The 101,881-nt window shown below is 71.7% G+C and carries 95 protein-coding genes, 2 tRNA genes, 1 other RNA gene and 6 pseudogenes (1 of these 104 only partly in view); 55 read left to right on the plus strand and 49 right to left on the minus strand.

Annotation, left to right across the window (positions count from 1 at the left end):
- Nucleotides 1-4,152, minus strand: the 5' portion of a protein-coding gene (locus MM440_RS11110; protein ID WP_241444361.1) for an FtsK/SpoIIIE domain-containing protein. Its footprint begins 165 nt before the window's first position; the window shows 4,152 of its 4,317 coding nt (coding positions 1-4,152); it begins with the start codon at nucleotides 4,150-4,152; its stop codon lies beyond the left edge, outside the window.
- Between the two features lie 230 nt (nucleotides 4,153-4,382).
- On the opposite strand from MM440_RS11110, the gene MM440_RS11115 reads away from it, so the two are divergent.
- Genes MM440_RS11115 through MM440_RS11145 form a run of 7 tightly spaced genes read left to right on the plus strand, consistent with a single transcriptional unit; the run spans nucleotide 4,383 to nucleotide 9,169 of the window.
- The gene (locus tag MM440_RS11115) at nucleotides 4,383-5,612 is read left to right on the plus strand and encodes a TadA family conjugal transfer-associated ATPase (protein WP_241444362.1); all 1,230 of its coding nucleotides are present in this window, start codon (nucleotides 4,383-4,385) and stop codon (nucleotides 5,610-5,612) included.
- Nucleotides 5,609-6,475, plus strand: coding sequence for a type II secretion system F family protein (locus MM440_RS11120; protein ID WP_241444363.1), 867 nt, complete (start codon nucleotides 5,609-5,611; stop codon nucleotides 6,473-6,475). Before MM440_RS11115 ends, MM440_RS11120 begins: the two co-directional genes overlap by 4 nt.
- On the plus strand, nucleotides 6,472-7,425 hold the full coding sequence (locus MM440_RS11125) for a type II secretion system F family protein (protein ID WP_241444364.1): 954 nt from the start codon (nucleotides 6,472-6,474) through the stop codon (nucleotides 7,423-7,425). Before MM440_RS11120 ends, MM440_RS11125 begins: the two co-directional genes overlap by 4 nt.
- A 59-nt stretch (nucleotides 7,426-7,484) precedes the next feature.
- Nucleotides 7,485-7,748, plus strand: coding sequence for a hypothetical protein (locus tag MM440_RS11130; protein ID WP_241444365.1), 264 nt, complete (start codon nucleotides 7,485-7,487; stop codon nucleotides 7,746-7,748).
- A gap of 1 nt (nucleotide 7,749) precedes the next feature.
- Entirely contained in the window at nucleotides 7,750-8,136 is a 387-nt protein-coding gene (locus MM440_RS11135) for a TadE/TadG family type IV pilus assembly protein (RefSeq protein WP_241444366.1), read from the plus strand.
- The gene (locus tag MM440_RS11140; protein ID WP_241444367.1) at nucleotides 8,133-8,627 is read left to right on the plus strand and encodes a pilus assembly protein; all 495 of its coding nucleotides are present in this window, start codon (nucleotides 8,133-8,135) and stop codon (nucleotides 8,625-8,627) included. Before MM440_RS11135 ends, MM440_RS11140 begins: the two co-directional genes overlap by 4 nt.
- The gene (locus MM440_RS11145) at nucleotides 8,624-9,169 is read left to right on the plus strand and encodes a pilus assembly protein TadG-related protein (RefSeq protein WP_241444368.1); all 546 of its coding nucleotides are present in this window, start codon (nucleotides 8,624-8,626) and stop codon (nucleotides 9,167-9,169) included. The genes MM440_RS11140 and MM440_RS11145 overlap by 4 nt, the downstream gene beginning before the upstream one ends.
- Here the strand turns inward: MM440_RS11145 and MM440_RS11150 are convergent.
- Nucleotides 9,166-9,927 (minus strand): FadR/GntR family transcriptional regulator, encoded by a 762-nt coding sequence (locus tag MM440_RS11150; RefSeq protein WP_241444369.1) that lies wholly within the window; start codon nucleotides 9,925-9,927, stop codon nucleotides 9,166-9,168. The two genes, MM440_RS11145 and MM440_RS11150, sit on opposite strands and share 4 nt — an antisense overlap.
- Nucleotides 9,928-10,080: 153 nt before the next feature.
- Here MM440_RS11150 and MM440_RS11155 point away from each other — a divergent pair, with 153 nt between their 5' ends.
- From MM440_RS11155 to prfB, 3 genes are read left to right on the plus strand one after another with little or no spacing between them, the layout of a single operon-like run.
- Nucleotides 10,081-11,481, plus strand: coding sequence for a GntP family permease (locus MM440_RS11155; protein ID WP_241444370.1), 1,401 nt, complete (start codon nucleotides 10,081-10,083; stop codon nucleotides 11,479-11,481).
- Between the two features lie 51 nt (nucleotides 11,482-11,532).
- Nucleotides 11,533-12,954 (plus strand): chloride channel protein, encoded by a 1,422-nt coding sequence (locus MM440_RS11160; RefSeq protein ID WP_241444371.1) that lies wholly within the window; start codon nucleotides 11,533-11,535, stop codon nucleotides 12,952-12,954.
- Nucleotides 12,955-12,965: 11 nt separating this feature from the next.
- On the plus strand, nucleotides 12,966-14,078 hold the full coding sequence (gene prfB, locus MM440_RS11165; protein WP_241444372.1) for a peptide chain release factor 2: 1,113 nt from the start codon (nucleotides 12,966-12,968) through the stop codon (nucleotides 14,076-14,078).
- A gap of 3 nt (nucleotides 14,079-14,081) precedes the next feature.
- Here the strand turns inward: prfB and MM440_RS11170 are convergent, their stop codons facing one another.
- Nucleotides 14,082-14,291: a hypothetical protein gene (locus MM440_RS11170; protein WP_241444373.1), complete on the minus strand. Its 210-nt coding sequence runs from the start codon at nucleotides 14,289-14,291 to the stop codon at nucleotides 14,082-14,084.
- Between the two features lie 300 nt (nucleotides 14,292-14,591).
- Between MM440_RS11170 and MM440_RS11175 the strand changes: the two genes are divergently transcribed.
- From MM440_RS11175 to hchA, 10 genes and pseudogenes are all read left to right on the plus strand, one after another.
- Entirely contained in the window at nucleotides 14,592-14,873 is a 282-nt protein-coding gene (locus MM440_RS11175) for a hypothetical protein (RefSeq protein ID WP_241444374.1), read from the plus strand.
- A gap of 199 nt (nucleotides 14,874-15,072) precedes the next feature.
- Nucleotides 15,073-15,450: pseudogene (locus tag MM440_RS17380) on the plus strand (cell division ATP-binding protein FtsE); the annotation flags it as partial.
- A 46-nt stretch (nucleotides 15,451-15,496) separates the two neighbouring features.
- Entirely contained in the window at nucleotides 15,497-15,856 is a 360-nt protein-coding gene (locus MM440_RS17385) for an FtsE family protein (RefSeq protein WP_338155647.1), read from the plus strand.
- On the plus strand, nucleotides 15,856-16,767 hold the full coding sequence (ftsX, locus tag MM440_RS11185) for a permease-like cell division protein FtsX (RefSeq protein ID WP_241444375.1): 912 nt from the start codon (nucleotides 15,856-15,858) through the stop codon (nucleotides 16,765-16,767). Before MM440_RS17385 ends, ftsX begins: the two co-directional genes overlap by 1 nt.
- Nucleotides 16,768-16,907: 140 nt before the next feature.
- Nucleotides 16,908-18,191, plus strand: coding sequence for a M23 family metallopeptidase (locus MM440_RS11190; RefSeq protein ID WP_241444376.1), 1,284 nt, complete (start codon nucleotides 16,908-16,910; stop codon nucleotides 18,189-18,191).
- A 3-nt stretch (nucleotides 18,192-18,194) separates the two neighbouring features.
- Entirely contained in the window at nucleotides 18,195-18,803 is a 609-nt protein-coding gene (locus MM440_RS11195; RefSeq protein ID WP_241444377.1) for a DUF998 domain-containing protein, read from the plus strand.
- Nucleotides 18,804-18,857: 54 nt separating this feature from the next.
- A complete protein-coding gene (gene smpB, locus MM440_RS11200; protein ID WP_241444378.1) occupies nucleotides 18,858-19,334 on the plus strand; it encodes an SsrA-binding protein SmpB in 477 nt (158 codons plus the stop codon).
- 65 nt (nucleotides 19,335-19,399) lie between these two features.
- Nucleotides 19,400-21,373, plus strand: a complete 1,974-nt coding sequence (locus MM440_RS11205) for a DUF2207 domain-containing protein (RefSeq protein ID WP_277626591.1) — start codon at nucleotides 19,400-19,402, stop codon at nucleotides 21,371-21,373.
- Between the two features lie 20 nt (nucleotides 21,374-21,393).
- A complete protein-coding gene (ligD, locus tag MM440_RS11210) occupies nucleotides 21,394-22,368 on the plus strand; it encodes a non-homologous end-joining DNA ligase (protein ID WP_241444379.1) in 975 nt (324 codons plus the stop codon).
- Nucleotides 22,369-22,486: 118 nt separating this feature from the next.
- Nucleotides 22,487-23,338 (plus strand): glyoxalase III HchA, encoded by an 852-nt coding sequence (hchA, locus tag MM440_RS11215; RefSeq protein WP_241444380.1) that lies wholly within the window; start codon nucleotides 22,487-22,489, stop codon nucleotides 23,336-23,338.
- 51 nt (nucleotides 23,339-23,389) lie between these two features.
- Here the strand turns inward: hchA and MM440_RS11220 are convergent, their stop codons facing one another.
- The 5 genes from MM440_RS11220 to MM440_RS11240 form a co-directional block, all read right to left on the minus strand.
- Nucleotides 23,390-23,713 carry a GNAT family N-acetyltransferase gene (locus tag MM440_RS11220; protein ID WP_241444381.1) on the minus strand — a complete coding sequence of 108 codons (324 nt, stop codon included), beginning with the start codon at nucleotides 23,711-23,713 and terminating at the stop codon, nucleotides 23,390-23,392.
- 253 nt (nucleotides 23,714-23,966) lie between these two features.
- Nucleotides 23,967-24,779: a hypothetical protein gene (locus tag MM440_RS11225; protein ID WP_241444382.1), complete on the minus strand. Its 813-nt coding sequence runs from the start codon at nucleotides 24,777-24,779 to the stop codon at nucleotides 23,967-23,969.
- Nucleotides 24,779-25,375 (minus strand): hypothetical protein, encoded by a 597-nt coding sequence (locus MM440_RS11230; protein ID WP_241444383.1) that lies wholly within the window; start codon nucleotides 25,373-25,375, stop codon nucleotides 24,779-24,781. The genes MM440_RS11225 and MM440_RS11230 overlap by 1 nt, the downstream gene beginning before the upstream one ends.
- Before the next feature lie 259 nt (nucleotides 25,376-25,634).
- Nucleotides 25,635-26,633: an NAD-dependent epimerase/dehydratase family protein gene (locus MM440_RS11235; RefSeq protein ID WP_241444384.1), complete on the minus strand. Its 999-nt coding sequence runs from the start codon at nucleotides 26,631-26,633 to the stop codon at nucleotides 25,635-25,637.
- An 8-nt stretch (nucleotides 26,634-26,641) separates the two neighbouring features.
- Nucleotides 26,642-30,028: a pyruvate carboxylase gene (locus MM440_RS11240; protein ID WP_241444385.1), complete on the minus strand. Its 3,387-nt coding sequence runs from the start codon at nucleotides 30,026-30,028 to the stop codon at nucleotides 26,642-26,644.
- A 130-nt stretch (nucleotides 30,029-30,158) separates the two neighbouring features.
- On the opposite strand from MM440_RS11240, the gene MM440_RS11245 reads away from it, so the two are divergent.
- The 3 genes from MM440_RS11245 to ssrA all read left to right on the plus strand — a co-directional run bounded on the left by MM440_RS11245 (nucleotide 30,159) and on the right by ssrA (nucleotide 32,966).
- Nucleotides 30,159-31,451: an MFS transporter gene (locus MM440_RS11245; RefSeq protein ID WP_241444386.1), complete on the plus strand. Its 1,293-nt coding sequence runs from the start codon at nucleotides 30,159-30,161 to the stop codon at nucleotides 31,449-31,451.
- Entirely contained in the window at nucleotides 31,448-32,497 is a 1,050-nt protein-coding gene (locus MM440_RS11250) for a 3-hydroxyisobutyryl-CoA hydrolase (RefSeq protein ID WP_241444387.1), read from the plus strand. Before MM440_RS11245 ends, MM440_RS11250 begins: the two co-directional genes overlap by 4 nt.
- Nucleotides 32,498-32,600: 103 nt before the next feature.
- Nucleotides 32,601-32,966, plus strand: a transfer-messenger RNA (tmRNA) gene (gene ssrA / locus MM440_RS11255).
- 86 nt (nucleotides 32,967-33,052) lie between these two features.
- Here the strand turns inward: ssrA and trxA are convergent.
- On the minus strand, nucleotides 33,053-33,451 hold the full coding sequence (gene trxA / locus MM440_RS11260; RefSeq protein WP_241444388.1) for a thioredoxin: 399 nt from the start codon (nucleotides 33,449-33,451) through the stop codon (nucleotides 33,053-33,055).
- Between the two features lie 351 nt (nucleotides 33,452-33,802).
- Here trxA and MM440_RS11265 point away from each other — a divergent pair, with 351 nt between their 5' ends.
- The 5 genes from MM440_RS11265 (at nucleotide 33,803) to MM440_RS11285 (ending at nucleotide 39,091) form a co-directional block, all read left to right on the plus strand.
- Nucleotides 33,803-35,755, plus strand: a complete 1,953-nt coding sequence (locus MM440_RS11265; RefSeq protein ID WP_241444389.1) for a DEAD/DEAH box helicase — start codon at nucleotides 33,803-33,805, stop codon at nucleotides 35,753-35,755.
- 38 nt (nucleotides 35,756-35,793) lie between these two features.
- A complete protein-coding gene (locus tag MM440_RS11270) occupies nucleotides 35,794-36,354 on the plus strand; it encodes a YqgE/AlgH family protein (RefSeq protein ID WP_338155643.1) in 561 nt (186 codons plus the stop codon).
- A 93-nt stretch (nucleotides 36,355-36,447) separates the two neighbouring features.
- The gene (locus MM440_RS11275; protein WP_241444461.1) at nucleotides 36,448-36,738 is read left to right on the plus strand and encodes a DUF3039 domain-containing protein; all 291 of its coding nucleotides are present in this window, start codon (nucleotides 36,448-36,450) and stop codon (nucleotides 36,736-36,738) included.
- A gap of 161 nt (nucleotides 36,739-36,899) precedes the next feature.
- Complete coding sequence (locus MM440_RS11280) at nucleotides 36,900-37,160, plus strand: hypothetical protein (RefSeq protein ID WP_241444390.1); 261 nt, start codon at nucleotides 36,900-36,902, stop codon at nucleotides 37,158-37,160.
- A 170-nt stretch (nucleotides 37,161-37,330) separates the two neighbouring features.
- On the plus strand, nucleotides 37,331-39,091 hold the full coding sequence (locus MM440_RS11285; RefSeq protein ID WP_241444391.1) for a DEAD/DEAH box helicase: 1,761 nt from the start codon (nucleotides 37,331-37,333) through the stop codon (nucleotides 39,089-39,091).
- Nucleotides 39,092-39,124: 33 nt separating this feature from the next.
- Here the strand turns inward: MM440_RS11285 and MM440_RS11290 are convergent, their stop codons facing one another.
- Nucleotides 39,125-39,583, minus strand: a complete 459-nt coding sequence (locus MM440_RS11290) for an Lrp/AsnC family transcriptional regulator (RefSeq protein WP_241444392.1) — start codon at nucleotides 39,581-39,583, stop codon at nucleotides 39,125-39,127.
- 78 nt (nucleotides 39,584-39,661) lie between these two features.
- Between MM440_RS11290 and MM440_RS11295 the strand changes: the two genes are divergently transcribed.
- A complete protein-coding gene (locus tag MM440_RS11295; protein ID WP_241444393.1) occupies nucleotides 39,662-40,489 on the plus strand; it encodes an RDD family protein in 828 nt (275 codons plus the stop codon).
- Between the two features lie 48 nt (nucleotides 40,490-40,537).
- Here MM440_RS11295 and MM440_RS11300 read toward each other — a convergent pair whose 3' ends face one another.
- Nucleotides 40,538-41,134 (minus strand): isochorismatase family protein, encoded by a 597-nt coding sequence (locus MM440_RS11300; protein WP_241444462.1) that lies wholly within the window; start codon nucleotides 41,132-41,134, stop codon nucleotides 40,538-40,540.
- A gap of 92 nt (nucleotides 41,135-41,226) precedes the next feature.
- Nucleotides 41,227-42,537 carry a nicotinate phosphoribosyltransferase gene (locus MM440_RS11305; protein WP_241444394.1) on the minus strand — a complete coding sequence of 437 codons (1,311 nt, stop codon included), beginning with the start codon at nucleotides 42,535-42,537 and terminating at the stop codon, nucleotides 41,227-41,229.
- Nucleotides 42,538-42,577: 40 nt separating this feature from the next.
- Between MM440_RS11305 and clpS the strand changes: the two genes are divergently transcribed.
- The gene (gene clpS, locus MM440_RS11310) at nucleotides 42,578-42,886 is read left to right on the plus strand and encodes an ATP-dependent Clp protease adapter ClpS (protein WP_241444395.1); all 309 of its coding nucleotides are present in this window, start codon (nucleotides 42,578-42,580) and stop codon (nucleotides 42,884-42,886) included.
- A complete protein-coding gene (locus MM440_RS11315; RefSeq protein WP_241444396.1) occupies nucleotides 42,886-43,482 on the plus strand; it encodes a DUF2017 domain-containing protein in 597 nt (198 codons plus the stop codon). Before clpS ends, MM440_RS11315 begins: the two co-directional genes overlap by 1 nt.
- A 33-nt stretch (nucleotides 43,483-43,515) precedes the next feature.
- Here the strand turns inward: MM440_RS11315 and MM440_RS11320 are convergent, their stop codons facing one another.
- The 5 genes and pseudogenes from MM440_RS11320 to MM440_RS11335 all read right to left on the minus strand — a co-directional run bounded on the left by MM440_RS11320 (nucleotide 43,516) and on the right by MM440_RS11335 (nucleotide 46,906).
- The gene (locus MM440_RS11320; protein ID WP_241444397.1) at nucleotides 43,516-44,325 is read right to left on the minus strand and encodes a cupin domain-containing protein; all 810 of its coding nucleotides are present in this window, start codon (nucleotides 44,323-44,325) and stop codon (nucleotides 43,516-43,518) included.
- Between the two features lie 33 nt (nucleotides 44,326-44,358).
- Nucleotides 44,359-44,493, minus strand: a complete 135-nt coding sequence (locus tag MM440_RS17030; RefSeq protein WP_338155644.1) for an aldehyde dehydrogenase family protein — start codon at nucleotides 44,491-44,493, stop codon at nucleotides 44,359-44,361.
- Between the two features lie 73 nt (nucleotides 44,494-44,566).
- Nucleotides 44,567-45,826: pseudogene (locus MM440_RS11325) on the minus strand (aldehyde dehydrogenase family protein); the annotation flags it as partial.
- Entirely contained in the window at nucleotides 45,798-46,487 is a 690-nt protein-coding gene (locus MM440_RS11330; protein WP_241444398.1) for a GntR family transcriptional regulator, read from the minus strand. The pseudogene MM440_RS11325 and the gene MM440_RS11330, both read right to left, overlap by 29 nt.
- A gap of 83 nt (nucleotides 46,488-46,570) precedes the next feature.
- Entirely contained in the window at nucleotides 46,571-46,906 is a 336-nt protein-coding gene (locus MM440_RS11335) for a putative quinol monooxygenase (protein WP_241444399.1), read from the minus strand.
- 125 nt (nucleotides 46,907-47,031) lie between these two features.
- Here MM440_RS11335 and MM440_RS11340 point away from each other — a divergent pair, with 125 nt between their 5' ends.
- Nucleotides 47,032-48,279 carry an IS256 family transposase gene (locus MM440_RS11340; protein WP_241444400.1) on the plus strand — a complete coding sequence of 416 codons (1,248 nt, stop codon included), beginning with the start codon at nucleotides 47,032-47,034 and terminating at the stop codon, nucleotides 48,277-48,279.
- Nucleotides 48,280-48,375: 96 nt separating this feature from the next.
- On the opposite strand, the gene MM440_RS11345 is transcribed toward MM440_RS11340, so the two are convergent.
- Nucleotides 48,376-49,437 carry an Ldh family oxidoreductase gene (locus MM440_RS11345; RefSeq protein WP_241444401.1) on the minus strand — a complete coding sequence of 354 codons (1,062 nt, stop codon included), beginning with the start codon at nucleotides 49,435-49,437 and terminating at the stop codon, nucleotides 48,376-48,378.
- 116 nt (nucleotides 49,438-49,553) lie between these two features.
- Here MM440_RS11345 and MM440_RS17625 point away from each other — a divergent pair.
- The 9 genes and pseudogenes from MM440_RS17625 to MM440_RS11390 all read left to right on the plus strand — a co-directional run.
- Nucleotides 49,554-50,465: pseudogene (locus tag MM440_RS17625) on the plus strand (lactonase family protein); the annotation flags it as partial.
- A gap of 103 nt (nucleotides 50,466-50,568) precedes the next feature.
- Nucleotides 50,569-51,783 (plus strand): SLC13 family permease, encoded by a 1,215-nt coding sequence (locus MM440_RS11355; RefSeq protein WP_241444403.1) that lies wholly within the window; start codon nucleotides 50,569-50,571, stop codon nucleotides 51,781-51,783.
- Nucleotides 51,784-51,920: 137 nt separating this feature from the next.
- Nucleotides 51,921-52,847 (plus strand): ABC transporter substrate-binding protein, encoded by a 927-nt coding sequence (locus MM440_RS11360; protein WP_241444404.1) that lies wholly within the window; start codon nucleotides 51,921-51,923, stop codon nucleotides 52,845-52,847.
- On the plus strand, nucleotides 52,844-53,830 hold the full coding sequence (locus tag MM440_RS11365) for an amino acid ABC transporter permease (protein ID WP_241444405.1): 987 nt from the start codon (nucleotides 52,844-52,846) through the stop codon (nucleotides 53,828-53,830). The genes MM440_RS11360 and MM440_RS11365 overlap by 4 nt, the downstream gene beginning before the upstream one ends.
- The gene (locus tag MM440_RS11370; protein WP_241444406.1) at nucleotides 53,830-54,711 is read left to right on the plus strand and encodes an amino acid ABC transporter ATP-binding protein; all 882 of its coding nucleotides are present in this window, start codon (nucleotides 53,830-53,832) and stop codon (nucleotides 54,709-54,711) included. Before MM440_RS11365 ends, MM440_RS11370 begins: the two co-directional genes overlap by 1 nt.
- Nucleotides 54,712-54,740: 29 nt before the next feature.
- A complete protein-coding gene (murI, locus tag MM440_RS11375) occupies nucleotides 54,741-55,550 on the plus strand; it encodes a glutamate racemase (RefSeq protein ID WP_241444407.1) in 810 nt (269 codons plus the stop codon).
- Nucleotides 55,551-55,552: 2 nt separating this feature from the next.
- Nucleotides 55,553-56,365 (plus strand): MBL fold metallo-hydrolase, encoded by an 813-nt coding sequence (locus MM440_RS11380; protein ID WP_241444408.1) that lies wholly within the window; start codon nucleotides 55,553-55,555, stop codon nucleotides 56,363-56,365.
- Nucleotides 56,343-57,086, plus strand: coding sequence for a ribonuclease PH (gene rph / locus MM440_RS11385; RefSeq protein WP_241444409.1), 744 nt, complete (start codon nucleotides 56,343-56,345; stop codon nucleotides 57,084-57,086). The genes MM440_RS11380 and rph overlap by 23 nt, the downstream gene beginning before the upstream one ends.
- Nucleotides 57,083-57,683: pseudogene (locus MM440_RS11390) on the plus strand (XTP/dITP diphosphatase). The gene rph and the pseudogene MM440_RS11390 overlap by 4 nt, the downstream one beginning before the upstream one ends.
- Nucleotides 57,684-57,719: 36 nt before the next feature.
- Here MM440_RS11390 and MM440_RS11395 read toward each other — a convergent pair.
- A complete protein-coding gene (locus MM440_RS11395) occupies nucleotides 57,720-58,373 on the minus strand; it encodes a response regulator transcription factor (RefSeq protein WP_241444410.1) in 654 nt (217 codons plus the stop codon).
- On the minus strand, nucleotides 58,370-59,626 hold the full coding sequence (locus MM440_RS11400) for a sensor histidine kinase (protein ID WP_241444411.1): 1,257 nt from the start codon (nucleotides 59,624-59,626) through the stop codon (nucleotides 58,370-58,372). The genes MM440_RS11395 and MM440_RS11400 overlap by 4 nt, the downstream gene beginning before the upstream one ends.
- A gap of 108 nt (nucleotides 59,627-59,734) precedes the next feature.
- Between MM440_RS11400 and MM440_RS11405 the strand changes: the two genes are divergently transcribed.
- Entirely contained in the window at nucleotides 59,735-60,688 is a 954-nt protein-coding gene (locus MM440_RS11405; protein WP_241444412.1) for a hypothetical protein, read from the plus strand.
- Here the strand turns inward: MM440_RS11405 and arfB are convergent.
- The 3 genes from arfB to bcp form a co-directional block, all read right to left on the minus strand.
- Complete coding sequence (gene arfB, locus MM440_RS11410; RefSeq protein WP_241444463.1) at nucleotides 60,610-61,071, minus strand: alternative ribosome rescue aminoacyl-tRNA hydrolase ArfB; 462 nt, start codon at nucleotides 61,069-61,071, stop codon at nucleotides 60,610-60,612. The genes MM440_RS11405 and arfB overlap by 79 nt on opposite strands.
- 20 nt (nucleotides 61,072-61,091) lie before the next feature.
- Nucleotides 61,092-61,174 (minus strand) — tRNA-Leu (locus MM440_RS11415).
- 23 nt (nucleotides 61,175-61,197) lie between these two features.
- Nucleotides 61,198-61,665, minus strand: coding sequence for a thioredoxin-dependent thiol peroxidase (gene bcp, locus MM440_RS11420; protein ID WP_277626596.1), 468 nt, complete (start codon nucleotides 61,663-61,665; stop codon nucleotides 61,198-61,200).
- A 136-nt stretch (nucleotides 61,666-61,801) separates the two neighbouring features.
- On the opposite strand from bcp, the gene MM440_RS11425 reads away from it, so the two are divergent.
- The 6 genes and pseudogenes from MM440_RS11425 to MM440_RS11450 all read left to right on the plus strand — a co-directional run bounded on the left by MM440_RS11425 (nucleotide 61,802) and on the right by MM440_RS11450 (nucleotide 68,229).
- On the plus strand, nucleotides 61,802-62,368 hold the full coding sequence (locus MM440_RS11425) for a DUF3618 domain-containing protein (RefSeq protein WP_241444413.1): 567 nt from the start codon (nucleotides 61,802-61,804) through the stop codon (nucleotides 62,366-62,368).
- A 42-nt stretch (nucleotides 62,369-62,410) separates the two neighbouring features.
- A tRNA-Lys gene (locus MM440_RS11430) sits at nucleotides 62,411-62,485 on the plus strand.
- 262 nt (nucleotides 62,486-62,747) lie between these two features.
- Nucleotides 62,748-63,650, plus strand: a complete 903-nt coding sequence (locus MM440_RS11435; RefSeq protein ID WP_241444414.1) for a dioxygenase family protein — start codon at nucleotides 62,748-62,750, stop codon at nucleotides 63,648-63,650.
- A 278-nt stretch (nucleotides 63,651-63,928) separates the two neighbouring features.
- Entirely contained in the window at nucleotides 63,929-64,660 is a 732-nt protein-coding gene (locus MM440_RS11440; RefSeq protein ID WP_420914158.1) for an MFS transporter, read from the plus strand.
- Nucleotides 64,661-64,877: 217 nt separating this feature from the next.
- Nucleotides 64,878-65,225: an RNA polymerase-binding protein RbpA gene (locus MM440_RS11445; RefSeq protein ID WP_241444416.1), complete on the plus strand. Its 348-nt coding sequence runs from the start codon at nucleotides 64,878-64,880 to the stop codon at nucleotides 65,223-65,225.
- Between the two features lie 1,744 nt (nucleotides 65,226-66,969).
- A pseudogene (locus MM440_RS11450) lies at nucleotides 66,970-68,229 on the plus strand (IS3-like element ISTesp3 family transposase).
- Between the two features lie 184 nt (nucleotides 68,230-68,413).
- On the opposite strand, the gene MM440_RS11455 reads toward MM440_RS11450, so the two are convergent.
- The 8 genes from MM440_RS11455 to kdd form a co-directional block, all read right to left on the minus strand.
- The gene (locus MM440_RS11455; RefSeq protein ID WP_241444417.1) at nucleotides 68,414-68,701 is read right to left on the minus strand and encodes a hypothetical protein; all 288 of its coding nucleotides are present in this window, start codon (nucleotides 68,699-68,701) and stop codon (nucleotides 68,414-68,416) included.
- Between the two features lie 1,555 nt (nucleotides 68,702-70,256).
- Nucleotides 70,257-70,745 carry an FxsA family protein gene (locus MM440_RS11460; protein ID WP_241444418.1) on the minus strand — a complete coding sequence of 163 codons (489 nt, stop codon included), beginning with the start codon at nucleotides 70,743-70,745 and terminating at the stop codon, nucleotides 70,257-70,259.
- A gap of 101 nt (nucleotides 70,746-70,846) precedes the next feature.
- A complete protein-coding gene (locus MM440_RS11465) occupies nucleotides 70,847-71,626 on the minus strand; it encodes a polyprenol monophosphomannose synthase (RefSeq protein ID WP_241444419.1) in 780 nt (259 codons plus the stop codon).
- Nucleotides 71,627-71,644: 18 nt separating this feature from the next.
- Complete coding sequence (gene lnt, locus MM440_RS11470; RefSeq protein ID WP_241444420.1) at nucleotides 71,645-73,234, minus strand: apolipoprotein N-acyltransferase; 1,590 nt, start codon at nucleotides 73,232-73,234, stop codon at nucleotides 71,645-71,647.
- 36 nt (nucleotides 73,235-73,270) lie between these two features.
- A complete protein-coding gene (gene kal / locus MM440_RS11475; protein ID WP_241444421.1) occupies nucleotides 73,271-73,675 on the minus strand; it encodes a 3-aminobutyryl-CoA ammonia lyase in 405 nt (134 codons plus the stop codon).
- Entirely contained in the window at nucleotides 73,672-74,415 is a 744-nt protein-coding gene (gene kamE, locus MM440_RS11480) for a lysine 5,6-aminomutase subunit beta (protein ID WP_241444422.1), read from the minus strand. Before kamE ends, kal begins: the two co-directional genes overlap by 4 nt.
- Nucleotides 74,412-76,016 (minus strand): lysine 5,6-aminomutase subunit alpha, encoded by a 1,605-nt coding sequence (gene kamD, locus MM440_RS11485; RefSeq protein WP_241444423.1) that lies wholly within the window; start codon nucleotides 76,014-76,016, stop codon nucleotides 74,412-74,414. Before kamD ends, kamE begins: the two co-directional genes overlap by 4 nt.
- Nucleotides 76,013-77,080, minus strand: a complete 1,068-nt coding sequence (kdd, locus tag MM440_RS11490) for an L-erythro-3,5-diaminohexanoate dehydrogenase (RefSeq protein ID WP_241444424.1) — start codon at nucleotides 77,078-77,080, stop codon at nucleotides 76,013-76,015. Before kdd ends, kamD begins: the two co-directional genes overlap by 4 nt.
- A gap of 87 nt (nucleotides 77,081-77,167) precedes the next feature.
- On the opposite strand from kdd, the gene MM440_RS11495 reads away from it, so the two are divergent.
- A complete protein-coding gene (locus MM440_RS11495) occupies nucleotides 77,168-78,592 on the plus strand; it encodes a KamA family radical SAM protein (protein ID WP_241444425.1) in 1,425 nt (474 codons plus the stop codon).
- 44 nt (nucleotides 78,593-78,636) lie between these two features.
- Complete coding sequence (ybaK, locus tag MM440_RS11500; protein ID WP_241444426.1) at nucleotides 78,637-79,134, plus strand: Cys-tRNA(Pro) deacylase; 498 nt, start codon at nucleotides 78,637-78,639, stop codon at nucleotides 79,132-79,134.
- Between the two features lie 17 nt (nucleotides 79,135-79,151).
- Here ybaK and MM440_RS11505 read toward each other — a convergent pair whose 3' ends face one another.
- Nucleotides 79,152-79,580, minus strand: coding sequence for an Lrp/AsnC family transcriptional regulator (locus MM440_RS11505; RefSeq protein ID WP_241444465.1), 429 nt, complete (start codon nucleotides 79,578-79,580; stop codon nucleotides 79,152-79,154).
- 103 nt (nucleotides 79,581-79,683) lie between these two features.
- On the opposite strand from MM440_RS11505, the gene MM440_RS11510 reads away from it, so the two are divergent.
- Nucleotides 79,684-80,658: a 5'-3' exonuclease gene (locus tag MM440_RS11510; RefSeq protein WP_241444427.1), complete on the plus strand. Its 975-nt coding sequence runs from the start codon at nucleotides 79,684-79,686 to the stop codon at nucleotides 80,656-80,658.
- Here the strand turns inward: MM440_RS11510 and MM440_RS11515 are convergent.
- From MM440_RS11515 to MM440_RS11550, 8 genes and pseudogenes are all read right to left on the minus strand, one after another.
- The gene (locus MM440_RS11515; RefSeq protein WP_241444428.1) at nucleotides 80,636-81,652 is read right to left on the minus strand and encodes an IS1380 family transposase; all 1,017 of its coding nucleotides are present in this window, start codon (nucleotides 81,650-81,652) and stop codon (nucleotides 80,636-80,638) included. The genes MM440_RS11510 and MM440_RS11515 overlap by 23 nt on opposite strands.
- Nucleotides 81,649-81,837: a hypothetical protein gene (locus MM440_RS11520; RefSeq protein WP_241444429.1), complete on the minus strand. Its 189-nt coding sequence runs from the start codon at nucleotides 81,835-81,837 to the stop codon at nucleotides 81,649-81,651. Before MM440_RS11520 ends, MM440_RS11515 begins: the two co-directional genes overlap by 4 nt.
- A gap of 29 nt (nucleotides 81,838-81,866) precedes the next feature.
- Nucleotides 81,867-82,439, minus strand: a pseudogene (locus MM440_RS11525) (ISL3 family transposase); the annotation flags it as partial.
- 157 nt (nucleotides 82,440-82,596) lie between these two features.
- Nucleotides 82,597-83,466, minus strand: coding sequence for a transposase (locus tag MM440_RS11530; RefSeq protein ID WP_241444430.1), 870 nt, complete (start codon nucleotides 83,464-83,466; stop codon nucleotides 82,597-82,599).
- 176 nt (nucleotides 83,467-83,642) lie between these two features.
- Nucleotides 83,643-84,494, minus strand: a complete 852-nt coding sequence (locus MM440_RS11535) for a 5-oxoprolinase subunit C family protein (protein WP_241444431.1) — start codon at nucleotides 84,492-84,494, stop codon at nucleotides 83,643-83,645.
- The gene (locus MM440_RS11540; protein WP_241444432.1) at nucleotides 84,491-85,108 is read right to left on the minus strand and encodes a 5-oxoprolinase subunit B family protein; all 618 of its coding nucleotides are present in this window, start codon (nucleotides 85,106-85,108) and stop codon (nucleotides 84,491-84,493) included. Before MM440_RS11540 ends, MM440_RS11535 begins: the two co-directional genes overlap by 4 nt.
- A complete protein-coding gene (locus MM440_RS11545) occupies nucleotides 85,108-85,878 on the minus strand; it encodes a LamB/YcsF family protein (protein ID WP_241444433.1) in 771 nt (256 codons plus the stop codon). The genes MM440_RS11540 and MM440_RS11545 overlap by 1 nt, the downstream gene beginning before the upstream one ends.
- Before the next feature lie 3 nt (nucleotides 85,879-85,881).
- The gene (locus MM440_RS11550) at nucleotides 85,882-87,228 is read right to left on the minus strand and encodes an MFS transporter (RefSeq protein WP_241444434.1); all 1,347 of its coding nucleotides are present in this window, start codon (nucleotides 87,226-87,228) and stop codon (nucleotides 85,882-85,884) included.
- Between the two features lie 161 nt (nucleotides 87,229-87,389).
- Here MM440_RS11550 and MM440_RS11555 point away from each other — a divergent pair, with 161 nt between their 5' ends.
- The gene (locus tag MM440_RS11555; protein WP_241444435.1) at nucleotides 87,390-88,097 is read left to right on the plus strand and encodes a GntR family transcriptional regulator; all 708 of its coding nucleotides are present in this window, start codon (nucleotides 87,390-87,392) and stop codon (nucleotides 88,095-88,097) included.
- 37 nt (nucleotides 88,098-88,134) lie between these two features.
- On the opposite strand, the gene MM440_RS11560 is transcribed toward MM440_RS11555, so the two are convergent.
- Nucleotides 88,135-88,773, minus strand: coding sequence for a DNA-3-methyladenine glycosylase family protein (locus MM440_RS11560; RefSeq protein ID WP_241444436.1), 639 nt, complete (start codon nucleotides 88,771-88,773; stop codon nucleotides 88,135-88,137).
- 97 nt (nucleotides 88,774-88,870) lie between these two features.
- Here MM440_RS11560 and MM440_RS11565 point away from each other — a divergent pair, with 97 nt between their 5' ends.
- Complete coding sequence (locus tag MM440_RS11565; RefSeq protein WP_241444437.1) at nucleotides 88,871-90,283, plus strand: type I restriction-modification system subunit M; 1,413 nt, start codon at nucleotides 88,871-88,873, stop codon at nucleotides 90,281-90,283.
- Nucleotides 90,186-91,541, plus strand: coding sequence for an IS256 family transposase (locus MM440_RS11570; RefSeq protein WP_277626176.1), 1,356 nt, complete (start codon nucleotides 90,186-90,188; stop codon nucleotides 91,539-91,541). Before MM440_RS11565 ends, MM440_RS11570 begins: the two co-directional genes overlap by 98 nt.
- A gap of 503 nt (nucleotides 91,542-92,044) precedes the next feature.
- Here the strand turns inward: MM440_RS11570 and MM440_RS11575 are convergent.
- The 5 genes from MM440_RS11575 to MM440_RS11595 form a co-directional block, all read right to left on the minus strand.
- Nucleotides 92,045-94,900 (minus strand): DEAD/DEAH box helicase, encoded by a 2,856-nt coding sequence (locus MM440_RS11575; RefSeq protein ID WP_241444438.1) that lies wholly within the window; start codon nucleotides 94,898-94,900, stop codon nucleotides 92,045-92,047.
- Between the two features lie 9 nt (nucleotides 94,901-94,909).
- Nucleotides 94,910-95,677, minus strand: coding sequence for a twin-arginine translocase subunit TatC (gene tatC / locus MM440_RS11580; protein ID WP_241444439.1), 768 nt, complete (start codon nucleotides 95,675-95,677; stop codon nucleotides 94,910-94,912).
- 45 nt (nucleotides 95,678-95,722) lie between these two features.
- The gene (gene tatA, locus MM440_RS11585; protein ID WP_241444440.1) at nucleotides 95,723-96,085 is read right to left on the minus strand and encodes a Sec-independent protein translocase subunit TatA; all 363 of its coding nucleotides are present in this window, start codon (nucleotides 96,083-96,085) and stop codon (nucleotides 95,723-95,725) included.
- Between the two features lie 79 nt (nucleotides 96,086-96,164).
- Nucleotides 96,165-97,157 carry a helix-turn-helix transcriptional regulator gene (locus tag MM440_RS11590; RefSeq protein WP_241444441.1) on the minus strand — a complete coding sequence of 331 codons (993 nt, stop codon included), beginning with the start codon at nucleotides 97,155-97,157 and terminating at the stop codon, nucleotides 96,165-96,167.
- Nucleotides 97,154-98,161: a helix-turn-helix transcriptional regulator gene (locus tag MM440_RS11595; protein ID WP_241444442.1), complete on the minus strand. Its 1,008-nt coding sequence runs from the start codon at nucleotides 98,159-98,161 to the stop codon at nucleotides 97,154-97,156. The genes MM440_RS11590 and MM440_RS11595 overlap by 4 nt, the downstream gene beginning before the upstream one ends.
- 41 nt (nucleotides 98,162-98,202) lie before the next feature.
- On the opposite strand from MM440_RS11595, the gene MM440_RS11600 reads away from it, so the two are divergent.
- A complete protein-coding gene (locus MM440_RS11600) occupies nucleotides 98,203-99,378 on the plus strand; it encodes a DUF3866 family protein (RefSeq protein ID WP_241444443.1) in 1,176 nt (391 codons plus the stop codon).
- A 50-nt stretch (nucleotides 99,379-99,428) separates the two neighbouring features.
- Here MM440_RS11600 and MM440_RS11605 read toward each other — a convergent pair whose 3' ends face one another.
- From MM440_RS11605 to MM440_RS11615, 3 genes are all read right to left on the minus strand, one after another.
- Nucleotides 99,429-99,803 (minus strand): FKBP-type peptidyl-prolyl cis-trans isomerase, encoded by a 375-nt coding sequence (locus tag MM440_RS11605; RefSeq protein WP_241444444.1) that lies wholly within the window; start codon nucleotides 99,801-99,803, stop codon nucleotides 99,429-99,431.
- 69 nt (nucleotides 99,804-99,872) lie between these two features.
- Nucleotides 99,873-100,868: an FKBP-type peptidyl-prolyl cis-trans isomerase gene (locus tag MM440_RS11610; protein ID WP_241444445.1), complete on the minus strand. Its 996-nt coding sequence runs from the start codon at nucleotides 100,866-100,868 to the stop codon at nucleotides 99,873-99,875.
- 37 nt (nucleotides 100,869-100,905) lie between these two features.
- Nucleotides 100,906-101,881: proteasome accessory factor PafA2 family protein (locus MM440_RS11615; protein WP_241444446.1), on the minus strand; the 976-nt coding region annotated here is incomplete at its 5' end.

The raw sequence follows: 101,881 nt of genomic DNA on the forward strand, positions 1-101,881 counted from the left end.
GTGTCGCCGGAGCTCCGCAAGCAGTCCGCGGTAGGCCGACGCCGTCGCGGCCGTCGTGGCAGCAGCGAGCACCGTCGACTGCGTGCCTTGGGGATTGTTGGCGCCTTTGGGGCTGATGGCGTTGTTGGTGGCGAGCCACCCGAGCAGCAGCGCCTCCGCGTCCGCCCCTACCTCCGCCGCACCGGTGGCGGCTCCCCAGCCGCCGCCGGATCCGCTCGGCTGGTCGAGGTCGTCCACCACCACGACGAGGTCGGGATCCTCGGCGACCAGCTGATCGAGGCGAGCGACGACCCCCGGCTCCGACGGTCGACCCGCCCACCGGGGTGCCGGCGCGGCCAGGGCTCGCCAGCAGGTGGCGAGGGCCTCGGTGCCGCTGAGAAGCACGACCGGTCGGTGCTGGGCCGCGGCGAGGAGGGCGAGCGCCGAGCTGCGGCCGCTCCCCGGTGGACCCACGACCAGCGCTGCTCGTCGCTGGCGCAGGTCCAGGCCCACCTGGGTGTCGTCCTCGCCGATGCCGACCGGCCAGGGCGGGCGGTTGTCGTCCGTGCTCGCCTCGTCGACGGACCACAGTCGACCAAGCGCGACCCGATCGGGCAGGCCGGCGAGCCGGAAGGCCGCTGTCGAGCTGGTGGGTGAGCCGGTCGGGCCGGTGGGTGGCTCGATCGGTGCGGTGAGCGCCACCTGCAGGTCGCAGCGATCGCGCACGCGGGTGGCCCGGCCTGGCACCGTCCGGGTCGAACGTGGTCGGTCCAGGCCGAGCAGCAACGCATCGGTCGGGTCGGCCAGCGCCAGCACCAGGCGCTCGCGGAAGTGGCTGCCGATGCCGCTCGAGAGGAAGCCTCGGTCGAAGGTGGCGGCGACGTGCACGCCGGTGGCCGGACCGGACGCGAGCAGGTTGGTCAGCAGATCCGAGAGCTCGGACTGGACGCGCATCGGCGCGCGGCGGATGACCTGGGACCAGCCGTCGACGAGCAGGATGGTCGGGTCGTCCTGGGTCCCGCTCCCGCTCCCGCTCCCACCACCGGGACCGGCGCCGGCCCTGGCCCGCGTCAGCAGCCGCCGCAGCAGCCGGGCGACGAGCTCGGTGTCGTGGCCGGCGGCGATCGTGCCGACGTGCGGGAGCGCCCGCAGGTCGAGCAGCGCGTCATCCCCGTCGATGACGTGGACCGACACGGCCGCCCCCGGTCGGCCGGCGGCGCGGCCTGCACTGCAGGACAGCGCCAGCGTGCGCAGGAGGGTGGTGCGCCCGCTCCGGCCGGCACCGACGACGGCGAGGTGGCCGTGCGTGTCAGGGCTCCACCACGCGGCCCGCTGGGCCAGCTCGTGGAGGTGGTCGCCCAGACCCAGCAACAGGGCGAACCCGGGGTCGGGTGGCGGCTCGGCGAGAGCTCGTCGGCCGAGGTCCGGCCACTGCACCAGGTCAGCCAGCGGTGGCAGCCAGGCGGGTGGTGGCAGGGGGAGGTCACGGGCGGCCTCCTGCGCGGTGGCGACGACCTGACTCAGCAGCGTGGGGTGGCCGCTCGAAGGTTCGGCGTCGATGCCGGGGCGGACGCCGCGTCCCGACGGTGCGGCCAGGGCGGGCGAGACCGGGTCGAGCGGCCGGACCAGGACCGGGGGACGACGGGCGGCGGCGGGGGCGCTGACCTGGGCGACCTGGAAGGGCTGGGGTCGTTCTACCCCTCGGCGGAAGTACGCCCGCCCGGGTGCCCGGTTGGGGAGGCGCGCGGCGTCAGGGACGTCGAGCACATCGACCGAGTCGGGGACGTCGGCGACCCGCAGCGCGATCCGGGCGCTGACGTTGGCCTTGATGTCGGGGGTGACGACTCCGGCCGGGCGCTGGGTGGCGAGGACGAGGTGCACCCCGAGGGAACGGCCTACGGTCGCGATCTTGAGCAGCCCGGGCACGAACTCGGGGAGGTCGGTCGCCAGCATCCGGAACTCGTCGACCACGACCAGCAACCGCGGCAGCGGGTTGACTGACTGCTGCCCGGTGCGGCGGTAGGCGGCCAGGTCCTCGGCACCGACCGCCGCGAGCAGCCGCTCGCGGCGGCGCAGCTCGGCCGTGAGGGAGGCCAGTGCGCGTTCGGCCAGGGCCGGGTCGAGATCGGTGACGAGGCCCTGGCAGTGGGGGAGCTGCGCGCACTCGGCGAACGCCGATCCGCCCTTGTAGTCGACCAGCACGAAGCTGAGGTCATCGGGTCCGTGGTACAGGGCCAGCCCGGAGACGAGGGTGCGCAGGAGCTCGGACTTCCCGGCTCCGGTGGTGCCGGCGACCAGGGCGTGCGGGCCGTCGGCTGTCAGGTCGAGAGACACGGGGGTGCCGTCCGCGCCGACGCCGACGGCGGTCGACAGACCGGAACGCTGCTCGGCCCACGCGACGCGCAGCTGCCACGCGTCGGCCACGGCGAGCGGCTCGATCTCGTCCAGCGTCAGCGACGTCGGTAGACCACCCCGCTCGGTCGCGGTGTCGGCGAGGGTGAGCGGCTCCAGGGCTCGCAGCACCCCGTCGAGCCAGCCGGGTGCGGGGAGGTCGGGCCGGAAAAGCAGCCGGACGGTGCCGTGCGTGCCCCGGCGGACGAGCTCGGCACCACCCTCGTCGTCGAGCAGGACGAGCTGGTCGACGCCAGGGGGCACCCCTGCGAGGTCGCGCGCCACCCCGAGCAGGAGGGTGCGCGGCTGGCCGGTGTGGTCCGGCTCCGCCGGCCAGCTGCCGAGCCGGTCGAGCTGGTCCACGAGGACGAGCCGGAGCGCGGGCGTCGTGCCCCCGGCCGCCGCTCGGGTGGCGTGCGGCAGCTCCTCGAGCAGCTCCCACCCGGCGGCGGCCCGCGCGCCCGACGCGTGCACGACGAGCTGCAGGGTGCTCGGCGCACACCAGGTGGCCAGCTGGGCGGCGAGGGCGCCGGCCAGCGCCCGTGTGGTGGTTGCGGGTCCGACGAGCACCGTCGGGCGGATGAGGTCGAGGACGAGGGGGGCGTCAGGCAGGACCGGGTGCTGGTCCGACCCGTGCTGGGCGCCGGCGTCGTCGACCGGGCGCGTCACGAAGAGGGCCGGCAGGTCTGCGCGTCCGAGGCGCACCTCGGTAGCTCGCGGCTCGGCGGCGGGCTGGCACCACAGGCCGGGGGCTCGGTGGTGCGCGGCGGCCCACACGGTGGCGAGATCGGGATGGGTCTCTCGTCGGGCGGCCAGCTCGGCCGCCACCCGATCACGCACGACCACGTCGGCGGCAGCGATCGCCCGTGCGTGTCGGTGTCGGGTGAAGGCGCCCTGACGTCGCCCGTGCCGCCGGTCGACCAGCCACCCGACGAAGATCGCCGCCGGGGAGACGAGGCCGAGGACCAGCAGGACCGTCGAGTGCAGGATCCAGGCGGCGACGCCACACATCACGAGGGGGACCAGCAGGGCCGCCCAGGGAGGTCGGGAGGCGCGGGTCGCGTCCGGTGCCGCGGGGACCGGCACGGGGGAGCGGTCGATCGGCGGTCGAGGCCGCAGCACGGGGGTGACGACGAGGCGCCCCTGCCCGTCGGGCGTCGGGGACCGGGGTCCGGGCTCGGCCACCGCGAGCGTGAGCACGGTGTCGCCGACCTGCAGCCGAGAGCCGGCCCGCACGACGGTGGGCTCGCCCGGGACGAGCGGTCCGTCGTCCAGCGTCGTCGTGTTCGGGCCACCGAGGTCGGTCACGAAGACCCGGTCGGCGGTCACGGCGAGGCGCAGCTGCGTCCGCGACAGGGTCGGGTCGTCCACCTGCACGTGACACTGCGGACCTCGGCCGACGAGCACGTCCCCGAGGGGAAGGGGTCTACAGACTCCGGCCGCTGGACCCTCGCTGACTCGAAGCTCGACGACCGTGCGGGCTGAGGTGGACCCGGCCGAGCCGCACGCAATGGCGAGGGCCTGCGCCTCGACCCCCGTCGTGAGGACAGCGCCGGTGATCAGCGGCGGATGCCCCAGGGCGCTGTCGGCGTGGACGGGTGCGCCGTCGACGTGCCACGGTCCGTCGAGCAGCGCGTCGACCACTCGCGGGTGGGTCTGCCCCAGGACCTGGGTGAGCGGACCGAGGAGATCCCCGAGGTCGGTGCCGCTCCCCGCCTGGACCACGACCCGGTGCAGCTCAGGACCGGCCGAGGGCGCCAGAACGCGCAGGCGGAGCTCCATGGTGCCTCCTCACATCGGTCGGGTCGGGCCGGCTTCTCGCGGTCCAGCGGTGGCCGGCGCGAGCCAGCATGACAACCAGGTCCGACAGACCCCGGAAGTTATCCACAGGCCAGAAATCTCTTCCCCACGCGACCCCCGCGGCGGGTGACGATGGGGCCGGCGATGGGCGGCCGCCATGACCAGAGGCGCGCCGGCAAGCCATCCGGGAGACCTGACGTGAGGGGAGGGGCATGACAGCGCTAGCCGTCATCGAGTCCGAGGTGCGCGAGCTGATCCGGCGCTCGGGCGTCGATCCGGTGCGCGACCGCTCCGGCGTCGTGACCCTGGTGCGCGACGTGATCGACGACTACGAGACGCGCTCGGTCCATGGCGGGCTGCCCCTGCTGCGCGACGTCGACGGTGTGCTGAAGTCGGTGCTGGACTCGGTGTCCGGCTACGGCCCGCTGCAGCCGTACTTCGACGACCCCCTCGTCGAGGAGATCTGGATCAACGAGCCCACCAAGGTGTTCGTGGCGCGGGCCGGCATCTCCGAGCTGACCTCGACGATCCTCACCGCCGACGGGGTGCGTGACCTGGTCGAGCGGATGCTCAAGTCCTCCGGCCGCCGCGTGGACCTGTCGTCGCCGTTCGTCGACGCGACGCTGCCGGACGGCAGCCGGCTGCACGTCGTGATCCCGGACATCACCCGCGAGCACTGGCAGGTCAACATCCGTCGGTTCGTCGTCAAGGCCACCCACCTGGACGACCTGGTCCGGCTCGGCACGCTCACCGAGCAGGCGGCCGCCTTCCTCGGGGCCGCCGTCGCCTCGGGCCTCAACGTCTTGGTCGCTGGGGGCACCCAGGCGGGCAAGACCACCCTGCTGAACTGCCTCGCCGCCGCGATCCCCGCCACCGAGCGGGTGATCACGTGCGAAGAGGTCTTCGAGATGAAGCTGCCGCTGCGCGACGTCGCGGCCATGCAGTGCCGCCAGCCGTCGCTCGAGGGCACGGGCGAGGTGCCGCTGCGTCGGCTGGTCAAGGAGGCGCTGCGGATGCGCCCGTCGCGCATCATCGTCGGCGAGGTCCGCCAGGAGGAGAGCCTGGACCTGCTGATCTCGCTGAATTCTGGCGTTCCCGGCATGGCGACCGTGCATGCCAACTCGGCGCGCGAAGCGATCACCAAGATGTGCACCCTCCCGCTGCTGGCGGGAGAGAACGTCGGCTCGCGGTTCGTGGTGCCGACGGTGGCGTCGAGCATCGACATCGTCGTCCACGCCGCTCTGGAGCGGGACGGACGGCGGCGGGTGCGCGAGATCGCAGCGGTCCCGGGGCGCGTCGAGGGTGATGTGATCGAGATGGCCGAGCTGTTCGTGCAGCGCGACGGTCAGCTCGTGCGCGCCGACGGGTTCCCGCCCCACCTGGACCGCTTCGAGCGGGCCGGCTTCGACGTGGCCGGGCTGCTGCGGGGGGCGGCCTCGTGAGCGGCCTGCTCCTCGGTCTGGTCATGGGCCTCGGCCTGTTCTGCATCTACTGGTCCTTCTGGCCGGCCGAGCCGGAGCCGGTGCGCGGGGGAAGGCACGGTCGGCTGGCGCGCCTCGCCGACGACCTGGCCCAGGCCGAGCTGTGCAGCGTGACCGCCACCCAGCTGGTGATCGGATCCGTCGTCGTCGGCTTCCTCGTGCTGGCGCTCGTCCTGCTGCTCACCTCGGTGCCGGCGATCGCCGCCTGCTTCGCGGTGATGGCCGGGATGGCGCCCGTGGTCGCGGTCCGGGCTCGCGCGCGTCGCCGTCGACGGCTGTTGCGCGACGTGTGGCCGGAGGTCGTGGACAACGTGGCGTCGGGGGTGCGGGCCGGGCTCGCGCTCCCGGAGGCGCTGGCCCAGCTCGGCGTGCGCGGCCCGGAGGCGTTGCGACCGGCGTTTGCGGCGTTCGGTGACGACTACCGCCTCACCGGCCGCTTCAACGACTGCCTCGACGCGCTCAAGGAACGGCTGAGCGACCCGGTCGCCGACCGGCTCGTCGAGTCCCTGCGCATCGCGCGTGAGGTCGGCGGCACCGACCTCGGGACGCTGCTGCGCACCCTGTCGTCCTTCCTGCGCGAGGACGCCCGCACCCGCGCGGAGCTCGAGACCCGCCAGGGCTGGACGGTCAACGCAGCGCGCCTCGCGGTCGCCTCGCCGTGGCTGGTGCTCGGCACGATGATGCTGCGCCCCTCCTCGGTGGCGGCCTACGGCACCTGGACGGGGGCGCTCGTGCTGGCGGCCGGGGCAGGAGTCACCCTGCTCGCCTATCACCTCATGGTGCGGATCGGGCGGCTCAGCGAAGAGCCGCGGGTGCTGCGATGAGTCCGATCCTCGCGACGGCCGGCTGGTCCTGGACCGGGGCGCTCTGCGGCCTGCTGGTCTCGACCGGGCTGCTGGTCACCTGGCACCGGCTCCCCCTCCGGCGCCGACTCACCCTCGCCGACCGGGTCGAGCCCTACCTGCGTGACGCCACGCCACCGAGCGCGCTGCTCGGCCGCACCGACGCCCGGCGGGTGTCCGCGCGCTGGCCGTGGCTCGACGACGTCGTGCGGCGATGGGCCGACCGGATCGAGCGGGTCCTCGGTGGCGCCGACAGCGTGCGTCGCCGGCAGCTGCGGTGCGGCCGACCTGCCGACGTGGACGCCTTCCGCGCCGAGCAGGTGGTCTGGGGCGCGGTGGCCGGCGGGGTCGGACTCGTCGTCGCCCTCGTCGTGGTGCTGCAGACCGACGCGTCACCCATCGGGATGGCCCTGCTCGTGCTGGTCGCGACCGGCTGCGGCGTGGTCGCCAAGGACCAGGCCCTCACCCGTGAGGTGGCCCGCCGCGAGGCGCTGATGCTCGTCGAGTTCCCCACCATCGCCGAGCTGCTGGCCCTGGCGATCGGTGCAGGGGAAGGCGCCAGCGGGGCTCTCGAGCGAGTGTGTCGCCTCTCGAGCGGTGAGCTGTCCCACGAGCTCCGGTTGTGCCTCGCCGACGCTCGGGCGGGGCTCAGCCTGCCGGCGGCGCTGCACCTGCTCGCCGATCGCACCGGCCTGCCGAGCCTCGCCCGCTTCGTCGAGGGCATCGTCGTCGCCGTCGAGCGCGGCACCCCGCTGGCCGACGTCATGCGCGCGCAGGCCCAGGACGTGCGCGAGGAGAGTCGACGGGCCGTCATGGAGGAGGGCGGGCGCAAGGAGATCGCCATGATGATCCCCGTCGTCTTCCTGATCCTCCCGGTGACCGTCGTGTTCGCCGTCTTCCCCGGCCTTGCCCTGCTGCAGATCACCGTCTAGCAATGCTTCCGTCCTTTCAGTCCAGCACGATCAGTTCCGTTCCACCACAAGGAGATCCGATGTCACTCACCACCTCGACCGACCGCCCGGGTGCCGTCACGGCAGTCACCGCGGCCTGCGCGGCGACCCTCGGCGCGACCCTGCACGTCCTGGGCGCACGCCTCGACGCCCTGCGGTCCGAGGACGCACGCGAGCGCGGTGACGTGCCGGGCTGGGTCATGATCACCCTGATGACGGCCGGCCTGGTGGCGGCGCTCGCCCTCGTCGCGCAGCCCGCCCTCACCGCCATGTTCGAGCGCGCGATGGCCAAGGTCGGCGGCTGACATGTCGTTGCGGCCGGACGACGAGCGCGGGTCGGCCGTCGCCGAGTTCGCCCTCGTCGCCGGCCTGGTCGCCCTGATCTTCATGGCAGTCCTGCAGCTCGGTCTGGCGCTGCACATCCGAAACACGTTGCTGCAGTGCGCCGTCGAGGGCGCTCGCTACGGCGCGCGCGCCGACGTCGCTGACGGTGCAGCGGTCGGGCGGGCCCAGACGCTCATCCGCGACTTCACGACGGACGCCTACGCCGGTGACGTGAGCGAGCGGACGACGACCGTCGGAGGCTCGCAGGTGGTCGAGGTCACCGTGCGCGCACCGCTGCCGGTGATCGGCACCCTCGGACCGCCGGGCGTCGTGACGGTGCAGGGCCGCGCCTACAAGGAGGGGCAGTGACGGCGCGGTCGGACGGTGCGCGACGACGGTGGCTCGGGCGCGCATCCGACGAGGGCAGCGCCTCGCTCGAGTTCATCGCCGTGGCGGTGCTCCTGCTCGTGCCGCTGATCTACCTCATCGGGACGCTCGCGCGGGTGCAGGCGGCGACCTACGCCGCAGCCGGAGCCGCGCGCGACGCCGGTCGGCTGTTCGTCGCAGCTCCCGACGAGGGAGCAGCGCAGTCGGCGGCGCAGGCGGCGTCCCGTATCGTCCTCGACGACTACGGGTTCGCCGACTCCGGCACCACGCAGGTGCGCTGTCTCGGCTCGCCCTGCCTCGCGCCGGACGCCAAGGTCCAGGTCGAGGTCCGCATCCAGGTAGACCTCCCGCTGATCCCTCGCTTCGTCCGCGGCGCGGTGCCCCTCGCCATCCCGGTGACGGCCAGCCACGTCGCCAGCGTCGACCGCTACGGGGTGGCCGCTCAGGACGCGGGCCAAGGGGCTGCGCCGTGATCGGCGCGCTGACCCGGCTCGCCGCCCGGGTGTGCGACCCCCTGGCCACCAGAGCCCGCTGCCGTCTGGGCGCCCTCCGGCACCCGCGGACGGACGAGGCAGAGAGCGGTCAGATCTCTTTGCTGTCACTGGGATTCGCGCTGGTGGCGATCATGCTCATCATCGTCGGGGTCGACATCACCGCGGTGCAGCTGGCCCGCACCCAGCTGTGGGACGCAGCGGACGGTGCGGCGCTGGACGCCGCGGACTCGCTGAGCGAGCAGACGGTCTACGCCGGTGGTCTCGGGGTGCGACTCCCGCTCGACACCGCGCGGGTGGCAGGAGCCGCCAGCGACTACCTCTCGGTCGACCGGCGGCCGCGCCTGGTCGACTCGTGGAGCCTCGGCGGTGCCACCGGGAGCCCGGACGGCGAGACGGCCGTCGTCCAGCTGGTCGGCCACGTCGAGCTGCCGATGCTCGGTCAGGTGGTCTCGGCGTTCTCCGGCGGCGTCACAGTCACCGTCACCTCCCGGGCGCGCTCCACGGTGCTCGACGCTCCCTAGTCGCCCTCCATCGCAGCCTGGGCCTCGTCGATGATCTGCTCGGTGGCGGCCCGGGCCGCGGCGGGGTCGCCGGCCAGCACCGCCTGGGCGAGGTCGCCGTGCAGGCGCACGGCGTCGGGGTTGGGCTCGGCGGGCACCAGCTGATGGTGGGTGCGACCCGCGAGCACCTCCTCGACGACGGCGTGCAGCGCGGCGAACATCTCGTTGCCCGACGCCTGCAGCAGGGTCCGGTGGAAGAGGACGTCGGCGGCGAGGTAGGCCTCGAGGTCGCCGGAGCGGGCGTGCCGGGTCATCCCCATCACGGCGCCGGTGAGGTCGGCGCACTGCGCGGGCGTCGCGTGGGTCGCCGCCAGCTCGGCCGCCACCGGCTCGAAGCCGCGGCGCAGCTGAGACAGCGACCGCAGCTGGTCGTGCCGCTCGGCCGAGTCGAGCCGCCAGCGAATGAGCAAGGGGGAGAAGACGTTCCACTCCTCGCGCGGGCAGACGCCGACGCCGACGCGACGGCGGCTGCGCACCATGCCGAGCGACTCCAGCACCCGCACGGCCTCGCGGATCACCGAGCGGGAGGCACCGAGCCGACTCTCCAGCTCGTCCGTCGCCAGCACCGAGCCCACGGGGAAGTCGCCGCGCACGATCGCCGTGCCCAGCCGGTCTACGACGGTGGCGTGCAGGCCCCCCTGCAGGCCGCCGGTCGCGCCCCTCTGCGGGTCGCTGGGGAGCGACCCGCCGCGGGCCTCGGGCGCCGGTGCCGTGGTCATGCGCACAGTGTTACCTACGCAGCCGAGAGGCGCGCGTCGGTGTCAAAAAGCATACGAATGGGTGGCCAGGGCTTGAAAGAGCGGCCCTTTGGCTGCACTCTGGTGGGCAGCCGGGCGCACCGAAGCGCCCACCAAGACCCAAAGGTCCCCCTCATGCTCGTGACCGGCGCCCCCGTCGCCCTCGGCCACCTCCTGACCGCGGACGCGGCCAACCTCAACATCCCGGCCGCCCGCCTCATCCCCGCAGCCCTGATCGGCATGGCGCTCATCGTGCTGCTGATCACGAAGTTCAAGCTGCACCCCTTCCTCGGCCTGACCATCGGCTCGCTCGCCGTGGCCGCCGTCGCCGGGGTGGACATGGGCACCGCCGTCGACAGCTACCTCAAGGGCTTCGGCAGCACGGCCGCGAGCGTGGGCACGCTGATCGCCCTCGGCGCGATGTTCGGCAAGCTGCTCGCGGACAGCGGCGGCGCCGACGAGATCGTCGACACGATCATCGGCCGCTCCACGACCAAGACGCTGCCGTGGGCGATGGCCGCGGTCGGCGCCATCATCGGTCTGCCGATGTTCTTCGAGATCGGCCTGGTCCTGCTGATGCCGGTCATCTTCCTGGTCGCCCGCCGCTCGCGGCTGTCGCTCATCCAGGTCGGCATCCCGGCGCTCGCCGGTCTCTCGGCGATGCACGGCCTGGTGCCGCCGCACCCCGGCCCGCTGGTCGCGATCGACGCCCTCAAGGCCAACCTCGGCATCACGCTCGCCCTCGGCGTCCTGGTCGCCATCCCGACCCTGGCCCTCGCCGGCCCGGTCTTCGCCAAGGTCGCCGCCCGCTGGGTCGACGTGCCCGCGCCGGAGCTGTTCGAGGCCGACGACCGCATCGCCAAGCGTCGCCCGACGTTCGCGATCACCCTCGCGACCGTCCTGCTGCCCGTCGTGCTGATGATGGGCAAGGCGATCGCCGACATCTTCCTCACCGACAAGACCAACGTGCTGCGCCGCTCGCTGGACTTTCTCGGCACGCCGCTGATCGCGCTGCTCATCTCGGTGCTCGTCGCGATGTTCACCCTCGGCCGCGGCGCCGGGTTCGGGCTGAAGGAGGCCTCCCGCTCCGTCGAGTCCTCGCTCGGCCCGATCGCCGGCATCGTCCTGATCGTCGCCGCCGGTGGCGCCTTCAAGCAGACGCTGGTCGACACCGGCATCGGCAAGCTGGTCGCCACCTGGGTCGAGGGCTCCGGCCTGTCCGTGCTCGTCGTGGCCTGGCTCGTCGCCGTGGTCATCCGCCTCGCGACCGGCTCCGCCACGGTGGCCACGGTCACCGCGTCCGGCATCATGGCGCCGCTCGCCACCTCGCTCAGCCAGACCCACGTCTCGCTGCTGGTGCTCGCCATCGGCGCGGGCTCGGTGTTCTTCAGCCACGTCAACGACGCGGGATTCTGGCTCGTCAAGGAGTACTTCCGGCTCGACGTCGTCCAGACCATCAAGACCTGGTCGCTCATGGAGACGATCCTGTCCGTCGCCGGGCTGGTCTTCGTCCTGCTGCTGAGCGTCGTCATCTGACCGGGACGGATCCGGGGCCGCACGGCCGCTCGTCGTGCCACCCTTGCACCCGTGACCTCGCCAGACGCGCCCCACGACGGCCCCGATCGTCCGGGCGTCCTGGGGTCGAGCCTCGTCGGGCCGCTGCTGATGATCCTGCTGATCGCAGTCGTCAGCGGCGTGCTCGCCGGACTCGTCGGCGTAGCCCTCAACCTGCTGCTCGCGCTCGTGGAGCGCGTCGCGTTCGGCGACCGCGCCGGCGAGCTGCTCACCGGCGTGGGGGAGGTGCCCCGGTGGCAGCGCATCGTCGTCCCTACGATCGGTGGCCTGCTCGCCGGCGTCGGCTGGTGGCGGCTTCGGCGGTCCGGCCCGCTCGCGCAGGTCCGTGACTCCCTCGACCCGACCACCGCCACCGATCCGGTAGACCGTCGCCTGCCGATCCGTCGCACGGTCGCCGACGCGGTGCTCCAGATCGTGGCGGTGGGTGCCGGCGCGTCGGTGGGACGCGAGGGCGCGCCCCGGCAGGTGGCCGCCGCGCTGACCGAGCTGGTCTGCGCCGCCGCGCGGGTCGTGGCGTTCGAGCGGCGGGTGCTGCTCGCCGCCGCCGCGGGAGCAGGTCTCGCCGCGGTCTACGACGTGCCGCTGGCGGGGGCGGTCTACGCGCTGGAGGTGCTGCTGCTCGCCGGGCCGAGCTGGCCACGGCTCGAGCCGGCTCGCGGACCGCGAGGGACGACCCGGTCGGGAGCGCGAGCCTGGACCTTCGCGGTCGTGATCGCCACCGTGACGAGCGTGGTGGCGACCCTGGTGACCCACGCGCTGGTGGGGAGCCGGCCGATCTATGCCGTGCCGGGGTCGGCGCACTGGTCGTTCGACCCGAGCTGGCTCGTGCTGGCGCTGGTGGTGGCACCGGTGTGCGCCGTCGGCGGCTGGTCCTTCCGCCGTGCCGTGGGGCTCGGTCGAGACCTGGAGCCGGGGCCCACCTGGCGGCTGCCGCTCGCGGTCGCGGGCGCGGGTGCCCTGGTCGGGATCGCGTCGTGCTGGTTCGAGGCGATCCCCGGCAACGGCAAGACCCTGGTCGAGGTCGCGCTCGCCGGGCACGCGTCGTTCGCGGCGCTGCTCGGCCTGCTGCTGCTCAAGCCGCTCGTCACCAGCATCGCGATCGGCGCCGGCGCCCGCGGCGGGCTGCTCACCCCCTCGCTCGCCACGGGCGCCGGCCTCGGTGCGGTGCTCGCCGCCCTGGCCGCCCTCGCGGGTCACGGCCTCGCCACCCCGCCCGTGCTCGTGCTGGTGTGCGCCGTGGGGGTGCTGGCGGCGACCGAGCGAGCGCCGGTGTTCGCCGCGTGCTTCGGCTGGGAGCTGGTGCGGCCGAGCCCCGCCGTGCTGGTGCCGCTGGTCGTGGTGGCCGTGGGCGTGTGGCTGTTCACCGCCGCGGCGGACCACGGCCGGGCCCGGCTGCACCGCTCGACGAGCCGAGGGGTGAGCACGAGGCCGTAGACTCGACCCTCGTGGCCCACGACTTCCCCGAAGAGCTTAAGACCCTGCGCGCGACCATGGACTCGGTGCGCGAGGTCATCGACCTGCCTCGGCTGGAGGCCCAGATCGCCGAGCTGGAGCAGCAGGCGTCGGCCCCCGACCTCTGGGACGACCCGGACCAGGCCCAGCAGGTGACCAGCGCCCTGTCGCGCGCCAACTCCGAGCACGACCGGGTCGTCGAGATGGACCAGCGCATCGACGACGTCGAGGTGCTGGTGCAGATGGGCCAGGAGGAGAACGACGCGGCGACCATCGCCGAGGCCGAGGCCGAGCTGACCAAGATCACCAAGGCCGTCGGCGAGCTCGAGGTCCGCACCCTGCTGTCGGGGGAGTACGACGAGCGCGAGGCCGTCGTCACCATCCGGGCCGGTGCCGGCGGCGTCGACGCCGCCGACTTCGCCGAGATGCTGATGCGGATGTATCTGCGCTGGGCCGAGCGGCACGGCTACCCCACCAAGGTGATGGACACGTCCTACGCGGAGGAGGCCGGCCTCAAGAGCGCGACCTTCGAGGTCAACGTGCCCTACGCGTTCGGCAACCTCTCGGTCGAGGCGGGCACCCACCGCCTCGTGCGGATCAGCCCGTTCGACAACCAGGGCCGCCGCCAGACCAGCTTCGCCGCGGTCGAGGTCATCCCGCTCATCGAGTCCGACGACACCATCGACATCCCCGAGAACGAGCTGAAGATCGACGTCTTCCGCAGCTCGGGCCCCGGTGGGCAGAGCGTCAACACGACCGACTCGGCCGTGCGCATGACGCACATCCCCACCGGCATCGTCGTGTCGATGCAGAACGAGAAGTCCCAGATCCAGAACCGCGCCGCCGCCCTGCGCGTGCTGCAGTCGCGCCTGCTGCTGCAGCGCAAGCAGGAGGAGGACGCGAAGAAGAAGGAGCTGGCCGGCGACGTCAAGGCCAGCTGGGGCGACCAGATGCGCTCCTACGTCCTGCACCCCTACCAGATGGTCAAGGACCTGCGCACCGAGTACGAGGTCGGCAACACCAGCAGCGTCCTCGACGGCGACATCGACGGGTTCATGGAGGCCGGGATCCGCTGGCGTCGCGGTCAGGACCGCGCGTCGGAGTAGCGGTCAGGCGCCGGCAGTGAGCCGGGGGAGCACGAGCATGTGCGCGCGGCCGCGGTGGTGCAGCAGGTTGTGCGTGCTCGCGAGGTAGGCACCCTCCTCCTCGGAGCCGCAGTGCGCGACCGGCAGCTCGCAGTCGTGGCAGTGCAACGACCAGGTAGCCCCCATGGTCGAGATGGTCGCCCTGGTGGCGATGGTGGTGTCGACGATGGTCATGTTGATCCGCCCCTTTGCGTCTCTGCCTGAGCCTCGGCCCGGCCTCCCCGGTGTGCCGGCGAAGGCTCGGTGCAGTTCTCCACGAGCTGCGCCTTCGCTGCGGTCCCGACAGGATGGCCGCTCCCGCCCGTCCTCGCCGGTAGATCGTGGCGCACGTCCCCCGAGTACGTCACCACTCGCCGGGAACAGTCACCTCACGGTCACCGTGCGTGCCACCCCTCGGGTGAACCGCAGGGCCCCCGCCCACCGGCTCAGCACGAAGTGGTCGTCCGTGACCAATCCGTGACCTACTATCTGTCCATGAGCTGGTGGCAGGGGAGTGCGACGGCCAACGAGGTGACGATGCTGCGTCGTCGCGTGCGGCTGCTCGAGGAGCAGGTCGCCGCGCTGGCCGCATTCACCGGCATCGACCCCCACCACCTGCCCCGCGAGGTCGACCCGGTGTCGCGCGAGGCGCGCCAGCTGGTCGAGGAGGGCAAGTTCATCGCCGCCATCAAGGTGCACCGCCAGCAGCACGGGCTGGATCTGGTCACGGCCAAGCGCGACATCGACGCGGTCCGGGCCCAGGTCGCCCGGCACTGAGCCGCCACCGAAGGAGCGCCGGGGCCTCGCCTGAGCCACCGCGTCCGGTTCGTCCCGGTTTGTCGCCGACGCAACGCCGAGCGCACGACGCCTGCGCCACGGCCTGACGCACCCGGCCTACGCTCGACGCGGTGCCCGACGAGCACCGAGGCACCTGCACCCGTGGGTCCGTCTCGCGCCCGACCGAGTTGATGAGGCCATGATCCGCTTCGAGCACGTGTCCAAGGTCTACCCGCGCTCCGCGCGGCCGGCCCTCGACGACGTCGACCTCGACATCGCCCGGGGCGAGTTCGTCTTCGTCGTCGGCGCGAGCGGCTCGGGCAAGTCGACCCTGCTGCGCCTGGTCATCAAGGAGGAGGACGCGACGAGCGGCACCGTCCTCGTGGCGGGTCGCGACTTCGGTCGCCTGCCCAACCGGCGGGTGCCGACCGTGCGCCGCGAGATCGGCACGGTCTTCCAGGACTTCCGGCTGCTGCCCGGCAAGACCGTGACGGCCAACGTCGCGTTCGCCATGCAGGTGCTCGGCCGCAGCCGCGGTCAGATCAACAAGGTGGTCCCCGAGATGCTCGAGCTCGTGGGTCTGGAGGGGATGGGCAAGCGGCTGCCGCACCAGCTCTCCGGTGGTGAGCAGCAGCGTCGCCATCGCCCGAGCCCTCGTCAACGGCCCGGCGATCCTGCTCGCCGACGAGCCCACCGGCAACCTCGACCCGGCCACCAGCCTCGAGATCACCGCGCTGCTCGCCCAGATCAACCGGCGCGGCACCACCGTCGTGATGGCCACCCACGACGACGAGATCGTCAACGCCATGCAGCGGCGCGTGGTCGAGCTGCGCGAGGGGCGGGTCGTGCGCGACCAGGCCCACGGGCGCTACCAGGTCGCTCTGGACCTCGCCGAGGTGGCCCCTGAGCCGGAGCACGCGGACCAGCGGCAACAGCCGCAGCAACCCCAGCAACCCCGCCCCGGCGAGGAGGTGGCCGGCTGATGCGCACGTCCTTCATCCTCGGCGAGGTCTGGACCGGACTGCGGCGCAACGCCTCGATGGCCGTGTCGGTGGCGCTGGTCACGATGGTGTCGCTGTTCTTCCTCGGCGTGGGCATGCTCTCCTACCGCCAGGTCGACACCATGAAGGGCTACTGGTACGACAAGATCCAGGTCTCCATCGTCTTGTGCAACGACAGCTCGACGGCGGCGACCTGCGCGAAGGGTGCCGCGACCGAGAAGGACCGGACCACGATCGAGGCCCAGCTGCGGGCCATGCCGATCGTGGAGGAGGTCTACTACGAGAGCCAGCAAGAGGCCTACGAGCGGTTCAAGGAGCAGTTCCGCAACAACCCCATCGTCGAGAACACGCGGCCCGAGCAGCTGAAGGCGTCCTACCGGGTGAAGCTCACCGACCCGAGCAAGTACGTCCTGCTGACCAGCTCGTTCCAGGGCGCCCCCGGCGTCGAGAAGGTCGAGGACCAGCGCAAGGTCGTCGAGCCGCTGATCGACCTGCTGCACCGGCTCTCGGTGTGGACCATCGTGCTCGCATCGGTGATGCTCGTCTGCTCGGTGCTGCTGGTGGCGACCACCATCCGCCAGACGGCCTACAGCCGGCGCCGCGAGACGGGGATCATGCGCCTGGTCGGGGCGTCGGCGATGACCATCCAGCTGCCGTTCGTGCTCGAGACCCTGCTCGCCGCGCTGACCGGCGCGGCGCTGGCCACCGGGCTGCTGTGGGGGGTGCTGCACTACTTCGTGGAGCGCCAGATCGGCTCGATGCTCATCCTCGGCGGGGTCGCCGTCGTCGGGCCGGGGGACCTGTGGGACATCGTGCCCTGGCTGTTCGGGGCCGCTGCGCTCATCGCGCTCGTCACCTCCTGGGTCAGCCTGCGCAGATACCTGCGCGTATGACTCTGTGTGAGTAGAATGATCACGGAAGGTAACGATCGGGCCATGTCTTGGCTCCGGTCGTCCAGCCTGGCATCATCACAAGCAGGACACGGGGCATGCTCGTGCCGGGTGGACACCTGCGAGCTGCAGCGGAGGACTTCATGAGTGCACGGCCCGGACCGGCGGGTCGCCGGCGTCTGGGGCTGCCCGCACTCCTGCTCGCCGCAGGGCTCGGGCTCGGCGTCGCACCCACGGCCACGGCCACGACCGACCCGGGCGGTGACGACCTCGAGGCTCAGAAGGCCGCGGTCGACGCCGCGGTGGCCCAGTTGCGCGGCCAGCTCGACGAGACCGACGCCGACCTCGCGACCGCTTACCTCGAGCTCTACCGAGCCCAGCGGCAGATCCCCATCGCCCAGCGCGCCCTCACCCTCGCCCAGCAGCGCGAGGCGACCGCCGTCGCCAAGGACAAGCAGCTGGCGGCGCAGCTGGTCGCCGCCCGCGCCGCCGAGGCTGCGTCCACGAAGCGGCTCGGCGCGATCAACGCCCAGATCACCCGCACCAGCACGGTCATCGGTCAGCTCGCGAGCGAGATGTATCAGCGCAGCGACCTGTCCGACATGTCCCTGCTGCTGCAGGCGCAGTCGCCCGAGGAGCTGGCCGACCGCTCCTCGATGATCGACGCCGTCAGCGGCATCCAGAGCCAGGCCATGCGCGACCTCGCCTCGGTCCGGGCCGCAGCGATCGCCGAGGAGGCCCACCTCGAGGCCATCCGCACGGAGGTCGCCCGGCTCAAGGACGAGTCGGCTGCCGCCGTCGTCGAGGCCGCCGCCGCCCGCAAGGACGCCGCCGCCGCGAAGGCAGCCGTCGACCGGCTCGCCGCCCAGAAGCAGACCGCCGCGTCCCAGGTCGAGGCCCGCAAGCAGGCCGAGATCGACCGGCTGGCCCAGATGGACCGCGAGTCCCGGCAGCTGTCCGCCCAGCTCGCCGAGCGGGCCCGGCTGGCGCGCGAGGCCGCCGCCCGCAGCAAGGCCGCGGCCCCACCCACCCAGGGCAGCGGCTTCCTCACCCGCCCGGCCAACGGCCAGACCACCTCCGGCTTCGGCATGCGCGTGCACCCGGTGCTGCACACCCAGCGGATGCACACCGGCCTGGACTGGGCCGTGCCGTGCGGCACCCCGGTCTACGCCGCGGCGGACGGCACGATCATCTCCCGCCAGCTCAAGGCCGCCTGGGGCAACCAGATCATCATCGACCACGGTCTGGTCAACGGCGTCAACCTCACGACGACCTACAACCACCTCTCCAGCTTCGCGGCCAGCGGGGCGGTGAAGCGCGGCCAGCTCATCGGCTACTCCGGCACCACCGGCTGGTCGACCGGCTGCCACCTGCACTTCGAGACGTGGAACGACGGCACCCCCGTCGACCCCAACACCTGGCTGTAGACCGTGTCGCTCGCCACGGTGTCGGCGCTGGTCGCCGTCCTGTGCGTGCTCATCTACTTCGGGCTGCAGGTGCAGATGCACCGGGCGCCCACGGTCTACGCGCCGCTGCGCAACGCCGCCAGCGACTACGGCGTCGGCCCGACCGCGCGGTCCTTCCGCATCGCCTCGCTCGTCGGCACGGCCGCGCTCCTCGCCCTGGCCGCCGCGCTCGCCGGCAGCGGGGTCTACGGCTGGCGCGGGGGAGTCGTGGCGTGGCTGCTGGTCGCGGCGGTGGGCCGCATCGGCGTAGCCGTCTTCCCCACCGACCTCCCGCAGGCCCGCAGGACCGCCACGGGGCGCCTGCACCTGCTGAGCGCCATCGTCCAGTTCGTCGCCCTGATCACGGTGGTCACGAGCGACGTCGCCGGACGTCTCGGCGTGACGGGTGTGCTGGCGGCGCTGCTGCACGTCCTCGGGTGGGTCGCCGTGGTGTCGCTGGTCGGCGTGATCGTCGCGCTGCTCCTGCCCGTCGCCCGGCGGTCGTTCGGTCTCGTGGAGCGAGGCTTCCTCTTCAGCGTCAACGCGTGGTTGGGGCTGGCGGCGGTCGCCGTCCTGCTGCGCGCGGGGTCCTAGGGGCACCCCCTATGCGTTGGCCCTGGCCAGACCAGGGCGGGTAGTCTCGGCGCCATGGCCAAGGAGCAGGGGCGCAAGGTGATCGCACAGAACCGCAAGGCGCGCCACGACTACCTCATCGAGGACACCTGGGAGGCCGGTCTCGCGCTGACCGGCACCGAGGTGAAGTCGCTGCGCATGGGCCGCGCCAGCCTCGTCGACGGCTACGGCCAGGAGTACCGCGGAGAGCTCTACCTCGAGGGCGTGCACATCCCGGAGTACACGCAGGGCACCTGGACCAACCACACCGCGCGGCGCCGCCGCAAGCTGCTGCTGCATCGCGAGGAGATCGACAAGATCCTCGTGAAGTCGCGCGAGGCGGGGCACACGATCGTGCCGCTCACGCTCTACTTCAAGGACGGTCGCGCGAAGGTCGAGATCGCGGTCGCGAAGGGCAAGAAGCTCTACGACAAGAGGCAGGCGCTGCGCGAGCGGCAGGACACGCGCGAGGCGCAGCGGGCGATGTCCTTCCGCCTCCAGCGGGGGGAGTAGACCAGATGGCTGGGAGCCCCGCGACGCCGCGGGAACGTCCGGGGGCTCCCGCACGTCTGCAGGGCATGACCACCGTGCAGAGCGTGCCCCTGTCGCGCCGACCCCAGCTGGTCGTGCTGCTCGCCTTCCTGCTGGCCGCCGCCGCGACCCTGCTCGGCGCGCCGCCGGCGCACGCGGCGGGCGAGGACCGGGTGACCAGCCTGGACGTCGCCTACACGCTGCGCCCGGACGGGTCGATGCACGTGGTCGAGGACTACGCGATCACCTTCGCCCAGGACCGGCACGGCATCACCCGCCTGGTCACGACGCTGCAGAACGTCGAGAACAACCCCGACGAGCACCGGGTCTACCCGATCTCCAACGTGACGGCCTCCAGCCCGAGCAACGCGCCGGACACGCTGCGGATGACCCAGTCCGGGGCGACGGTGTCGATGCGCATCGGCGTCGCCAACCGGACGGTGACCGGGCCCCAGCGCTACCGGATCAGCTACGACATCGGCCACGTGGTCAACAACCAGGGCGACCTGACCGAGCTGTCCTGGAACGTCACCGGCAACGCGATGGACTGGCCGATCGACAAGACCACGGTCACCCTGACCGGCCCCGGGCCGATCACCAAGGGCGGCTGTGCCCAGGGTGAGTACGGCTCCACCACGCCGTGTCAGGCGACCGAGGGCCCGCCGGCGACGTTCGTCGCCAACAACCTGGCCGCCGGCGAGGGGCTCACCATCGGTGCCGCCATGCCCACGTCGGCGTTCACCGACACCAGCCCCCAGCTCGAGTCCGGCAGCGCCGAGGAGGCCGCCGGCGGCGACTACGTCAGCCCGAGCGAGGCGAAGGCGCGTTCCTTCGGCGCTCTCGGCGTCGGTGTCGGCGCGCCGCTGCTCACCCTGCTGCTGCTCGGTGGTCTCGCCTACACGCGCGGCCGGGACGAGCGCTACGTCGGCCTGGCTCCCGACACCATCCCGGCGCCCGGTGAGCAGGTGCCCACCCGCCGCGGCGGTCGCCAGCCGGCGCTCGCCGTGCGCTTCAACCCGCCCGAGGCCCCGCCCGGGCTCGTGGGCACGGTGATCGACGAGCGCGCCGACACCATCGACGTGAGCGCCACGGTCATCGACCTCGCCGTCCGCGGCTACCTGCGGATCGAGCAGGTCGAGGGCTCCCGCCAGCCCGACTGGCTGCTGACCCAGCTGCGTGACGCGGACGCGACGCTGCTCGACTACGAGCAGACCATCCTGCACGGGCTGTTCGCCCAGGGGTCGCCGATCCTGCTGTCGCAGCTGCGCACCCGGTTCGCCTCGACCCTCGCCATCGCCAAGCAGGAGATGTATCGCGAGACCGTCGTGCGCGGCTGGTTCCGGCGCTCGCCGGAGGCCGTGCGGCGCAGCTTCTCCGCGCTGGCGGCGCTGCCGGTCATCGCGATCTTCTTCGTCTTCGCGTTCGGGGGTGGCATCTCCACCTCCACGGACCGGATCGCCGGGGTGAACCTGCCCGTCCCGACCGGGTTCGTCGCCATCGGTGGCCTGGCGCTCGCCGCGGTGCTGGCGAGCCAGCTGATCCGCCGGATGCCGGCCCGCACCGCCGCCGGCAGCGCCCTGCTGCAGCAGTCGCGCGGCTTCCGCGAGTACCTCCTCACGGCCGAGGCCGACCAGATCAAGTACGACGAGGCGCTCAACATCTTCCAGCGCTACCTGCCCTACGCCGTGGTCTACGGTGTGGCCGACCGCTGGGCCAAGGTCTTCGCGCAGGTCGCCGAGCAGGCTCGGCTCGAGGGCTACGACGTGGGCATGCCGACGTTCATCATGTTCTACGGCGGCGGCTGGGGTGACTTCGGCGGCGCCGGCGCGTTCGGCGACGTGATCGGCGACTTCGCCAACGCCGCGAGCGGCACCTTCACCGCGACCCCCGGCAGCTCCGGCGGCTCGGCCTTCGGCGGCGGCGACAACGGCAGCGGCTGGGGTGGCGGCGGCTCCGGCGGCGGCGGGTTCGGTGGCTTCTCCGGCGGTGGCGGCGGCGGCGGTGGCGGCGGGTCCTGGTAGCCCGCGGCTACGCTTCGGTCATGCCAGCACGCAGCGAGGCGGTAGAGCTCCCGGTCGGCGAGCGCACGGTCCGCCTGAGCAGCCCGGACCGGGTCTACTTCCCCGAGATCGGCTTCACCAAGCTGGACCTCGCGCAGTACTACCTCGCGGTCGGCGACGGCATCCTGCGGGCGCTGCGCGAGCGGCCGACCATGCTGCACCGCTTCCCCAAGGGCCTCGCCGGCCCCAAGGTGCACCAGAAGCGGGTTCCCGCCGGCGCGCCCGACTGGATCGAGACGGTGCGCCTGCACTTCCCGCGCTACGGCCTGCACGCCGACGAGCTGTGCCCGACCGAGCTGGCGGCGATCATCTGGGCCGTGCAGATGTCGACCGTGGAGTTCCACCCGTGGAACGTCCGGTGCACCGACGTCGACCGGCCCGACGAGTGGCGCATCGACCTCGACCCGATGCCCGACGCCGGCTTCGACCGGGTGCGCCGGGTCGCGGGCGTCGTGCACGAGGTGCTCGACGAGCTCGCCGTCGTGGGCTACCCGAAGACGTCCGGCGGCAGCGGGCTGCACGTCTACGTCCGGATCGAGCCGCGGTGGACCTTCACCGAGGTGCGCCGGGCCGCGCTGGCGTTCGCCCGCGAGATCGAGCGGCGGATGCCGGACGACGTCACGACCACCTGGTGGCGCAAGGACCGCGACCCGCGGCACGTCTTCGTCGACTTCAACCAGAACGCCCGCGACCACACCATCGCCTCGGCCTACTCGGTGCGCGGGGTGCCGACCGGCACCGTCTCCACCCCGGTGCGCTGGGACGAGATCGCGGACGTCGAGCCGCAGGACCTCACTGTCCGCACGGTGCCCGCGCGGTTCGCCGCGCTCGGCGACCTGGACGCCGCCATGGACGACCGGGCGTTCTCGCTCGAGCCGCTGCTCGCGTGGGCCGAGCGCGACGAGCGCGAGGGCGCCGCCACCCCGCCCGAGGAGGAGCGGGAGTCGATGCCCTGACCGGTAGCAAGGTCACGTTCGTCGGGGCTACACGGTGGCTGGTCAGGGAATGGTGAGAGTCAACGCTGTGTTGCCGCAGCGGAAGGCACCTCAGGTGACAACGATCGAAAGGACCGCTGTGTTCGACTCGAAGAAGCCCACCCCTGACGCCGCCGAGTACGAGGCGTTCTTCCCGTCCGAGTTCTCCCTCGGTCAGTACGTGCCGCCGAAGAGCGACTTCTCCGGCGCGGTGAAGAACACCGTGAGCGAAGGCCCGAAGAAGATTCTGGCCATCATGGTCGACGACCGTTACCTGCCCGTCGAAGGCGGCAAGCTGTTCAGCACTGGCAACCACCCCGTCGAGACCCTCCTGCCCCTCATGCACCTGTCGGAGGCCGGCTACGAGATCGAGATCGCCACGCCGTCGGGCCTCATGGGCAAGTTCGAGCTGTGGGCGTTTCCGAAGAAGGACGACGCCGTCAAGGAGGCGTTCGAGAAGCTGCTGCCGCAGATCCGCAACCCGAAGAACCTCTCCGACGTCATCGCGAACGACCTGGGCGACGACAGCGACTACGCCGCCGTCTTCGTGCCCGGCGGCCACGGCGCGATGATCTCGCTGCAGAACGACGACAACGTCGGCGCCGTGCTGCGCTGGGCCCTCGACGCCGACCGCTACATCATCACGCTGTGCCACGGCCCGGCCGCCCTGCTCGCCGCCGGCAAGAACGGCGAGTCGCCGTTCAAGGGCTACTCGATCGCCGTCTTCCCCGACTCCCTCGACGCCGGCGCCAACGTCGAGATCGGCTACCTGCCCGGCAAGCTGACCTGGGCGCTCGGTGACGCGCTGCGCGGCCAGGGCATCACGCTCATCAACGACGAGATGAAGGGCACCGTGCACGCCGACCGCAAGCTGCTGACGGGCGACAGCCCGCTCGCCGCGAACGCGCTCGGCAAGCTAGCCGTCGAGCGCTTGACAGGCAAGACCGCCTGAGAGCCACCGAGACTCTGAGGGCCTCAAACCCGATAAGCGGGCTCGAGGCCCTCAGAGCGTGATCCGGTAGCGACGCAGGTAGCCCTTGCCGTCGCGGATCACGTCCTGCATGACCCCGCCGCAGCGCTCGATGGTGCGCCAGGAGGCGGGGTTGGCGTCGTTGGCGGTGAGCAGCACCCGGTCCAGGCCCAGGTCGAGCGCGGTGGCGAGGGTGCGGTGCAGGGCCCACGCCGCGAGCCCGCGGCCGCGCTCGGACGGTCGCACGCCGTAGCCGATGTGGCCGCCGAACTGCTCGAGCCACGGGGGTTGAGGTGGTGGCGCAGCGCGATCGAGCCGACGTAGCTCGACCCGTCGACCATCCACCGGAACGTGCACGGCACGAACCCCTCGGGCAGGCGCTCGCCGCGCTCGCTGGCCAGCAGGTAGTCGACCCAGTCGGCGAACACCGCCTCGTCGCGCAGGTCGTCGCTCGGCCGGTCGGTCCACAGACCGGCGCCGTCCTGGTGGTCGGTGCCCCACTCGTCGAGCGACTCCACAAAGGAACGGTGGTAGCGGACGTCGGGGGCCACGAGCTCTACGGTCATGCAGCGACCCTAACGAACCGGCCGCAGGGCCAGGGCGCCCGGAGTCACTCCGCAGTGGGGAGAGGGCCTCCGCCCAGTCCCCAGACCGAGGCCTTCAGCGGGACGGGGGCGGCCACCGCGCAGCGGTAGGTCACCGGGTCGGTCGCGCGGTTCAGGCGCACGGCTCGCAGCTGCGAGTCCGGCCGCTCCACATCAGCTCCCACGTACTCGCGCACCGGGACGTCACAGTCCTGGCCGGCGTCACGGTCCACCCGGAGCTCCTTCCACGGCCCGACGTACTCCAGGTGGTGCGGGCGCGAGCAGGAGATGTCCGGTCCGGACTGGACGACGCGACACAGGGTCAGCGCGGAAGTGGACGTCGGGCTCAGCGCCGCCAAGGACTGCGTGGCGGCGCCGCCCGCCGCCGCCAGCTCCCCGGGCCGGGCGGCACACCTGCCACCCGACAACGAGCGCGTCACCAGGTCGAGCTGCCGCCCAGCGGGGTCGATGCCGAGGGCCGCCTGGACGGTGTCGACCGAGCACGGTGCGACATCGACGACCAGGGACGCACCTCGTGCCGAGCACGGGGTGACCGCGTCGTTCGACGAGACGCAGGTCGGGCCCGTGGACGGGGCGGGGTCTGGCTCGGCCCGCGTGGAGGTGGTCGACGCGAGCCCTTCGTGGACGGGCGCGGGGGAGGTCGTGGGCGCGACGACCGTGGTGGCCGGCCGACACTGGGCCACGCCGAAGAAGACGGCCACGATCAGCGAGCCGACGGCGGCGATGCTGCCAATACCCGTCCAACTCGGGTGGCTGAGCCAGCCCGACGTCGTGCTGCGCGCAGGGGAGTCCTGCGGGCCTGGGTCGTCAGGACTCATCAGGATCCAGCGATGGACACGTTCGTCACCAGCGCGGTCACGTCGTTGCTGCACGACGACGTGGTCTGCGTGGCACTGATCTTGATCACGGTGACGCCGGCCATATCGGTGTCCAGCTGTTGGCGCTCCTTGAACTTGATGCTCTTGGTCTGCCGCTGACGTCCGTCGGCCACCAGGGAGAACTCCACCGTGCCGTCCGACGTGGCGGAGTCCATCGACTGGGCGACGTCCACCTTGAACGTCCCCACGGTCGGGGCGAAGCGGTACTCCATCACCGCCACGTCGGAGCAGTAGAGCTTGGCCGCCATCGCCTGCAGCTGGGTGGCGGTGCCGGCCGGTTGATAGCTGCCCTCGGTCCACTTCCCCGGCGAGAAGGCGTCTGCGAGCACGAGCGTCCGCTGGGCTCCCTCGGTCACGCTGATGATCGGGCTCGTGCTGGTCGAGGTGGCACCGTCTGGGGTGGCGCCGTCCGGAGCAGCACTGCTGGGGGAGGTGCTGTCCGGCCCGGACCCTGTCGACGTGGTCTCGGTGGGCGTGGACTCGGTCGACGTGGACGAGGTCGTCGGCGCTGTACTCGCCCCGCTCGCCGTCGACATGGCCGTGGAGTCCGTCGGAGCCTCGGCTGCTGCAGACGCTGGGGTCTGGCCGGCTGGGCTGCCCGCGGGTCTGACCGATATGCCCCCGCACGCTGAGAGGGACATCGCTGCAGCGGCAACGACCGTGATGATGGGTGTACGTCGTGTCATGGTGTCCCCTGCAGCGTTGCTCCATGTGGTGGAAGCCTCATTGTGCACGGGCACGGCAGAGGTGAGCAGGGCACGACTCGATCGACGAGCGCTCGTGCCGCGGCAGCGACTAACGGATCGTCGCCTCCGGGTAGGACGCCCGCAGCGTGTCGATCAGCGCCTCCGGCACACCCCCGGGGGTCCAGCCGAGGACGGCGCGCGACCCCGCCCCGTCGACGTAGATCTGCTGGCTGAGGATGTCGGGCACGATGTGGCTCGGGTCCAAGCCGGCGGACTGACCGGTCATGCCCCAGCGGCGGCCGAGCAGCTTGACGCCCGGCGCGACGAGCCACCCCGGGACGTCGACGACCAGCCGGCTCTTGCCGAGGGCCGAGCGGATGCGGGTCGCGAGCTCGTGATAGGTCCAGTCGACGTCGGCGAGGGGGTACTGACCGCCGTGGCTGCCGTGCTCGAGGGCGCCCACGGCGGCCTCGCCGACCTGCCGGGAGGAGACCACCGAGGTCCCGCCGTCGAGGAAGAGGGCCACGGGGCCCTTGCGGACGACGTCGAACAGCAGGCGCTTCCAGTGCGGGACCTGGCCGGGAATGCTGCCGAAGACGTAGGGGATCTCGAGCACCATGACGTCCGTGCCACCCGCGGCGCGGCCACCGCCGGCGGCGAACGCGCGAGCGCTCTGCGCGAGCCGGGCGCGGACGTAGGGGTGGTGCGCGGCCAGGTCGAGGTCGGGACGCATCCGGGCCCAGGTCGTGAAGTAGCTGCCCATCAGCACCACCTGCCCGACGCCGGCCAGCCGGGCGCCCTCGACCAGTCGCTCGGTCGCGCCGACCAGGTGGGTCTCGAAGAAGGCGTCGGCCTCGCCCTCGTGGGTGGTCCGGTCGTCCGGCCCCATCGCGTAGACCGCGGCGTCGAATCCGGAGAGCAGGTGCGCGAACTCGTCGGGCTGGGTCGTCACCGCGTCGGCGATGACGACGGGCAGGTCGCGCAGCGCGGTGAGCGACTGGGGCGGTGAGTGCCGCGCCAGCAGGGTCACCTCGTGCCCGCGCTCGAGGAGCACCCGCACGGTCTCGTGCCCGAGCAGACCGGTGCCGCCGAGGACCATCACGCGCATGCCGGCACTCACCCGACCACGAGCAGCAGGTCGCCGCCCTCGACGGCCTGTGACCCGGAGACGGAGAGGCGCTGGACGGTGCCGGCGACCGGCGTGGTGATGGAGGCCTCCATCTTCATCGCCTCGATCGTGGCGACCTGCGCGCCGGCCTCGACCTCGTCACCCACCTCGACGGAGACGGTGACCACGCCGGCGAACGGCGCTGGCACCTGACCCGGGACCGAGGTGTCGGCCCGCTCGGCGACCGCCACCGTGGACCGGACCGACTCGTCGCGCACCGAGACCGGCCGCATCTGGCCGTTGACGGTGCACATGACCTGGCGCATCCCGCGCTCGTCGGCGTCGCCGATCGCGCGCAGCCCGAGCAGCAGGGTCTTGCCCCGCTCGAGCTCGACCTCGTGCTCCTGCCCGACCGCGAGGCCGTGCAGGAACTCGCGGGTCGAGAGGACCGACAGGTCGGAGTAGGCCTCGACGGCCTGCTCGAAGTCCTTGGTCGGCCCCGGGAAGAGCAGCCGGTTGAGCGTCTGACGCGGTCGCTCGGCGAGGGCCGCGGTGTCCTCGGCGGACAGCTGGGTCTCGACCGGCCTGGTCGTGCGGCCCTGCAGGGCCTTGCTGCGGAACGGCTCGGGCCAGCCGCCGGGCGGGTCGCCGAGGTCGCCGTTGAGGAAGCCGATCACCGACTCGGGGATGTCGAACCGGGTCGGGTCGGCCTCGAACTCGGCGGGGTCGGCCCCGGCGCCGACGAGCGCGAGGGCGAGGTCGCCGACGACCTTGGAGGACGGCGTGACCTTGACGATGTTGCCGAGGATCCGGTTGGCCGCGGCATACATGTCCTCGATCTCCTCGAAGCGGTGACCGAGACCGAGCGCGTTGGCCTGCTGACGCAGGTTGGACAGCTGGCCACCCGGGATCTCGTGGTGGTAGACCCGGCCGGTCGGCCCGGCGAGCCCCGACTCGAACGGACCGTAGAGCGACCGCATGGCCTCGAAGTAGGGCTCGAGGTCGGTGGCGGCCTCCAGCGACAGGCCGGTGGCGCGCGGCGTGTAGTCGGTGGCGGCGATGAGCGCGGACATGGACACCTGCGAGGTGGTGCCCGCCATCGAGGCGGCAGCGACGTCGACGGCGTCGACTCCTGCGTCGATGGCCGCGAGCAGGGTCGCGAGCTGGCCACCCGCCGTGTCGTGCGTGTGCAGGTGCACCGGCAGGTCGAACCGCTCACGCAGCGCGGTGACGAGGACGCGGGCGGCGGGTGCGCGCAGCAGCCCGGCCATGTCCTTGATGGCGAGCAGGTGCGCGCCGGCCTCGACCAGCTGCTCGGCGAGCCGCAGGTAGTAGTCGAGGGTGTAGAGCTGCTCGCCGGGGGAGAGCATGTCGCCGGTGTAGCACAGGGCCGCCTCGGCGATGGCGTGGTCGGTGGCGCGCACCGCGTCGATGGCCGGGCGGATCTGGTCGACGTTGTTGAGCGCGTCGAAGATGCGGAAGACGTCCACCCCGGTGCGCGCGGCCTCGGCGACGAACGCGTCCGTCACGGCGAGCGGGTAGGGGGTGTAGCCGACGGTGTTGCGCCCGCGCAGGAGCATCTGGATGGGCAGGTTGGGCATCGCCTCGCGCAGCGCCGCCAGCCGCTCCCACGGGTCCTCCTTGAGGAACCGCAGCGCGACGTCGTAGGTCGCGCCGCCCCAGGCCTCGACCGACAGCAGCTGCGGGAGCAGGCGCGCGATGTAGGGGGCGGCGTGCAGCAGGTCGCGGGTGCGCACGCGGGTCGCGAGCAGCGACTGGTGCGCGTCGCGGAAGGTGGTGTCGGTGACGGCCACGGCCTCCTGCGCACGCAGCTCGCGGCAGAACGCCTCGGGGCCGATCTCGAGCAGTCGCTGACGGGCGCCGGGCGGCGGATCTGCTTGCAGCACAGCAGGATCCAGAGCCGGCAACTTGTCGCGATGGTGGATCGAGGTGCGCGGATCGCCGAACGGCCGGTTGACCGTGACGGTGGCGAGGTAGTCGAGCAGCTTGGTGCCACGGTCGGCCGGGATGCGGTGCTGCATCAGCTCCGGGCGCTCGTCGATGAACGCGGTGGTGACCCGGCCGGCGAGGAAGTCGGGGTCGGAGATGACCGCCTCGAGGAACGGGATGTTGGTGGAGATGCCGCGGATGCGGAACTCGCGCAGGGCGCGCTGCGCCCGCCGCGCCGCCGTCGCAAAGTCGCGGCCGCGGCAGGTCAGCTTGACCAGCATCGAGTCGAAGTGGGCCTCGACGTTGGCCCCCGCGAACACCGTGCCGCCGTCGAGCCGCACGCCCGCACCGCCGGGGGAGCGGTAGACCTGGACGGTGCCGGTGTCGGGGCGGAAGCCGTTGGCCGGGTCCTCGGTCGTCACCCGGCACTGCAGCGCGGCGCCCTTGACGTGGATGTCGTCCTGGCGCAGGCCGAGGTCGGCGAGCGTCTCGCCGCCGGCGATGCGCAGCTGGCTCGACACGAGGTCTACGTCGGTGACCTCCTCGGTCACCGTGTGCTCGACCTGGATGCGGGGGTTCATCTCGATGAAGACGTAGCGACCGTCGGCGCCGAGCAGGAACTCCACCGTGCCGGCGTTGACGTAGCGGATGTGGCGCGCGAAGCGCACCGCGTCGGCGCACATGGCGTCGCGCGTCTCGGCGGGGAGGTTCTGCGCCGGGGCGATCTCGACGACCTTCTGGTGCCGGCGCTGGACCGAGCAGTCGCGCTCGTAGAGGTGGATGACCTCGCCGGACGCGTCCGCGAGGATCTGCACCTCGATGTGTCGAGGGCCGATGACGGCCTCCTCGAGATACATCCGGGAGTCGCCGAACGCCGACTCGGCCTCGCGCATCGCCTCGGCGAGGGCGCCCTCGAGCAGGTCCGCGCTCTCGACCCGCCGCATGCCGCGCCCGCCGCCGCCGCTCACAGCCTTGACGAACAGCGGGAAGCCGATCTCGTCGGCCGCGGCGACCAGGGTCGCGACGTCGGCGCTGGGCTCGCTGCCGCGCAGCGTCGGCAGCCCGGCCTCCTGGGCCGCGGCGATCGCGCGCGCCTTGTTGCCGGTCAGCTCGAGCACCTCGTGCGACGGCCCGACGAAGGTGATGCCCTCCTCCTCGCAGCGCTGCGCGAGGTCGGGGTTCTCGGACAGGAAGCCGTAGCCCGGGTAGACCGCGTCGGCGCCGGCCTCCTTGGCCGCGGTGATGATGCCCTCGATGTCGAGGTAGGCCCGCACCGGGTGCCCGCGCTCACCGATCTCGTAGGACTCGTCGGACTTCAGGCGGTATTCCGCGTTGCGGTCCTCGAAGGGGAAGACCGCGACCGTGGACATGCCGAGCTCGGTCGCCGCTCGGAAGGCGCGCACCGCGATCTCACCACGGTTGGCGACCAGGACCTTGCTGAACATGGTGTCTCCTCGAGGTGCGGGGGGAGCTGGCGGTGGAGCTGCCTGGGCCTCGGCGCCCAGCGTAGAGGGCACCACTGACAAGCCGGTAGGCCGTCCGCGCCGACGCGCCCGATGTGCCACGCTGGGCCCTGTGACCGAGCAGCCCGACGACGCCGCGGTCCAGCGCCACGTCGTGCGGACGCTGGCGCTGTCCAACGCCCTCGGCGGGGTCGGGGTGACCATGGGCATCGCCGTCGCCTCGCTGCTGATGGTCGAGGTGTCGGGCACCGAGACCTACGCCGGGGTGGTGCAGACGATGCAGGTGCTCGGCACCGCCGTGCTGTCCTGGTGGCTCGCCCGCGTGATGGCCGTGCGCGGTCGACGGGCGGGCCTCGTCGGGGGCTACGCGCTCGGCACGCTGGGGGCGATCGGGATGGTCGTCGCAGGGGCCGTCGGCAGCGTCGGCCTGCTGCTCGCCGCGGCCGTGCTGTTCGGCGCCGCCTCCGCCTCCAACAGCCAGTCTCGTTTCGCCGCAACGGATCTCGCGACGGATGCGCACCGCGGCCGGGACCTGTCGCTGGTGGTGTGGGCGACCACGATCGGCGCGGTGGCCGGGCCGAACCTGGCCGACGCGGGCGGCACGCTCGCCACGGACCTCGGGCTGCCGCCGCTCACCGGACCCTTCCTGCTCACTGCCGTAGCCCTCACTGCCACCGGTCTGATCGTGCAGCTGCGGCTGCGCCCCGACCCGTTGCTACTCGCGCGCCGCCGGGCCGTGGAGGCGGTGCGCGGAGCGGCGCTGCACGAGACGACGCAGCGAGCGCCGGCGCCGGCCGCCCCCGCCCACCTGGTCGTGCGCCGGCGACCGGCGGTGGCCGCCGCCATCGCCAGCAACGCCCTGGCGCACGCGGTCATGGTCTCGGTGATGATCATGACACCGGTGCACATGCACCACGGCGCTGCGACGCTGCGTCTCATCGGGCTGACGATCAGCGGTCACATCCTCGGCATGTACGCGTTCTCGCCGCTGGTCGGGCGCCTCGTCGACCGTGTCGGGCCGCCGCGCACCGTCCTGGTCGGAGCCGGCGTGATCCTGGTGGCCGTCCTCATGTCGGCCACGGCCGCCGTCGGCGCCTCCTGGTGGCTCGGCACGGGTCTGTTCCTGCTGGGGCTGGGCTGGTCCCTGTGCCTCATCGCGGGGTCTACCCTCATCACCGCCGCGACGCCGTCGGCCGACCGCGCGCCGGTCCAGGGGCTCGCCGACCTGGTCCTCGGGCTCACCTCCGCCGCAGGCGGGGCGCTCGCGGGCGTGGTCGTCGCGTTCTTCGGCTACCCGGTGCTCGCCCTCACCACGCTGCCGGCCGTCGCGGCGATCGCGGCCTGCGCGCTCGTCGCGGCGCGTGCCGGGCAGCCGGACGCGCGTCGTGCCAGGCTGGGCTCGTGAGCGACCACACCAGCACCGCCAGCGACCCCAACGGCGGCCCCGGCAGCGACGCGCCGGTCCTGTTCGAGCGCCGCGGGGCGCTCGGCCGGGTGGTGCTCAACCGCCCGAAGGCGATCAACGCGCTGACGACGCCCATGGTGACCGCGCTGCACGAGCAGCTGCAGGCCTGGGCCGACGACGACACCGTGCGCGCCGTCAGCCTCGAGGGCGCCGGACCGAAGGGGCTGTGCGCCGGGGGCGACATGCGGGCCGTGCGGGAGTCGGCTCTCGCCGGCGACGACGCGGCGATGACCTTCTTCACCCGCGAGTACGCCGTCGACGGGCTGGTGGCGCGCTACCCGAAGCCCTTCGTCGCGCTGATGGACGGCGTGGTCATGGGCGGCGGCGTGGGGTTGTCGGCGTTCGGGGCGCTGCGGCTGGTCACCGGTTCCACCCGGTTCGCGATGCCGGAGACAGCGATCGGGTTCTTCCCGGACGTGGGGGTGCGCTACCTGCTGGCGCGTGCGCCGGGCGAGCTCGGCACCCACCTCGCGCTCACCGGCTCGCCGGTCGACGGCGCCGACGCCATCGCCGCCGGCTTCGCGGACGCGCAGATCGACGCCGCCACCTGGGAGGGGCTGCTGGACCGGCTGGCCGCGGGGGAGACCCTGGACGCCTCCGTCGGCGAGGTGCCCCCGAGCGCGCTGGCCGAGGCCCGCTCGTGGATCGACCCCTGCTACGCCGGCGACGACCCGGTAGCCATCGTGCACCGGTTGGAGGCCAGCCCCGAGCCCGCGGCCCACGCGGCGGCCGAGGTCGTGCGGTCCCGCTCGCCGCTGGCCGTAGCCGTAGCCCTCGCCGGCATCCGGCGCGCTGCGGACGCGGTGTCCGTGGACCAGGTCCTCGACGAGGACCTCGGGCTCGCGGCCCGCTACGTCGAGGACTCCGACCTCGCCGAGGGCGTGCGTGACGTGCTGGTCGACAAGGGTAGGGGAGCGCCGCCGCGGTGGCGCTACGACCGCCTCGAGGACGTGCCCCACGAGGTCGTGGCGGGCTTCTTCCGCTGACCCGGGTGGGAATGCCGCTGCGGCCCCGGTCGTTCATTGGGTAAGGTGAGACGCTGCGGCGCCCGCCGCAGGTTGACAAGTCCACAGCGTGACGACCCCCCTTGGGGGTGATCGGTTTCGACGTCGAGCGTCGATCCAGGGGAAGCGGGTCGAGGATGCTGAGTTATCTCGTAAACGCCCTCAGCAAACCAATAGGTGCCGACTCCAAGCGCACCGACTTCGCCCTCGCCGCCTGAGCGAGCCCGAAGTCCGTTGGCCTAGGCTTGATCTCGTCCTAGTCACCAGCGTCAGCTAGAGATCTTGCTGTGTCCTCGCGCCGGGCGAGGGCACGGGACTCCTACCCGGCTGGGCCTGTCAGGGAACGTGTGCGCGCGAGCCCTGGGGCCGAGAAAATCCTGAGCGCACTGCACCCGGAGAAGCCCTGGTTCTGCGTCGGCGGACGCGGGTTCGATTCCCGCCACCTCCACCAACGCGTCGTCACGCTGCGGACAAGCAACGAGGTCCCGCTCCCCCGAGGGGAGCGGGACCTCGTTGCTGGTCCAGACGTGTGGTCGATCAGGACTTCTCGGGCGCGTTCGCCTCGGCCTGCGCGGCGGCGAGCTGCTCGGCGTACTCCTTCTTGACGGTCTCCATGTCCAGGCCCTGGATCTGCGTGATCAGGTCCTCGAGGGCGGCCGGCGGCAGGGCGCCGGGCTGCATGAGCAGCGGCACGCCCTCGCGGAAGGCCATCAGCGTCGGGATCGACGTGATCTGCAGCATGGCGGCGAGGTTCTGCTCGGCCTCGGTGTCGATCTTGCCGAAGACGATGTCCTCGTGCTTCTCGGAGGCCTTCTCGAAGACGGGGGCGAACTGTCGACACGGCCCGCACCACTCGGCCCAGAAGTCGTAGAGGACGATGTCGTTCTCGGCGATGGTGGACTCGAAGGTCGACTCGGTGATGGTCACAGTGCTCATGGCTGTGCCAACGAGCGGCGCGTGGCAGGCATTCCCCCGGGCGGCTGGTAAGATGGAGGTACTTGACCTGCTCGGCGCACGGCAGCGCCCCCAGGCCGCACCACGGCTCCCCTGGACCACAGCGTGATCGTCACGCTTGATCGGCACGTTCGATCGCCATTTTGGAGCACCCACGAGGCGGCACCACTTTTCCCCCGGTCCTGGACCGGTCACGAGGAGTAGGCAAGTCCGCCGGACGGCAACCGTCAGATCCGGCCCGTGGAGTGCGTAGAGAGCGCACCGAGAGCTTGCAGGTCAGTCACCTTCGCCACGTGCACCTGTGTGCTCATGCACCAAGAAGTTGGTTCACGCATGAAGAAGAACATGTCCGCGTCCGGCAAGCCCAAGAAGGCTCGCTGGACCACCTCCCAGAAGGCCGAGGCGCGCCGCGCCGCGACCGACCGCCAGCGCGCTCCCCGTGGTGAGGGTTCCCCCCGCCGCGAGGGCGAGCGCCTCGTCAAGCCTCGTCGTCAGGTCGACGGCGGGCGTCCCCAGGACGGCGAGCGCCGCTACGACAAGCCGCGCCGTGACTTCAGCGACCGTCCGCGCCGCGACTACGACGACCGCCCGCGTCGCGACTTCAACGACCGTCCGCGTCGGGACTACGACGACCGTCCGCGTCGGGACTTCAACGACCGTCCGCGTCGGGACTTCGGTGACCGGGACAACCGTGGTGACCGAGGTGGCTACGACCGTCCGCGTCGGGACTTCGGTGACCGGGACAACCGTAACGACCGTGGTGGCTACGACCGTCCCCGTCGGGACTACGACAAGCCGCGTCGGGACTTCAACGACCGTCCGCGCCGGGACTTCAACGACCGTCCCCGTCGGGACTACGACGACCGTCCGCGCCGGGACTTCAAGGACCGCCCGCGACGCAGCTTCGACGAGCGTCCCCGCCGGGACGACGCCCCGCTGCACGTGGACCCGGACACCTCGCGCGCGGTGCCGGTGACCGACGACAACGGCTTCAAGGCCCTGGGCCTGCCGATGCCGCTGGTCGAGCGCCTCGCGCAGGACGGCATCACCGAGCCGTTCCCGATCCAGTCCGCGACCCTCCCGGACGCGCTGGCGGGCAAGGACGTCCTCGGCCGCGGTCAGACCGGCTCGGGCAAGACCTTGTCGTTCGGGCTGCCGACGATCACCCGGCTGGCCGGCAGCAACGCCGCGCCCGGTCAGGTGCGCGCCGTCATCCTGGTGCCGACCCGTGAGCTGGCCATGCAGGTCAGCGACGCGCTGGCGCCGCTGGTGCACGTCATGGGCCTGCGGCACAAGCTCGTCGCGGGTGGCATGCCCTACCCGCCGCAGATCGAGGCGCTGGCCCGCGGGCTCGACGTCCTCGTCGCCACGCCGGGTCGCCTGCGCGACCTGATCGAGCGCGGCGCGGCCGACCTGAGCAACGTCGAGGTCGCGATCCTCGACGAGGCCGACCACATGGCCGAGATGGGCTTCCTCGAGGAGATCACCGAGATCCTCGACCTGGTGCCCGCCGGTGGGCAGCGCCTGCTGTTCTCGGCGACGCTGGACCGCGGCATCGACAAGGTCGTGGACCGCTACCTGGTCGACCCGGTCACCCACTCGACCGACCCCGACACGGCGAGCGTCACGACGATGGAGCACCACGTGCTGCTCATCGACCCGATGCACAAGAAGGTCATTACCGCCGAGGTCGCCAACCGCACCGGCCGCACCGTCGTGTTCGTGCGCACCAAGCTCGGCGCCGATCGCGTGGCGCTGCAGCTGCGCGAGCAGGGTGTCATGGCCGTCGCGCTGCACGGCGGGCTCAACCAGAGCCAGCGCAATCGCGTGCTCGCCGCGTTCAAGGCCGGGACCGTCCCGGTCCTCGTGGCCACCGACGTCGCCGCCCGTGGCATCCACGTCGACGACGTCTCCGTGGTCCTGCAGGTCGACCCGCCGGCCGACCACAAGGACTACCTGCACCGGTCGGGCCGCACGGCCCGCGCCGGTGAGCAGGGCACGGTCGTCACCCTCGCGCTGCCTCACCAGAAGCGTCAGATGGAGCGTCTGGTCGCCGAGGCCGGGGTCGACGTGACTGCCGTCCGCACCGCCCCCGGTGACCCCGTGCTCTACGACGGTGTCGGGGCGCGCACCCCGTCCGGCGAGCCGGTCCTCGAATCGGCCTACCGCCGGATCGTCGACGGCGAGCCCCGCGTCCGTCGCGGTGCCCCCCGTCGGGGCGGCCCGGGCTACGGCCACCACGGCCGCCCGAACGACCGCGTGTTCCGCAAGGGCCGTCGCGACTGACCCCATGGTTCGTCAGCGTGATGGACCACAATGGCGGGGTGGAGTTCGAGAACCTCAGCGGACGGTTGCTCGTCGCGACCCCGATGATCGACGACGGGATCTTCCGCCGTGCGGTCGTGCTCGTCCTCGACCACGGCCCCGACGGGGCTCAAGGGGTCGTGGTCAACAAGCCGTCCGCGGCCGACGTCGGGGCGGTCCTGCCCACCTGGGCAGGGCACGCCTCGACGCCGGACGTGCTGTTCCACGGCGGTCCGGTGGCCACCGACACCGCCCTCGGCGTGGTGAGCGTGCCGGGCGACGACCCGGAGCCGCTCGGGGTGCGGCACCTGTTCGGCAGCGTCGGGCTGGTCGATCTCGACACCCCTCCCGTGCTCGTGCTCCCGCACCTCGCGGGCCTGCGCGTCTTCGCCGGCTACGCCGGGTGGTCGGCGGGCCAGCTCGAGAGCGAGGTCGTCGAGGGGTCCTGGTACGTCGTGGACGCCGAGCCGCTCGACCTGTTCACCGCCGACTCCGACACGTTGTGGCGGCGGGTGCTCCGCCGCCAGCCCGACCGGCTGGCCTACGTCGCCTACTATCCCGACGACCCTGAGCTCAACTGAGCCGGGCGACCTAGACTGAGCGCCATGGCCACCCTGACCCCCACCTCGCGCCCCCGCTCGTCCGCCCAGCCCAGCCTGACCGACCAGCCGGGGATGCCGCCGGACCCGTTCGCGGACCCGCAGTCGACGGGCCCGGCCACCGGCACCTCCGTGCTCGAGCGGGAGCGCGTCGAGGAGCAGCTGCAGGAGCCCGGCGACAACGAGCGCTTCTCGCACTACGTGCGCAAGGAGAAGATCACCGAGTCGGCCGTCACGGGCACCCCGGTCGTCGCGCTCTGCGGCAAGGTGTGGGTCCCCGGCCGCGACCCGAAGAAGTTCCCGGTCTGCCCGGTCTGCCAGGAGATCTACGACGGGCTGCGCGCGCCGCAGGACGGCAAGGACTGAGGGGGTTGCGCTAGGCCACTTGGGTCACAGAAAGTCCAAAGGTCAGCCAAACGGCGGAGTATGTGTGACCCGTCGTGGGAGTTTCGCTGCCCTAACGCGTATCGTGGTTGACGAACGGTAACCTCATCAAAACGTTCTGCTGATCCTTGAAAGGACCTCCCATGCGTCGCTTCACCCGCACCGCCGCTGCCTCCCTCGCCCTGACCGTCGCGTCCGCCGTCGGCGTCGGCGTCGCCCACTCCGCGACCGTGCAGGCCGCTCCTGGCGTCGCCACGGTGGAGCAGGCCCTGACCGGCAAGGTCAAGCTCTACGCCGCCCCCGGCAAGGTGAAGCTCTACTCGGCCCCGAGCAAGGTCAAGCTCTACGCCCAGGACAGCAAGGTCAAGCTCTACGCCGCCGGCGCCAAGGTCAAGCTCTACTGATCTTCGCTGGAACCTGCCCCGTAGAACCCCCGTCGAGGCCCGTGGCGCGCCGTCCCCCTGCGTGCGCCACGGGCTTCGTCGTGCCCTGGGCCGCGTGACCCCGACCGACCTGAGTCAAGGACCGAGCCTCGGCATGTCGGCTCCGCAAAGTCGCTACCCTCGAGGACGCCATGTCGATCCACGCAGCCGAGAACCTCTCCCCAGCCTTCCCCGAGCGCGCTGCGTGGGGGACGGCCGGCAAGCTGCGGGCCTGGCAGGCCGAGGCGCTCGAGCGCTACCTCACCGACGCGCCGAAGGACTTCCTCGCGGTGGCCACGCCGGGCGCGGGCAAGACGACCTTCGCCCTGCGCGTCGCCGCCGAGCTGCTGCAGGCGGGGATCGTGCGGCGGATCACCGTCGTCGCGCCGACCGAGCACCTCAAGACCCAGTGGGCCGAGGCCGCGGCCCGGGTGGGCATCCAGCTCGACCCGTCCTTCACCAACGCCAGCGGGCGGCACAACCGTGAGTTCGACGGCGTCGCGCTGACCTACGCCGGCGTCGCGATGAAGCCGCTGCTGCACCGCGCGCGCACCGAGGCCGCCCCCACGCTCGTGATCATCGACGAGATCCATCACGCCGGCGACAGCCGCAGCTGGGGCGACGCGCTGCGCGAGGCGTTCGAGCCCGCCACGCGGCGGCTCGCCCTCACCGGCACGCCGTTCCGCTCGGACACCTCGCCGATCCCGTTCGTGCGCTACGAGGAGGGGGCCGACGGCATCCGGCGCAGCTCGGCGGACTACTCCTACGGCTATGCCGAGGCGCTGCGCGACTCGGTCGTGCGCCCGGTGCTCTTCATGGCCTACGGCGGTGCGATGCACTGGCGCACCCGCGCCGGCGACGAGATCAGCGCGCGGCTGGGGGAGCCGCTCACCAAGGACCTCACCGCACACGCGTGGCGGACCGCCCTCGACCCCGCGGGCGAGTGGATCCCGTCGGTGCTGCGCGCCGCCGACAAGCGGCTCACCGAGGTGCGTCGGCACGTCCCTGACGCCGGTGGGCTGGTCATCGCCACCAACCAGGCCAACGCGCGCGCCTACGCCCGTCACCTCACCGAGCTCACCGGCACCCGCCCTGCCGTCGTGCTCTCCGACGACGCCGGGTCGTCGGCCCGCATCGAGTCCTTCGCCGAGTCCGACGAGCGGTGGATGGTCGCGGTGCGCATGGTCTCCGAGGGCGTGGACGTCCCCCGGCTCGCGGTGGGGGTCTACGCCACCTCCACCTCGACGCCGCTGTTCTTCGCCCAGGCCGTGGGCCGGTTCGTGCGGGCGCGCAAGCGCGGCGAGACCGCGTCGGTCTTCCTGCCCAGCGTCGCGCCGATCCTCACCCACGCCGCCAACCTCGAGCTCGAGCGTGACCACGCCCTCGACCGGCCCAAGCGGGACGGCGAGGAGGGGCTGTGGTCGGAGGAGGACGGCCTCGTCGAGCAGGCCAACGCGGCGGAGTCGGCGAGCGACGACCTGCTCGGCAGCTTCGAGGCGCTGGGGTCCGACGCGGAGTTCGACCACGTGCTCTTCGACGCCCAGCAGTTCGGTCTGGTGGCCGACTCCGGGTCGGACGAGGAGCACGAATATCTCGGCCTCCCAGGCCTGCTCGAGCCCGAGCAGGTCGCGACGGTGCTGCGGGAGCGGCAGGCCAAGCAGCGGCCCTCCCAGCGGGCGCGCGAGCACGCCCAGGACCCCGACCAGGTGTCGGCGCACCGGGCGCTGGCCGCCCAGCGCAAGGAGCTCAACAAGCTGGTGTCGGCCTACGCCCGCAAGTCCGGCAAGCCGCACGCCGTCGTGCACTCCGAGCTGCGGTCGGTCTGCGGCGGACCCGAGCTCGCGCAGGCCACGTCCGACCAGGTCGCGGCCCGGATCGACAAGATCCGAAACTGGTTCGTCGGCCGCCGCTGAGCCCCCTCGGTCGCAGCCGCAGGCGCGACGCGCTCAGACCAGCGGCAGGGTCCGATAGGGCAACCGGGTCGCGAGCGCGACCACGGTGGACGTGCGCTGGACGTGCTCGTCGTCGGTGACCTCGTCGATGACCCGCTGCAGGTCGGCGTTGTCGCGCGCGACCACCCGCACCCAGATGTCGCCGGCCCCGGTGATGGTGTGCGCCTCGAGGACCTCGGGCACGGTCTGCAGGTGCGCGACCACGGGCTCGTGCCCGTCGGCCTGGCGGATCTCCAGGGTGAGGAACGCCGTCACGGGGTAGCCCATGGCGGCCGGCTCCAGGGTCGGCGCGAACGACGCGATGACCCCCGTGTGGTGCAGCCGGTCCAGGCGCGCCTGCACCGTGCCGCGGGCGACGCCGAGCCGCCGGGAGGCGCCCAGCACGCCGATGTGCGGGTCCTCGGCGAACAGCCGCAGGATCCGCCGGTCCAGGTCGTCCAGCCGTGCCTCCATGGTCGGCCATCATGCCGCAGGACGGCCGTGCCGGGCGGGTGTTGGGTGCTCTCGGCCAGGCGTGGGAGGGTGGCCCCTATGAGCCGACCGTCCGGATGGTACGACGATCCGCAGGACTCGACGATCCTGCGCTACTTCGACGGCGTCGTGTGGACCGATCACACCACGCCGAAGATCTCGCCGACCGCGTCGAGCTCCACCATCGGTCACGCCGCGTCGCCCGAGTCGTTCCGGCACCGCGACCCTCAGGACGACCCTGGCCACCAGGGCCAGCAGACCCCCTGGCAGCAGCCGGGCGGCCAGCGGGCCTGGCAGTACCCCGAGCTGCAGCAGACCCCGCCCCGCGAGCAGCGTGCGCCGTGGCCGTCCATGGACCCCGACCAGCCGGTCTACGCCGGGTGGTGGGCGCGCGCGGGCGCCATGGTGCTGGACTGGATCATCGTCACGCTGGTGTGGCTGCCGCTCGGCATCTGGTTGCTCGGCCCCGAGATCGACAAGCTGATCACCTACGTGCAGCAGGTCTACGTCGAGGCGGCCAACAACCCGAACCCGTCGCTGACCTCCTCGGTCGCGGTGCCGACGCTCGACACCGCGCGCGTGCTGGGAGCGAGCCTCGCCCGCACGGCCCTGTTCGTGGCCTACGAGGCGTGGCTGCTGTCCAGCTACGGCCGGACGCTCGGCAAGATCGTCACCGGCATCCGGGTGCGGCAGCAGGCGACCGACGCCAACCTGAGCGTCGGGGTCGCCGCATGGCGCAGCTTCGTCAAGTGCCTCGGCGACACGTTCGGCAGCCTCACGGTGCTGTTCACGGTCGTCGACTACCTGTGGCCGCTGTGGGACCGGCCGCAGCGCCAGGCGCTGCACGACAAGGTCGCGCGTTCGATCGTGGTGCGCCGCTCCCGCTGAGCCCGGCCTTGGGCCTGGGCCTACGCCTGGCGAGGCTCGGTCAGCAGCTCACGACCGCACGACGGGGGTGCCGACCAGCCGGACGCCCGCGGCCTCGAGCTCGGGCAGAGCGGCAGTCGTCGACTCGGCAGCGACGCCGGCGGTGAGGTCGAGCAGCACGGTCGTGGCGAAGCCCTCGCGGGCGGCGTCCAGCGCGGTGGCCTTGACGCAGTAGTCCGTGGCGATGCCGCACACGTCGACGGCCTGCACGTCACGCTCGCGCAGCCAGGTCGCGAGGCCTGCGCCGTCGTCGTCGACGCCCTCGAACCCGCTGTAGGCCGCCGCGTGGCGACCCTTGCGGAAGACCGCCTCGATGCGCGGCAGCACCGGCCGCAGCTCCTCGCGCAGCTCGGCACCGACGCTGTCGGCGGGGCAGTGGACCGGCCAGGAGTGCTGGTAGTCCGGCTCGGTGCCGGGCGCGGCGAAGTGGTCGCCGGGGTCGACGTGCCAGTCCTGGGTGGCGACGACGTGGCCGTAGCTGTTGCGGGCGTCGCCGATCCACCGGGTGATCTCGTGCGCCACGTCGGTGCCGCCGCGCACGGCCAGCGAGCCGCCCTCGCAGAAGTCGTTCTGGACGTCCACGATCACGAGCGCCCTTGACTCCATGGGGATCTCGTCGGACTGGGGGAGGGCGTCGACCTCCGGCGTCGACGCGTCGGTCGTGGTGGCGGTCGTGGTGCGGTCAGCCATCGTCTCGCTCATTTCTCGTCGTCCTCGTAGACCGTGGGGATGGCGGGCTCGCCGCGGGACAGCCGGCGGGCCCGGGCGGGCAGCTCGGCCACCGACGCCTCGTGGCGGGCGCGGGCGTCGTCCAGCGTGGCCGTCGAGACGACCTCGCCGCCGCGCACCAGCTCGACGAGCAGGTTGCGGTCGTTGCCGTCGTTGTCGGGCTGCTCACCGATGCCGATGACCTCGGCCTCGGCGACGCCGCGCTCGTCGAGGCGGCGCATGGCGTACTTGCGACCACCCACCGACGCCTTGTTCAGCGCCTTCTTGGCGACGCTGACCTGCGCACCGTCGTCACCCTCCCGCGACACCAGCTTGTAGACCATGCCGGCCGTGGGCACGCCCGAGCCGGTGACCAGCGAGGTCCCGACGCCGTAGCCGTCGACCGGCGCGGCCGCGAGCGCCGCGATGGCGAACTCGTCGAGGTCGGAGGTGACGGTGATGCGGGTCGTGGTGGCGCCGAGCTCGTCGAGCTGCTCACGGACCTCGCGGGCCTGGGCGACCAGGTCGCCGGAGTCCAGTCGGACGCCGCCGAGCTCGGGGCCGGCGACCTCGACCGCGGTCCGGACGGCCTCGCGCACGTCGTAGGTGTCGACGAGCAGCGTGGTGCCCTTCCCGAGCGAGTCGACCTGGGCGACGAACGCGTCGCGCTCGGTGTCGTGCAGCAGCGTGAACGAGTGCGCCGAGGTACCGCGGGTCGGCACGCCGTAGCGCCGCCCCGCCTCGAGGTTGGACGTCGACGCGAACCCGGCGATGTAGGCCGCTCGCGCGCTCGCCACGGCCGCGTCCTCGTGGGTGCGCCGCGACCCCATCTCGATGCACGGCCGCTCCTCGGCGGCGTTGATCATCCGGCTCGCCGCGGTGGCGACGGCGCTGTCGTGGTTGAGGATAGACAGCAGCAGCGTCTCGAGGATGCACGCCTCGGCGAAGGTGCCCTCGACGATCAGGATGGGGGAGCCGGGGAAGTAGACCTCGCCCTCGGGGTAGCCCCAGATCGAGCCGGTGAAGCGGTAGCCCTCGAGGTACTCCAGCGTCGGCTCGTCCACCACCTGCGTCTCGCGCAGGAAGGCGATCTCCTCGGGCCTGAACCGGAAGTCCCGGATAGCGTCGAGGACCCGACCGATGCCCGCCACCACGCCGTAACGCCGGTCGCCGGTGAGGCGTCGTGCGAACAGCTCGAACACGCACCTGCGGTGCGCGGCGCCGCTGGCCAGCGAGGCCTGCAGCATGGTGAGCTCGTAGTGGTCGGTGAGGAGCGCGGTGCTCGCGGTGCCCGGGGCCATGGGCACAGAGTAGACGGACCGGCCGCTCTACACTGGCCGTGTGCCGCTCACGTCCGTCCTGTCCACCGCCCCGGCGGAGCTCGACCTCCCGCAGCAGGACGAGCAGACCCAGGTCGAGAGCCCGTGGGTGACCATCGTGTGGAACGACCCGGTGAACCTCATGTCCTACGTCACCTTCGTGTTCGGCGAGTACTTCCACTACTCCCGCGCGCGGTGCGAGCAGCTGATGCTGCAGGTGCACACCGAGGGCCGGGCGGTCGTCTCGAGCGGCACCCGGGACGCCATGGAGCGCGACACCGAGGCCATGCAGGGCTACGGCCTGTGGGCGACCTTCCAGCAGGACAGCTGATGGCGCACGCGTTCCGGGCCCGCAAGGGCGAGATCGTCGGCAAGCTGGACGCCGACGAGCGCTTCCTGCTCGTGCACCTGATGGACCAGGTGCGCGCCCTCGTCGAGGGCATGTCGCCCGGGCTGCCCGAGCTGACCGGCGACCCGCTCGCCGACGCGGTCGCCTCCATCGAGGCCGAGCCGCGGGTGGCCGAGGAGATCGAGGACCCGGCGCTGCGCCGACTGTTCCCGGACGCGCGCCGCGACGACCCGCAGGCGGCGGGGGAGTTCCGCCGGCTCACCGAGACCGGGCTGCGCCAGCGCAAGGTCGACCAGCTGAGCCGCGCCCGCGAGGTGCTGTCGCGACCGGGCACCGGTCGCAAGGGCGAGGACGTCCACCTCACCCGCGCGGAGGCGGCGGTGGTCACGGTCGCGCTGACCGACGTGCGCCTGGTCCTCGGCGAGCGGCTCGAGCTGCGCACCGACGAGGACGCCGACGCGCTGCAGCGGCACCTGGACGAGGCCGGCCCCGACGACGCGAAGGCGCAGTCCGTGGCGCTCTACGACTTCCTCACCTGGGTCCAGGAGACGCTCGCCACCGCGCTGGTCGAGGCGTAGACCACCCGGGGGCCACCCGGCTCGTGAGCCGGCTCAGAAGCCGGTCAGCGTGTGCCGCACGTGTCGCGCCGACGGCGGCTCGGCCAGGTGCGGCGTGACGAGGGCGCGCCAGTCCTGGAACGCCTCCGACTCCCGGAAGCCGACCAGGTGGTCGTCCAGCGCGTCCCAGGCCACGAACAGGCGGTAGCGGGACGGGTCCTCGACCTCGCGCCGCAAGGTGTACGTCCGCGCGCCCGGGGACGCCTGGAACAGCGGCGCGGCGGCGGCCACGGCCTGCTCGAGCGCCTCCTCGGCACCTGGCGCGGCCACCAGGTCGACGATCTCCAGGACCGGACCCTCGGTCCCGGCCTCGGTGGCACCAGGCTCACCGGGCGCCTCGGCGTCGATCCGGCTCGTCTCGCCGCTGTCGGCCATCGTGCGGGTCGCGTCGACCGAGGCGTAGGTCCAGAAGATGCGCATCGGCTCGGTGTCCGAGGCGTTCTCGAAGTGGTGCTCGATGCCGGCCGGGACGACCGTCGTGTCGAAGGTCTGCAGGCGGGTGCGCCGGCCGCCGATGTCGACGATGGCGCTGCCCTGCACGACCATCACGGACTCGAGCACGTTGTGGCTGTGGTGCGCGATCTGGGCGCCGGGGTCGAACAGCGTGGTGCCGTTGAGGAAGGCCGTCGCGCCGCGGTCGTGGGTGAGCAGCGGCACGGTGCGGCAGCCGCCGCCGCGGCTCTTGGCCGGCAGCTCGTCGGGGCGCAGCACCCAGGTCGGCTGGGCGACGCCGTCGACGGGCGCGGCGGTGTTGAGGTCGATCGGGTGGTCGGTCGGGTGGTCGATCCGGTGATCTTCGGGCATGGCGCTCTCTCTTTCGGTCGAGGTCGGTGAGACCTAGTCGATCCAGATGGTCTTGATGTTGGCGAACTCGCGCAGGCCGTAGCCCGACAGCTCGCGGCCGTAGCCAGAACGCTTGATCCCCCCGAACGGCAGGCGAGCGTCGGAGGCGACCTGGGCGTTGACGAACACCGCCCCCGCCTCTCCGGGATGTGAGGATCTCGGCACGGGACCGGTCCTGCGTCCACAAGGAGGCGCCCAGGCCGTAGTCGGTGTCGTTCGCCACCTGAATGGCCTCGTCCTCGTCGGCCACGCGGATGACGGCCGCGGCCGGACCGAAGGTCTCCTCGCACGCGGCCGGTGCCGTCCGCGGCACCCGGTCGAGGATGGTCGGGCGGTAGAAGTAGCCGGGGCCCGGCAGCGGCTCACCGCCGAGGGCCACCTCGGCACCCGCCTCGATCGAGAGGCGCACCTGGTCGGCCACGGCATCGCGCAGGTCGGCACGGGCGAGCGGGCCCACGTCGGTGGTCTCGTCCGTGGGGTCGCCGACCACGAGCTCGCTGGCTCGGTCGACGAACAGCCGCACGAACTCGTCGGCGACCTTGTCGACCACGATGAATCGCTTGGCATTGACACAGCTCTGACCCGAGGCGGTGAAGCGTGCCTTGACCGCGACGGTGGCGGCGGCCTCCAGGTCGGCGTCGGCGAGCACGATGAACGGGTCGGAGCCACCGAGCTCGAGCACCTGCTTCTTGAGCACCGAACCCGCCTGTGCCGCAACGATGGCGCCCACGCGGGTCGATCCGGTCAGCGTGACGGCCGCGACCCGGCGGTCGGCGATGACCCGCTCGATCGTGGGGGTGTCGATCATCAGGTTGCCGACCAGCCCCTCGGGCACGCCGGCGTCGGCAAGCACGGCCATGATGCGCTCCGCGCAGCCGGCCACATTGGCGGCGTGCTTGAGGAGGGCAGCATTTCCGGCGATCAACGCCGGTGCTGCGAACCGGAAGAACTGCCACAGCGGGTAGTTCCACGGCATGATGGCCAGCACCACGCCGAGAGGGTCGAAGCGCACACCACTGCACTGAGCCTGGGTCGGGATCTGTTCGAAGGCAAGGATGTCCGCGCCGTTGTCGGCGTAGTAGTCGAGGGTCACTGCGGACTTCTCGACCTCGGACCGCGCCTCTCGGATCGGCTTGCCCATCTCCTGGGTGATCAGCTGGGCCAGCGGCTCCCGGTCGTCGCGCAACCGGGCGGCGATCGAGCGCAACAGGGCGCTGCGCTCGGCCACCGGCTCGTCGCGCCAGGACCGCTGGGCCCGGGCGGCGGCCTCGAGGGTCGCCTCCAGCTGCGCGTCGGTGAGGAACTCATAGGTAGCCAGGGTCTGCTCGGTCGCTGGGTTCGTGGTCGTGAACACGGTGTCTCCTGAGACGAGTTGGCGCGGCGTCGGGCGCGAGGTGGGACTCACGCCGGTGCTGCGACGGGTGGGGACGCGCTCAGAGCGCGACGGTGGAGGGGGCCGCATCGGCGATGCCGGCGAAGATCGCCTCCACGGTGTGCTGCAGGTGCTCGGCGCACGCCCGCTCTGCGGCTTTCGGCTTGCCCCCCAGGAGGGCAGTCATCATCTGGGTGTGCTCGGCCATCGAGACCTCGTCGCGGGCGGGACGGTGGTGCGCGATCGACCGCAACCGGGTGGTGTGGGGACGCAAGTCACGGATGGCCTTGCCCAGCAAGGGATTTGGAGTCAGGTCGCGCACCAGCGCATCGAAGCGCTCAGCCAGCTCGTAGAAAGCCACGGTGCGGCTGGCGGACGGCTGGCGGGCGCGCAGGCCACGCAGCTCGTCCTCCAGCTGTGCGATCGGCGCCGGGTCCACGCGGCCGTCGGCGATCGCCTGGGCGAGCTGACGCATGGCGGCGCCCTCGAGCACCTGGCGGTAGCCGAACAGGTCGCGCACCCCAGCGGCAGAGATCTGGCTCACCCGCAGCGAGCCGCGGCTGCCGTCACGGACGGCCAGGTCGTCATCGAGCAGCCGGCGCAGGGCATCACGCACCGGGGTGCGGGAGGCGCCGAGACGCGCGACCAGAGTGTGCTCGCTCAGGCTGGATCCCGGTGGCAGCTCACCGGACTCGATCTCTCGGCGCAACTGGGCGTAGACGGCGTCTGCCTTGTTGCGGCGGTCGTCCACGGGCTGTCCTTCGCGCTGGTCCAGGAGTCGGAGGTGACGGTGCTGCTGCGTCTCAGCGTAACCGCGTGCGGTGGTCATCGGTCCTACCGGGTCGGGTGCGTGGTGGGATCGGGAGCGGTGTAACCGGGCAGCGCGATCACCTGATCGCCGAAGGTGTTGTGCTGCTCGACCACGTAGGCGCCTCGGGCCCGCGCCCAGTCGGCGAAGTGCGGAGCCGCCTTGTGCGCCTCGAAGGCGTCGGCGTCGACATAGACCTCGTAGAACATGAAGTGGTCGGGGTCGCTCTGGTCCACGATGACGTCGAAGAGCAGGCAGCCGGGTTCGTCGCGCATCGTGGCGCGTGCCTGGTCGGTGATTGCGGCGCGGAAGTCGTCGCGGTGGGCGGGGTCGATGCGGACGTCGACGTGCAGGCTGATCATCAGTGAAGTCCAGCAGAGTGGTGTACGACGGACCCGAGTGAGCGCGTGCCTCCGACGTAGGCGCGGCCACCGGGTGGATCCTTCGAGTGATCTGCGAAAACCGACTCGAAGAAGGAACCACAACGATGACCGCTGTACCCAGTATCGACCCTGCCCGCTTCCTCGACGAGCAGCTGTCCCAGGCGAGCCCTGATCTGATGCGGGAGCTGCTCACCACGTTCGTCAACGCACTGCTCTCCGCCCAGGCCGACGCGGTGTGCGGCGCCGGCTACAACGAGCGGAGCCCGGAGCGGGTCAACTCCCGCAACGGCTACCGCCACCGCGACCTCGACACCCGGGTCGGGACTCTCGACGTCGCAGTGCCCAAGCTCCGCCAGTCAAGCCTGTATCCGGAGTGGCTGCTCGAACGCAGGAAGCGTGCCGAACGAGCACTGACCAGTGTGGTGGCGACCTGCTACCTGCTCGGGGTCTCGACCCGGCGGATGGACAAGCTGGTGGCGACCCTCGGCATCACCGGGTTGTCGAAGTCCCAGGTCTCGGTGATGGCCAAGGAGCTCGACGAGCAGGTCGAGCAGTTCCGTACCCGTCGGCTCGAAGAGGCCGGGCCGTTCACGTTCGTCGCCGCCGACGCGCTCGTGCTCAAGGTCCGCGAAGGTGGGCGGGTGGTGCCGGTGCACGTGCTGGTAGCCACCGGCGTGAACGCTGGTGGGCACCGCGAGATCCTTGGCGTGCAGGTCACCACCAGCGAGGACGGCGCCGGCTGGCTCGCGTTCTTCCGCGACCTCACAGCCCGCGGCCTGGCCGGCGTCAAGCTCGTCACGTCCGACGCGCACGCCGGGCTCGTGAGCGCGATCGCCGCGACCATCCCGGGCGCTGCCTGGCAGCGCTGCCGCACCCACTACGCAGCGAACCTGATGTCCGCGACCCCAAAGTCGTCCTGGCCATGGGTCAAGGCGTTGCTGCACTCGATCTACGACCAGCCCGACGCCGACGCCGTCCACGCCCAGTTCGACCGTGTCGTCGACGCCCTGGCCGAGAAGCTTCCCGACGTCGCCGAACATCTCGAGGACGCTCGTGCCGACATCCTCGCGTTCACGCCGTTCCCAAAGGAGGTCTGGCGTCAGATCTGGTCGAACAACCCCAACGAACGGCTCAACCGCGAGATCCGCCGACGCACCGACGTGGTCGGGATCTTCCCCGACCGCGCATCCATCATCCGGCTCGTCGGCGCCGTCCTGGCCGAGCAGCACGACGAGTGGGCCGAAGGCCGCCGCTACCTCGGGCTCGACGTCCTCGCCCGCGCCCAAGCCATCGACACCGATCACGCCGAGGAGGTGAGCACCGACCTCGAACTTCAGGCCCTCACGGACTGACCGACACGCCCAACCGAGGGATCAACCTCGTACACCACCCCAGCGGACTTGACCTGATCATCGCAATGTCCTTGCTGGTCGGTGGATCTCGGGGTCTCAAACGTTGATGGCGTCGGGGACCGGGGCCCCGACCAGGGCGGCCAGCTCGAGCAGGTCGGTCATGGTCTGCTCGGGCAGGACGACCCCACCGGCTGCGCGGTTGGCCGCCTCCGTGCGGGTCTCGAGCTCACCGGGCACGACGATCTCGTCGTAGCCGGGCGCCGTGGGGCACTCGTGCATGTCGCTGACGAGCTGCCGGATGCGTTCGGCATAGGCGTCGCGGTCACCCATCGCGGCTACATCGATGACCACGAACAGGTGGCCGGCGCCGCTGCGTGCGGTTGGCTCATAGGGTCCGTGCACGCGAGGGCCGGTCGCGCTACCGGTCAACGCGCCGGACAGGACGTCCATCATGAAGGAGATGGCGTAGCCCTTGTGCCCCGCCATCGGGAGGATGATGCCGTCGATGGCCTCTGCCGGGTCCGTGGTCGGGAGGCCTTCGCTCGTCATCGCCCAGCCGTCGGGGATCGTCGTGCCCTGGTTGCGGGCCAGGTAGATCTTGCCCCGGGCGACGGCGGTGTTGGCGATGTCGAGGGCCAGCACGCCACCAGCGGCACCCGGGGCGGCGATCGACCACGGGTTGGTGCCGATCCGCTTCTCCTTGCCGCCCCAGGGGGCCATGGCGGGGCTCGCGTTGGTGGTCAGGATGGCGACGCAGCCCTCGGCGGCTGCGCGCCGCGTGTAGAACATCGCGGTGCCGAAGTGGTTGGAGTCGCGGACCCCGACCACCGCCACCCCGTGCTGCTTGGCGCGGCGGACGGCTTGGACGCGTGCGTGCTCGGTTGCCACCTGCCCGATCCCGTCGTGGGCGTCGAGGAGGAGCAGCGGTCCCTGGTCGATCAGGGGCGTCGGGGTAGCCGTCGCGGACATGGCGCCGCTGCGCAGGCGAGCGCAGTACCACGGCAGCCGCAGCACGCCGTGCGACTGATGCCCCCACAGGTCGGCGGCGACCAGGCTGTCGGCGACCAGACGGGCGGGGGCGGCCTCGACGCCGTGTCTCCGCAGGATGTCGGCGGCGAGGTCGGACAGGACCTCGGCAGGAATTCGATGCGGACTCATGTGTCTTGTATACAGATCATTGAGAGAGGCGTCAAGCACAGGGGAGCGCTTGGGGTCGGCTCTTGACTAGGTGGAATCCGGATATGTATACAGATTGGAACACTAAAGGAGGTGTCATGTCCCCCGCTTCGATTCCCGCCTACGTCGGGTGCCGTACCACCCGTGACCGCCACGCGGCCGGCCGTGGGCTCACCACGTGGGCCGTGCCCGACGATGCGGGAGCTGCGCCCGCCGCACCCTGGGTGCCCACAGCATTGGTCGCGGCAGTCAACCCGTCCTACCTGCTGCTCGATCAGCCACGCCGGCTGCTGTGGGCACTGCACGGCGACCAGGGAGAGTGCTCGGTCTATCGAGTCGCCGACTCAGGGCACCCCGAGCACCTCGCGACCGTCTCGACGGGCGGTCGCAATCCCGTGCACCTGGCGCTGCCGCGACCCGATCTGTTGCTGATCGCCAACTACGCGACGGGCATGATCGCCGACCTGCCGCTGCACGACGACGGGCTCCCGTCCGCGCCGCCCACGCTGCTGCGTCTGCCCGGCCATGCCGGACCACACCGGACCCAGCAGGGCAGCTCGCATCCGCACCAGATCCTGATCGACCCCGAGCGTCAGGTCGTGTGGGTGCCCGACAAGGGCCTGGACCGTGTCTTCGCGGTCGCGCTGTCCGAGACGGGCGTGAGGATAGTCGGCGAGTTGCGCACCCCGCCGGGCAGCGGCCCACGTCACGCCGTGGTGCACCCGCGGCGGCCGTTGCTCTACCTGGCCGAGGAGCTGTCCTCGACAGTGTCGGTGCACCGGGTCGACGGGCCGCACCTGGAGACGCTCGCGCGCTTCACGACGCGCGGCGTGGCGGCAGCGCGAGACAACACCGCGGCCGGCATCGTGCTCACTCCGGATGCGCGAATGTTGTTGGTGTCCAACCGTGGTGATGACACGATCGCGTGCTTCCACGTCGACGACAGCGGATCCCTCAGCACCGCCGGGACGGTGCCGGCCAGGGCTGCCGGACCGCGATTCATCGCCCTCACGCCCGACGGATCGCAGCTGATCGTGGCCGGCGAGCTGTCCCACGAGCTTGTGGCGCTGGCGCCACGTCAACATCGGAACCATCGGGCTGGTCGGCGCGCTCGTGCTCACCACCGTCGGAGGTGTCAAGGTCGCCGACGCCTTCTCGTTCTTCCCCACCAGCCTGATCGTGCTGATCATCGGCGTGACGATGCTGTTTGCGCACGCCGAACGCAGCGGGGCCGTGACCTGGCTGGTCGATCGTGCCTTCCGTCTGATCCGCGGCCGCGCGGCCCTGATTCCCTGGATCGGCTTCGTGGTGGGCGCCGCCCTGGCCACCATGGGCGCCTTTCCCACCGCGCCGATCAGCCTGCTGCTGCCCATCCTCGCGCTGCTCGCGATGCGGCACCGGCTCAGCTACCCGCTGCTTGCCGTCATCTGCGTGCTGGGGTCGAACGCAGCCGGGCTGTCCCCGCTCAGCCCCGCCGGCGCGACGGTGCTCACGATCTGCCGCAAGCAGGGCGTCCACTACAGTCCTTGGCTCCTCTACGCGATCGTCATGCTTCTGCACGTCGTCCTCGTCGCGCTCCTGCTGCTCCTGCATCGGATGCTGCGGCACTCACCCCGGTGGCGGCGGTTCATGCACATCGACCACCTCGGTGAGACCCTCGCCCAGCACGCCGACGCCGCCGATCTCGCGACGGCCCCCTCGCCGCTCGACCGGGCCGCCGGAGCCGACAACCGCAGCTACCGGGTGGTCTGTCTGATCTCGTTGCTCGGCTTCGTGCTGGTGGTGCTGGTGCTCAAGCTCGACGTGGGGCTGGTCGCGCTGGCCTTCGCCCTCGCGCTCCAGCTGGCCTTTGCCACCCCCGAGGCCGAGATCATCAAGCGGGTGCCGTGGAACGTCGTCCTGCTGCTGGGTGGCCTGGTCATCTACTTCGGCGTCATGGGCAAGGTCGGCACGCTCAAGGCCATCGAGCACGGCCTGGGCTCGATCGGCAGCATGGCTGTGCTCTTGCTGCTGCTGGTGTACATCACCGGGCTGGTCTCCAACATGGAGTCCTCCACCCTGGCCACGCTGGGTGTGATGGTCCCGATCGGCATGGGCGCGCTGGCGCACGGGGCCGGAGGCTCGCCCCTCTTCGTGCTGGTCGCCATCGTCATGTCGGCTGCTGTCGTGGTGATGAACCCGGTGCACATCGCTGGTGCCCTGATCATCGCCAACGCCGAGGAGTCACGCCGTGAACGGATGTTTCGCGATCTGCTCGTCATCTCCTTCAGCCTGACCGCGGTGGTGCCCGGGTTGATGGCCGTGATGGCGATCCTCGCGACCGGCTGACCCCGGCTTCGTAACGATGTGGTCCCCAGTGCGCCGTGGGTCTCGACGCGGCGGGCATGGGTCTTGGACGCTGTTACACCGTGGCAACACGTGCGTGTCACAATCGCGCCCATCGCTCGACCCTCCAGGAGGCTCCCATGACCACTCGTCAGGCCCGCGTCGGCGCGCTGCTGCTCGCCGCCGCCACGTCCCTCTCCCTCGCAGCCTGCGGATCCGAGACGCTCAACACCGGCGGTGGAGGTGCGACCGCCACCGGCGGCAGCTCGGCCACGCCGACGGTCAAGGCGGTCACCGCGGACCCGGCCCTCGCCGCGCTGGTGCCGGCCAAGATCAAGTCGGCCGGGGTCATCAAGGTCGGCTCGGACGCCTCCTACGCGCCCAACGAGTTCACCGACACCGACGGCAAGACCATCGTCGGCATGGACGTCGACCTGTTCTCCGCCGTCGCCAAGAAGCTCGGGGTCAAGGCGCAGTTCCAGAACGCCGACTTCGGCTCCATCATCCTCAAGGTTTCGGGCGGTCAGTTCGACGCCGGCGTCTCGTCGTTCACGATCAACGCCGAGCGCAAGAAGCAGGTCAACATGGTGCAGTACTTCAACGCCGGCACCCTGTGGGCCGTCCCGAAGGGCAACCCCAAGAAGATCGACCCCGAGCAGGCCTGTGGCCTCAAGGTGGGCGTCCAGCAGGGCACCGTGCAGGTCGACGACCTGACGGCCCGCTCCAAGAAGTGCACCGACGCAGGCAAGCCCGCCATCTCCCAGGTCGTCGAGGTCGCCCAGAGCAAGGTCACCGCCGACCTCGTCTCCGGCAAGGTCGACGCGATGGCCGCCGACTCACCGATCACCAACTACGCAGTCGCCCAGACCAACGACGCCCTCGAGGTCGTCGGCAAGATCTACGACTCGGCCCCCTACGGCATCGTGACGGCCAAGGCCGACACCCAGCTCGCGGAGGCCGTGTCCAAGGCGTTCGCGTCGCTCAAGGCCGACGGCACCTACGACGAGATCCTCGCCAAGTGGAGCAACAAGGACGGCGGCGTCACCGAGTTCCCGGTGAACCCGTGAGCTCGGTAGCCCCCACGGGCGGCTCGCCGGTCGACGGGACCGGCGAGCGACCCGGCCCGATCCACGCCCGACCCGTGCCGCACCCGTGGCGGTGGGTGGCGCTCGCGCTGATCGCGGTGCTCGTCGCCATGCTGATCAGCTCGTTCGTCACAAACCCGAAGTGGGACTTCGGCTTCGCGCTGCAGGTGATGAACTTCAGGCCAGTGCTCAACGGCCTGCTGCTCGGCACCATCGTCGGCACCATCGGCGCGATGATCCTCGGCGTCGGCCTCGGCATCGTGCTGGCCATCATGCGGCTGTCGAGCAACCCGGTGCTCGCGGGGGTGGCCGCGGTCTACACCTGGTTCTTCCGGTCCATCCCGCGCTACGTCCTGCTGTTCATGATCGGCACCGGCATCGGCTACCTCTACCCCCACGTAGACATCGGGGTGCCGTTCGGCCAGCAGCTCGCCAGCGCGCTCGGCTGGTCCAACGACCTCACCTTCTGGCAGGTCGACATCAACGCCTTTAGCACCACGCTGCTCGCCGGCATCCTCGGCCTCGGCTTCTCCGAGGCCGCCTACATGGCCGAGATCGCGCGGGCCGGCATCCTGTCGGTGGACCGCGGCCAGACCGAGGCCGCGCAGGCCCTCGGCATGCCCCCGAGCCGCACGATGATGCGCGTCGTGCTGCCGCAGGCCATGCGGGTCATCGTGCCCCCGACCGGCAACGAGACCCTCGCGATGGTCAAGGACACCTCGCTGCTGACGGCCATCCCGATCGGCACCGAGCTGTTCTACCAGACCACGATCATCGGTCAACGGACGCTGCGGATCATGCCGACCCTGGTGGCCGCGATCGCGTGGTACCTCATCATCTGCTCGATCCTGATGGTCGGGCAGTACTACCTCGAGCGCTACTTCGGCCGCGGCTTCGGAGCCCCGGGGCAGACCAAGCGCGACTCGACGGTGAAGCGCCTTCTCGGAGTGGGGGGTTCGCACTGATGGCACGCCGCCACGCACCCACGCAGCACCACACCGACGTCCCGCTCGTGCGAGCCGTCAACGTCACCAAGTCTTTTCACGACAACCAGGTCCTCAAGGGCATCGACATCGACGTCCACGCGGGCGAGGTCGTCAGCCTGCTCGGCCCGTCCGGCTCTGGCAAGACGACCTTCCTGCGCTGCATCAACATGCTCGAGTCCATCGACGGCGGAAGGATCTTCGTCGACGGCGAGCTGATGGGCTACGAGGATCGCGGGGGCACGCTGCACCACCTGCCCGACAAGGCCAAGGCCGCCCAGCGCCGCGACATCGGCATGGTCTTCCAGCGGTTCAACCTCTTCCCGCACATGACCGCGATCGACAACCTCATGGAGGCGCCGGTCCAGGTCAAGGGCCTCTCCAAGCGCGACGCCCGCGAGCGGGCGACGGAGCTGCTCGACAAGGTGGGGCTCGCCGACAAGGCCGACGCCTACCCCGCGCAGCTGTCCGGCGGGCAGCAGCAGCGCGTCGCGATCGCGCGGGCGCTGGCGATGGAGCCCAAGCTGATGCTCTTCGACGAGCCCACGTCGGCGCTCGACCCCGAGCTCGTCGGCGAGGTGCTCAACGTGATGCGCGACCTCGCCCAGGCCGGCATGACGATGATCGTCGTCACCCACGAGATGTCCTTCGCCCGCGAGGTGTGCGACCGGGTCGTCTTCATGGACGGCGGCGTGGTGGTCGAGCAGGGTGACCCGGCACAGGTCATGGTCAACCCGCAGCACGAGCGCACCCGCCAGTTCCTGCGGCGGCTCACCAGCGAGCAGCACGGGGACCAGGGTGCGGACATCGGCGCGGACCAGGGTGTGGACCACAGCGCGGACACCGGCGTGACGAACTCGTAAGCGCCGACCGAGCACGTATCCTCGGTCTCGTGGTTGACGCTCCCATCGGTATCTTCGACTCCGGCTACGGGGGGTTGACCGTCGCGCGGGCCGTCCTCGACCAGCTCCCGCACGAGTCCATCGCCTACCTCGGCGACACGGCGCGTGCGCCCTACGGGCCACGGCCGATCGCCGAGACCCGGCGCTACGCCATCGAGTGCCTGGACCGGCTCGTCGACCACGGCGTCAAGATCCTCGTCATCGCGTGCAACACCGCCAGCGCGGCGGTGCTGCACGACGCCCGCGAGCGCTACGACGTGCCGGTCGTCGAGGTGATCCGGCCGGCCGTCCGACGCGCCGCCGCCGCGACGCGCAACCAGCGGGTCGGGGTCATCTCGACCATGGGCACGCACCAGTCCCGCGCCTACGTCGACGCGTTCGCCGCGGCACCGCAGATCGAGGTCGTGTCCAAGCCCTGCCCCCGGTTCGTCGAGTTCGTCGAGGCCGGCGTCACGGGCGGTCCCGAGCTGCTGTCGGTAGCCCGTGACTACCTGGAGCCGGTCCAGGCCAGGGGGGTGGACACGCTGATCCTCGGGTGCACGCACTACCCGCTGCTCACCGGCGTCATCTCCTACGTGATGGGTGACCTCGTCACGCTCGTGTCGTCGGCCGAGGAGACTGCCAAGGACGTCTACCGCGTCCTCGCCGACCGCGGCGAGCTGCGTCCCGACGCGCTGCCGGCGCCCTCGCACGGCTTCACCACGACCGGCGACCCCGAGGAGTTTCGGCGGCTGGCAAGGAGATTCCTCGGTCCCGAGGTCGAGGACGTCTTCTCCGACACCGCCGGCGTGGGTGCCTGAGCATGCGCCTGACGATCATCGGCTGCTCCGGCTCGTTCCCCGGGCCGGACTCTCCCGCGTCCTGCTACCTGCTGTCCGCCGACGACGCCGACGGTCGCACCCACCACGTCGTGCTCGACCTCGGCAACGGCGCCCTCGGCGTCCTGCAGCAGCACCTGCCGCTCGGGCGGCTCGACGGCGTCTTCCTCTCCCACCTGCACCCCGACCACTGCCTCGACCTCTGCGGGCTCTACGTCGCCCAGCGCTACGACCCCGCGGGGGTGCGTCCGCCGATCCCCGTGTGGGGCCCGAGCGGCACCCACGAGCGGCTGGCCGCGGCCTACGGCGACGTCGACGCGTTCGGGATGGGGCGCGAGTTCACCTTCACCGACTGGACGGTGGGGGAGCCGGTGCGCCTCGGCCCGTTCGTCGTCACGCCCTACCCCGCGTGGCACCCCGTGGAGGCCTACGGCCTGCGGGTGGAGGCCGACGGCGCCGTCCTCGCCTACAGCGGTGACACCGACTCGACCGACTCGCTCTCGCCGCTGTTCGCCGACGCCACCCTGGTGCTCGCCGACGCGGCCTTCGTCGAGGGGCGCGACCTCGGTCGCGGCATCCACCTGACGGGCCGCCGGGCCGCCGAGGCGGCGCTCGCGGCCGGGGGCGTGCAGCGGCTGATGCTCACCCACATCCCGGCCTGGAACGACCCCGAGCGGTGCCGCGCCGACGCCGCCGCCGTGTGGCCCGGCGAGGTCGAGCTCGCGACGCCGGGGGCGGTCTACGAGCTGTGGGGGCCGGGCTACGATCGAGACCATGCCTCGTCACGACGGCCGTAGCGCCGACCAGCTCCGCGACATCCGGATGACCCGCAACTGGCTCGACCACGCCGAGGGCTCGGTGCTCGTCGAGTTCGGCCGCACCCGCGTGCTCTGCGCCGCCTCGTTCACGCCGGGCGTCCCGCGCTGGCTCAAGGGGCAGGGGCGCGGCTGGGTCACCGCCGAGTACGCCATGCTCCCGCGCTCGACCAACACCCGCAGCGACCGCGAGTCCGTCAAGGGCAAGATCGGCGGCCGCACGCACGAGATCTCGCGGCTCGTCGGCCGATCGCTGCGTGCGGTCATCGACCTGGACCAGCTCGGCGAGAACACCATCGTGCTCGACTGCGACGTGCTGCAGGCCGACGGCGGCACCCGCACCGCGGCGATCACCGGCGCGTACGTCGCGCTCGTCGACGCCATCGAGACCGGTCGTGCGCAGGGCGCCATCAAGGCGTCCGCCACGCCGCTGCGCGACTCGGTCGCCGCGGTGTCGGTCGGCGTGGTCGCCGGCGAGCCGGTGCTCGACCTGGACTACCCCGAGGACTCCACCGCCGAGACCGACATGAACGTCGTGCTCACCGGGGACGGACGGTTCATCGAGGTGCAGGGCACCGCCGAGGGCGAGCCCTTCGACCGGCCGCTGCTGGACGCGCTGCTCGACCTCGCCGCCACCGGCTGTGCACGGCTGACCGAGCTGCAGACGGCGGCCCTCGCCGAGCCGGCCCGGGAGCGCGCGTGAGCCGCCTCGTCCTCGCGACCCGCAACGCCGGCAAGATCCGTGAGCTGCAGACGATCCTCGCCGAGTCGCTGCCCGGGGTGGAGGTCGTCGGGCTGGACGCCTTCCCCCAGCTGGAGGACGTCGTCGAGTCCGGCGTGACCTTCGAGGACAACGCCACGCTCAAGGCGGCCTATGCAGCGCGCATGACGAATCTGCCTGCGGTCGCTGACGACTCGGGCCTGGCGGTCGACGTGCTGGGCGGCGCGCCCGGTGTCTTCTCGGCGCGCTGGGCGGGTCGCCACGGTGATGACCAGGCCAACCTCGACCTGCTGCTGGCCCAGCTCGCCGACGTGCCGGACGAGCACCGGGGCGCGCGGTTCCGCTGCGCGGCGGTGCTCGCGCTGCCCGACGGGCGCACGGTCTGTCGCGAGGGCAGTCCCGGGCACGCTCACCCGCGAGCCGCGGGGTGACGGCGGGTTCGGCTACGACCCGATCCTGCAGGTCGCTGGTGACACGCGCACCGCGGCCGAGCTCGCCCCGGCGGAGAAGAACGCGATCTCCCACCGGGGCAAGGCTTTTCGCGCTCTCGCCCCCGAGGTGGCGGCGCTGCTGCGCTGATCGCTGGCGGGGGGGCTGGTCGGTGCGGCCGGCTGGTCAGTGCGGGCGGCTCGGCTCGATGACCCGGCCCTCGTAGGCCGCGACGACCAGGGCAGTGCGGTCCCGGGCTCCGCTCTTGGCCAGCAGTGCGCTCACGTGCGTCTTGACCGTCTCCACCCCGAGGTAGAGCGACGCGGCCACCTCGGCGTTGGTGTGGCCCCGGGCCACGAGCCGCAGCACCTCGTGCTCGCGCTCGGTCAGCCGGCCTCCCCAGGCCGCCACCCGGCCTGAGCCGGCGCGACCCGCGGCCAGCGCCCGGATCGCCTCGGGGAAGACGAGCGCGTCGGTGCTCGCGACCGTGCGCACCACGGCGACCAGCTCCTCCGGTGTCGCGCGCTTGAGGACGAACGCGTTGGCCCCGGCCAGCAACGCCTCGTAGACGTAGGCGTCGTGCTCGAACGTGGTGATGACCACGATCTTGGGCGGATCGGGTTGTGCCCGAAGGGTTTTGGTGGACTCGATCCCGTCCGTTCCGGGCATGCGGACGTCCATGAGCACCACGTCCGGCCGCTGCTGCCGCGTGACCCGCACGGCGTCGACACCGTCGGCGGCCTCGCCCACGACGACGAGGTCGGGCTCGGCCCCGAGGATCGCCGCCAGGCCCGATCGCACGAGCGCGTCGTCGTCCGCGACCACGACGGAGATCGTCATCCGGGACCCTCCTCGGCTGCCGGCAGGTGCACGCTCAGCGTCCACCCGGTGCCGTCGTCGATCGGCCCCCACCGGGCCGTGCCGCCCAGGGTGTCGACGCGTGCTCGAATGCCGGGCAGACCCGAGCCTGAACCCGAACCCCGCTGGCGGGCAACGGTCCTCGGGCTGATCGCCTCGTCCGGGACGGCGTTGGTGAGGTGCACGTCGACCGCACCGTCCGGCGCACGCGTCACGACGAGTTCGGCCGGCGGGCACCCGTGCCGGCCGGCGTTGGCCAGCCCCTCCTGCACCACCCGCAGCACCGCGCGGCCGACCTCGGGCGGGAGGCCGGCCAGCGACTCGAGGCGGCTCGTCAGGCGAAGGTGGCTGTGCAGGGAGGCGATTCGCGCCAGCTCGGCATCGATGTCGGTGCCGTGGGCCGCGTCCGCGCCGGTGCCCGAGCCGGGGCCACCGCCGCGCAGCAGGCCCAGCACCCCGTCGAGGTCGGCGAGGGCGGACCGGCTGAGCTCCTCGACGGCCTCGAGCTGCCCGACCGGGTCACCGCCGGTCGCTGCGACCCGACGACCGGCGCCCGCCTGCAGCGAGATCGCCGCGAGCGCGTGGCCGAGCGAGTCGTGCAGCTCGCGCGCGATCTCGTTGCGGCGCAACGCATCCTGCTCGCGGCGGCCCGCCTCGGCGATGCGGTCGGCGGCGGTGGGGGAGAGGAACGTGGGCGCCCAGCGCTGCAGCAGCCGAGCCCCCACCAGCGGGGTGGCGACGGCGGCAGCGAGCGACACCAGGCCGGGCAGCACCAGCCAGGCCGCCGACCACCCGGGTGCCACCCGACAGGTCGGGGTCCCTGGAAGACGCAGCTGGTCGGTGCTCCCGAAGGGATAGGCGAGCAGGCCGAACCCGATGGGCACCAGCAGGAGCAGCAGGAAGAGCACGGCGCCACCGACGAGCGCGCAGACGCCCACCCAGGCGGCACCGAGCAGTCGCGACTCGCGGGCCTCGGGCACGAGCGGGTCGGGGAGGTCTACCCCCAGCAGGGAGCGGGCGGCGGCCACCTCGACCGGACGCACGGCCGGGGCGAGGGCTACCAGCGCGACGACCGCGACGGCCAGCACCGCGAGACCGAGCAGCGTGAGCAGGGTGAGCGGGGAACCGTCGGTGCGCGCCGCCGTCCAGAACGCCCAGCCGAGGAGCGTCGGCGGCAGGGCGAGAGCGGCGCCGAGGAAGACCTGCGCCACCGGGCCCAGCAGGCGTCGGCTCATGGCGGAAGTCTCACACGCGACCCACGCCGGCGGCATCCCTCGCGCGAGGGACCAGGAAGGCTCGCGCGGGGGAAGCGGGCCCGGCAGGCGCGGCGGGAGCGTGGAGCCATGACCAGAACCAGGAAGCTGCTCGCGGCCCTCGGGGTCGCCGCCACCGTCCCCTACCTCACCCTCAAGCTCGCGTGGCTGCTCGGGTCGCGCGTCGGCCTGCTCGACCCGGAGTTCGGCACCCGCACGTCGATGGTGGTCGCGAACACCCTCACGGCTGGGCTCGAGCTCGCCGCCGCGGTGCTTGCGGTGGCCTTTGTCGCTCGGTGGGGCCGCCGACTCCCCGCGTGGCTGGTGCTGCTGCCCATGTGCCTGGGCACCGGCTTCCTCGCCGAGATCCTGGTGATCGTGCCGCTGCAGCTGCTCATCGGCGGCGCGGGTGGCGCTGCGGCCCGGTCGGCCGGCCCGCAGCCGATCGCGGACTGGGTGTTCGTCATGGTCTACGGGTGCTTCTGCGTGCTGGGGGTAGCCCTGCTGGCCGGGTTCGCGTGCTACGCGTGGGAGCGGTGGGGTCCGGTCCTTGGTGCTCGGCTCGGCGCGGTGCCGCCTGCTCCTGCGACGGGGCGCCGGCCGGCGCTGCTGGTCGCCGCGCTGTTGGTGGTGGTGACGGCGGTGGAGACGGCCATCGGCTGGGACCCGGCGATGGCGGCCAACCTGATCGGCCGGGCCGCCCTGACGCTGCTCGGCGCGCTCGCCCTGGTGGCGTTGGCCGAGCGTCGTCCGCGGGGGCTGCGCGTGCTGCTGCCGGTGGCTGCGGCGTGGGCCGCGGGCGGGGCGATGGTGGCGTGGGGCGCGTACGAGGCCATCCTGCTCACCGTCCCCAACGACCTGGCGCCGGCGCCGGCGAGCGCGTGGGATGTGCTGCCGTCGGTGGTGCGGCTGGTGCTCGGGCTGGCCGTGGTGCGGACGGTGCTGAGCCAGGCCGCTCGCGGTGGTCAGCCCTCGTCGGTGACCCGACCGCGACGCGCCTTGATCTCGCTGCGACGCGACTTCGCCGCCAACCTTCGAGACTGAGAACCCTTGGTGGGCTTGGTCTTTCGCCGGCGAGGCGGTGGGGGAGCGAGCGCCTCGCGCAGCAGCGTCACCAGGCGTAGCCGGGCGGCGGCGCGGTTCTGCCGCTGGCTGCGCGTCGCCGACGCGGTGATCGTGACGACCCCGTCCAGCAGCCGACCGGCGAGCGCCGCCCGCAGCCGCTCCCGCTGGGCGTCGGTGAGAGCGGTCGAGCCGTCGAGGTCGAAGGAGAGCTGCACCCGGGAGTCGGTGGTGTTGACGCCCTGACCCCCGGGGCCGGAGCTGCGCGAGAACTGCTCGTGCAGCTCTACGGCAGGGATCACCAGTCCGTGCGGCAGACCCGGACCGGGCGGGACCACGAGGTCTCCGACGGCCCGGTCAGCCATGGCGACGGGCCGCGAGCGGCTGGTGCGCAAGGCGGGACTCGAACCCGCACGCCGAGGCACAGGAACCTAAATCCTGCGTGTCTACCAGTTCCACCACTTGCGCGCGGCCTCGATCGTAGCGGGACGTCAGGCGAGCCCGAGAGCCTTGCTCAACGAGGCGACGTGGCCGGTGGCCTTGACGTTGTACTTCGCGAGCTCGACCGTGCCGTCCGCGCCGACGACGATCGTCGAGCGGATCACCCCGGTCGTGGTCTTGCCGTAGAGCTTCTTCTCGCCGTAGGCGCCGTAGGCGTCCATCACCGCGAGGTCGGGGTCGGAGAGCAGCGGATAGGTGAGCGACTCCTTGTCGCGGAACGTCGCCAGCTTGGCCGGCGCGTCCTTGGAGATGCCCACGACCTCGTAGCCCGCCTGCTGCAGCGTCGCGAGCGAGTCGCGGAAGTCGCAGGCCTCCTTCGTGCACCCGGGCGTCATGGCGGCCGGGTAGAAGAACAGGACGAGCTTGCGCCCGCAGTAGTCGGCCAGGGACACCTCGGTGCCGCTGTCGCTGGGGAGGGTGAAGTCGGGGGCGGTGTCGCCCACGGCCAGTCGAGGCATGGCTGGTCCCTTCGGCGGGTAGGTCTGCGTGCAGGCTACCCGACGCGTTAAGGTCGAGTGAGGGCTCGATCCAATCGAGCACGCCACCGAGCGTTCCATCGAGCACGCCACAGCGATCGCACCAAGGAGTTCTACCGTGAGCGACAACCAGTCCGTGTCCCACCTCGAGTCCGAGATCGCGGCCAGCCGGGCCCGCCTCGCCTCGACGATCGACGAGATCACCTTCCGTGCCCAGCCCAAGCAGATCGTCGAGCACCAGAAGCGCCAGCTCGTCCACGGCCTGAAGGAGCGCTACCACTCGCTGATGGGCACCGGCCAGGGCGCGACCGGCTCGCGCTTCGCCGACGACCGCGGCCCGAGCAAGGTGGACGAGGTCAAGGCCAAGGCCGACGAGCTCAAGGCGCAGGCCACCGCGAAGGTCGACGAGCTCAAGGCGCAGGCCACCACCAAGGTCGACGAGGTCAAGGCCAAGACCGGCTCCGACGACCCGGCCGTCACCCGCGCCGACTACCGCGCCGGCAGCTCCAGCTCGGGCACCGACCTCGCCGCGCAGGCCCGCGCCACGTCCGACCAGGCCCGCCTCAAGCTCGACGAGCTCACCCACGACGAGTACGGCGAGCTGCGCACCGACCGCATCGCGCTCGGCCTCGCGGCCCTCGGTGCCGTGCTCATCGGCGCCGGCGTGGCCCAGCGCAACTCCTGATTTCACACCGGGCCCCGGCCTCCTGTAGAGTTGTCACTCGTTGCGCCGCTAGCTCAATGGCAGAGCAAGTGACTCTTAATCACTGGGTTCGGGGTTCGAGTCCCTGGCGGCGCACCAGTGCCTTCACCAGGCGAACACAGTAGAACGAGAGCGGTCCTTCGGGGCCGCTCTCGTTCTGTGTGCGGGGGGTGCGGCACGGGTGGGCCGGGTGCGTGGGGGTCCTCAGGGGGTGGGGCCGCAGGGGTGGGCCGCCAGGCACAGGAACTGGACAGCATCGGCATAGCGCCTTCCCTGAGTGCCTTCTTAGTCTCGGGGCAGAAGGTGCTCGCCGGATGTCGCGCGGGCACCGCCCACCGCACCGAGACCCCAGGAGCCCGCCATGGCCCCCTTGCCTCGCCGTCGCAGCCAGTCCCCGGTCCGCACCTACGAGGGCAGGGTGCTGCCCCGCCAGGACGAGGAGCCCTTCGACCAGGGGCTGGCCTTCGACCTGGGCACGATGGATCGTCGCCGCGTCCTCGCCCTGGTCGGCATCGGCCTGGCCGGCACCGCCGTCGCCGCGTGCGGGACCGGGAGCTCTACGACAGCCGCGAGCTCGACCACCACGGCGGCCGGCACGGCCACCTCCACCGCGACCACGTCGGCTGCCACGACGACCGCCAGCCTGACCGAGATCCCGCAGGAGACGGCGGGGCCCTACCCCGGTGACGGGTCCAACGGCCCGGACGTGCTCGAGCAGAGCGGCGTGGTGCGTCAGGACATCCGGTCCAGCTTCGGCGGCGCGTCCGGCACGGCCGACGGGGTGCCCATGACCCTGCAGCTCACCGTGCTCGACCTCGCGTCGGGCGGCTCGCCGCTGACGGGCGCCGCCGTGTACGCCTGGCACTGCACGCGCGACGGGAAGTACTCGATGTACTCCGACGGCATCACCGAGGAGAACTTCCTGCGCGGCGTGCAGATCACCGACGCGTCCGGCGTCGTCCTGGTACTGAGCATCTACGACTGGGCCAACTCGGCGTTCGGTGACCGCACGTGCACTTCTGATCGGTCTACCCACCGTGCTGGCCGAGCATCACCGACTCGACCAAGGCGATCGCGACCTCGCAGGTGGCGCTGCCGATGGTGCTCGGCGACACGGTCTACGCGACGAGCGACTATGCGTCCTACGAAGTCGACGTTCAGCGGCATGCTGGTGACCACCGACAACGTGCTGCGGCGACCTGGTGGTGCGCACCGTCGCCGACCGGCCCCGGGTCGGTCGGCTCGGGCTACGCCGTGGCGCTGACCGGCCGCGGCGACGGCCGCGCGCTGCAGGGCACGTCCTGGCAGCTCGGTGTCCTGCTCCATCGACGAGCAACCTCTGTCCGGGGCCGACTCGTGCATCTACGACGGCATCCTCGTGCGCATCGCGACCCCCGGCGAGCGCGACCGGGTGCTCCAGCCGCGGCTGGGCGCTCGGCCCTCGGCGTCGCGGACTTCTGCCAGCCCTCAACTTCGTGCTGCTCACCGTCGGCGAGGCGCACGGCCTGGACGCCGAGCTGGCCGTCCGCATCAGCCTCGCGAGTGCCGGGCTGTGGTGGGGCATCTTCACGCTCATCCCCGTGCTCGGCCGAGGACCTCCCGCCCGACGCCGCGCCCTCGCGCGGACCGATCCGCGGGGCGTTCGCCCAGCTGCGGGACACCTTCATGGACCTGCGCGGCTACCCGCAGACGCTGCTGTTCCTGATCGCCTACCTGTTCTACAACGACGGCATCCAGACCGTGATCGCCTCCTCGAGCGTCTACGGCGCCGAAGAGCTCGGCATGGCCCAGTCCCAGATTCTCACGACCTTCCTGGTGGTGCAGTTCGTGGCGTTCGGCGGCGCGCTGCTGTTCGGCCGTGCGGCCGCCCGCTACGGAGCGTCCCAGGTCGTGCTCGCGGGGATCGTCTTGTGGGCGCTGGTCGTCACCGCCGCCTTCTTCCTGCCGGGACACTCGATGCTCGCGTTCCTCGGGCTCGGTGTGGGCATCGGTGTCGTCATGGGCGGCACCCAGGCGCTCAGCCGGTCCCTGTTCAGCCAGCTCGTCCCCCGCGGCCGCGAATCCGAGTACTTCAGCCTCTACCAGGCGATGGAGCGCGGCACCAGCTGGCTCGGCACGCTGACCTTCGGTCTGGTCCACCAGTGGACCCACTCCTACCGCTGGTCGATCGTCGCCATCATGATCTTCTTCGTCGTCGGTGGCGTGCTGCTCGCGCGCGTGCGGTTCCGAGAGGGCATCCTGGCGGCCGGCAACGAGCTGCCGCAGGTGGTCTGACGGCCGAACGGGGCTGCCGCAGCGGCGCGCCGGGTGACCTGCGCCATTGGCGTGGCCCGGCGCACGGTGGGATGATGAGAGTTGGCTCTTCGTCAGCGTCGACGGCTTGCCCAGGGAACAAAGCGCATGCTTGACACGCTTATGGGTAAGCAAGGGTTGCTCATGGACGGCCGCCGTTGGTGGCTGCCGAGACCAGACTTTGAAGAAGGGATGCCACATGGCTGAGCGCTCACTACGGGGAAGCCGCCTCGGTTCCTTCAGCATGGAGACGGACGAGGGCGTTGTCCCGAGCGAACGTCAGATCACGCGCTACGTCTGCCCTGAGGGGCACGTGACCGAGCTGCCGTTCTCGATCGAGGCCGAGGTCCCGCCCACCTGGGAGTGCCGTTGCGGCAAGGACGCCCTGCTGCAGGGCGGGGAGCAGCCGGAGGCGAAGCCCGTCAAGCCGGCCCGCACCCACTGGGACATGCTCTTGGAGCGTCGCTCCATCGCCGAGCTCGAGGAGCTGCTGGAGGAGCGTCTCGCGCTGCTGCGTGCCTCGCGGGGCGAGAAGGCTTCCGCCTGACCCCGGCACCACGATGTAGACCGCTGCGCGGTCCCGAGGCCCGGTCACCTGCTGGTGACCGGGCCTTCGTGGTGCTGCGGTCTCGCCCGGGTGGTCGGCGTTCGTCTCCTGCGGCGTCCTTGCCCTGCCTCCGCCGCCCTGAGCCTCGCCGTCCTCCCTGCGCCCTCGCGTCCCCCGTCGCCCTCGCGTCCCCCGTCGCCCTTGCGTCCCCCGTCGCCGTCCGCCGTCGCCGTCCGCGCACCCGATCTGCTGGGTTACTTGTTCGTACCTGGGTGTCCTGTTCTGCGCTGGGTGTTGTTGGCCAGTGCGAACAGTTGACCCTTCGCCGCACAGTTCACCCATCGCACTGGTGGCGTGGGTCGTGCCGCCGCGCTCGCGTCGCTCCAGGACGTCGTCGTAGCCCTCCTGGCCGGCCACAGCTCCCCCGTCGTGGTAGCGCTCGTGGCTGGTGGCGTGGGTCGGCCGGCTGCGCGCCCCGACAGCTCGCCCCCGCATCCTCGCGCCGAACCACACTGGCTGACGCTTCGACCGGCCACCCTGTGCGACCGGCCTCCGTGGGCATCCTCGGTCCCCCTGCGACCGGCCTGCCCAAGACCGGCCGCCGTGGGCATTCTCGGACCCCTGCTGCCGGCCGGCGCACGACCGACAAGCCCTCGAGCGACGCGCGTCCGTCGACCAGTCGGTACCGGCCCCGGCGCGGGCGTGGGCAGGTGGGCTGCACGGTGGGTGACCGTGGCGGCGGGTGTGGTGGGCGTTCGGGTGAACGCCCGCGTGCACCGGACCGGCCCTGACAGGCTGGAAGGGCGGTCCGGCCGGTCCAGACGTCCAGGCTGTAATCGGCGGTCCTGCACCCACCCCAGCCCCGCCCACCCCAGCCCCGCATGAACCCGGCTTGTGGGCCGGGCGGGACGGTCACGTTGGGTGCTGATGCTGCGGTCCGTGACCCGCCCGTGGGCGAACGAGGGACTACCCCCACCGCAGCCCAGAACGGTAAAATCGTAGCCATGAGCGAGCCACACACGCACAGCCTCCCGGACCCCCTCCGGGCCCTGGCCGGCGTGCCCGGCAGCGCCCTGGCCACCCTGACCGCAGCGTTCACCGACGAAGCCGCGATCGGGTTCGACGAGCTCACCGCCCTGACCAGCTCGGTGCTCACCCTCGACCAGCACGGCGCGCCCGCCCTCACCAGCCACGGCGAAGACGCCGCCATGCTGCTCACCCTGTGTCAACAAACGATCGCCTACCTCACCCTCACCCAAGCGATGACCGTGCACGCCCTCACCGCCGCGACCGCCCAGGCCCGGCTCGCCGCAGACCACGGCCCCGACCACGCGCCGTCCGCCACCGCGCGCGGCCGTGCCGAGGGCCGGGCCCGCACCGCGGTCCTGGCCGAAGCCGTCGCCACCTGCGGGTGGGACCCCGCCCACCGGGCGCTGGTGCACCACCTCGCCGCCATGGCTCCCGACCGCACCCAGATCGCCGCCCGGCTGCTGGCCCAGGGCGTGCTCACCGGACCCATGGTCGCGATGCTGCTCTCCCGACGCACCGAACACCTCACCGACCCCCAAGTCGCCTGGCTCACCCGCCACTGCGCCAACCTCACCCACCCCACCACCCAGCCCGACCCCGACAGCCAGGCCGGCGGTGGCGGCACCGACGTCCCCGGCACCGGGGGCCTGACCCCGGTTCTTGGACACGCTGAATCCAGCACGTGGTGCTGGGGAAGCGAGATGATCCGAGAATCATGGCTAGGAAGAACTATTCCGAGGAGTTCCGTCGTCAGGCCGTCGACTTGTACGAGTCCACCCCGGGTGCCACGGTCCGCGGCATCGCCGAGGACCTCGGCATCGTGCGTGGCACGCTGCGGGGTTGGCTCGAGGCTACGGGACCGGCAAGAAGACCGCTGCTGACGGGACGTTGACCTCCAGCCCACTGCAGTCCAGGCCGTCGAGGAAGAACTCCTCGGCGCCCGAAGGTGAGACGCCGGAGCAGAAGATCGACCGACTGGAGGCCGAGAACGCGGCGCTGCGGGCCGAGACCACCAAGCTCACCACCGAGCGGGAGATCCTGCAGCGGGCGGCCAAGTATTTCGCCGGGGAGACGCGCTGGTGAGTCGCTTCCAGTTCGTCGCCGACAACTCCGCCACCTTCGAGGTGAAGCGACTGTGCGAGCTCGTCGAGATCGAGCGCTCCTCCTACTACGCCTGGCTCAAGGCAGCCCCGGCACGCGAAGAGCGAGCTCGGGCCGATGCCGAGCTCGCGAGCGGATCAGGGCCGTCCACGCCGAGGACAACACTTGCGGTGCGCCGCGGGTCACCGCCGAGCTCAACGACAACACCCCTGCCGGTGAGCGGGTCAACCACAAGCGCGTCGCGCGGGTGATGCGGGCCGAGGGCATCCGTGGCTATGTGAAGAGGCGGCGGGTGCGGACCACGATCCCCGAGCCGTCGGGGCAGAAGTACCCCGACCTGCTCCAGCGCGACTTCACCGCCGAGCGCCCCAACCGGCGCTACGTCGGCGACATCACCTACCTCCCGCTCGCGGACGGGACGAATCTGTACCTGGCGACCGTGATCGACTGCTACTCCCGACGGCTCGCCGGCTGGGCGATCGCCGACCACATGCGCACCGAACTCGTCGAGGAAGCGTTGAACGTCGCGGCCGCGACCCGAGACAGCCTCAAGGGCGCGATCTTCCACAGCGACCACGGGTCGGTCTACTGCTCCAAGGCCTACGCCCAGCTCTGCAAGAAGTTCGGCGTCACCCAGTCGATGGGCGCCGTCGGCTCGTCGGCCGACAACGCACTCGCGGAGTCGTTCAACGCCACGATGAAGCGCGAGGTCCTCCAAGACACCGCCTGCTGGCCCGACGAGCTGACCTGCCGCCGGCAGGTCTTCAGATGGCTCGTCCGCTACAACACCCGCCGCCGTCACAGCTGGTGCGGCTACCTCTCCCCGTCCACCTACGAGGCCCGCCGGGCCGCTACGCTGCCAACCGCCGCGTAATCACACCCCGTGTCCAAGATCCGGGGGTAAGGCCCCCGGCAACGACAGCGCTGGCCAGGGTCGGGGTGGGTTGCGGCTGGTCGGGTCGACGGGCCGTCGGGAGCGGGTCGCGGCCGCGCGGCGGCAGGCGTTCGCCGAAGCCTGCGACTGGACCGACGCGGACTGGGTCGACCCCGACGTGCCCCTACCGTCGTGGGCGGTGTTCCGTGACCGGTTCGACCAAGGCCTGGCCTGGCTGCTCGCCGACGACCCCGACGTCGCAGGCGACTACCAGACCGGCATGGCCGCCCGGTGCGTGACCTCCCGGCTCGACCCCGAAGGCACCGGGTCCCTCACGGTGACTGGTGACGGTGTCGCGGTGGCTGCCGCCCGCAACCGGGTCCACCGCCTCGCCCGCCGGCTCCGCCAGCTCGGCGACGAGCGCACCATCGCCCAGATCGCCGCCGACCTCACCCTCACCCTGCTCACCCACGGCTACATCACCTGCCCCCACTGCAGCCACACCATCACCACCACCAGCCACACCAGCGATGCCGGCGATGCCGGGGGTGCTGGCGACGGCGGTGACGGTGCCGGGCAGGCCGACAGGACCGACGACGACCCCACCGGCCACCCGACCGGCGCCTGCGGCGGGATCCACGACGAGACCACCAACGGGCAGACCAGCCGTGGCGAGGCCAGCGACGAGCCGGCCAGCGACGGGGATGTGATGTTGCCGTACCCGGGGCTGGCCGAGCACCGGGTGCCCGGGGTGGACCAGGGCCTGGCCGACGCAGTCGCAGCCGGCCTCGCACCCCCAGCAACGGTGGTGCACGTGACCGTGTCGCTGGAGACGCTGCTCGGCATGTCCCAGCTGCCCGCCCGGATGGACGCCGGACCCGTACGTGCCTGGCTACCCGCCCGCCAAGCCCGCACCCTGGCCCTGACCCTGGGCGGGACCTGGCAGCGGATCGTCACCGACCCTGTCACCGGCGTCGCGCTCAACACCACCATCCGCTCCTACCAACCCGGCCCAGCCACGCGAGCCCACCTGGCCATGCTCGACAACGGCTGCCGCGCCCCCGGCTGCACCACCCGCCACGACCTGCAGCTCGACCACCTGAACCCGCATGCCGCGGGCGGGCCCACCAGCGGCGACAACCTGCACACCCTCGACGCCCACCACCACCAGCACAAGACCACCGGCACCTGGCACGCCACCCCCGACAGCCGCGACGACAGCCCAGACGACGACGGCCCGGACGACCCCAGCTGCGTGGGCTCGGATCCGCTCACCGGCTGGCCCGGGCGGCGGGTGCGCTGGACGTTCCCGTCCGGACGACAGGCCATCACCAGCCCGCACCCCTACCCCCGCCCCGAACACCTCACTGCGCCACCACACGGATCGTTGGACCGACACGCCGAGCTCAACGACTACGAACGAGCCCTCGTCGAAGAGACCTACGACCCCTGCCTACCCTTCCCCCCCAACCCGCAGCACCATGGAACCCCACCAACCCCGCCAGCAGCGGACCCGCCACCGGACACCTCCCGGACAGACGCGAGGACGCCCAGGCAGACGGCACGGTCGACGCCAGCGAGCGCAGCACCCAGGCCAGGGCCGGGCGCCCGGACAGGGCGGGTACCGCCACCCAGACCGCGGCCACCCAGCCCGAGCCCACCCAGACCAGCCCCTGGACGCAGACCGACTACCCCGAGCAGCCACCCTTCTGAGATGAGGAGACGAGGCGCACGAGCGCACGAACCGAGGACAGGGCTTGGGCCTAGACGCTCCTGCGGCCACCAGTCGGCGGACCTGACGCCCGGGACGGCGTGCTCTTGTCATGGCGGATCTGCGAGAACCCCGACGTCCCCACCACTCACCTGCCGGAGCCGCGCTCTCGCAGCCCCTACGACAACCAGGTGTCCGGGGCCAGGCTCCGCGGACAGGAAGCGGGGCCAGGGCGTGGCCGCTCATCGGCAGGCCAAGCGTGACGGCGCATCGCTTGTGGTGAGCTGGTGCTGCGCTCGGCCTGGCGGGAGACGGGCTACAGGATCTCGCCCTCGATGATGTCGTCGTCGCCGGAGGTAGAGCTGGACCCACTGCCAGCGCGACCGGCACCACCAGCGCCACGAGGGTCACGCGCGGGCGGAAACCCGGACGGGGCGGGGGCGACGACCAGCAGCCGTCGCGCAATGACCCGTGAGAGCAGCCGGCGCGCCAGCGGTCGGGTGAACGGCAGCACGAACAGGAAGCCGAGGATGTCGGTGAGGAAGCCTGGCAGGAAGAGCAGCGTGCCGCCGACCAGGATCAGCGCGGCGTCGGCCAGCTCGCCGGCGGGCATCCGCCCGGAGGCCAGCGCCTGGCGCAGCGCGGTCCACGCGGTCCGGCCCTCGCGCTTGACCAGGACGGCGCCCAGCACGGACTCCGCAACCAGCAGGCCGAGGGTCCACCAACCGCCGATGACGTCCTTCACGCCGAGGATCACCAGGATCTCGGCCAGCGGCACGATCAGCAGCAGCAGGACGGCGACCATCGTCAGCCGAGACCCAGCCCGTCGCCCGGACGGCCGGCGCCCAGACCCACCAGCGCCAGACCCGCCAGCGCCAGACCCAGGACCAGACTGCGGATTCACGCTCACAGCGAGTGCCACCTCTCGGTCATCGTGCCCCGGCGGGCGGAGGCCACGACGGACCGGGCCTGGCCGAGGCGGTGCTTCGCGCCCCAGCTCAGGATCCGGTAGAGCGACTCGCGCACGATGGCGGGGCTCATCTTGGAGTCCCCGACCTCACGCTCTACGAACTCGATGGGGACCTCGACGATCTGGTGACCGTCCTTGGAGGTGCGCCAGGTGAGGTCGACCTGGAAGCAGTACCCCTGGGAGGCGACCTCGCGCAGCGACATCGCCCGCAGCGTCGAGGCGCGGTAGACCCGGTAGCCGGCGGTCGCGTCGTGCACCTGCATGCCGAGCAGCAGCCGGGTGTAGTAGTTGGCGCCGACCGAGAGAGCCTTGCGATACCGCGGCCAGTTGACGACCGATCCGCCGGAGACCCAGCGGGAGCCGATGACCAGGCCGACGGCGGGCTCGCGCTCCATGACCGCCAGCAGCGCGGGCAGCTGCTCGGGCTGGTGCGACCCGTCGGCGTCCATCTCGACGAGCAGGTCGTAGCCGCGCTCGAGACCCCAGTCGAACCCGGCCAGGTAGGCCGGGCCAAGTCCCTGCTTGGCCGTGCGGTGCACGACGTGGACCTGCCCGTCGGCAGCGGCGAGCTCGTCGGCGAGGGCGCCGGTGCCGTCGGGGCTGTTGTCGTCGAGGACCAGGACGTCAGCCGCCGGGACGGCCGCGCGCAGGCGGCCGACGATACCGGCGAGGTTGGCTCGCTCGTTGTAGGTGGGGATCAGGACGAGGGTGCGCATGCGAGGTCGGTGATCCGATCAGGGCGTGCCGGCTGAGACCGGGGCGGGCGTAGACCCGGTCAGGCTAACCGCCGACCGGCGCGGACGACGACCTCGCCCCCAGGCCATTGCCAGCAGGACGAGCAGGATCGCTGAGGCGGTCCACACCGGCCACTCACCGAGCCGGGTCGCTACGGTCTGCTCGGTGCGCAGCGGCAGGGAGGCGGACAACGCGGCCGGCGTGAACAGCCCGGTCTGCTGGTGCAGCTGCCCGTCGGGGGTGATCAGCGCGCTGGTGCCGACCGTCGAGATGTGCACGACGGAGCGGCCGAGCTCGACCGCGCGCACCTGCGAGATCCGCAGCTGCTGGTAGGACTCGGCGGTGTAGCCGAACGTCGCGTTGTTGGTCTGCACGGCGAGGATGTCGGCGCCGTGCGTCACGGCGTCGCGCATCAGGTCGTCGTAAGCCACCTCGAAGCAGATGCCGAGACCGACGTGCGCGGTGCCGCCGTTCTTGAGCGGCGCGGTCATCACGCCGATGGTGTCGCCGGCCTCGAAGTCGTTGGTCAGCAGGTCGACCTTGTCGCTGAAGTGCCGGAAGAACGAGCGGTAGGGGATGTACTCGGCGAACGGGACCGGGTGCCGCTTCGCGTAGGACTGGGTGGGGCCCTTCGCGCCGTCCCAGTAGAGCGTGGTGTTGCGGATCTTGCGGTCCGGCGTCCAGCGCAGCGAGCCGACGAGGATCGGCGCTCGGACGTCCTCTGAGGCCTGGGTGATGAGCTGCCCGGCGTCGAGGTTCTCGACCGGGTCGATGTCGGAGGCGTTCTCGGGCCACACCACGAGGTCCGGCTGAGCCCTGGTGCCGGCCTTCACCTCGGCCGCCGCCTGCTCGGTGACCCTGACGTGGTTGTCGAGGACGGCGCGGCGCTGGGCGTTGAAGTCGAGCCCGGCCTTCGGGACGTTGCCCTGCACCGCCAGCACCTCGGCGCCGGGCCCGTCGGTGGGCACGGTGATGAGCTGCGGCCCGAGCAGCAGGGCGGCGCCTGCGACCAGAGCGGTCGCGCTGCGCAGCGGCTGTCGCTGCTGCAGGCGCACCACCGCCACGGCCAGCAGGCCACCGAGGAGCGCGACGCAGAAGGTCAGGCCGGGCGTCGACACGAACCGCACCAGCGGCAGCATCGGTGAGTCGGCCTGGCTGAAGGCGATCTTGATCCACGGGAAGCCGCCGAACGGCGTCGTCGACCGCAGCCACTCCCCCACGGTCCACGCCAGCGCCACGCCGATCGGGTGCACGGCGGCCGTTGCTCGGTGGCTCAGATCGTGGGCGCCTCGGCGGCCGCGCTGCAGGATCGCGCTGGCCCAGCCGGTCAGGCCGACGTAGAGCGACTGGAGCACCGCCAGCGCGAACCACGGCAGTGCGCCCACGTAGATCCCGGACCAGCCGAGCGCCGGGAGGTACGCCGCGAACCCGGCCAGCACACCGAGGCCGAACCCCGCCCAGGCCCGCGCACCGCGCGTGGCGAGCGCCAGCAGCGCGATGGCGATCGGGGCGCACCACCAGCGGTCGTGGTCGGGGAACGCCTGCCACAGGAGCAGTCCCGAGGCGACGGCGAGGACAGGACGAAGCACCCGGTCACTGTAGTGGCCCTCCCTGGGCGAACGCGGTCAGGGCACGACGACGACGCCCGTCGCGGTGGTGGCCACGATCGGGGGGTCGAGGACGGCGGCCGTCGACACCCCCCGCTCCGGCGTAGACCGTGCCACGACCCGCAGGGTGAAGGTCACCTCGCGCGACCGGCGGCCCACGCGCACGAGCCGCGCCTCGGCCTCGACGCAGTCGCCGGCGCGCACCGGGGCCAGGAACTGCACGCCCGTGTAGGACGCGAACAGGCCCTCGTCGCCGTCGGTGCGGATGCACAGCTCGGTCGCGACGTCGCCGAACAGGCCCAGCCCGTAGGCGCCGTCGACGAGGTCACCCGCGTAGTGCGCGTGGGAGTACGGCACGTAGCGGCGGTGCGTCACCGTCAGGCCGACCTCGGGGGTGGACCCGTGGGCGCTGGACTCGGTCATCGTGCTGCTCCTTCGTTGACGAGGGCGTGGACGAGGTAGGAGGCCACCTCGGCCGGCGAGGTGCCGCGCCCGAACACCCGGTCGACGCCGAGCGCGCCCGCCGCGCCCTCGTCGAAGCGTGGCCCCCCGACGACCAGCAGCGGCACCTCCCCAGCGGGGCAGGCCTCCCGGAAGGCCGCCGCCATCTCGCGGGTGTTGAGCAGGTGGGCGTCCCGTTGCGTGACCACCTGGGAGACGAGGACGGCGTCGGCGCGCTCGGCGAGCGCACGGTCTACGAGGTCGGGGACGAGCACCTGGGCACCGAGGTTGACCACATGCAGCTGCGCGTAGGCCTCGAGGCCCTTCTCGCCGGCGAACCCCTTGACGTTGAGGATGGCGTCGATGCCCACGGTGTGCGCGTCGGTGCCGATGCAGGCACCGACCACGACGAGCGGCCGGCCCAGCCGGGTCTTGATAGCGCTATCGACCTCCTTGGCCGACAGCATCGCGAACTCGCGCTCCACGACAGCGACCTCGCGCAGATCGACCAGGTGGTGCACCGGCCCGTAGACCACGAAGAAGGTGTAGCTGGGGCCGATCGCCTTCGCGTGCACGACGAGGGCGGGCTCGATCCCCATCTTGGCCGCGAGCTGGGCGGCGGCGCCCTCGGCCCGCTTGTCGTGCGGGATGGGCAGGGTGAAGGACACCTGGACCATGCCGTCGCCCGAGGTGTCGCCGTAGGGGCGGACGATGTCGCTCATCCGGCCCCCTCGAGCAGGGCCGGCTCGGCCAGGTCGGGCTCCAGCAGCTCGACCGCGGGGTTGGCGTAGCCGTCGTCCTTGCGGACCACCCCGTCGAGACCCTTGCCGGCGTCGGCGGGGCGACGCATCAGGCCGAAGGTGCCGTCGGCGATCGCCTCGAGCAGCGTGTCGTCGACGATCCGGTCGAGCAGCTCGATCGCCTCGGCCAGGACCTGGCGCGAGCGCTGCTGGATGAACCCGTCGACCGGCGGGTGGAAGTCCTCGACCAGCCCGCGGCCGGCGTCCAGGGCGTAGCGGACGTTCTGCAGGGCCAGGTCGCGGTCGGACAGCCAGGGGGTGACCACGGCCTCGGTCATCATGCCTACCAACAGGATTCCCTGACCGGTCAGGCCACCGACGAGGTTGAAGAAGCCGTCCAGCAGGTAGCCGCGGAAGATGTCACCGGTCATGTGCTTCGTCGGCGGCATCCACTTCAGCGGCGCGTCGGGGAAGAGCGTGCGGGCGAGCAGTGCGTGCGCCACCTCCAACCGGAACGACTGCGGCACATCGGGATTGATCTCGAAGGCGTGACCGAGCCCGAGCTGCCAGTCGGCGAGCCCGGCCTCCTTGGCGAAGTACTCGTTGAGCAGCTGGCTCACGGTGACCGTGTGCGCCGCCTCGACGGCGTCGGCGGTGGTGAGGTAGTTGTCCTCGCCGGTGTTGATGATGATGCCCGCCCGCGCGTGAATCTGTCGCGAGAAGCGTTGATCCACAAACGTTCTCACCGGGTTGATGTCGCGGAAGAGGATGCCGTACATCGAGTCGTTGAGCATCATGTCAAGCCGCTCCAGGCCCGCCAGCGTGGCGATCTCGGGCATGCACAGACCGGACGCGTAGTTGGTGAGCCGCACGTAGCGCCCGACCTCCTTGCTCACGTCGTCCAGCGCCGCTCGCATCAGCCGGAAGTTCTCCTGTGTCGCATACGTGCCCGCGTAGCCCTCGCGGGTCGCACCCTCCGGCACGTAGTCCAGCAGAGACTGCCCGGTGGACCGGATCACGGCCACGACGTCTGCTCCCCCACGGGCGGCGGCCTGCGCCTGCGGCATGTCCTCGTAGATGTCCCCGGTCGCCACGATGAGGTAGATCCAGGGGCGGCTGGGCGGGTCCCCGAGCCGCGCGACCAGTCGGTCCCGGGTGGCGCGGTTGCGGTCGATCCGCTTGATGCCCGTGCCGATCGAGCGCCTCGCGAGGGTGAGCGCGGCCGACCGGTCGCGCCCGGACGGCTGGCGCAGCTGCACCGACCGGGAGGAGGCGCGCTGGGCCAGGTCGAGCAGGTCGGTGGCCTCACCACGCCGGATCGCGTCGAACGCGGGGGCGCAGACGCACTGCTCGAGCCCGACCCCGTCGCGCACGGCGTCGACGAGGTGGTTGACCCACGGGACCCGTTCGTGGTCGGCGCCGCTCAGGCCGGCGAGCCGCAGGGTGGCCCGCTCGACCGACGCGGTGGTGTGCGCCTGGGCCAGCTCGACGATGGGTCGGCCGGCTCGGGCCGCCAGCTGCCGAGCCCGCGCGACGGCGCGCGGGTCTAGCTGCAGCAACGGTGCGCCTGGTCCGGTGCTCACGCGCCCTCCTCCGCCAGCCGCTGGTCGAACAAGCCTCGCACGCCAGGGTTCTCGCGGATCAACGACAGCGCCAGCTCGGCGTGCCCCGGCACGTAGCCGTTGCCCATCAGCAGCCGCACGTCCGCGGCCAGCCCCTCGGCCCCGAGCGCCGCAGCGGAGAAGCTGGTGGCCATCGAGAAGAACAGGCAGGTGCCACCGTCGCGGGTGACGAGGATGGCGGGCTGCTCGCACCCGGGCACGTCCACGCAGACCACGGTGAGGTCGACGGGTCCCCCGACCTCGTCGACCGCCGCGGTCAGCCCCAGCGGGTCACGGGCGTCGGCGACGACCACGTGCGTGGCGAGAGCGGCACGGTCTACGGCCTGGGCCTCGGTGTCGTCGCGGACGACGGCGACGACCCGGGGCGAGCGCTCGGCACGCGCCATGGCCAGGCACAGCGAGCCGGACTTGCCGGCGCCACCGAGCACGAGCACGGAAGGATCCACACCCGTCAGCACTCGATGCTCGCGAATCACCCTGCGCACCAACGCTGGTGCGCCGCAGACGTCCATGACCATCAGCGCGAGAGCGGGATCGAGATCCTCGGGGAGCCGCGCAGCGATGGTCCGACCGAAGAGGATCGCGTGTCCCTGCGCGGGGATCCGCTCGGACGTGCCGTCCCACCGCGACAACCCGTCGGTGAGGTGCAGCGGCGTCAGCGAGAGGGACACCAGGGTGGCGACCCGGTCACCCACGCGCAGCCCGGTCGTCGACTGCGGCCCGACCTCGGCGACCGTCCCGACGAGCATGCCGCCGGAGCCGGTGACCGGGTTCTGCATCTTGCCGCGCTCGGCCACGATCGCGAGCACCGCCTCGCGCACGGCGTCACCCGTGCCGTGCTGCTCGCGCAGCTGGCGGAAGGACGCCGCGTCCAGGTTGAGCCGCTCGACGTCCACGCGCACCTCGTCGGGCCCGATCGCCGGGTCGGGGTCGAGGCGCCACGCGGCCTGCGGGAGGCGGGTCGGCTCCCCCGGTGTCGCCACCACCCGGTGCAGGCCGAGCGGCGAGCGCGGACCAGAGACCATGAGCATCCTCCCGTGATGTGACCACGACGCTGTGGATCTTGCGGTCTTATCCTAGCCATACGCAAGGATCGGCGCTACGGTGGCGCCATGGCAGCGATCTCTCAGCCCTACGCCTACCAGCGGCGCGCCCTCGTCGAGCCGGACTGGACGCGGCTGCCCGGCTACCGAGACGTCACCGCCGAGCAGTGGTCAAGCGCCCAGTGGCAGCGCACCAGCTGCGTGAAGAACCCGGCCCAGCTGCGGGCCGTCATGGGCGACCTGCTCACCGACGAGTTCTACGACGACCTGGAGCGCGACCGCACGGAGCGCGCGACCATGTCGATGCTGCTGCCGCCGCAGATGCTCAACACGATGGTCGGCGCCACCGACGGCGAGATGCCTTCTGCAGGAGTCGAGTTCACGCGTGCGTTCCTCGCCGACCCGGTCCGGCGCTACATGCTGCCGGTCTTCTCCGACCGCGACCCGGACTGGCCGTCGCACCCGCACGCCACCCGCGACTCCCTGCACGAGCACGACATGTGGGTGACGGAGGGGCTTACCCACCGCTACCCCACCAAGGTGCTCGCCGAGCTGCTCGCGACCTGCCCGCAGTACTGCGGGCACTGCACGCGGATGGACCTCGTCGGCAACTCGACCCCGCAGGTCACCAAGCTGCGGCTGGCCGGGCGTCCCGACGGACGCCTCGACGCGATGATCGACTACCTCAAGGCCACGCCCCAGGTGCGTGACGTGGTCGTCTCCGGCGGGGACGTGGCCAACCTGCCGTGGCGCCACCTCGAGTCGTTCGTCATGCGGCTGCTCGAGATCGACAACATCCGGGACATCCGGCTGGCCACGAAGGCGCTGATGGGTCTACCGCAGCACTGGACGCAGCCGGACGTCGTCGAGGGCGTCGGCCGCGTCGCGCTCACCGCCCGCTCGCGCGGCGTGGGGCTCGCCTTCCACACCCACGTCAACCACGTCAGCTCGCTGACCCCGGCGGTGGCGCGCGCCTCTCGCGGCCTGCTCGACGCCGGGGTGCGCAACATCCGCAACCAGGGCGTCCTGATGCGCGGCGTCAACGACACGCCCAAGGACCTGCTCGACCTCTGCTTCGGGCTGCTCGACGGGGCGTCGATCAACCCCTACTACTTCTACATGTGCGACATGATCCCCAGCTCCGAGCACTGGCGGCTGTCGCTGGCCGAGGCGCAGGAGCTGCAGCACGCGATCCTCGGCTACCTGCCCGGTTTCGCGACCCCGCGGATCGTGTGCGACGTGCCGTTCGTCGGCAAGCGCTGGGTGCACCAGGCCGAGTCCTACGACCGCGAGCGCGGAATCTCGTTGTGGCGCAAGAACTATCTGACGCCGATCGAGGACGGCTTCGACACCGCGCTCGACCGCTCGTACGTCTACTACGACCCGATCTCGAGCCTCCCGCCGGACGGTCGGCGCTGGTGGCGAGAGCAGGCGGCCGCCGACGCGGAGTCGCCGGAGCTGGCTCCCGACCGGCCGGTCCCGGTCCACGCGTAGACCCGGCACCGCACCGCTGCGCGCTCGGGCCGTACGCTCGCGGCGTGGGAAAGAAGTACGGCGGCAGCGGTCCGTCCACCCCAGCCACCGTGGCGCTGGCGCGCGCCGGCATCGGCTACACCGCTCGCGCCTACGAGCACGACCCGCACGCCGCGTCCTACGGGATGGAGGCAGCGGCCGCGCTGGGTGTGGCGCCGGAGCGGGTCTTCAAGACCCTGCTCGTAGACACCGGCTCGGGTCTCGCGGTCGGCATCGTCCCGGTCGACCACCAGCTCGACCTCAGGGCGCTGGCCGCCGCCCTCGGCGTGAAGAAGGTCGCCATGGCCAGGCCGGCGGACGCCGAGCGGAGCTCGGGCTACGTCGTGGGAGGCATCAGCCCGATCGGTCAACGCACAACACTGCCGACCGTGCTCGACGGCTCCGCCGAGCGATTCGAGACGATCCTCGTCTCCGGCGGCCGACGTGGCTTCGACGTCGAGCTCTCCCCCACCGACCTGCTGGCCGTCACCCGCGGACGCTGCGCGCCCATCGCACGGCCCTGATCCTCAGCACCTGACCCTCACCAGGTCGACCGAGACTCCCACGGCGTGGAGAGCACGACGGTGGTGCGGGTCGAGACGCGGGCCACGGTGCGGATCTCGCCGATCAGCTCCTCGAGCGCGAGCGGCGACGCCACCCGCACCTTGAGCAGATAGCTCATGTCGCCGGCCACCGAGTGGCACGCCTCGATCGCGCGGACGTGCCGCAGCCGGTCAGGGATGTCGTCGGGGGCGGACTCGTCGAGGGGGGCGATCGCGATGAACGCAGCCAGCGGTAGACCGGCCTGCTCGGGGTCGACCACGGCGCGGTAGCCCGTGATCACCTGGCGCTCCTCCAGCCGTCGCACCCGCTGGTGGATCGCGGACGTCGACAGCCCCGTGGCCTTGCCGAGGTCGGTGTAGCTCATCCGACCGTCCTTGCTCAACAGCTCCACGATCTGCTCGTCCATGGCTTCCACCTGTCCCAGGGTAGTGCCGAACGGGTGAACGGGCCCGCCGATCCCTCGGACTGGCCTTCGGCACGGGGCGCGGCGGCCGCACTACGCTCCCCCTATGCCCTCGGACCTGCCTGCGCACGAGTCATCGCGACCGGACCAGCCGCGCAAGCTGCTGCTGCTCGACGCGGCCTCGCTCTACTACCGAGCGTTCTACGGCGTGCCGGACGTGCGCAAGGACGCGGCCGCTCCCCCGTCCAACGCCCTGCGGGGCTTCCTCGACATGATCGCGACCCTGGTGCTGGCCCACCGGCCCACCCACCTGGTGGCGTGCTGGGACGACGACTGGCGTCCGGCCTTCCGGGTCGACGCGATCCCGACGTACAAGACGCACCGGCTTGCGGACGGGTCGGTCGAGGCCGAGGACACGCCGGACGACCTCGCGCCGCAGGTCCCCGCCATCGTCGACGTGCTCTCGGGGCTCGGCATCGCCCGGCTGGGGGCGGCGGGCTACGAGGCCGACGACGTCATAGGCACGCTCGTGGCGCGCTTCCGCGGGCAGCTGCCGATCGACGTGGTGACCGGCGACCGCGACCTGTTCCAGGTCGTCGACGACGCGGCCGGGGTCCGGGTGCTCTACACGGCGCGGGGCGGGGTGCGCGACGCGGACGTGGTCGACCAGACCTTCCTGCAGACCAAGTACGCCGTGCCGACCGGTCGTGCCTACGCCGACATGGCGACCCTGCGCGGGGACACCAGCGACGGGCTCCCGGGCGTGACCGGCGTCGGGGAGAAGACCGCTGCCGCGCTGATCGCCGAGTTCGGCGACCTCGCCGGGCTGCGCGCGGCCGTCGACGGCGGGGACCCGCGGATCAAGGGCGCTCGGCGCCGCAACCTGGAGGCGGCCGCGTCCTACCTCGACGTCGCCCCCGTGGTCGTCCAGGTCGCGCAGGACGCACCGCTGCCCGTAGAACCTGCCGACCTGGCCGTGCCCACCGCCGTCGCGGACCCGCGGCTGCTGTCCGACGTCGCCACCCGCTTCGGCGCGGCGTCGAGCGTAGACCGGCTGCTCACCGCCCTGGGCATCGACTGACACCCTCAGCCCTGATCCACCGACGCTGTTTCGTGGGTGAGCGTCGAGGGTTTTCTTCGCGGATGTGAGGGGGGTCTTCGGTCGGCGTGCGTGGGGTATCGGCCGGTGTGTCCGGCTCTTCCACGTCTGGTCGTGCCTCGGGGCCTGCTGGTCGCGGCGGGTGGTCAGGTGGTGGTCGCGATGTCCCACAGGTCTTGCCACGCGGTCGCCAGGGCCAGTGGGTCGGTAGGTGCAGCACGAGTCTTCTGGCCGAGGACGCGATCCTGGCCGGGACCGCGACCAGGTGGGTGCGCAGGGTCGCCCATCGGGCTTTCGCGTGCCGCGCGGACGCGGCGGCGCCGGCCGCGCGGAGCAGCTTGAACGCCAGGCGTGCCAGGGCGAGCCAGGCCGCGTTCGCGTGGCACTTTCCTGACGGGGCGTGCGCGAGCGGTCCGTCCTTGAGCTCGGCGATGACTTGTTCGACGATCGCGTGGTCGCGGTGGGTGGCATCGGCGTCCACGACGGTCAGGGTCGAGTTCGTGGCGAACGCGTGATGCCGCCGCGTGGTGAACAGCTCGCCCTGCCCGGCGACCGCGGTGGCGGGGTTGAGCCGGGCTACCCGGCGCACCACGAGCCGGCAGGTCACCTGTCGAGCCTTGGGGTGGGAGGTGAACGCGGTGAACCACGTCTGAGCGACCTGCGCCTCGGACACCCACCGGTTCTCGTCCTCGTCCCAGATGGCGCGGGGGTACTTGATCGTGGTCCACGCGCTGTCATCGATGGCCGTGATCGCTTTCGTGACAGCAGGATTCATCCGCGCGGTCACGCTGAACTGCGCCTTGGCCTTGACGATCGCCGCGATCACGTCCTGGCGATAGTAGGCCGAGTCAGCCCGCACCATCACCTGCCCGCTCGCCCCGGCCGCCCGGGCCGCGGCGACGGCGTCACCGATCAGGCGCGCGGCACCCTGCCCGGACACGGTGTTGCCCCGGCGCAACCTCGCCGCGGCGATCACCGGCGCACATGACCGAAGGTGAACGCGCGCAGGAACGTGCCATACGTCGAGGGCGCCCGGACCCCACCGATCACCTTGCGCATGCCGCCGTGGCGCAGCACATCCAGGTCATCGATGCTGTCCGCACCGGCCAGCATTCCGCCGATCACACCGGCGGCCTTCGCGGCTGCGTTCGACGATGCCACCCTCAGATGCGACGCGAGCAGGGCGTGTCGGCGTGGAACACGGCTGGCACGTCTTGGGCGACCTGCCAGGCGAGCTCGACCTCGACGTGTGCGTCGTGAGCGGCGAACGCGCTGGTCAGACGGGCGTGCTGCTTGTCGGTGAGGTTCTCGACCCCCGCGCGCAAGATGGTGCGGATCCCATACAGGGGGTCCCCCTTCCTCCCGCGGTGGCCCAGGGTGTCTTGCTGGACGCGGCGGCGCACGTCGTCCATGCAGCCGGTGGCGAGCGTGACGACGTGAAAGGCGTCGACCACGGCGACGGCGTCGGCGAGGTGTTCGCTGATCGCGTTCTTTCACCCGTGGAAGGGGTCCAGCGTCGCGACCTGCACGCCGGCGCGGAAGGCCTCGCTGCGCTGGTCGAGCCAGTCGTTGTACACGGTCCCGGACCGGCCCGGGACCAGGTCCAGCAGGCGGGCGTGCACGGTGCCGTGCTCGTCGCGGGTCAGGTCGACCACCCCAGTGAGCATCTTCGGTCCCCGCACGCGCTGGTCGACGTGGTGCCACACATGCTCATCGACCCCGAGCATGGCGACGCCGTCGAAGCGTGCCGGGTCCGCGTCTAGCCTCCGTCTTTCATGAGGGTGTGACTGGGCTGGCTGACGGCCGGGTCGGGCTGGCCTGTGGTTGAACGGGTTTCGGGGCGTGCGGGATGGCCGCGTGGCGCTGCGGTGCGGGTTTCCGAGGGTCCTGGTGGGGCGGTCGGGCACGTGCTCGGGGCTGTCAGGTGAGCATTGGGATGGCCATGACGGCGGTGAACGTCGCGACGGCGTCGGTGACCCAGGGCCACGTCGCCGGGAGCCGGAGCCGGCGTTGTCGGGGGCCCCTGGTGAGCCGGGCGGGGACGTGCAGGAACCGGTACCGCAAGGCTTTGGGTTCGCAGTTCTTCAACGCCGCGGGGAGGGCGAGGAGCCGGAGCCAGGCGAGCAGGTCGGCGGCGACCGCGACGAGCGCGAGCCAGGCGTGGTTGATGCCGTATTCGCGGGAGGGGAACCGGCCCAGGCCGGTGTCCTTGGCGACCCGGATCCGGTCTTCGACGCGGGCGTGGGCGCGGTGCCGCGCTTCGAGGAAGGCGACCTGCCCGGTGGTCGTGTTCGTCGCGAACGCCTGGTAGCGCCACCCGTCGCGTTCCTCGAAGACGGGCAGCTGGGCGCCGGGGTGGGGGTGTTCGCGGCGGACGATGACCCGCATGGCCGTGGGCCACTTCTCCCGCAGGGTGTCCGGGAGCAGCGCGGTGATCTCGGCGACGTCGGCGTGCACCCGCGGGTCGCCGTCGGCGTCGATCGCCGGCACCCACGCCCTCGTGGGCACCTGCCCGATGGCGTCGCGGACGGTCTCGGTGACCGCGAACCCCACCGAGTACTCCACCGACCGGCCCCGTTTGCCGTGGACGGCGGCGGTGTTCAGCCCGGTGAGCCAGTCGAGCAGCTCGTGGGTGTTGTCGCACCAGACCGCGATCGGGTGGTACCCGAACGTCTTCTTGAACGTCCGCGCCGCCTGCTCCTTCTCCAAGTGGGCGATGACAATCGTGGCATCGACGCCCGTCCCGTCGCCGCTCACGGACAACCCCGCCGACCACGCTGTACTCTTCACTTACCAGGTGCCTTCCCGCTCACGGATCTTGACTGTCGCAAGTCCAAGTATTCCGTTGCAGGACAGGCACTTTGGTGCATTCAGGACGCGTGTCGACCCATCAGTCGTGAAGGATCGAGGCTAGGGCCGTGCAGGGCGGGTCCGCGAGGGGTGCGAGCCGGGCGTGGACGGGCCCGCTACCGGTCCACGCGGAAGCGCACCCGCTGGCCGGGTCGGGCCTGCGCGGCGAGGGGCACGTCGGCGGGGTGGACGACGGCGATGACCGGGTAGCCGCCGGTCACCGGGTGGTCGGCGAGGAAGACGACGGGCTGGCCGTCGGCGGGGACCTGGACCGCGCCTTCGACAAGTCCCTCGCTGAGGAGCTCGCCGGACCGGGACCGCTCCAGGGCGGGCCCGGTGAGCCGGGCACCGACCCGGTCGGACTGCGAGCTGACCTCGTAGGTCGCGCTGCCGAGGGTGGCCATCGCCTCCGGCGTGAACCAGTCGGCGCGCGGGCCGGGCAGCACGTGGAGCACGGGGTCCGCGGGGAGCGGGCGGACCGGGGCGTGGTCGACGCCCGGCCGGTCGCCGGTGGGTGCCCCGATGGGAATGCCGTCGCCCGCGGAGAGGCGGTCGGGGCCGAGCTGGGCGAGCAGGTCGGTCGACCTCGAGCCGAGGACGTCCGGGACGGCGACGCCACCGCGGACCGCGAGGTAGCTGCGGACTCCGGCGGTCGGCAGGCCGAGCTCGACGACCGAGCCCGCGGCGAGGTCGAGGGGCGCGTTGGTGTCCCGGATGCGGCCGTCGACGGTGACCGGGACGGGTGCGCCGGTCACGGCGATCGTCGCGGCGTCGAGGAGCCGGATGGAGAGCCCGCCGAAGGTCGTCTCGAGGGCGGCGGCATTCTCCGGGTTGCCGACGAGCCGGTTGGCGAGGCGGAGGCTGGGGCGGTCGGCGGCGCCGGAGCGACCGACGCCGAGGTGCGCCCAGCGGGGGCGGCCGAGGTCCTGGACGGTCGTCAGCGGTCCGGTCCGCAGGACCTCGATCATCGTTCGACCGCCGTGAAGCGGACGCGCGTGCCAGGGGTGAGCAGCGCGGGCGGGTCGCGGTCGAGGTCCCACAGGGGCGCGTCCGTGCGCCCGAGGAGCTGCCAGCCGCCGGGACCCTGCCGGGGGTAGATGCCGGTGAACTCCCCTGCGAGAGCGACGGATCCGGCTGGGACCTTGGTGCGTGGGGTGTCCCGTCGCGGGACGACGAGGGCGGGGTCGCCGCCGCTGATGTAGGCGAAGCCCGGGGCGAAGCCGGTGAACGCGACGACGTAGTCGGCGCCGGTGTGCCGAGCGACGACCTCCTCGGCGGACAGCCCGGTGAGTGCACCGACCTCGGCGAGGTCCTCGCCGTCGTAGGTCACTGCGATCGACACCTCGCTGCCGGTTTCGGGGCCGGCGTCGAGGTCGAGGTCGGCGTCCTGCGCCGCGGCCGTCAGCCGGCCGTGGGAGGTCACGGCGTCGTCGAAGGTGAGCAGGAGCGTGCGGGCGGCCGGGACGAGGTCGACGACCCCGGCCGGGCGGTCACTGGAGAGCACCCGGTGGAGGGCCATGACCTCGGTGAGGTCGGCGCATTCGACGAGCAGCCCGCGGTGGCCGGCGGGGATGGTGCGCATCAGTCGTCGCCGTGGACGAACGGGCGGACCGTCACGCCCGCCTCGTCGAGGGCAGACCGTACCGCGCGGGCGATCGCGACGGCACCGTCCGTGTCACCGTGCACGCAGACCGAGTCGGCGCTGATCCCGACCTCGGTCCCGTCGACGGCCGTGACGACCCCCTCGGTGATCAGTCGGACGACGCGCGCGGCGATCTCGTCGGCGTCGTGGAGGACGGCGCCGGGCTGGCTCCTTGAGACGAGGAGCCCGTCGGCGGTGTAGGCCCGGTCGGCGAATGCCTCCGCGACGGTCCGGAGTCCGACGTCCGCGGCGGCGGCGAGGACGTGGGAGCCGGCCAGCCCGAGGAGCGGGAGGGTCGGGTCGTAGTCGCGGACCGCCTCGGCGACCGCGCGAGCGACGGTGGGCGAGGAGGCCGCGTCGTTGTAGAGGGCGCCGTGCGGCTTGACGTAGGCGACGCGGCCGCCACCAACGCGAGCCAGGCCGTCGAGGGCGCCGATCTGGTAGACGACCTCGTCGGCGAGCTCAGCGGGGTCCATCGCGATGCTCCGGCGCCCGAAGCCGGCGAGGTCGCGGTAGCCGACCTGGGCGCCGATCGCGACGCCGCGGCGGACCGCTCCGGCGCAGCACCGCCGCAGGGTGCTCGGGTCGCCGGCGTGGAACCCGCAGGCGACGTTGGCGCTCGTCACGAGGTCGAGCATCGCCTCGTCGTCGCCGAGGGTCCAGCGGCCGAATCCCTCGCCGAGGTCGCTGTTGAGGTCGACGGTCGGCATCGGTCAGGCGCTCTCGGGGACGGCGCCCGCTGCTGCGGGGTCGGCGTGCAGGTCGGCCTTGTGCGTCTCGGGGGCGAGGAAGACGCAGACGAGGCTGATCGCGAGCATCGCCACGACGTAGACCATGATCGGGGTCGCGCTGTCGTACTTCTTGAGGAGGGCGGTCGAGATGATCGGCGCGAGGCCGCCGCCGATGATGCCGGCGAGCTGGTAGCCCATCGACGCGCCGGTGTAGCGGACCCGGGTCGGGAACATCTCGGAGATGAACGATGCCTGCGGGCCGTACATCGCTGCGTGCAGGATGAGTGCGATGACGGCGGCGAGGAGGATCAAGGCGAACTTCTCCGTCTCGAGCAGGCGGAAGAAGACGAGGACCCAGACCCCCGAGCCGACGGCTCCCGCGAGGTAGACCGGTCGTCGGCCGATGCGGTCCGACAGGTGCCCGAAGTAGGGGATGGCGAAGATCTGGAAGGTCGCGGCGATGAGCACGGCATTCAGCGCGTAGGACTTGGGCAGCTCCAGGTAGGTCGCGACATAGGTCGTGATGAACAGGACGAACGTGTAGAACGCGACGTCGACGCCGACCCTGGCCCCGATCGCGAGGAGGACCTGCTTGGGGTAGCGCTTGAGGACCTCGACGATCGGCGCGTGCGACTCCTCGCCCTCCTCGCTCGTCTCCTGGAACAGCGGGCTCTCGGAGAGCGTGCGGCGGATCCAGATGCCGACGATGACGAGAATGCCGGAGAGCAGGAACGGCACGCGCCAGCCCCAGCTGAGGAAGGTCGAGTCGGTCGTGATCGCGCCCATGAGGGCGAGGACGCCGTTGGAGAGCAGGAGACCGATGGGGACGCCGACCTGGGGCCAGCTGGCGTTGAGGCCGCGTCGCTCGGGGTGTCCGCTCTCCAGGGTCATCAGGACGGCGCCGCCCCACTCGCCGCCGAGGCCGAGTCCCTGGAGGAAACGGAGCAGGACGAGGAGGGCGGGGGCCCAGAAGCCGATCGCGTCGTAGGTCGGCATGAGACCGATGGCGAAGGTTGCAAGGCCCATGAGGAGCAGGGTGACGACGAGGACGTTCTTGCGGCCGATCCGGTCGCCGAAGTGGCCGAAGACGATGCCGCCGAGCGGCCGGGCGACGAAGCCGACGGCGAAGGTCGAGAACGACAGGAGGGTTCCGATGAGTGGGTCGAAGGTCGGGAAGAAGAGCTCGTTGAACACGAGGGCCGAGGCCGTGCCGTAGATGAAGAAGTCGTACCACTCGAGGGAGGTGCCGACGAGGCTGGCGACGATGACGCGGCGGACGGACGACGGGTCCGTGGCCGGGGCTGTCAGGGGGGCGGAGCTCGATGACATGCGGGGGGCCTCTCGGGTCCGGGCCGAGCGCTGTGTCGGCGAGTGTCAGTACGGTAGCGGATTGTTGAGCAATCCAACAAGAGGATCTGACTACATTTCTTCACCTGGATGGGTAGAGTGCTCGCAGAACCGACCAGACACACGAGGGAGCAGGGACGTCGATGACGACACAGGCAGAAGTGGCTGCGCTCGCATTCGCCCCGCTCCCCCGACGCGAGAGCACCGCCGAGGCGGTGGCCGCGGCCCTGCGAGCGCAGATCTCCGCCGGGCGTCTGGCACCGGGAGCGCAGCTGCGCGAGGAGCACCTGGCGGCGGCGCTGCAGGTCTCGCGCAACACGGTCCGCGAAGCTTTCCGGCTGCTCGCCCACGAGCGGCTCGTCGAGCACGCGCTGCACCAAGGGGTCTTCGTGCGCACCGTGTCGCCCGACGACGTCCGCGCGATGTACGCGACGCGTCGCCTCGTCGAGCCGCTCGGGGTCCGGGGTCTCCTCACCGCGGGGCCCTCGGGCGTCGTGGCGCTCAAGGGGCTCGACGAGTGCGTGTGGGCCGCCGAGCAGGCCGCCGGGTCAGGCGACTGGCACAGTGTCGGGACCCAGGACATCGAGTTCCATCGAGCCCTCGTGGCGGCGGCCGGCAGCGTCCACCTGACGTCGATGTTAGACGGACTGCTCGCCGAGCTGCGCCTCGCCTTCCTCCGGCTGCCCGACCGCGAGGCCCTCCACGAGCCGTTCCTGGACCGCAACCGGCGGCTCGTCGACCTGCTCGAGGACGGCGACGAGGCCGCGTGCCTCGCCGAGCTCGAGTCCTACCTCATCGCCGCTGAGGCGCAGCTGCTCCAGGTCGTCGGCGGACCGGACCTCGCCGACTGAGCGGCATTCAACTCCGGTTCACGCGTCGTCTGCGCGATCAGCTGAGGTCGACGACGGTTTCGCGGCGGCCACGGCGCGCGAGGTAGCCGTGCCAGAGCAGGCGGGCCGCGGTCGATCGGTTGGGGCGCCAGCGCTCCCCGATGACCTCGAGCTCCTTCACCGTCGGGACGGTGTCGAGGCCGAGGCTCTCGGCGACCGCGACCTGGAGCGCGCGGTCCCCGACCGGCCACACGTCGGGGCGGTCGAGGCAGGCGAGGAGGTAGGCATTCGCCGTCCACGTGCCGATGCCGGGCAGGGCGGTCAGCCGTCGCTCGACCTCGGCGTCGTCCTGTCGCTCGAGGGCGTCGATGTCGAGGGTGCCGTCGAGGACCGCCTGCGACAGGGCGCGGAGGTAGCGGTCCTTCTGGCCGGAAACACCGGCGGCGCGCAGGGCCTCGGGCGTCGTGGCGAGGAGCGCCCGGGGACGGATCGCCCCCGCGGTCTCCGCGACGCGCGCGAATGCTGCCGCGGCAGAGGCGAGCGAGACCTGCTGCTCGAGGATGAGCAGGACGAGGCTCGGGAAGCCCGGCGGACGAGCCCACTTGTCGGGAATGCCGTGGGCTTCGACCACTGCCTTCAGGTGCGGATCGCTGGCGGCCACGTCGGCGACCCGCGCCTTCCAGTTACCCGCGTCCACGCGCTTCACCCTATGTACGGGTCCGCACAGAAGAGTGCCGTAGCCGGCTACGGGCGGCTTGGCTACGGCTGTCCCCCTCATAGGGCAGGATCGCCGGGTGACCAAGGAAGCGCAGCGGGCCGAGCTCCACAAGACGATCTGGCGGATCGCCAATGACCTGCGCGGCAGTGTCGACGGGTGGGACTTCAAGGGTTACGTCCTCGGGATGCTCTTCTACCGCTTCATCTCCGAGCACCTGACCGACTACCTCAACGGCATGGAGCGAGCCGCGGGTGTCGCGGCCTTCGACTACGCGGAACTCGGCGACGGGGATGCCGAGTTCGGTCGTGAGGTCACGGTCTCCGACAAGGGCTACTACATCCTCCCGAGCGAGCTCTTCGTGAACGTTCGCCGACGCGCGCGCGGGGACGCCGACCTCAACGAGACGCTCGCGCGTGTCTTCCGCAACATCGAGGGGTCGGCCGTCGGGACCGGCAGCGAGGACGACCTCAAGGGCCTCTTCGACGAGCTCGACGTCAGCAACAAGCTCGGTCCGACGGTGGCCCGCCGCAACGAGCAGCTCGTCAAGCTCCTCGACGCGATCGGCGACCTCAAGCTCGGCACCTTCGCCGACAACACGATCGACGCGTTCGGCGACGCCTACGAATACCTCATGACGATGTACGCGAGCAGCGCCGGCAAGTCCGGTGGCGAGTTCTTCACGCCTCAAGAGGTGAGCGAGCTGCTCGCACGGATCACGGTCGTCGGCAAGACGTCGGTCAACGGGGTCTACGACCCGGCATGCGGGTCCGGCAGCCTCCTGCTCCAGTTCGCCAAGGTCCTCGGTAAGGACAACGTGCGGCGTGGGTTCTTCGGTCAGGAGATCAACCTGACGACCTACAACCTCGCCCGGATCAACATGTTCCTTCACGACATCAACTACGAGGACTTCGACATCGCCCTCGGCGACACCCTGCTCGATCCGGCACATGGGGACATCGTGCCGTTCGAGGCCATCGTCTCCAACCCGCCCTACTCGACGAAGTGGAGGGGCGCCGACGACCCGACCCTCATCAATGACCCGCGCTTCTCCCCGGCCGGCATTCTCGCGCCGAAGAGCATGGCCGACCTCGCCTTCACGATGCACATCCTGTCCTGGCTCGCCGTCGACGGGACGGCCGCGATCGTCGACGCGTCGAAGCAGTTCACCCGCATCGGCAACAAGATCAAGCTGACCGAGGGTCACCAGCAGGCAGTCCTCGACGCGTTCACGGCACGGGAGGACGTTCCGCACTTCGCCACGCTCGTCGAGGCCGAGGCGCTCGCCGACAACGTCTACAACCTGTCCGTGTCCTCCTACGTCGAGGCCGAGGACAGGGAGTATCCGAGAAACGGTGTAAGTGGCTCCATCGCCCGCAAGGGCAGGAGGAGTCATGATGACCGAGACAACCACCACCAGCAGCAGTGCGGAGGCCGTGGAGTCGGCCAGACTGGAGACTGTGACCCCAAACCCACCACCACCGCAGGATGAGCCGGCCGAGCTGGACAAGGCTCAGCGTGAAGCCGTCGCGCAGATGGTGCGCCAGGCCAAGGACGCCGGTATCGCCCTGACCGGCCCCGACGGCCTCCTCAAGACCCTCACGGCGCAGATCGTCGAAGCAGCCCTCGACGAAGAACTCAACGAGCACCTGGGCTATGACAAGCATGATCCCGTCGGTCGCGGGTCGGGCAACTCCCGCAACGGCACCCGCTCGAAGACGGTGATCACCGACAACGTCGGTGCCGTCAACATCCGGGTGCCGCGGGATCGCAATGGCACGTTCGAGCCACAGTTGGTCACCAAGCGCCAACGCCGGTTGTCGGACATGGACGCCATGGTGCTGTCGCTGTTCGCGAAGGGCCTGACGACTGGGGAGATCGCTGCCCACTTCGCGGAGGTCTACGGGACCTCGGTGTCGAAGGACACGATCAGCCGGATCACCGACCGCGTCGTCGACGAGATGAACACGTGGATGGCCCGCCCGTTGGAGCCGATCTACGCGGCGGTCTTCATCGACGCGATCGTGGTCAAGGTCAGGGATGGGCAGGTCCGTAACCAGCCCTACTACGCCGCGATCGGTGTCGACCTCGACGGGCACAAGGACATTCTGGGGATCTGGCCCGGGCAGGGCGATGGGGAGTCGGCGAAGTTCTGGTTTGCCTGCCTGACCGAGTTGAAGAACCGAGGCGTCAAGGACGTGTTCTTCATGGTCTGCGACGGGTTGAAGGGCCTGCCCGACAGCATCGGGTCCGTGTTCCCCGCCGCGAAGGTCCAGACCTGCATCATCCACCTGCTGCGCAACAGCTTCAGCTATGCCTCGAAGCGGCACTGGCCCGAGATCGCCGCCAACCTCAGGCCCGTTTACGAAGCATCCACCCCGGCCGATGCGGAGCGGGCGTTCGAACAGTTCGCCGAGAAGTGGGGCAAGGCCTACCCCGCGATGATCAGGCTCTGGCGCAACGCCTGGACCGAGTTCATCCCGTTCCTGGACTACGACGTCGAGATCCGCAAAGTTCTCTGTTCCACGAACGCGATCGAGAGTCTCAATGCCAGGTTCCGCAGGGCGGTGAGGGCCCGCGGTCACTTCCCGAACGAGCAGGCCGCGTTGAAGACGCTCTACCTGACCGTGAGATCGTTGGACCCCAAGGGCACCGGCCAGACCCGCTGGGGGATGCGCTGGAAGCCAGCGTTGAACGCGTTCGCCGTCACCTTCGCTGACCGCATGCCCGCGGCCAGCACCCACCAGTAACGAAAACGCCACTTACACCGATAATCGGATAGTCCCCGAGGACACGACCGAGGCGATCGACATCGTCGAGTTGAATGCGGAGATCGCCCGGATCGTCGCCCGGCAGGCCGAGCTCCGGACCAAGATCGACGCGATCGTCGCCGATCTCGAGGGAGCGAATGCATGAGCCGTATAGATGAGCTCATTGCCCGCCTGTGCCCCGGTGGCGTCGAGCGGAAGACGTTTGCTGAGGTGGGCCGGCTGGTGCGTGGACACGGCATGCCAAAAACGGACTTCGTGGAGGCGGGGGTTGGGGCCATCCACTACGGGCAGATCTACACGTACTACGGCACGTGGACCACGTCGACAAGGTCGTTCGTCAGTCCCGAGACTGCGGCACGTCTCGCCAGGGTCGGGCCTTCCCCCCGGTTCTTGGACACGGGGGTTTATTGCGCGGCGGTTGGCAGCGTAGCGGCCCTTGCCTGCCACCTTGTGCGGGATTGGCCCTTGTCGCCCCCCAAACGTCAGTCGAGCTGGTCGGCCGCCACCACGCCTCGGTTGACGGCGTCCATCGCGCGGCGCGCGGTGGCCTGCAGCGCCGGTTGCGGCGCGGAGACGGCGATCTGACCGAGCAGGTCGACGATCTGCTTGCACCGCCGCACGAAGTCGCCGGCCGCCATGTCGCTGTCGCGCAGCACCACGTCGAGGCTCTGTCCGGCCGCCCAGCGATGGGTCATCCACAGCATGCCGCTCTCGGGGGCACCGGTGGACGGCAGCTTGCGGGCGTCCTCGAGGTCCTCGATGGTCGACCACAGCCGCACCATCTGGCGGAACGCCTCGGCCACGTCCTCGTTGGGCAGCCGCGGCTCGGCACTTCCGTCCTCGCGCCCGCGCGGCTCGTGGACCAGCGCGGACACCACGGCGGCGAGGCTCGGGGCGTCCAGCCGGGCCCACAGCGCGTGGTTGAGACACTCGGCCGTGAGCAGGTCCTTCTCGGTGTAGATCCGCTGCAGCAGTCGCCCGGCGGGCGTCACCTCGGTGCCCGCGGGGTTGAGGTAGCCCAGGTCGCTGAGCAACGAGCAGATCTGGTCGAACTGGCGCGCCACCGAGTTGGTGCGCTGATCCATGGCGCGGCGCAGCCGACGGGCCTCGCGCTCGGCCTTCCACCAGCGCTCGGCCCACCGGGCGTGGTGCTCACGGTCGGGGCACTGGTGGCAGGGGTGCGCCTTGAGCTCGCGGCGCAGCTCGTCGATGCGACGCTGCTGGGCCTTGAGCGCGGCCCGCGGGCCAGCCCCCGCCGGTGCGGGCGCGGTCTCGGCACTCGACTCGCGACCCCGCGGCGGCTCGAACGGCACCTTCGCCCGCATCGTGGCAGCGAGGTCGCGCCGCGACTTGGCGTTCTTGGGGTTGAAGCTGCGGGGCAGGTCGAGCCGGGTGACGGGCGTGACGGCGGCGCGGACGTCGTGGGTCGTGAGGCGCCGCACCCGACCGTCGCTGTCGAGGATCGCGGGGCTGACCGGCGCCTGGCGGCCGCCCTTGTTGGCACCGATGACCACGGCCATCCCCTCGCGACGACCGTCCGGCACGACGACGACGTCACCGGGCTTGAGCGCCGAGAGGCTCGCCTCGATGTCGGCGCGCCGGGCGGTCTGGCGGTCCTTGGCGGCCTCCTTCTCCGCGTGGCTCAGCTCGCCGCGGATCCGGGCGTACTCGGGGAAGTCGCCGAGATGACACTCCATCGCCTGGGCGTAGCCCTCGAGGCCCTCCTCCTGGCGCTTGAGCTGGGCGGCGAGCCCGACGGCTCCGCGGTCGGCCTGGAACTGGGCGAACGAGCTCTGCAGGATCTCGCGGGCCGCGTCGCGCCCGACCCGGTCGACCAGGTTGACGGCCATGTTGTAGGTCGGGCGGAAGCTCGAGTTGAGCGGGTAGGTGCGGGTGCTCGCGAGACCGCCGACGGCCACCGGGTCGAGCCCACGGGACCAGACGACGACGGCGTGCCCCTCGATGTCGATCCCGCGCCGGCCCGCACGGCCGGTGAGCTGGGTGTACTCCGCCGGGGTGAGGTCTACGTGGCTGTCGCCGTTGAACTTCACCAGCTTCTCGAGGACGACCGTGCGTGCCGGCATGTTGATGCCGAGCGCGAGGGTCTCGGTCGCGAAGACGGCCTGGACCCGGCCCTCGGTGAAGAGCTCCTCGACGATCTCGCGGAAGGTCGGCAGCATGCCGGCGTGGTGCGCCGCGAATCCGCGGCTGAGCCCCTCGACGAAGTCGTGGTAGCCGAGCACGCCGAGGTCACGCAGGTCGACGCCCGCGAGCCGCTCCTCCGCGCGGCGCCGGTTGCGCGCGCCCTCGGTCGGGCTGATCAGGCGCACGTCCTGGGCGAGCAGCTGACCGACCGCGGCCTCGCAGCCGGCCCGCGAGAAGATGAACGTGATGGCCGGCAGCAGGCCCTCGCGCTCGAGCCGGGCGATGACCTCGGCGCGGGTCGCAGCCCCGCCCGGACGTCCGCCTCCAGCACCGGCCGGCCGTCCCGCGGGCCGGTCGCCACCCCGATCGCCGCGATCGCCTCGGTCGCCACCCCGACCGCCTCGACTGCGCTCCCGGCCGCGCCGGTCGAAGCTCGGCGAGCGGTCGTAGCCCCGGGAGTGCCGGAAGTGGTCGACCTCGCGGATCCGGTCGAGCAGCTCGGGGTTGACCTGCACGCTCTGGCCCGCGGGCGCGTCGCCGTGCTCGGCGAGGATGCCCAGCCCGTCGTCGACGAACAGGTCGAACAGGTCCCGGCCCACCATCATGTGCTGCCACAGCGGCACCGGGCGGTCCTCGGACACGACCACGGTGGTGTTGCCGCGCACGGCGCTCAGCCAGGCGCCGAACTCCTCGGCGTTGCTCACGGTCGCCGACAGCGAGATGACCTGCACGTGCTCGGGCAGGTGGATGATGACTTCCTCCCACACGGCGCCGCGGAACCGGTCGGCGAGGTAGTGCACCTCGTCCATCACGACGAAGCCCAGCCCGCCGAGCGTGGTGGAGCTGCCGTAGAGCATGTTGCGCAGCACCTCGGTCGTCATCACGACCACGGGCGCGTCGCCGTTGATGCTGGCGTCACCGGTGAGCAGGCCGACCTGGTCGGCGCCGTGGCGGCGGACCAGGTCGTGGTACTTCTGGTTCGACAGGGCCTTGATCGGCGTGGTGTAGAAGGCCTTGCGCCCGGTCTGCAGGGCCAGGTGGACGCCGAACTCCCCCACCACCGTCTTGCCGGCGCCGGTCGGGGCAGCGACGAGCACGCCCCGGCCGTCCTCGACCGCCTCGCAGCCGAGGATCTGGAACTCGTCCAGCGGGAAGGGCATCGCCTCGGCGAAGGCGGTCAGGTGGGGTCCCATGGGACCAACCTAGAGGACGCTCGCCTCGTCGTCGGCGAGGTCGTGGTAGTCGGGCTCCTGCTTGGCGCGGCGCCGGTCGAACAGCAGCGCCACGAAGTACGCCGCGAAGTAGAGCAGGATCAGCGGGATCGCGAGGGCGAACATCGACCACGGGTCGGGCGTCGGCGACATCATCGCGGCGAAGACGAACATCACGACGACGGCGACCCGCCAGCCCTTGAGCATCACCCGCGCGGGCAGGATGTGGGCGAGGTTGAGGGCGACGAGAAGCACCGGCAGCAGGAACGCGAGCCCGAAGCTGAGGATGAACCGGGTCACCCAGGTGATGTAGTAGTCGGCCTGCATGATGTTCAGGCCCTCCTGCCAGGTGAACCCCAGCAGGGCCGTGATCGCGTTGGGCAGCGCCCAGGTCGCCGCGTAGCAGCCGAGCAGGAACAGCGGCACCGCGGTGGCGATGAAGGCGAGCGCGGTGCGCTTCTCCTTGCGGTGCAGCCCGGGCATGATGAACGCCCACAGCTGGTAGAGCCACACCGGGCTCGCGACGATCACACCCACCCAGAGCGCGATCTGCAGCTTGAGGCTGAACGCGCCGGTGACGTCGGAGTTGTTGAGCGCCACGGTCTGACCGCGCTCGGCCGCGGTGAGGCGCAGCGGCTCGGTCAGGTAGTGCAGCAGCTGGTTGAAGTAGACCCAGCCGAGGATCGACGCGAGGACGATCGCGATGCCGCTGATCGTCACGCGGTTGCGGAACTCCCGGAGGTGGTCGCCGAGGGACATCCGCCCCTCGGGGTCCTTCGGACGCCGACGTAGAGCCATCGAGGCTCAGGCCTGGGGGTCGCGGGGGTGCGTCTCGCTGCGCTTGTAACGCACGCCGTCGATGACGACCTCGTCGTCGGCGAGGTCGGCGGGTCGGTCGGCGGGCCGCTCGGTGGACGTCGTGCGGAAGGTCTGACCGTCCGCGACGGTCTCGTCGCGCAGGGTCTCGCCGCGGACGGTGCTGCGGGAGGCGTCGGAGGCCGGCTTGTCGGTCTTGTCGTTCTTCATCTCCGAGACCTCGGACTTGAAGATGCGCATGGAGCGACCGAGGCTGCGGGCGGCGTCGGGGAGACGCTTCCAGCCAAAGATGATGACGATGACCAGGACGATGATGAGCAGGTGCAGGGGGCTGTCGAACAGGCGACCCATGGTCTACGTGCCTTCCGGTCGGCGGCGGTGCGAGCACACGATGTGCGTCCGCCCTCAGTGTAGGCCCCGTGGCAAGCCGCTAGGACTCCTCGTAGAGCGCCAGCGCGGCGCTCGCTGCGCCCGCGACGTCGGCGGCCACCTCGGCCGGCTCCACCACCTGCGCGCCGGCACCGAGGCGCAGCAGCAGCCGGCGCAGCCAGGCCCGGTCGGCGACCGCGAGGGTCACCCGCGACACGTCGCCGGGGCGCTCCTCGACGCTCTCGGTCGGGTAGTAGTCGACGACCCACGCTGCCTCGGGCGCGACGTCGATGCTCACCCGCAGGTCGTCGGCCCCGGGCTGGAAGAGGCCGTTGCCGAGGTCGCGGGGGCGAGCCTGGGCCGGGGGCGTGCCGTCCTCGTCGAGCACGCTCAGGGCCTCGATCCGGTCGAGCCGGAAGAGCCGCACGTCCTGGGCGCGGTGGCACCAGCCCTCGAGATACCAGGGCCCGTCGATCGAGACCACCCGCATCGGGTCGACGTCGCGCTCGGTCGTCTCGTCCCGCGACGGCACGACGTAGCGCAGGTGCAGCCGACGATGGTCCTCCAGCGCCGCGCGGACCTCGCTGAGGTGCGGCACCTCCCCCTGGTCGGCGAGGTCCACCGTCACTGCGCGGGCGTCGCTCAAGGCCCCGGGCAGGCTGCCGGCGGCGGCCTCGAGCTTGGCGATGGCGCGGTCGACGGCGTCGCGATCGCCGAGGCCCGGCACCGCGGCGAGGGCCCGCAGCCCGACGATGAGGGTGAGCGCCTCGTCGACGCCGAGGCGCAGCGGCCGGGCGATGGTGTCGGCGTTGGAGAGGTAGACCCGCCCCTCCTCCCAGCTCGCGTCGATCAGGTCGTCGGGCAGGCCCCCGGGTGTGCCGCAGAGGAAGAGCAGCTGCAGGTCGGCCTCGAGCTGCTCGGTGCTGACCCCGAAGCTCGCGGCGGCCTGCTCGAGGTCGACGCCCTGCCGGTTGAGCAGCCAGGGCACCATGGCGAGCAGCCGGTGCAGCCGGTCGGTGGCGGGCTCGTTGAGGTTGATGCCCGGCAGCGTCATGACGTCCTCCCGTCGCGGTGGCCCAGGGCGCCGCGCAACCGGGCGACGACCGCCTCGCGCAGGGCCGGCGGCTCGAGGACCAGCACGTCGGCGCCGTGCGAGGCCAGCTCGCCGACCAGCGCATCGCTCGACGTGTAGTCGAGGTCGAGCTCGTCCCAGCCGTCGTCGAGCGCCCTGGTGGCGGTGGCGCGCCGCCGCAGCAGCTGCCCGGCCCCACCGCGCACCCGCAGCACGGCCCGGGTCGCCGGTGCCGCCCCCTGCTCGGTGCGCACCATGGCGAGCGGGTCGTGGTCGGGCGGCACGACATAGCTGCCCGCGCGGCCGGCCCACTGGATCGGACCCACGACGCGACCCAGGCGAAACACCCGCGGTGCGTCACGGTCTACGTCATGGCCGGTGAGGTACCACCGACCGTGCCAGCGGGCCAGGCCCCACGGCTGCAGGTGCCGGGTGGTCGTGCCCGCGGCGCCCTTGCGGTAGTCGAACCGGATCGGGCGCCGGCCGAGCACGGCGTCCTTGGCCCGCTCGAAGCCGGGCTCGGTCGTGCGGATCTGGGGGTCGACGCCGAGCAGCGAGCGGTCGTCGCGCTCGACCCCCGCAGCCTCGAGCTTGCGCATGGCACGCGCCGCCGGCCCGGCGAGACTGGCCTGGCTCCAAGTGCGGCTGGCGAGGCTGAGCACGGCGATCTCGTCCGGCTCGAGGCGCACCTCCGGCAGGGCGTACTCGCGCCGGTCGATCCGGTAGCCCTCCTCGTCCTCGAACCACGTGTCGATCTGCTCGGTGACCAGCGGGATGCCCATGGCGCGCAGCTCGTCCTTGTCGCGCTCGAACATCCGGGCGAACGCCTCGTCACCGAGACCGTGGTAGGCCTCGACGGCGTCCCGGATGCGCACCTTGGTGAGTGCCTGCCGGGTGTAGAGCAGCGCGATGACGAGGTTGAGCAGGCGCTCGGTCTTGGCCGCGCTGATGGGCGTCTTGGGCTGCTTCGCCTTGGACGTGGCCATGTCGCCCCCTTCCGCGATCGTGCGTGCCCTAGATTGCCAGCGTGATCCGTTGGCGAGAAGGCACCGTGGCGTCGGTCCGGGCGACCTGGCCCGGCGCTGTCGAGTATGCCGTAAGTGTGTTCGATGCCGACGCTGCGGACCAGCCCGGCGCGTCGCCTGTGGACGCCGCGGGGGTCACGCCGTCGGCGCCGCCGTCAGCCACCACCGTCCGGGCGCTCGGCTACACCGCGCTGGTCGGCACGGCCCAGCCCGGTGACCGGGTCCTACTCAACGTCTCGGCGCTGGAGCGCGGCCTCGGCACCGGTGGCCTCGCGCTGGTCGTCGCGATCCCCGACCGCCTCCCCGTAGACCCCCCGGCCGGCCCCGGGCACGTCGTCAAGGCGCGCTACACCCCCTTGCAGGCCATGGTGCTCGGCGTGGACGAGCAGGAGTCGCCGCACCACGGGGTGCTGGCGGAGGCGGACAGCATCGACGGCCTGCCCGTCGTCGTGGCGGACCTGCACTCGGCCGTGCCGGCGATCGTCGCGGGGCTGCGGGCGGACCGCCCGGACGCCCGGGTGGTCTACGTGATGACGGACGGTGGGGCGCTGCCGAGCGCGTTCTCGCGGACGGTCGCCGGTCTGCGCGATGCCGACTGGCTGGCGGCGACGATCACGGTGGGCCAGGCCTTCGGCGGTGACCTCGAGGCGGTCAACGTGCACACCGGGCTGCTGGCCGCGCGGCACGTGGTCGGCGCCGACGTGGCGATCGTCGCGCAGGGCCCCGGCAACCTCGGCACCGGCACGCGCTGGGGCTTCTCGGGGACGTCCGCGGGCGAGGCGGTCAACGCCGGCGCGACCCTCGGTGGCCGGGCCGTCGCGTCGCTGCGCGTGTCGCAGGCCGACGCCCGCCCACGGCACCTCGGGGTGTCCCACCACTCGCTCACGGCCTACGGCCGCGTGGCCCTGGCCCCCGCGGACGTCCCGGTGCCGCTGCTCGACAGCAGCCACGGCGACCTCGGCGACCTCGGCGAGCGCGTGCTGGAGCAGGCGCGGGCCCTGTGCACCCAGTCCGGCGGCCGGCTGCGGCTCGTCGAGGTCGGCCTCGACGGTCTCGACACGGCCCTCGCCGGCTCGCCGGTGCGGCTCTCGACGATGGGCCGGGGTCTGGACGCCGACCGCGCGTCCTTCCTCGCGGCTGCCGCAGCAGGACGGCACGCCGCCACCCTGCTCGGGTAGCGGCGTGCCGGTGGTGCCGTGAGGCCAGCCAGGCCAGTCAGGCCAGGCAGTCAGCGCACGTCCATCAGGTCGACGACGAAGATCAGGCTCTCGCCCGGCTTGATGACGCCGCCGGCGCCGCGCTCGCCGTAGGCGAGGTGCGGCGGGATGGTCAGCTTGCGGCGGCCGCCGACCTTCATACCGAGGATGCCCTCGTCCCAGCCGCGGATGACCTGGCCGACGCCGACGGTGAAGTCGAGCGGGCCGCCGCGGTTCCAGGAGGCGTCGAACTCCTCGCCGGTCGAGTGGGCGACGCCGACGTAGTGGGCGCTGATCTGGTCGCCGGCCTTGGCCTCGCGGCCGTCGCCGACGGTGATGTCCTCGATGACGAGGTCGCTGGGCGGCTGCTCGCCGGGGAAGTCGATCTCGGGCTTGCTGAGCGCCATGAGAGGCTCCTTACGTCGTGGGTCGGGACGAGAGTTCTACGAAAGTCGTTCTGGGTGAACCAGACTCGATCACATCGCGTCGACGATGTCGATCACGAAGACGAGGGTCGAGTTGGCCGGGATCGCGTTCTGCGCCTTGTTGCCGTAGGCCTCGGCGGGCGGCGCGACGATGACGACGCGGCTGCCGACGGTCTGGCCGACGAGCACCTTGTCCCAGGCGGGGATCAGCTGGCTGACACCGACCGGCATGGACAGCGGCGCGGTGCCGTGGTCCCAGGAGGAGTCGAACTTCTTGCCCGTCGCCCACACGACACCGGTGTAGTGCGCGAAGACGGTCTGCCCCTTGGCGACGGCCGGGCCGTTGCCCTTGATCAGCACCTCGCTCTGCAGCGTGGTGGGGGCGGGCGTCTTCGGGATGGTGATGGTGGCGGCCTTGCCCTGCTCGACCTTCACGGTCGGGAAGCCGGGCTTGGGGGCGACCGGGGTGCCGGACGCCTCGGTGGCCTGCAGGCCCTTGGTCTCGAAGTAGAACAGCAGCGTGTCGTCCTTGCCGACCTTCAGCGAGGACTGGCCGTTGGCGCCGAACGCGTCGCCCGGGGGCACGGCCACGAGCTCCTTGGCGCCGTTGACCTTCTCGCCGACGAGAGCCTTGCGCAGGCCGGTCAGCGTGCCGGTCGAGCTGAGCGGCCACGGCTCGGTGGTCTTGCCCTTGAACGAGTCGTAGATCGTCTCGCCGGTGGTGCCGTTGACGACGATCATCTGCGTCTTGAGGACGTCGGACTCCTTGGCGGGCTCGCCGGACCCCTCCGCGATCTTCTTGACCGTGGTCTGCGTGACCTTGAACGGCTTCTTGGACACCGTGACGGTCGGCGCGGTCTCCGAGCCACCGACGGTGACGCCGGCGAGGTCGCCCGTCGCGGGCTGGCCGACGCTCGCGGTCTGGGGCGCCGCGGAGCTGGGCGACCCGTCGGAGGACCCACCGCAGCCGGCGAGGGCGATGGCGGGCACCGCCACCACGGCGGCGAGCTTTGCTGAGCTGAAGCGCACGAAGATCTCGACTCTCAAGGTGAGGGACGCCCCGCGGACGAGGCACGACAGCACGTCACCATACCCGCCCCGTCTGGGCGGTTCCTGCGGGCTCCACGATGGAGGCGATGAGCCGGTCGACGCGCGGATCCTCGGCCAGCAACGGGTCCTTGCACATCAGCGTGCGCTGCGCCTGGTCGTTGAGCTTGAGGTGCACCCAGTCGACGGAGTAGTCGCGCCGGTGGTCGCTGGCGGCCTTGACGAACGCCCCGCGCAGGCGCGCGCGGGTCGTCTGCGGCGGCACGCTGCGGGCCGCCTCGATGTCCTCGTCGGTCACCACGCGGGCGGCGAGCCCGCGCCGCTGCAGCAGGTAGAACAGGCCGCGGCTCGGGTCGATGTCGTGGTAGGCGAGGTCGAGCTGGGCGATCCGCGGGTCGGTGAGCGGCAGGTCGTGGCGGGCGGAGTACTGCTCGATCAGGCGCCGCTTGATCACCCAGTCGATCTCGGTCGCGATGTCGTCGAGGTGGCCGGACTCGATGGCCGTGAGCGCCCTCCCCCACAGCTCGATCACGCGGTCGTGCACGGGGTCCCCGACGCCACCGGCCGCCACGAAGTCGCGGGCCTTCTCGAAGTAGCGGGACTGGATGTCGAGCGCGCTGGCGCTGCCACCCGCGCGCAGCGGCACGGTCGCGCGACCGGTCTCGTCGGTGCTCATCGTGCGGATCGCCTTGACCGGCGCGTCCAGGGTGAGGTCCGGCAGCTCGACGCCGGCCTCGATCATCCGCAGCACCAGGTCGGCGGACCCGACCTTGAGCAGCATGGTCGTCTCGGACATCGTCGAGTCGCCCACGATGACGTGCAGCCGGCGGAACTTCTCGGCGTCGGCGTGCGGCTCGTCGCGCGAGTTGATGATGGGTCGGCTGCGGGTCGTGGCGCTGGAGAACGCGTCCCACATGTGGTCGGCGCGCTGGCTCACCGCGAACCGAGCCGCACCGGAGGGTTCTACGACGACCTTGCCGGTGCCCGCGACGAGCTGGCGACTGATCAGGAAG

It is taken from the genome of Arsenicicoccus piscis (assembly GCF_022568835.1).
GTDB classification, from domain to species: Bacteria; Actinomycetota; Actinomycetes; order Actinomycetales; family Dermatophilaceae; genus Arsenicicoccus; species Arsenicicoccus piscis.

What these genes read in the sequence shown, in the direction of transcription:
- MM440_RS11235 (WP_241444384.1), bottom strand. Translation starts at nt 26,633, where the DNA reads ATGCGCGTGATGGTCCTCGGCGGCACCGGTCTGCTCGGGCACGAGACC.
- MM440_RS11465 (WP_241444419.1), bottom strand. Translation starts at nt 71,626, where the DNA reads ATGCGCACCCTCGTCCTGATCCCCACCTACAACGAGCGAGCCAACCTC.
- MM440_RS11380 (WP_241444408.1), top strand. Translation starts at nt 55,553, where the DNA reads ATGCGCCTGACGATCATCGGCTGCTCCGGCTCGTTCCCCGGGCCGGAC.
- MM440_RS11395 (WP_241444410.1), bottom strand. Translation starts at nt 58,373, where the DNA reads ATGACGATCTCCGTCGTGGTCGCGGACGACGACGCGCTCGTGCGATCG.
- kdd (WP_241444424.1), bottom strand. Translation starts at nt 77,080, where the DNA reads ATGGTCTCTGGTCCGCGCTCGCCGCTCGGCCTGCACCGGGTGGTGGCG.
- MM440_RS11460 (WP_241444418.1), bottom strand. Translation starts at nt 70,745, where the DNA reads ATGGTCGCCGTCCTGCTGCTGCTGATCGTGCCGCTGGCCGAGATCCTG.
- MM440_RS11290 (WP_241444392.1), bottom strand. Translation starts at nt 39,583, where the DNA reads ATGGAGGCACGGCTGGACGACCTGGACCGGCGGATCCTGCGGCTGTTC.
- MM440_RS11275 (WP_241444461.1), top strand. Translation starts at nt 36,448, where the DNA reads ATGCCGCCGGACCCGTTCGCGGACCCGCAGTCGACGGGCCCGGCCACC.
- MM440_RS11590 (WP_241444441.1), bottom strand. Translation starts at nt 97,157, where the DNA reads ATGACGCTGCCGGGCATCAACCTCAACGAGCCCGCCACCGACCGGCTG.
- MM440_RS11315 (WP_241444396.1), top strand. Translation starts at nt 42,886, where the DNA reads ATGGCGCACGCGTTCCGGGCCCGCAAGGGCGAGATCGTCGGCAAGCTG.
- MM440_RS11205 (WP_277626591.1), top strand. Translation starts at nt 19,400, where the DNA reads ATGACCACCGTGCAGAGCGTGCCCCTGTCGCGCCGACCCCAGCTGGTC.
- ftsX (WP_241444375.1), top strand. Translation starts at nt 15,856, where the DNA reads ATGCGCACGTCCTTCATCCTCGGCGAGGTCTGGACCGGACTGCGGCGC.
- MM440_RS11400 (WP_241444411.1), bottom strand. Translation starts at nt 59,626, where the DNA reads ATGAGCCGACGCCTGCTGGGCCCGGTGGCGCAGGTCTTCCTCGGCGCC.
- MM440_RS11230 (WP_241444383.1), bottom strand. Translation starts at nt 25,375, where the DNA reads ATGTCGACGGCGAGCGGGGCGAGTACAGCGCCGACGACCTCGTCCACG.
- MM440_RS11570 (WP_277626176.1), top strand. Translation starts at nt 90,186, where the DNA reads ATGATGACCGAGACAACCACCACCAGCAGCAGTGCGGAGGCCGTGGAG.
- MM440_RS11280 (WP_241444390.1), top strand. Translation starts at nt 36,900, where the DNA reads ATGCGTCGCTTCACCCGCACCGCCGCTGCCTCCCTCGCCCTGACCGTC.
- MM440_RS11135 (WP_241444366.1), top strand. Translation starts at nt 7,750, where the DNA reads ATGTCGTTGCGGCCGGACGACGAGCGCGGGTCGGCCGTCGCCGAGTTC.
- MM440_RS11510 (WP_241444427.1), top strand. Translation starts at nt 79,684, where the DNA reads ATGCCCTCGGACCTGCCTGCGCACGAGTCATCGCGACCGGACCAGCCG.
- kal (WP_241444421.1), bottom strand. Translation starts at nt 73,675, where the DNA reads ATGACCGAGTCCAGCGCCCACGGGTCCACCCCCGAGGTCGGCCTGACG.
- ligD (WP_241444379.1), top strand. Translation starts at nt 21,394, where the DNA reads ATGCCAGCACGCAGCGAGGCGGTAGAGCTCCCGGTCGGCGAGCGCACG.
- MM440_RS11540 (WP_241444432.1), bottom strand. Translation starts at nt 85,108, where the DNA reads ATGCGCACCATCCCCGCCGGCCACCGCGGGCTGCTCGTCGAATGCGCC.
- MM440_RS11595 (WP_241444442.1), bottom strand. Translation starts at nt 98,161, where the DNA reads ATGGCCACGTCCAAGGCGAAGCAGCCCAAGACGCCCATCAGCGCGGCC.
- bcp (WP_277626596.1), bottom strand. Translation starts at nt 61,665, where the DNA reads ATGCCTCGACTGGCCGTGGGCGACACCGCCCCCGACTTCACCCTCCCC.
- MM440_RS11345 (WP_241444401.1), bottom strand. Translation starts at nt 49,437, where the DNA reads ATGAGTCCGCATCGAATTCCTGCCGAGGTCCTGTCCGACCTCGCCGCC.
- MM440_RS11360 (WP_241444404.1), top strand. Translation starts at nt 51,921, where the DNA reads ATGACCACTCGTCAGGCCCGCGTCGGCGCGCTGCTGCTCGCCGCCGCC.
- MM440_RS11445 (WP_241444416.1), top strand. Translation starts at nt 64,878, where the DNA reads ATGGCTGAGCGCTCACTACGGGGAAGCCGCCTCGGTTCCTTCAGCATG.
- MM440_RS11535 (WP_241444431.1), bottom strand. Translation starts at nt 84,494, where the DNA reads ATGATCGAGGTCCTGCGGACCGGACCGCTGACGACCGTCCAGGACCTC.
- MM440_RS11435 (WP_241444414.1), top strand. Translation starts at nt 62,748, where the DNA reads ATGGCCCCCTTGCCTCGCCGTCGCAGCCAGTCCCCGGTCCGCACCTAC.
- MM440_RS11190 (WP_241444376.1), top strand. Translation starts at nt 16,908, where the DNA reads ATGAGTGCACGGCCCGGACCGGCGGGTCGCCGGCGTCTGGGGCTGCCC.
- MM440_RS11545 (WP_241444433.1), bottom strand. Translation starts at nt 85,878, where the DNA reads ATGCCGACCGTCGACCTCAACAGCGACCTCGGCGAGGGATTCGGCCGC.
- MM440_RS11305 (WP_241444394.1), bottom strand. Translation starts at nt 42,537, where the DNA reads ATGGCCCCGGGCACCGCGAGCACCGCGCTCCTCACCGACCACTACGAG.
- MM440_RS11550 (WP_241444434.1), bottom strand. Translation starts at nt 87,228, where the DNA reads ATGTCATCGAGCTCCGCCCCCCTGACAGCCCCGGCCACGGACCCGTCG.
- MM440_RS11405 (WP_241444412.1), top strand. Translation starts at nt 59,735, where the DNA reads ATGACCAGAACCAGGAAGCTGCTCGCGGCCCTCGGGGTCGCCGCCACC.
- MM440_RS11495 (WP_241444425.1), top strand. Translation starts at nt 77,168, where the DNA reads ATGGCAGCGATCTCTCAGCCCTACGCCTACCAGCGGCGCGCCCTCGTC.
- MM440_RS11505 (WP_241444465.1), bottom strand. Translation starts at nt 79,580, where the DNA reads ATGGACGAGCAGATCGTGGAGCTGTTGAGCAAGGACGGTCGGATGAGC.
- MM440_RS11605 (WP_241444444.1), bottom strand. Translation starts at nt 99,803, where the DNA reads ATGGCGCTCAGCAAGCCCGAGATCGACTTCCCCGGCGAGCAGCCGCCC.
- MM440_RS11115 (WP_241444362.1), top strand. Translation starts at nt 4,383, where the DNA reads ATGACAGCGCTAGCCGTCATCGAGTCCGAGGTGCGCGAGCTGATCCGG.
- MM440_RS11285 (WP_241444391.1), top strand. Translation starts at nt 37,331, where the DNA reads ATGTCGATCCACGCAGCCGAGAACCTCTCCCCAGCCTTCCCCGAGCGC.
- tatA (WP_241444440.1), bottom strand. Translation starts at nt 96,085, where the DNA reads ATGGGTCGCCTGTTCGACAGCCCCCTGCACCTGCTCATCATCGTCCTG.
- MM440_RS11150 (WP_241444369.1), bottom strand. Translation starts at nt 9,927, where the DNA reads ATGACCACGGCACCGGCGCCCGAGGCCCGCGGCGGGTCGCTCCCCAGC.
- MM440_RS11575 (WP_241444438.1), bottom strand. Translation starts at nt 94,900, where the DNA reads ATGGGACCCCACCTGACCGCCTTCGCCGAGGCGATGCCCTTCCCGCTG.
- MM440_RS11300 (WP_241444462.1), bottom strand. Translation starts at nt 41,134, where the DNA reads ATGGAGTCAAGGGCGCTCGTGATCGTGGACGTCCAGAACGACTTCTGC.
- MM440_RS11340 (WP_241444400.1), top strand. Translation starts at nt 47,032, where the DNA reads ATGACCGCTGTACCCAGTATCGACCCTGCCCGCTTCCTCGACGAGCAG.
- MM440_RS11240 (WP_241444385.1), bottom strand. Translation starts at nt 30,028, where the DNA reads ATGTTCAGCAAGGTCCTGGTCGCCAACCGTGGTGAGATCGCGGTGCGC.
- MM440_RS11125 (WP_241444364.1), top strand. Translation starts at nt 6,472, where the DNA reads ATGAGTCCGATCCTCGCGACGGCCGGCTGGTCCTGGACCGGGGCGCTC.
- kamE (WP_241444422.1), bottom strand. Translation starts at nt 74,415, where the DNA reads ATGAGCGACATCGTCCGCCCCTACGGCGACACCTCGGGCGACGGCATG.
- MM440_RS11175 (WP_241444374.1), top strand. Translation starts at nt 14,592, where the DNA reads ATGAGCTGGTGGCAGGGGAGTGCGACGGCCAACGAGGTGACGATGCTG.
- rph (WP_241444409.1), top strand. Translation starts at nt 56,343, where the DNA reads ATGCCTCGTCACGACGGCCGTAGCGCCGACCAGCTCCGCGACATCCGG.
- tatC (WP_241444439.1), bottom strand. Translation starts at nt 95,677, where the DNA reads ATGTCCCTCGGCGACCACCTCCGGGAGTTCCGCAACCGCGTGACGATC.
- MM440_RS11335 (WP_241444399.1), bottom strand. Translation starts at nt 46,906, where the DNA reads ATGATCAGCCTGCACGTCGACGTCCGCATCGACCCCGCCCACCGCGAC.
- MM440_RS11320 (WP_241444397.1), bottom strand. Translation starts at nt 44,325, where the DNA reads ATGCCCGAAGATCACCGGATCGACCACCCGACCGACCACCCGATCGAC.
- MM440_RS11295 (WP_241444393.1), top strand. Translation starts at nt 39,662, where the DNA reads ATGAGCCGACCGTCCGGATGGTACGACGATCCGCAGGACTCGACGATC.
- MM440_RS11130 (WP_241444365.1), top strand. Translation starts at nt 7,485, where the DNA reads ATGTCACTCACCACCTCGACCGACCGCCCGGGTGCCGTCACGGCAGTC.
- arfB (WP_241444463.1), bottom strand. Translation starts at nt 61,071, where the DNA reads ATGGCTGACCGGGCCGTCGGAGACCTCGTGGTCCCGCCCGGTCCGGGT.
- MM440_RS11370 (WP_241444406.1), top strand. Translation starts at nt 53,830, where the DNA reads ATGGCACGCCGCCACGCACCCACGCAGCACCACACCGACGTCCCGCTC.
- trxA (WP_241444388.1), bottom strand. Translation starts at nt 33,451, where the DNA reads ATGAGCACTGTGACCATCACCGAGTCGACCTTCGAGTCCACCATCGCC.
- MM440_RS11265 (WP_241444389.1), top strand. Translation starts at nt 33,803, where the DNA reads ATGAAGAAGAACATGTCCGCGTCCGGCAAGCCCAAGAAGGCTCGCTGG.
- MM440_RS11225 (WP_241444382.1), bottom strand. Translation starts at nt 24,779, where the DNA reads ATGAGTCCTGACGACCCAGGCCCGCAGGACTCCCCTGCGCGCAGCACG.
- MM440_RS11170 (WP_241444373.1), bottom strand. Translation starts at nt 14,291, where the DNA reads ATGACCATCGTCGACACCACCATCGCCACCAGGGCGACCATCTCGACC.
- MM440_RS11155 (WP_241444370.1), top strand. Translation starts at nt 10,081, where the DNA reads ATGCTCGTGACCGGCGCCCCCGTCGCCCTCGGCCACCTCCTGACCGCG.
- smpB (WP_241444378.1), top strand. Translation starts at nt 18,858, where the DNA reads ATGGCCAAGGAGCAGGGGCGCAAGGTGATCGCACAGAACCGCAAGGCG.
- MM440_RS11555 (WP_241444435.1), top strand. Translation starts at nt 87,390, where the DNA reads ATGACGACACAGGCAGAAGTGGCTGCGCTCGCATTCGCCCCGCTCCCC.